This window comes from Paenibacillus sp. FSL H3-0333 (genome assembly GCF_038002805.1).
GTDB classification, from domain to species: domain Bacteria; phylum Bacillota; class Bacilli; order Paenibacillales; family Paenibacillaceae; genus Paenibacillus_AQ; species Paenibacillus_AQ silagei.
In genome coordinates, this window is the sequence record NZ_JBBODG010000001.1 from 1,153,431 (window position 1) to 1,268,773 (window position 115,343).

Below are 115,343 nucleotides of genomic sequence, written 5' to 3' on the forward strand. Positions count from 1 at the left end.
AAAATTACAGAAATAGAAATGGGCAAACGGGCAGTCGGCATCAAAAATGTAACGGTAAATGAGCCTTTTTTTGCCGGACACTTCCCTGGCTTCCCGGTGATGCCGGGTGTGCTGATTACGGAAGCCTTGGCTCAGGTGGGCGCTGTGGCTATTCTTGGCGTAGAAGCTAACCGGGGCAAAATCGGTTTTCTGGCCGGGCTTGACGGCTTCCGCTTCCGCGGACAGGTTGTTCCCGGCGATACCCTTGTGCTTGAGGTAGAGATTACCCGGCTTAAAGGCAGTATCGGTAAAGGACAAGCCACTGCCAAGGTGGACGGCAAGACGGTAGCGTCCGGGGAGATTATGTTCGCACTCAGCTAGTTCCTGTTATAAACTTATATATTATAGATGGAGAAGGAGAGATTGACATGACTGGATTAAGCCCGAAGGCGCAGGAGACCCTGACACGCTGGCTGCAGGACCCTTCTGTCGACGAGAACACCAAAGAAGAGCTGAAGGCCCTTGCCGGTGAACCCAAGGAACTGGAAGAGCGATTCTATAGAGATCTTGAATTCGGTACAGGCGGTTTGCGCGGAGTCATCGGAGCAGGCAGTAACCGGATGAACCGTTATACTGTCGGCCGGGCTACTCAGGGCTTCGCTGATTACATTCTGGGACAGCATACGGGAGAAGGCAGACCCTCGGTGGTTATCGCCCACGATTCCCGGCGCTTCTCGCCGGAATTCACGCTGGAGGCTGCGCTTGTACTCGCCGGCAACGGAATTGAGACCCACCTGTTCTCTTCCCTGCGCTCCACGCCGCAGCTGTCCTTTGCCGTCCGTCATTTGAAGGCGTCTGGAGGCATTGTAATCACTGCCAGCCACAATCCCCCTGAATATAACGGATACAAGGTCTACAATGCCCAGGGCGGACAGCTGGTACCTCATGAAGCGGAGAAGGTTATTGCTAATATTTTGAATGTGGACTCCTTCAACGGAGTGAAGCGCATGTCTCAGGAGGCAGCAGAGAGCGCAGGCCTGCTGCACTGGCTGGGGGCCGAAGCGGACGAGGCATTTACGGATACGGTTGCTGCGGTAAGTGTCAGCCGTGAAGAGATTGCGTCTTCGCTGGGCCGTGACTTCTCCATTGTCTATACGCCGCTGCACGGGACAGGCAATCTTCCGGTCCGCCGTGTACTGGAGAAGATCGGCTTCACTCAGGTACATGTAGTTCCTGAACAGGAACAGCCGGATTCCGAATTCTCTACCGTGAAATCACCGAATCCGGAGGAACGTGAAGCCTTCACCCTTGCGATGAAGCTGGGCGAAGAGCTGAATGCGGATCTGCTGATCGGCACAGATCCGGATGCTGACCGTATGGGCGCTGTGGTTCGTGACAACGAAGGCAAATTTGTAGTGCTGTCCGGGAATCAGTCCGGCGCGCTCATGATTCATTATTACCTGAGCCGTTTACAGGAACAAGGGAAGCTGCCGGCTAACGGCGCTGTAGTCAAGACCATTGTAACCAGTGAGATGGGCGCTGCTGTAGCCAGCCATTATGGCGCTACGGTATTCAACACCCTGACCGGATTCAAATATATCGGGGAGAAGATGAACCAGTTCGAGCAGTCCGGCGAGTATACGTATCTGTTCGGATATGAAGAAAGCTATGGCTATCTGGCGGGCAACTATGCCCGTGACAAGGATGCAGTCCTTGCTGCTATGCTGATCGCTGAAGCGGGTGCCTATTACAAGGCCCAGGGCAAGACCCTGTACGATGTGCTGCAGGAGCTGTATGCACAGTTCGGATACTTCCTGGAGAGCCTGGAATCCCGCACGCTGAAGGGCAAGGATGGAGTGGCCCAGATTCAGGGAATTATGAATGACTGGCGGACCAGCCCGCCGCACGAAATCGCCGGTGCTTCCGTGACGCAGGTGCTGGACTACTCCCTGGGACTGGACGGTCTGCCTAAGGAGAACGTGCTGAAATATCTGCTGTCGGACGGCTCCTGGTTCTGCCTGCGCCCTTCCGGCACGGAACCGAAGATCAAAGTGTATTTTGCCGTGGTGGGTGAATCTCTGGACAACGCTAAGCACAAGGTTGCGGAATTGACCAGTCAGGTTATGGCACGGGTAGACGGGAAATAATAAGCAATAGATAACTTGCCTGCGGAAACGGAGCTGCTCCAGATGGACAGACCTCCGTTTCCGCTTCAATTTGCCGCTGGCAAAAGGGTCGGCATCTGTAAGTAGCAATCAGCTTTAAAGTGACAGAGGAGGTACTTTGGTGCAGCAGAAATGGCAACGCTGGAATATAGCATCACGCAAGTGGTTATGGATCATTATGGTGATAGGTCTGATCGGTGCGCTTCCGGTCGTATATGACCGTCTACAGACAGAGAAGTCTTCCAAATCGGTTGAGTTTGTCTTTGATTACCGCGATCTGGTTGAGGTTGCGAGCTACCGGGAGAACCCGCAGGATTACATCAACGAGCAGCTGGACCGGCTGAAGGCAGCCGGTGTTCAGAGTATGGCTATCTATGAGAATACATTGGAGGATTTCCGCAAGGCGCGCCGCCTGATGATCTGGGGAGCGTCTGATATCGCCAATCTTACCGATACTGTGATTCCGGAGAATGAGAACTATACATATGTCCTCTTTACCAGTGCGAAGAACAGTGAAATGCTCTCACCGGTTATCCGCGATGCCTTCAGCAGACTGGACATCCGGACGGAAGAATGGAACTACCGCGGCCAGCAGGGGCTGATCATCCAGACACCGCTGGAGGATGCAACACTCAAGCCGCTGCAGCCGGACCCAATTACACTGGAAATGCTGCACGAGAAGGGCTTCAGCATTGTGCCCCGGCTTGTAGATTCACTGGCATACAATCAGGATGCCGTGAAGAAGCTGCTGGACCGTTACGCCGAGCTTGGCGTCAAGCGGATTCTTTTTGAAGGAGAGTCTGTCAAAGGATACTCCGATGATGCAGATACGGGCAGTCTGACCGTCTTCGCCGATCTCCTGAAGCAGCACGGGATGGGAATTGCGGCAATCGAGAATATTAAGGTTCAGCAGAAGGGCTTCTCTAAGCTGGCTTACATGCTGGATTACAACGTGACGCGCCTGTATTCCCTCAGCGAGGCGGATTCCAGCCTGAAGACTGAAGTGATCGCAGACCGGTTCGCGCTGGGCACCAAAGACCGCAATATCCGCATGATCTATCTGAATACGATTCCCTCCAGAGACACCAAGAAGGCTGCTATCACAGATACGCTGGATAACCTGATTGAGAGTCTCAGCGGACCTGAGGGTGCAGTAGCCAAGATTGAGGCGAACGGCTTCAAGATTGGACAAGCTACAGCATTTGATGTGAGCGATTCCTCCTTCCAGCGTTACTTCAAGCTGATTGCGGTAATCGGGGCGGTGGCTATGGTTGCGCTGCTGTTCTCCTACTTCATTCCTTGGCTTACTCTGCCTGTATGGGTGCTTGGACTGGTTGGAAGTGCAGGACTGCTGGTTCTGAAGCCGGCATTATTTGAACAGGCGCTTGCGCTTGCCGTAGCCATAAGTGCGCCTACCCTGGCTATAGTGCTGGCTATCCGCAAAATTAATGAGATGGGCCCGCCTTTACGCGCCAATCCGTTAACCTTTGCCGTAATGAGCCCGCGCCGCCGTCTGACGCATAGTCTCGTTCTGTATGTCAAAACTGCGTTAATCACCTTCAGTGCGGTGCCTTTCGTCATTGCGCTGCTGAATAATATTACCTATGCCCTGGTACTGGAACAGTTCCGCGGGGTAAGTCTGCTGCATTTGGCCCCGATCGGGCTTACTGCAATCTATGTGCTTTTGTACCGTGGCGAATTTGCCTTTAACAAGACCGGTAAGCTGCTGCGGACGCCGATTACACTCGCTATGGTTATTGCCGCTGGTGTAATCGGTATCGTGGGGATGTATTATCTGAGCCGGACCGGAAATGCCGGAAGTGTGAGTGCACCGGAGAAAATCCTTCGTGTCTTCCTGGAGAATACCGTCGGGGTAAGACCGCGTAACAAGGAATTCCTGCTGGCGCATCCGCTCTTTATCCTCGGCGCATTCTTGGCCTATAAATACCGGAGTGCAGCCTTCATCATGATTATTGCAGTCATTGGGCAGTTGTCTATGGTGGATACCTTTGCCCATATTCATTCGCCTGTGCTGATCTCGCTGATCCGCGGACTCCTGGGTCTTGGACTCGGCCTGATCATCGGTATTATCGCTGTTGGGGTATGGCAGATTGCGGAAGGATGTTGGAAGCGATGGTCACCACTCCTCAAAAAATTGTAATCTCCGGCTTCTACGGCTTCCGCAACAGCGGAGACGAAGCCGTTCTGCAGTCGATTCTGAATGCTCTGCGCAAGCAGTCCCAGGCTGCCGGAATAATGCTGGAGCCTGTGGTTCTATCCATTGATCCGGAGTGGACGGCTGCCACGTACGGGGTGGAATCTGTACACCGGATGAAGCTGGGAGAGGTCCGCAGAGCCATATCAGAAAGTGCGGGCCTGATCAGCGGCGGCGGCAGCCTGCTTCAGGATGTTACAAGCAGCAAGACCATTCCGTATTACCTTGGTATTATCAAGCTGGCCCAGTGGATGGGGAAACCGGTATTTATCTATTCCCAGGGAATCGGCCCGGTGAACCGCAAGCTGTTTCATCCGTTGATCAAATCCATTTTCCGGAAATGTGCCTATATCTCCGTGCGGGATGAACAGTCCCGCCTGTTGCTTCAGTCTATGGGGCTTAGTATTGATGAAGTAGAGGTAGTACCTGACCCGGTTATGGGTCTGGAGTTGCCTGAGGATATGCAGCCAGGAGTAGAAAAAGGGACGTTGATTGGCGATACGCCAGATCCTGGCCTGCCAGTTGTGCCCGCTACTGTAGGTGTTTCTGTCCGCTTCTGGGAGCAGTCCCGTAAGGAGCTGGACGCGTTGGCTGAAGGCCTGGTGAAGGCTTCTGCGGTCCAGCCGCTCCATGTACACTTTCTCCCCTTCCATCATTCTGCAGACAATGAGGCTTCCCGCTATGTGATGCAGAAGTTGGGCCGGGCTATAGAAGATAATGGAGGATCGGTAACAATCCGTGAGGATGCGCTTCATCCGTTGCAGATGCTGCGGGAGGTAAACCAGTGCCAGGCGCTTATAGGCATGCGGCTGCACAGCCTTATCTATGCTGCGGGACAGCGTGTTCCGCTGATGGGCGTCTCTTATGATCCGAAGATTGATCATTTTCTTGAGCGGGTGGATTGTCGGCCGGTAGGCAAGACAGATACACTGGAGGCAGACAAGGTGGCTGCCGGGCTTCTGGAGCTGCTGAGCTCAGGGGAGCGCTGGAAGCAGGAGCGGGAGCCGCTGATTGCCGCGCTCACCCAAGAGGCAGAGGCACCGGCCCGGCGAATTGTCCAATATTTCGGCCGTAAAGGATGAGTGACAAGTGAAAGCAGATAGCGCATTACCGACAGTACCCATTTTTGGCATACGAGTATCCAAGGCGGATATGAAGACCACCGTTTCCTATCTGACAGAGGCGGTTCATAAGCGTGAGCCTCATCAGGTAATTACTGCCAATCCGATTATGGTCATGGCGGCGCTGGAGAATCCGTCTTATATGGAGATTATGAAATCAGCAGAGCTGGTTGTCCCTGACGGAACTGGAGTAGTGTGGGCCGCGGGGTATTGTAAGGAGCCTGTAGCTGAGCGTGTAGCGGGCTTTGATCTTTTACATGAATTATTGCACCAAGGCGAAAGCTATAACTGGAGAGTATATTTGCTCGGTTCAACCCCTGAGGTGATTCGCGAGACGGCTTCCCGGTTACAAACAAGATATCCCGGTATTGTCATCGCAGGATATCATGACGGGTATTTTGGTCCGGCAGAGGATGAACAAATTGTGGGCGGAATCCTTGAAGCGAAGCCTGACTTGCTCTTTGTTGCCAGAGGGGCGGACAGCCAGGAGCCATGGATCGCCAAATACAAAGCCCGGCTGCAGATCCCGGTGATGATGGGTGTCGGCGGGAGCTTTGATGTGATCTCCGGCAAGAGCCGCCGTGCCCCTGTGGCCTTCCAGAAATTAAGGGCAGAATGGTTATACCGGCTGCTCAAGGAACCCACACGTTACAAAAGAATGCTTGCGCTGCCGAAATTCGCAGTAAAAGTGGTACGAGAGAAAGATAAAGTCACAAAAGACCAGTAAAATGAGGGAATTTACTGAAAAAATCCGTGTTACCGCCTAAAAACAGTATTGGAATTTGTTTTTGGTTCAGCGTATAATTCAATGCGGTAGAGAAATGGAGGTCGACTTTTCACATGTTAATCATATACATCGCCGGATTCGTTGTGTGCATGGGGCTTGCACTGCTTTTGACGCCGTTCGTGAAGAAATTCGCCATTAAGATCGGTGCGACAGATGTGCCAAATGCCCGGAAAGTGCATACGAAGATCATGCCCCGCCTTGGCGGACTCGGCATATTTCTGGCGTTTGTGTTAGGCCTGCTTGCCGTATTACCGATTATTCCGTATGACTTCACTCCCCGGGAGGCTAATTTCATTAAAGCGCTGCTATGCGGCGGAGGCCTGATTGTGTTGATCGGCGGTCTGGATGACCGTTTTGAGCTATCAGCAAAAGTGAAGCTGCTGGGCCAGATTGCTGCTGCCTGTATTGTAGTTTTCGGGTTTGGCATCACGGTAGATTTCGTAAATATTCCTTTTCATAATAGCTATTCTTCCTTAGAGAGCTGGATTGCCATCCCTCTGACGATCTTCTGGATTGTCGGCGTCACGAACGCCGTGAACCTGATCGATGGGCTGGACGGGCTTGCAGCAGGCGTATCCGGTATTGCCATTGCTACGATTGCCGTCATGGCCTTCCTGATGGGGAACACCATGGTTGCCCTGCTCTGTCTGCTGCTGCTGGGCAGCATTCTGGGATTCCTGTTCTTCAACTTCCATCCCGCCAAAATCTTCATGGGAGATACGGGCTCGCTGTTCCTGGGCTTCTGCCTGGCACTGCTTGCACTCCTCGGCTTCAAACAGATTGCGGTGGTTTCATTCATCACACCACTCCTGATTATCGGAGTTCCGTTATCGGATACGTTCTTCGCCATCGTCCGGCGCAAGCTGCAGAAGAAGCCGATCTTCGCTCCGGACAAAGGCCATCTCCATCACTGTCTGCGCGAGCTCGGCTTCAGCCACCGCCAGACGGTACTAATTATCTACGGCATTGCCGCATTCTTCGGTATCCTGGCAGTCATCCAGACCTCTGCTTCGCTCTACGAAGCCAACTGGGTTACCTTCGTAGTCATCTGCGTGATGCTCTTCTTCCTGCAGATCGGCGCAGAGATCACCGGCGTCATCAGCAAGACCAAGCGCCCGGTGATTGATTTGTTTTTGAGAATGCGGATGAAGGTTGGGCAAGAGCGGGGTAGTAAGCTATAATTTCTTTTAAAGCTGAATACGATTCACAAATTGTTTCATTAAATATCGGTGCGTATCCTTCCATAAGGGTACGCTCTTTTTTTGTCTTATTGCAGATCTGGATGCCGCTTACAGAAAAGTTGGGCGGAGTCCTTCATATTATGGGCTGCTGGACCGATAAAATAATTATCATCAACAAAAGGGAGAGGTTAATGACATGCAGCGCATGAAAAAAACATTTATCTGGACACTTCTGCTCGCTTTATTGGTATCCTTAGTCCCGCCGGGACTTATGAATATTGCGGCGGCTGCAGATAAGCCGACCAGTTACTTTACACCGGATAATCAAAAGCTTCGGAATACGGTTGATCTGACTTTACTTCCATCATCTTCAGTGCCGTCATTGCAAATTGCCAGAGATAATGTATTGCAGGTGACAGATGCAAGCCTGACAGTTACAGGTACCTTTACAAAGGTAACCAGTTCTACACTCGGAGCAAATGTACAATTATTAAATTGGGATCAGCAGAACAACAAATGGCTGGAAGATCCTACACACGTAACACCGGGAGTGGTCCAACTGGATGTTGACAGCCCTGATAACCGTTTCAGTGCCAATCTGACCTTGTATCCTGGTATGAACCGGATAACATTGACCGGATCACAGGGCAGCAATGACCGCTCAGAAGCATTTTATGTTCTGTTTGATAAGGTCCCCTATGTGGAGAAGCTTCAGGTTCTTGGGGGATCAGAGAAGCTGAATTTGAATGAAGGCGCTCAGTTGGTGGTAGCCAACAAGGAAATTACACTTGAAGGTAAGGCCCAGAATGCTACTAAGGTTACAGTTTCTCTTAATGATGGCACTGCTTCAAGCACATCATTATTGCAGGATGGCACTTTCTTTTCCCAGCGTATGGAGCTTAAGCCTGGGGTGAACAGCCTTAAGCTGGTTGTACAGAATGGTTCTGACACACTCAGCTTTCAATATTCAATTTTCTATTATGATGAGAAGAACCCAATAGTCGCTATGTACTTAGGAGATAGTACCGGTCAAGGGCAAGACCTCTTGTACGGAGATCAGCCAGTGATGACAGAGGATAAAGATACTGCCAGCCTATTTGTCCAGATGATGGTTCCAGACAATGCCGGAGTGCCTTTCAGCGGTTCAGCAGTTGTGAAGCTGGATAGTGCAGTACCCGCTATTGAATATGGGGAAGGTTTAACACTTAGCAGCAGTGGTGCGGTGGGGTTGAAATCAGGCTCTGAAATTTTAGTTCCTTCTCCAATTAAGGATTCGCCTGCTTATCGGCTGGTAACCTTTAAAATCCCTTTGACCTTAACAAAGGATAATGCAACACCTGCCAACCGTTTAGAAAAGCAGACGCACAATCTTTCAGTAGCGTATGGAACCAAGACCGTTAACCGGTCCATTGATTTTCAGTATATGAAGAATAACATTGTAATTACAGATATGAAGTATTTGCCGGGGTATAACGGAACAACAGGGACAGTACCTGCCGGAGTAGCGCTGAATGGGGCTAAGGTGGATTCTGGAGAATTCTATATCTTGGTTAAAACCAATACAGCTATGACAACCACTCCTGTAAAGCTGCTTGCAAGCTATTTGCCTTTGTCCACCAGAGTTTTAGCGCCGGAATGGATAAAGGCGGTATCGCCAACAGAACATATCTTTAAAATTACGGATTTCCAGAACGGGAATCAGACCGTCCGGTTCAAGATAGATGGCTCATCCTCAAACAAGGATGTGAATATTTCTTTTGCCTCGAAGAGCTACATTTATGTATCCAACCTTACGGATGGGCAGACTTATGTAATTAACTCCAGCGAGAGCAAAGTATTGAACGTAAAGGGACAATATATCGACTTTAATCTGGGTAGCAGCTACTTCCTGGCTGAAATGTATGTGAATGGGTTGAAAATAAAACCTACAGGAACAGAGAAGTGGCCAAATCCAAGTGATGGTGCTTTTTCTGTAGATTTAAAAATTGATGCTAAAGAGGGACCTATTGTATTCGGGGAGAATAAAATTGTCCTGACAGGAACAGGGGTAGATGAAAAAGGACAGGTCCGTGAGGTCCGCAAGGAACTGCGTGTCTATATTCTTGATGAGAATGTATCAACCATCAGCAAATTCCAGCCGGCCTTAGGCACAGGAAGACCTACATTCCCGGACGCTAATTTTGGACCAACGGATGTACTGCTCACGAAGCTGTTCAATCTGACACCTGATTTTATTTATAATGATACAAAGTATACAACTAGTCTGAAAACCTATGATTTGGTGCTGCGAGGCAGCGGGGCAGTGAAGCTGAATCTGAACATGGGTACCAAAAATATATTGTCGCTTGATATTCCGGCTAACGCCAGTGCTGCTAATACAGCAAGCCCGGTGTTTGCGGATCAACGTTATACTACCAGCTTTGCCGGCAGTCAGAAGGATTTCGTAATGCGGATTCAGGATCTCACCAATGATACACCGGGAACCTACATCTATACGCTGGAACTGATCAACAGCACGGGTGCCAAGACTAGTCAGAAACTGGAGCTGATCCGGGAGGTCAGTGCTTACCGCATTCTGTCTCCTCAGCCCTCTGTAGGGACTCAGTATGTTGTGAACAAGAACTTTGTTCATTTTGATATTGAAGCTGAGGGAGCTACAAGTGTAGTTATTGACAAAGAGCAGGCCGTTAAGCGAACGGATCTGGGACCGGGCAGGTTCGTTCTGGATTACGTAGGCTTGAAGCCAGATAAGGCAAACAGCATCAAAATTCAAATTGTCAGAGGAAGCAGTACAAGTACAGATACTATCTCAATATTCTATACGGGCACTGTAGCAGTTGATTCGCAATACATGGCGCCTAAGGTAGCGGACAAATACAGTGTATTTAATAAGAAGCTGGAATTGACCTTCCCAAAAGGGACTGTAATGCAAAGTACAGATACACGCAATCTGAAGAAGTTCTATCCTGATACCAAACTTCGCTTCGGTATTGCTGAACCGACAACAGGTGTGGTGGAACGCCGTAACGATTATGGCAATGTCATCGGCTTCCCGGTAACATTTGAAGAGAGCGGAATTCCTAACTGGACCATTCCCGATGAATTCTCACTTCGTTTCAGTTCTCCATATGAGAGCAGTAACTTCGTAAGAATATCCGATGTGTACTGGATTAGCGGAGGCTTGGGCGAATTGGGTACAGTATCGACTGGAGGGTACATTCCTGCAACGAATGGCCTGGCTCCATATTCTGTAGATGGTTTGTTCGGTGATCCGCAGACTCCGGCAGAACGCAAGATCACTCCATCCAAGCGGGGGAAACTAACACTGGCTTTTGACTCCAATGTTGTTGATGACGCGGGGACTGTTGTCACTGTATTCCAATATAACTCCAACCGTGAATGGGTGAATATTGGTGGTACTGTGGATACCAACAAGCATACAATCAGTGTTCCGTTTGATGAATTTGGTTATTACAAGGTTATGAAAATGAGCCGTGGCTATAACGACATTACGAATCACCAATGGGCCCGGAACATTCTTAATGCCCTGTATTCCAAGGGGATCATGAATAATCTCCGTTTTGAACAGTTTGGCACAGACGATCAGACAACAAGAGGAGAGTTCGCGACCCTGCTTGTTAAGGGCTTGAATCTGCCGCTTAACTACGATAGTAATAAGACCTATTCAGATTTGGTTCCAGGGGCCAGTTCAGTAACCTGGGATTATGAACATATTGAGACAGCATCGAGAGCCGGAATTGTGACTGGACTTACCGATGGGGTATTTGGTCCAGATCAACCGATTACGCGTGAGCAAGCGGCTGTGATGATTGCCAGAGCACTTAAGCTGAAGCTGCCGGTTAATGATCAGAAATTAAAGGATGCAGTAGCCAAGTCCTTCCTGGATTCCGGTAAGATAGAGTCCTATGCATTAGCCGCAGTTCAGGCCGTGTCAAAGGCTAAAATTATGAATGGGGCTGAAGTGACCACTACGGGGCAAAAGAAGGCTTCGTACAACTTTAATCCTAAAGCCAATATGACAAGAGCTGAGGCTGGTAAAATTGCTGTGGAGCTTTTGAAGAAAAGCACTACAATTTTCCCTAAAACCCTGAGCTAGGCAGTAACAGTCCCAGAGTAAAAACCTTATTCAGGTTAAATTACCATTCGGACATCTTTGTAATCTGCTCCCATTTGCGTTACAATGTCAAAGAAACCATTTTTACGTGAAAGGTGAAAGCCATCGATGAAACCGATTTTATCAAAAGCACAATTGGATTACACGAAAGCAAAGAATATGTTTGAGAATAGAGCAAAGGTTATGGAAAAGGAAATTGCAGCGAAGCGGGCTCTGCAGGAGATCACTCAGGAGGTAATGGAAGAGCTTGTCCAAGCAACTGGCTTCCATGATGCTTATAATGAACTTGTTATTGCTGAGAATGCTTTGATCGATTGGTCCCATAGCACCATCAAGCATGAGAAGACCTACCGTGAGAACCGCGCAGCGATTGATGCCATGTATGAGAATGTAAATGCAAGCCCTGAGAAGCGCCAGGAGTTAATACAGCTATCGATGAAGATTCGATAGCCCTGGATATACTAAGTTGAAGGTAAGGCTGCTGAGTTGATCTCAGTAGCCTTTCTTTATGTCAATCATTATCCGGAACGTGTTAACCCTGCTGCAATGTGGGTATATACTTATTAGCTCGAAAGCTGGTCAACAAAAAAACTACATTTAGTATGCAATATTTGTTTATAAACTTAGCAAATATTGTTTAATGACGTTTGGAATGCCTCTATGCTATACTGATTCCCGTAGCCACCCAACATTAACAATAGTTAGTAGAACATACATATTGTATCTTCTAGAGTATCGGGGCAGGGATACAGCAGGGCAGAAAAAGTTTTTTTAACCAAAGCGCAACTTTTTTGAAACTATTGCGTTTAAGGTGTAGAGTCACTTGCACAAGGCAATTGCGGAATGCCCTCAAGGCACTGTTCATTGCTAAATGGAAAAATTAGCTTTACGTGACTAGAGGCACATTGTATAATACTTAGGTAGAATTAGGAATCTAGTATTACTATGCCTTGAAGCTGTTTACAAGTTTCTGTGATACCCGTCACAGACATTATTTATACTTAATCTGCTCAACTCGGGAAAGGGGGTGCTCGACAAATGAGTGATATGAGCTACACAACTAAAGAAAAATCCCAGTTTATGAATGTCCAAGGAGGAGAAAAAAAGGTTATGAAGAAAATTTTATCCGTAGCATTATCTACAGCAATGGCATTCTCGATGTTTGCCTCTGTAGCATTTGGTGAAACAGCAAAGGTAACTTCACAACAAGCATTTGATGCTTTAGCAGCAAAGGGTATTGTTAATGGGTTCCCTGATGGAAAGGCTCATCTTGATAAAGATCTGACTCGCGGAGAATTCGCTAAGATCGTTACTAAATTGTTCGGTTTTACTGAAGTAACTGGCAAGTTGTCTTACAACGATAAAGGTTACAACGCTAAAAACTGGGCTGTTCCTTACATCGAAGCAGTTACTGCAGCAGGATTGATGCAGGGTCAAGATACTGTTAAAGGTATCTTCAACTACAACGGTAAAGTAACAGTTGAAGAAGTAGCTAAAGTATTGGCTATCGCTCTTAAGCTGGAACAACCAACTACAACTGATAACAGTGCATCTGTATGGGCTAAGGGCTATGCGCAAGCAGTTATCAACGCTGGTCTGGTAGAGAAAAATACCAACTTCAAAGCTAACGCTCCTCGTTCTTTGGTAGTTGAAACAGCTTACTATGCTGACCAAATCGGTAAAGTTCCTACATTGACTGTAGCTTCTGCTGAAGCAGTAAGCCCAACCAAAGTAGTTGTAACTTTCTCTGACAAAACTACTGCAAACGTTGAATTGACAACTGCTCTGGTAGCAGGTGTTGAACAAACAATCAACTTCAAACACCTTGAAAAGGACTACACTGCAAAAGTAACTCTGCAGGCTCCTAAGGTTGTTTCCGTAACAACTCCAAACGCTAAGCAACTGGTTGTTAAGTTCAACCGTGCTATCGACCCAGAAACAATTATTGAAAATGTGTATGGAAACAGCACATTGGTTAATGGTCTGGTTGAAGTTAATCCACTGAGCGGTGCTCTTCGTGTAAGTCCTGATGCTGCAGATGTTACTCTGGCTGCTGATGGTACTGAAGCTTGGATTACTTTCCAGAACAATGAGTACTTGAAAGGTCAATACACTGTAATCGTTAATGATGATGTTAGAACAATCAGCAACGAAGTGATTCCTGCATTTACTGACCTTATCAATGTAAATGACGTTGTTGCTCCGTCGGTTGTAACTGTAACTTCTGTTGCAAAAACAACAACTAACAAAGTCTATCTGAAACTTAGCGAGCCAGTAAGATTGACTGGTCTGATCGCTTACGTTAACGGATCTGCAGCTACGGTTAGCCGTGATGCTTATGCTCCGCTTGACGAAGTGACACTGACTACTGCTACATTGAACAGTGGTGCAACTTATGACGTATCGATCAGAAACCTGAGCGACTTCGCAGGTAACACGATCACACCTAATCCATTTGCAACTAAAGTAACAGTTTCTTCTGATGTTGCTGCTCCACAGATTGTTAGCCTGACTGCAACTGGCGAGAAGAAAGTCACTGTTGTATTCAACAAAAACATGGACTTCAACTCCCTGTCCAACAACATCCGTCTGCTTGATCCGAATGGCGAAAGCAAAGGTATGTTCACTGTAAACCGTGGTGCTGATCAGAAGACATTCACTCTGACTTCGCCGCTTGGTGAAATTCCTTCTTCCGGTACTTTCACAGGTACAATCGTATTCGGTGCTGGTGTGAAGGATTCCCTGGGTAACACACTGGGCAGCGCACTTTCCCAACCAATTACCTTCACTAAGGATACAACTGCTCCAACCGTTACAAGCACTGTTTACAGAGCTGGTACTGGTATCGTAGTTAAATTCTCTGAAGAAATCGTTTATGTTGCTGGAACCTCTGCTACTTTGATCAAGGAAAGCACTGGTATTTCCACTAACTTGTCCAACGGACGCGTATCTGATGATCAGAAATCCCTGATCTTCCCTGTAGGATCTCTGACAGGAGCACACACTCTGCGCTTGCCTGCTGGCATTGTCAAAGACCTGAGTGCTGCTGGTAACAAGTTGGCTGCTATCAACCTGGCAGTAGATGGAAATGCTGCTTCTTCCGATACTGGCAGACCACAAGTAGTTGGAACAGTTACTTACAAAGAACTAGATAGCGAGTACAGACTTGCTGTTAGAGTCCAAGATGACAACGAACTGAACATCAACTCTGTACGTGACGTTAACAGCTACACGCTGGATAACAAGGCTCTGCCTTCAGCAGCTTACATTACAATCGCTGACGGTGACGGCATCGTTAACACAGGAAAAGACAAAACAGCTTGGATCTTCATTCCTAAATCCAGCATTGAGCAAACTAAATCCTATGACCTGACTGTAAGTGGTGTTGTGGATAACTCCAATAATGGTGTTGACCCTAAAACCCTTCCAATCGAGTTGAAAGATGGTAAGAAACCAAGCCTTGACTCTGCGGTAATCTCTTCTGCAGACAGCAAGACTGTTGTTCTGACATTCAGCGAAGTGGTTAAGAATGTTAACCCTACTGACTTCACATTTACACTTAATAACGAGGTTGTTGCTTCGACTAATGTATCTATCACTACAATCGGTGGCGTTGGTGAAGCTGACAGATTCTACGTGACCTTCAAAGATGCTAATGGTGCAGTTCGTGACCTGAATGCAAATGAAGTTTACCAGTTGTCTGTCAAAGTTAATGCTGAAGGTGCAACTGATATTAAAGACAAAGCAGATAATGCTGTTGTTAATGGTACTAGTTACTCCATTAAGTAATCTCCGATTACTGCAATTAAGAATAGCCTCTTCGGAGGCTATTCTTTTTTTATAGCCATTTATCCCACTATGAGGAGGAATCACATTTGAAGACCGCTTGGAAAGTTACGATGTCTGCAGTGCTGCTGGCGGGTGGACTGTGGGCTGGATCTATGATTAACCTAAAGGCTGAAGGCGCCGGTGTTGGATCACAGCCAGGAACGGCAGAGGACCCGGTGGTTACTAAGAGCTATGTGGACCAACAGATTCAGAAGGCTTTGCAGGGTGGAACAATTAGTCCACCTACTCAGGCTCCGGCTGCTACTGCAACTAATGCACCGGCTGCAACCACAGCTCCTACCAAAGCGCCGGCTTCCGGTTCGGGTGATACAGGAAATACTGGTAATGCCAGTGAAATTGTTGATGTGAAGCCAGGCCAGACTCTCATTGCCGGAGCAGGTACAGAATTCATTGTTCGTGCCGGCAAAGCGGTTATTTATTCCCAAGATGCTAATGGTGTAGCTGACTTGACGGATGGTGTCGATTTGGCGAATGGTGTCGCTGCGCCTACGAATCATCTGTTATCTTTCCCACGGGATGGCCGTGGAATTGCTGTTCAGGACGGTCAAACGATGAAAATCGTTGTTATGGTCCGTGGTGCATATACTCTGAAATAGCTGCAATCCATTTTTTTAAGAACACTTCAATCGACATTTTTCTTTTCTATATAAAGAATGCCCTATATTGGGTCTTCATATACCCCGGAACTCATTCCCACAGTTGACAAACATTAAGCCGACTCAGGCCTTTGGGATTCGTACACAATACCACCTGTAATCTTAAAAAAAATTCGCAGGAGGTGCTGTAACATGGCACGTACAAATCGCACAGTGGTACCAGAAAGCCGGGCAATGCTGAAACAAATGCAATATGAAATTGCTTCTGAATTCGGATTATATGGGGCTTCGTACGGCGGCGGAATGGATACGGAGTTTGCTTCTGAGCTGGGGACGATTGGTGGAGCAAGTGTTTCAGGAGGTACTCCATATCTGGGACATCTAAGCTCCAGAGATAATGGATCTGTTGGCGGGGAAATCACAAAGAGGTTGATCAAACAGGCAGAGCAGTCTCTTTTCGCATAACTGGCTTCAATTGACAGCCACCGGTAAATAAGATAATATGACCTTTGAGGAAGGCCGTAGACCTTTTCCATCCGGAAAAGGTTCATTTTTTGAATAAAACAGGCATTGGCCATCATAAATTATTCTACTACTTATATTTGGCCTGTTATCTACTAGGGAGCCCCCTTGAATACAGTGTCAGATCAACAATATGGGAGGTTGTTGTGTATGTCGATCAAAGGGCGTCATCTGTTTACTTCTGAGTCCGTAACGGAGGGACACCCCGATAAAATCTGTGATCAGATATCCGACGCGGTACTAGATGCATTTCTTGCTAACGATCCTAATGCCCGTGTAGCTTGTGAGGTAGCTGTAGCAACAGGTCTTGTGCTTGTCATCGGGGAAATTAGCACTAAATCTGAATATGTGGATATTCCGGCAATCGTACGTAATACTATTAAGGAAATTGGCTATACCCGCGCGAAGTTTGGCTTTGATTATAATACTTGTGCTGTCCTTAGCTCGTTGAATGAGCAATCGGCAGATATTGCCCAGGGTGTAAATGCTGCTCTTGAGCACCGTGACCCTGCGTCATTAGCTGAAGAGACTGCGAACATTGGTGCCGGTGACCAAGGTCTGATGTTCGGGTTCGCTACGAATGAGACGCCTGAGCTCATGCCGCTTCCGATTGCCCTGTCTCACCGGATTGCCCGGCGTCTGGCGGAAGTCCGTAAAGATGGAACTTTGAAATATCTGCGTCCGGATGGCAAAACCCAGGTTACGATTGAGTACCAGGGCGACAAGCCGGTGCGTGTGGATACTATCGTAGTATCTACCCAGCATGCAGAAGAAATCACCCTTGAGCAAATTCAGGCAGACATCAAAGAGTATGTCATTCTTCCGGTTGTTCCGGCTGAACTATTGGATGAAGCCACTAAATACTTCATTAATCCTACTGGCCGTTTTGTTATTGGTGGTCCTCAAGGAGATGCCGGTCTGACTGGACGCAAAATTATTGTGGATACATATGGCGGTTATGCCCGTCACGGCGGCGGAGCCTTCTCCGGTAAAGATCCGACCAAAGTGGACCGTTCTGCAGCTTATGCGGCTCGTTATGTAGCGAAGAATCTGGTCGCTGCCGGCCTTGCTGACAAGTGCGAGATTCAATTGGCGTATGCTATCGGTGTTGCAACCCCTGTATCGATCAATGTGGATACATATGGAACGGGGAAGATCAGTGAGGAGAAGCTGGTTCAACTGATCAGCGATAACTTTGATCTTCGTCCGGCAGGAATCATCTCAATGCTGGATCTGCGTAAGCCTATCTATAGACAGACAGCAGCTTATGGACATTTTGGCCGTACCGATGTGGACCTTCCTTGGGAACGCGTGGATAAGGCGGATTTGTTAAAAGCCCAGTCCGGAATCTAAAGTTGCAGCAAATGAATTGAGCTAGTTTGCATAATGTCATTAAATTATAATCATGCCTATATAGTACTCCTCATCAGGGGGGATTATATGGGCTTTTTTTTGTAAAAAAAGCAAGCTGATATGCCCTCTACCAGTCATCTTCTAAACTTTGGAAGCCCTTTAGCCGAAATATAACAGTATACAAGAAACGCTCGAAGGGCTGAAGGGAGTTTTATCAAGAATGAACAAGAAGGTAAAAATAGGGACAGCGATCATTATTGCAGGTCATCTGCTGCTTGGTCTAGGCAGTCCGGCTATCGGTATACATACATCAGCGGTATACGCCGCTTCGGAATTCGGAATCAGCATTTCTCCTGCGAACGGGTCTGCTTTTGTAAATGTCGGGGCTTCGCTGGGGCTTGGCTTTGACCGCCAGGTGATCCCGCAAGCCGGGAAAATCACCATTACAGATGTAAATGCCGAAACGGTATTTACGGAAATTGCAGTCGGGAGTGCAGGACTAATCGGAAACTCGTCAAGCTACGAGATCAAGCTAGGCGCCAGCCTTAAATTTGCTCCCTACAAAACATATAGCGTAAGTGTGCCTAAGGGGCTGTTTAAGGATAGTGCAGGCAATGAATCTGCGGCAACAAGCTGGAAGTTCACGACAGCCCCGGAGGTAAATCCGGCGATTACAGCAAGCAGCATGTCTCCTGCCATCAATTCCAGAGTAGAGGCAGGTAGCTTAACGGAGCTGAGTATTCGCTTATCTGGAGTCCTTACAGCCGGAGGAGGCAGCGTCAGGCTGCTCTCGTCAGCGGATAACGCGGTTATACAAGAGTTTGCGATCAGAGATGGAGAACCTGGGGTAGCATTCCAGAGTGCAGATTCCTCCACAACGGTGACGTTGACACTGGCTAATAAGCTTCCGGCCGGCGGGAATTATTATGTGCTTATCGACGCTTATGCATTCAAGGATGCTAATAATACAACCTATCAGGGGATAGCAAGCGGCAGCGGCTGGAGCTTCTCCACGGTCGGCACGGGTACTATCTCTGCATCTACGGCTCCGGCCAATGCATCTTTTGGCGCATCGGTTAGTGGAGCCCTTAAGCTATACTTCGACCGCCCGATGAGTCCGGCCTCTGGAGTAATCTCGGTCTCTCCAGGTGAAGGGGACCCTAGAACAAGATGGCTGAATGTCAATTCAACGAATGTTACCGGTGGGGGAAGCTCGACAATAACTCTGTTGCCAGCCTCCGCAGCTTCACCGCTATTGAGCGGTACACTATATACAGTGACTATACCGCAGGGGGCTTTTTATGATCAAGATGGTCATCTCTTTCCGGCCTCAGGTCCGTACTCCTGGACGTTCACGACGGCATCACTGACAAGTCTGTCTGTAGCCGCGTTAACACCAGCGGACCGCAGTGAGTCAGTAGATATCTCCAAAACAATTGCGGTTAATTTCAACCGGGATGTTGTCTATAATAGCACCATTACGAACGGGGTTGTTCTATATAAAAGCAATGGATCTAAAGTGACAGCGACAGTTCAGCAGGGCGCCTCTGCCAAGGAGTTTTTAATCAAGCCGACTGCAGCATTGGAATCAGATACGATCTATTATATCGACATCGCCAAAGGAGCGTTCACGGATGCCGCAGACCCCAGCGTGCAGTATGAGGGATTAAGCGGTACCAAGTCCTGGAGCTTCCGCACTGTGGCCATAGATAAGACTCCACCATCGCTGACGAGCGCAGTGCTGGAGAACAACCGGACGATCCGCCTGAGGTATAATGAGTCGCTTAACGCTTCAGTGGCGCTGCTGGCTTCCAGCTTCGGGGTAACCGTTAATGAGGAAACCCGGAATATTGAGAGTGCCTATATTCAAGGAGACAGTGTATTTGTAGTGATTAGCACAGGCATCGCTGTAGGCCAGAATGTGAAAATCAGCTATACCGGCGGCGTGCGGACGATTCAGGATACGAGCGGGAATGCTGCGCCTACCTTTTCTGGACAGCAGATCACCAATACTATAGAATCGGCGCTCCCTACGCCCAAAGAAGGCAGAATTACTGGCAGAACGGTGACACTGACCTTCAATGATACGCTCAAAACAGTCTCTCCTTATGCGTATGATCAGTTTGTGGTAACGACTGACGGCTACTCTCTTGGGGTGAACTCTGTCAGCTCCAGCGGCAACACCTTGTATTTAACAGTAGGTTCGGAGGTGGGCAATTCGGAGTCGGTCCGGGTATCCTACTACGCCGGTTCGTATCCGCTGGTTAGCTCTCTGGGGCAGAATATCGCCAACTTCGCTGAGTTTAACATCCGCAATAGTAAGGATAATGTGCCGCCGGTGTTCCAGAATGCGACGGGTGCGGGCAATAAAATCATTCTGAATTATAACGAAGGTCTGTCCACAACCAATTTACCGATGAATAGCCAGTTCTCTGTACTGGTTGGCGGTAAACCAAACTATGTTACTAATGTATCGGTGAGTGGATCGCAGGCTACATTGACCCTTCAGACTGCTTTGCCGCTTAGCGGAACAGTGACGGTATCCTATGTTCCAGGTACTCTTGGACTTAGTGATCTGAATGGTAATCGTGCAGCCTATGTTGATCTTCAGCCAGTGTCTGTAACTTCAGCCACGGTAGTATCGGAGATCAGCATAGCTACAGTGAAAGGCAATGAACTTAATGTTACCTTTACCAAGAGCATGCAGTCATCTTCGAAATTGTATGCTAATCAGTTTGGGATTAAGGCTGATGGAAGCAGCATTGATGTTCAGGAATTCAGCCTGTCCGGAACTCTTTTGAAATTGAATCTCTCGCAAGCAGTGACGGCCGGGCAAAAGGTGGAGCTCTCTTACCTGTCGGGTGCGGGGATGATTACAGACACGAATGGTAACTCTCTTCCGTCCTTCAATTCCTTGTCTGTTCAGAATCTGACCACTGGTGTAACGGGCAATGGAAGCCGCCCTTCTTACCTCGGAACCCTGCCTGCCAGTGAATTTGGCAAGGAGTACCCGTTACTGAAGAGTGATTCGGCTCTTGGGGTTACAGATCTTTCGGTCTACAAACAAATGGTTAAAAGATATGATCTGAATGCAGAACGTTTAGCTGCCAGTTATCAATATCTGAAGCTTGCAGGTGGGGATGAGCTGGTATTCGAGGTTCCTTCTACAGAGAAGTCAGCCTATGTTACTGTTTCCCTAAAAGCTCTATCGGATGCAGCCGCAAGCAACAAGAATGCAAAACTGATTATCCGGTACGGAGATCATATGTATGGTGTAAAACTAAGCGATATTGATGCGAATTCGCTAATTGCTAGTCTGGGGACAGATATCAATAAGGTCTCACTTGTGCTGCGTATGGAGAGTGTTCCGGGCGGGACATTCTATTCGTTCGAACAAAAAATCGGAAGCCAGGCCATGCGTAACGTTACCGGTCTTATGGATTTACGTCTTACCGGTTCAATTAAAGATAACTATTCCAATGCCAAGGAATTAAATGTAAAAGGGCAATACACTGTTCGCAATGCTGCTGTATTGAACTCCGCCCAAACGATGGCCGCCGGTGTAGATTCGACATACAATGATGCTATTTATTTGCCGGCCCAAATTGCTACAGTGGGCAGTAATAGCGTTGTTAGTGCACGCACGAATGGTAACCAGGTGGTGGGGGTGTTCATTTCCTTGCGTACCTTTGGAGATATGACCTCCCATTGGAGTAAGACTGCTGTAGCAGAGTTAGCCGCCAAAAATATCATCGATAGCAGCTATGGAACTGCGTTTAAGCCTGATCAGCCGATTACTCGTTCTGAGTTCGCTGTGATGCTCAGCCGGGGCTTAGGTTTACAGGCAGTACGCGGTGGAGCTTCCCAGTTCAAGGATGTACGTCCTTTTACACAAACAAGTGACTTCATAGAAGCCGCAGCCAAAGCCGGCATCATCAACGGCAATACGGACGGGACCTTCCGCGCGGAGGATAAGATTACCCGTGAGCAGATGGCGATTATGATGGTGAGGGCGCTGGAGTATACGGGGCAGCCTGTAACGTTGAGTGCATCGGTAATGGATACGCTTAGCCCGTTCAAGGACCGGGCGAGAATTCTGAGCCAGAGTATCGAATTTGTAGCCAAGGCAGTCAAGGCGGGGATTATTCAGGGAGTCAGCACCACGCAATTCCAGCCGCAGGGTAATGCTACCCGAGGGCAGGCTGCGGTCATGCTGCAGCGGATGCTGAAGACAGCAGGCTATTTGTAAGAGCAAGGGAATTGTATAGGTAAGCAGAGCATCCGGTCTATGGGCCGGGTGCTTTTTTAGCATACCAGGACAGCTCCAGCGTGACTCCGCTTATCCGGTAAAACCTGCTAGTTCTCTCCAATTTTCGCAACTTTTCGAGCTGAATTCAGTCTATTAAAGGTATAGTCTATTACTATGAACTGATATCCAGGTCTTGATAGCGAGGTAGAAGAGTACAAATAGATGGGAGAGTTACACTGAAATGAATGAGCTTTTCATGGGGAAAAAGAGTACTGAGTCAACACGGGGAAATCAATGGTCGCCTGCTAAAAAATGGATTGCTGCATCCCTGGCAGGTGTAATCTGGATCATGCCGGTTGTCGGGAGTGAAGGTGCAGGATGGCTGGGCGCAAGCACTGCGCCGGTAGCACAAGCAGCAGCGTCCTTCTCGGCGACAAAACTGAGTGAAGAGGTTATCACTTCGGGTGCGATGATGATGAAATATAAGTTTACCACGGTGCGTTCAGGTAAGAGTGCCACAGGACTGGCCAGCGTCATTCGTGTCGATCTGAATAATCCTTATGTCTCTCTGGATGTAATGACCGGCAAAGGCGGGAATCTGACGACACGGCAGAGCACCGGGGGCATGGCGGCTGAGACAGGTGCGGTCGCGGCGGTGAACGGGGATTATTTCAATACCGGGGGAGAAGGAGCACCGATTGGCGGCCAGGTATCCGGCGGAGTGCTGGTGTCTACTCCTTCACAGCTGAACGGAATGTATGCTTTTGCAGTAACCAAGGACCGTAAACCTATGATTGATGAATATACGTTTGAGGGGATGCTGACCGCAGAGGATGGTTCCCAGTTCCCGCTGTCCGGCATCAACAAAGGGGCCTACAATCCCGAAGGCGGCAGTTCGACTTACAGTCATGCTAATGCCGCTTATATCTATACGGATGCGTGGACAGCGCTGGAACGGCCAAAGGGCAGTTCTACTACACCTACGGAGGTGCTGGTAGAGAATGATATCATTACTCAGATCTCGCTGGATTCGGCTCTGCCGGTGACCGTACCCAAGGGGGCATATATTCTGCGGACGCACGGGCTGGCCGCCCAGTTCGTTAAGGCTCATTTGGTTGTAGGACAGAAGCTGAACAGTACCTATGTGCTCCGTTCCAAAACCACCCAGCAGGAGCTCGATCCTTCTACGCTGCAGATGATGATCGGGGGGCATACGATTCTGGTCAATAACGGCAAGGCGTCGTCGTTCTCCCGTTCAACAAGCAGCATTGGCGGGTACCGGGCGCGTACAGCGCTGGGCTATTCCCAGGATGGCAGATATGTATATGTCATTGCAGCCGAGAAGAATAGCAATAGTGCGGGTCTGTCGCTGACAGAGCTGCAATCTTTCATGACGAATATCGGGGTGTGGAAAGGAATTAATCTGGACGGAGGGGGCTCTACAACGATGGTAGACCGCCCGCTGGCTGAAACCTCGACTACGCTTACCTTCAATACCGAATACGGCAAGGAGCAGCGCACAATCGTTAACGGCGTGGGAGTATATACTTCTGCTCCGCAAGGTGAAGTGAAAGGAATCAAGATCAGCGGCAGTTCGGTACTGTTAATCGGGCAAAAGGCCACATACTCCCTGAAGGGCTATGATACGTACTACAATCCGGTGGATGTAGCGGCGGCTAATCCGGCCTGGACCGCAAGCGGCGGCAGTGTGACTGTGAATGCGGGCGAAGCCACGGCCGTCAAGCCGGGAACCGTCAAGCTGAAGGCGACCAGCGGAACAGCGAGTGCGGAGACCGAGGTCACCGTTCTGGGCGGAGAAGACCTGTCCAGCCTGATTGCAGGTACAGCAACTGCACCGCTGCAAGCAGGAGCCACTGTATCGGTTCCGGTTAACGCGGTGTCGAAGAGCGGGGCAACGATAGCTGTTCCGGCAACCGCACTGAAGTGGGAGTTTATCGGCTTCAAAGGAAGTGTGGGGGACGGCAAGCTTAAAGTGGAGGCAGTCGATCCCGGCGTAACTACCGGATATGCGATTGCCCGCTATGACGGCTTCAGCACGGCGGTTGTCTTGTCTACTGCAGCTGCTACGGCGTGGGAGGATTTCGAGAATGCCAATTATCCGTTCGCGTTCACAACCAATGCGGCAGGGGTTACTGGAACAGCAGCAGTAGTTGCGGGCAGCGCAGAGCGTGCAGGCTCGAAGGTCTTATCGCTTAGCTACGATATGAGTGCAGGCACCGGTAAAATGTACGCATACGCCCAGTTCAACGGTACAAAGGGCAAGGATATTCCGGCGGCGGCAACCTCCATGTCAGTCGATGTGATGGGGGACATGAGCCTGAACTGGATGCGTGCCGAGCTGACAGATGCCAGCGGAAAGACGGCCTATATTGATTTGGCGAAAGTTATCGACTGGAACGGCTGGAAGACGCTTAATATCGATCTGTCCGGCTCAGGGATTAAATTTCCAGCTTCCCTTAAGAGACTTTACGTGGTAAATGTAGAAGAAGGCCAGGATGAGCGGGCCAAGACAGGGACAGTGGCCTTTGATAATATTTCCTTCGTGATGCCATCGCTCTCCAGTGAGGCGGGACTGCCCAAAGGGACGGCGGCGATGAGCATTGGAGGCAAGGCGATGACGGTTAACGGCACCAAGCGGCCGATTGATGTTGCGCCGATCGTGAAGGACGGCAGTACGTATGTGCCGATAAAATATGTTCTGGACGCGTTCGGCGGCAATGCGGTCTGGGATGCGAAGACTAAGAAGATTATGGTCCTTCGGGGCTCTAAGGCGCTGGATCTGACCGTGAATAAGAAGGAGTTCGTACTGAACGGGAAGCGGCAGAGTGCTGAAGTAGCACCGATGATTCTGAATGCCAGGACTTTAGTACCGCTTCGACTCGTGACAGAACAGCTCGGACTCACTGTAAAATGGGAACAGAACACTAAGACCGTAACTATCGAATCGTGATATGTTAGTATAAAGGAAAGCCTTTAATACGATTCGATAGAAATGGGGCAAGCATCCGTGGAATTTCAAGCCGATGCGATAGATCGGGTGATTAAAAACACCATCGACGTGATGGAGAGCAGCAAGTATCAGATATTCGAAATATTGCAGGTGGCACGCGATGAGCTTGCTGCACTCAACAAAGAACTGCAGCGGGTCATGGAAGAAACGGATGAAACATTGCAAAAGGTAGACAAGCTGGAGCAGCAGTACCACCGCTCCCGGATCCGGCTGACAGAGGTCAGCCGGGATTTTGTCCGCTACACGGAGAAGGATATCCGGATTGCCTATGAGAAGGCGACGGAGCTGCAGCTGGAGCTGATGATGACCAGGGAGAGGGAGGCTTATCTGCGGAGCAGACGCGATGAATTGCAAATGCGGGTTCGCAGTGTCGAAAATTCTGTAGAACGTGCCGAATCGATTGGTTCGCAAATGAGCGTTGTCCTGGAATATCTGTCCGGAGAACTAGGTCAAGTGACGCGAATTGTCGAATCTGCGAAGAACCGCCAGATGATTGGACTCAAAATAATCCTGGCTCAGGAAGAGGAACGGAAAAGAATTGCCCGGGAAATTCATGACGGTCCTGCTCAAATGCTGGCGAATCTAGTCCTAAGGACGGAAATTGTAGAAAGAATGCTGGTAAAGCAGGAATTTGGGCTGGTACAAGCCGAAGTAATAGACTTAAAGGGGCAGGTAAGATACAGCCTGGAAGAAATGCGCAAGGTGATTTTTAACCTGCGTCCGATGGCGCTTGATGATTTGGGGCTGATTCCGACTCTGCGGAAGTATGTGCATGATTATGAGGAGAAGACGAAGATCCGCACCTCTTTTGAAACCAGGGGGAAGGAGCACCGTTTGTCCTCAGCGATGGAAGCGGCGGTATACCGGCTGGTGCAGGAGGGTCTGTCCAATGCGGCGAAGCATGCTTATCCGAGCTACGTACTGGTAGAGATTACTTATCAGGCTCAATTGATCAAGATTGTTGTAAAAGACAATGGCTTAGGCTTCAATGTGAAAAAAATCAGTGAACAAGCCAACCGGGAAAGCTTCGGTCTGGTGGGTATGCGCGAACGCGTGGAATTGCTGGAGGGAAGAATGGAAATACAGTCAGCCGAGAACCAGGGCACAACAATCGTAATTCACATTCCGACGAATGTGGAAAAGGGAAAGGAGTAATGTGATGGAGAACCAAAACTCTGGCAAAGCGCCCATTAAAGTTCTTTTGGCCGATGATCATCAATTGTTTCGTGAAGGGCTTAAGCGTATTTTGAATATGGAGGATGACATCGAGGTCATTGGCGAATGCGGGGACGGCATCCAGGTGCTTGAATTCTGCAACGGTAACAAGCCGGATATCGTGCTGATGGATATCAATATGCCGATTGAGAACGGTGTGGAGGCTACGCAAAAGCTCCGTGAAATGTTCCCGGATGTCAAAGTGATTATCCTCTCGATTCATGATGATGAAAGCTATGTGTTTGAGACACTGCGCAAGGGGGCGAACGGATATCTGCTGAAGGATATGGAGGCCGAGTCGCTGATTAATGCGATCCGCTCCGTATGCGAGGGACATGCTTTTATCCATCCGAAGGTGACCGGCAAGCTGATTAATCAGCTGCGGCGCATGACGTACCTTAACGAGACTGGCGCTATGGCCGAGACGGCCGTGAAGGAAGCCGGTGTCAAATTCGTTGCAGGCGATAACAATCCGCTGACCCGCCGCGAGGCAGAGGTGCTGCGGTTGATGGCGGAGGGCAAGAGTAACAAGATGATTGGGGAATATCTGTTTATCAGTGAGAAGACGGTCAAAAACCATGTCAGCAGTATTCTGCAAAAGATGGAAGTGGACGACCGTACGCAGGCTGTAATTAATTCTATCAAATACGGCTGGGTAACTTTATAGCTTCCCTCATAAACTTTTAACTGAGCGTTTTGGAGAATCCTAATGATCCTTATAAACGGTACATAACTTGTATGCAGCTGAGAGCTGCAGCCATAGTATTGTTTCAGTCCGCACTCTATTCGAATTTTGCAAAATGCTAAATTAAATATGTACCCTAAGTTGAACTGGCGGGTGGGCTCCCGCGCTAATGGGCTGTCACCGTCCTTTTATCACCGGCATATAGTGTGGGTATAAGAGGGAGGTGCATCTTCATGATCGCCCAGTTAATCTGGATTATCTCTATTTATGCATCCGCAGCAGCCCTTGTTCAACTCCTGCATCATCGGGAAGAGACCCGGGCAGCAGCACGGACTGGTAAGCGGCTTCACTATATTCTGATTACCCGTAATCATGAGGCCGTGGTGGAGTGGTATCTCAGGGTTTTTGCAGTGTATGCTTGCTGGATCGGCAGGCCCCTGCAGATCACCTTGGTGGATGACGGTTCAGAAGACAGGACCATGGCGGTAGCCTCACGGATGGCTTATCATAACTCTTCTATTAAATTTGCACCTGCGGTGCCGTTCTTCGGTCTTGCGGGCAGGGAAGAACTCCGGCAGGGGGTTATGGTAGACCTGCGGGTTCAGGAGCCGCTGCTGCCGCTGCGGATGATGCGGTTGCCGGGAAGCGGGAAATCCCCATCCAAGCCCGGCGAATGACAGCTAAATATGTAAGTTACGGGTGAAGCACACTCTCCAGGAATGGGGCGGTGTGCTTTTTGGCGTGCTTTAAAAGATAAGGAGGCGTTGGGATTGAAGGTGGCTGTGTATGTGGTGGCGCAGGGCGGAGAGTGGCAGGCCCGGATTTCATTGAATCTGGCGGTGGATGAATTATGGTGGGCGGGTGAGGCGGAGGGGCTGGGAGGGTGGGGAGGGCGCTGGGTAGTAGGGGGAGGTCAAGTGGCAAACGGGGAAAGCCAAGCGGCGGAACGAAAAGGTCAGCGGGCAGACCAGAGAAGACAATCGGCAGACCGGGTTGTGCTGCTCTCAAGGTCACTGCCGCTGGGCTGGGCGGTGAAGCTGGCAGCAGCCTGCCAGTTCACAAACCAGATGCAGCGCTGGGATGAGGCAGCCTGGAGGAAATATGCCGCAGCTCTCTTGAAGGCGGAGATCCGGGCGGAGCGGGCTGCTGGAGGGGCACGGGGCGCAGGGTGGCCTTTTGAGGAGGTTCAGGTGTATAAGCTGCCGGAGGACAGGGGATGGAGTGGGCGTGGGGAATTCAAGGGGATCTGGGGGCATGAGCGGAGGGAGGGCTGGAACGGGGAGCGGAAGGTGGGGGGAGGTGAGCTGAGGGTTGGAGAGGGATGTGATTGGGGGGAGCCGGGGAGCGAGTGGGCGAGTGGGAGGAACAGCGGCGGGACGGAGGAGAGGGAGAATGAATGGGGGAGTACGAGGGAGAGTTGGCGAGACAATGAACGGGTTATCGAGCGGGGAAGTAGGAGGGAGAACTGGCGAGGGAACGAACAGGTGAGCTTACGGAGGAAAGAGCTCGAGGTACTTGCAGCGGGTGCTGACCGGCTGGTTGCTTCGCTGGACGGGTGCTCTCTGCTTCAGGGTGAAGCAGAGGCACTGGTGGCCGAGCAGCTTCCGGAGCTGGCGGAGAATTGGCGGGCTGCGGCGCAGCTCGCCTATCTCCAGGGACGGCTGCAACTGGAAGCCGCCGTCCAGGGCAAGGCGGGTGCGCGGCTAGGCCTGCGCCGCCGCGAAGTGCCGCGCTGCCTGCGCTGCGGCAGCGTGCCCACGGGCCGCACGGCCTGCGCCGCGTGCGGCCTTGCCGGCTGCGCCTATTGCGAGGCTTGCCTCGCACTGGGGCGCAGCCGGGCTTGCGCGCTGCTGCTGCGCAGCGCACCGCTGCCGGCCGTGCGCTGCACGGCCGGCGTGTCCCCCACCGTAGCGGCACGCCGGTGGGGGCTTAGCGCAGCGCAGGCGGCGGCCGCCGCTGCTGCGCTGGGGTTCCTGGCGGAGCCGCGCAAGCGCTCCGCCGCAAGAGGCCCAGAGCGGTTCCTACTCTGGGCAGTGACGGGCGCGGGGAAGACGGAGATGGTCTTCCCGCTCCTGGAGGCGGCGCTCGCGGCCGGAGGCCGGGCGCTGATCGCCACGCCGCGGCGCGACGTCGTGCTGGAGCTTGCGCCGCGCCTGGCCAGAGCCTTCCCGGCGGATGTCCCTGCCGTGCTGTACGGAGGCAGCGAGGACCGCTTGCGCCGCAGCCGGATCACCCTGGCGACCACGCACCAGCTGCTGCGGTTTCACCAGGCCTTCGATCTGGTCATCATCGATGAGATCGATGCGTTTCCCTATCACAACGATCCTATGCTGGACTATGCTGCAAGGCAGGTCTGCAAGCCCGGCGGACGATTCATCCTACTCTCCGCCACGCCGCCTGCGGAGCTTCAGCGTCATGCCCGCTCCGGCAGATTGCCGAATGCGAGGGTCCCGGTCCGTTTTCACGGCCACCCCTTGCCGGTTCCGCGCCATATCCGGATGCCGCCGCTTCATCGTTGCCTGAAGCAGGGCAGAATTCCGGCAGGACTGCGTTCAGCACTGCAGCGGTCCCTTGACCGTAAGGCGCAGATCTTCCTCTTTGTCTCACGAATTGTCCACATTGAGGGACTGCTGCAGCTTCTGCGGCGGATGTTTCCCGGGATTTCGATTGAGGGAACCACCTCTCAAGATCCGGGCAGGGCAGAGAAGGTGCTTAAGTTCCGGGATTGCACCATTTCCCTGCTGGTAACGACAACGATTCTGGAGCGTGGGGTTACGGTACCGCATAGTGATGTATTTATTCTGGATGCAGACAGCGGACTATTCGATGAGGCAGCCTTGGTGCAGATGGCGGGCCGGGCGGGCCGCTCCAAGGATGATCCGGCAGGCAACGTCATTTTCGCTTCAGCAGAGTGGAGCCGCTCACAGCGAGCCGCCATATCACAGATCCGCAGTATGAATGCAATCGCCCGCAGACAGGGATATCTCAAGTCTTAATGATTTTGTGAGGATTCCTTGGAAATAGCTGTGAATGCCCGGCTCCCCTCATTTTGAATGCTATACATGCTGAACTTTTGATCTCCACACACCATATTTTACAAGGAGGATTACCATGCGCTCCCTAATCTCGCCTTCGCAGCCGGAATGTCTGTTTTGCGGCCGCAGAGGCCGCCCTTCCCCTGAATGGCCTGAGATCTGCCTGCACTGCCAGAGCAGCATTCCATGGATTCGCGTTCCCCGGTGCCAGACTTGCGGAAGACATGTGGGTTGTCCCGATTGCAGCCGCAGCCATGGACCCATACCGATCCGGTGCAACCGGAGTGCAGTAGCCTATACCAGTGAAATGCGTGAAATATTAGGCCAGTATAAATACAGAGGGAATGAGCGGCTCGCACCCCTGCTCGGTCTGATGCTGGACAGGGCATACGCGCTGCTGCAACACGAACAGAGTGGACAACAACTGAATGGAGCGCTACAAAGTAACTTTTTTAGTAAACCATTCCCGATATGGCATTCAAAGCTTCGTATGCGTTCTAACCTATGGCAAGCCGATTTGCTGGTCCCTGTGCCTGTGAGCGCTGTCCGTTTGTCGGAACGGGGCTTCAATCAGGCGGAGCGGCTGGCGGAAGTAGTATCCCTGCGCAGAGGAATCCCTCAGCTCCCGCTGCTGGTCCGCACCCATCACACTGCCAAGCAGAGCTTCAAAAGCAGAAGGGAGCGGCTGGCCGATATGAAGCATGCTTTTGCCGGGAATACAGATTCAGCGGTTCTGCAAAGTATGAAGGAACACCTACATTCCCGTACGACGCATCAGCTTGAGCAGCGTCCCCTGCAAATCATCATTGTCGATGATATCTACACTACCGGAAGTACGATTCGTGCCTGCGCCGAAGCTCTTCAGCAGCTCTGCCGCAGCCAGAATTGCCTTGCTGAAATCTACTCTCTGACCTGGGCGCGTTCCTAGCAGCTTCCGCCGCTCTGGAATTCAATAAAACCGCTTCCCTGACCGATACTAAACATAGACGGATCTTCGGCGATCATGTAATCTTAGTAGCATAAGCGATTCATGAGTTGTGCAGAATGATAGAAGGGAGCCGCGGTAGATATGAATGTAGACAATTGTCCGAGATGCGGCCGGTTATATGTCAAGAACCTGATGAACCTGTGCCAGCCCTGCATCAAAGAGTTAGAGCATGAGTACGAAATCTGTGTAGAATACTTACGCAAAAATAGAGGCACCAACATACAGGAACTGTCCGATGCCACCGATATTTCCATCAAGGAAATCACGCGTTTTATCCGGGAGGGCCGGATTTCCATAGCCAATGCACCCAATATGATGTACCCTTGCGAGGTATGCGGAACACTGATCCGGGACGGGCATATGTGCGACAGCTGCCGCAGCCGTCTGACCAAGGACCTTGCCAATGCAGCCAAGGAAAGTGCAGACTCGAGCGCTTCCAAGAAGGCTCCAGATGGCGCTTACCGCGCGGTAGACAAGTTCCGCAACTAAACAATTCTGCAAAAAAACGCTTGCAGCTATAAAGAATGTTTCAACAGGGGCCGATAAACTTAGTAAAGATTATCGGCTTTTTTATTACAGAAGGAAGGTGAAGTTATGAAAATTAACGATGCCGGACGAATCAATGCGATTAATCCATACCAACGAAGTGCGGAATCGCAAAGGCAGGAACAGATGAAGAAGAGTACACGCAAGGATGAGGTATCGATTTCGGATGAGGCCATTAAGCTGCTCCAGGCACAGAAGAGCGGCAAGATTGACACGGAACGTGCGAATAAGATCGAGAGCCTGAAACAGCAAGTATCCGCAGGTACCTACCAGGTTGACGCAGCCAAGCTCGCTGAGACACTCGCCCCCTACTTTAAGCAATCCTCCGAGAATTAGGTGAACACACCCATGGCACTTACAACATTATTAGAATTGCTTGAGCGGCTGGACGAGGCGCATGTGCAGATGCTGGATCTGGCCGCAGTGAAGAAACAGACCATTATGGACAACAAGGTAGAGGGTCTCATTGATATCCTGAACCGCGAGTCCAAGCTGATGAAGGTGATCGGACAGCTGGAAGAACGGCGTGCAGAAGCGGCCTTCGAGTTTTTGCAGGGGGTTGGAATCCGTTCCAATCTGAATTTGAATCTTACCGAGCTGTCCCGCCTTGTCTTTGATCCCGATGACAAATCACGCCTGCTGCAGATTCAGCAGAAGCTTTCCGGCACATTGCAGCAATTAAAAAAGGCCAATGAGCTGAACCAGAAGCTGATTGAGCAGTCGCTTACCTTTATAGATTATTCCCTGGATTTGCTGGTCGGAAGACCAAATCAGGAAATGACATACCATCATCCGTCCGACAAGGGCAGCAGTGTAACTCGGCCGGGTCTTTTTGATGCCCGTGGATAATCAGGTTATCCGCTGAGCTGCGCCCACCGCAGCAATCACAAGGGAGGAACAAGTAGCATGACATCCACATTCCACTCCATCGAGACCGCAAGACGAAGCCTGTTTACCCAGACGGCGGCGCTCAATACCACCGGCCACAACATTGCTAACGCCAACACGGAGGGATACACCCGCCAGCGTGTGAATATGAAGGCAGCCATCCCGATTGAAGCCTATGGTATGAATAACTCGACGATGCCAGGGCAGCTGGGAACCGGGGTTGAATTCAGTTCCATTGAGCGGATTCGGGAGATGTTCCTGGACGATCAGTTCCGCGGGGAGAACTCGGCAAGCGGGAACTGGAGCATTCAGTCGGATACCTTAGATAAGCTGGAAGCGATCGTGAATGAGCCTTCAGATACCGGTGTTCGTATCGTGCTGGATAACTTCTGGAAATCCTGGTCGGACCTCAGTAAGAATCCGGAAGATCCCACTGCCCGCAAGATCGTCGTTCAGACAGCCCAGGCCCTCACGGATGCCATGAACTATATGAGTACACAGCTCAGCAATCTGGACCGCGATCTAAGCACCAACATTGATGTCAAAGGCAAAGAGATCCAGAGCTATCTCAGTTCTATCGCTGACCTCAATCAATCCATCTCCAAGATCGAAGGTATGGGCGACAAAGCCAATGATCTGCGCGACCAGCGCGACCTGTTGACGGACAAGCTGTCCAAGATTGCTAACATCACCATTCTGGATACAGATGCCGGATATAACATCTCACTGGGCACACAGCCGTTAGTTCAAGGAGCAACCGTAAGTGCGGCTGTAGACAGTACGTTTCTTAATACCGCCTTCGCCTCCGGCGATTTGAAGGCCGGTGAAGCTTATGGGATGCTTTTCTCCAAAAACACCTATGTAGCAGATTACAGGAAGCAGCTCGACGCGATGGCCAATACCATTGCCAATGGTGAAGTGCAGGTGACCATACCGTCAGGCTCTAACCTGCCCGCAGGAACGACTGTGCTCAAGGATTCAGAGATTATTAATGCAGATGGCACCAAAACAACTCTTTCAGCAGGAAGCGCGGTACCTATCCCGTTGCCGGGTGATCTAAAAACAACAGTCAAGGGTTTGAATGGGCTCCATCAGCTGGGTTATGCATTGAACGGGACATCGGGCCGGCCGTTCTTCACCTCTTCAGTAGCCGGGGAAGCGATCACTGCTGCCAATCTCAAGCTGAATCCAGAAATCGCTGCAGATCCCACGCTGTTTGCTACTTCCTTGCGTACTACTACAGACACCTCAGGTAATGTATCCGTAGTAAAAGGGAATAACACACTCGCACTGCTGTTCAGCAATATGAAGGATAATAATACTTTTGCTACAGCAGATGGTACTAAGACCGGTACAGTCGGGTCCTATCTCAGCTCCATGGTCGGACAATTGGGTATCCAATCTCAAGAGGCTACACGCCAGGCGAGCAACGCCGATTACCTGGTGGAGCAAGTCAATTCCCGCCGCCAATCCGTAAGCGGTGTGTCGCTGGATGAAGAAATGTCCAATATGCTCGTGTTCCAGCATGCCTACAGTGCTGCTGCGCGTTTCATGACCACCTATGATGAACTGCTTGATAAATTGATTAATTCTACCGGCACAGTCGGAAGATAAGGAGGCCATACCATGATCAGAGTCACCTCCAATATGATGAGCTCACAGCTGCTGCTTAACTTGAACCGCAATGCACGTACCATGAACGACACCCAGCTCCAGCTGGCCAGCGGCCGCAAAATCAACAAGCCCTCCGACGACCCGGTAGGTATCACCTATTCTCTGCGCTATCGCGCCGAGCTGTCTTCCAACGAGCAATACACGAAGAACGTGGATAGCGCGCTGTCTTGGCTTGATTATAACGATACGGTATTGGGTCAGGCGGGGGATGTAATTCAACGGTTGCGGGATCTGACTGTACAAGCTTCTACCGGCAGTAATCCACAGTCCGCTCTGGACAGTATTAATGAAGAAGTGATGCAGCTTAAAGAACAGCTGGTAGATATAGCGAACAGTAAGCTGAACGGAAAGTACATTTTCAATGGTGAGCAGTATACTACCAAGCCTTATGATTTTGCCAAGGGAGCTGATGGCACCTATGACACCTCACAGGAGGTTATAACGGACGCCGGGCAAATTCAGTACATTGTCGGCGAAGGGGTTCAAATGCCGATCAATTTAACCGGAAATTCGGTATTTGGTAACACTGGTGAATCAGATAATATCTTTTCATTAATCAATAATCTTTCATCTGCCTTGAAGGCCGGGAACATCACAGGTATTTCCAGCCAGCTTGATAAAATCGATACCCGCACCGAGACGATTCTATCAGCACGCTCTGAGATCGGAGCCAAGACTAACCGTGTGGAACTGATGCAGGACCGCTTAAGCGATTTGAACATTAACTTGACGGATCTCCAGGCTAAGACAGAGGATGCCGATTATGAAGGGCTGATCATGCAGTCGAAGATCCAGGAGAATATCTACAATGCCTCGCTGTCTGTGGGAGCGAAGATTATCTCTACAACCCTTGTAGATTTTATCCGATAACGGAGGGAGTTCTTGTTGATGCAGTCTATATTGCAAATTCGACAGACACCTGCACGGATCGGCATTGATGCGGATATCGGGTCTTTCTCTATTACTCAACCGAAGGCAGACGTCAGCATCACGACAACACCGGGTGAGCTAAGCGTTCAATCCACTCCTCCAGAGCTTATTATTGACCAGACCAGGGCACGCGCCGCGTATAATGGGGGCAGTGTTCTGGATATGAATCGTAGAATCTACTCGGGAATTCAGCAGTTGTATCTTCAGGCCATTGCCCGTAGAGTGGAGCAAGGCACGCGCATGGCTGAATTTTTCAAGCCCGGTAACAGTATTGCTGAGATTTACGGAACAGATACCGAGCCGAATTCTTTTCCTGAGCCTTGTGGCCCAGCGTCATATGATAATGTGGACGTACGATACGAAGCAAGAGCCCCGGAAATTAATTTCAGACCCGCCACAGTTGATATTCAGGTGGAAAGACACCGCCCGGAGACGGAATATACACGCGGCAAGCTTGATATTTATATGCAGCAATATGCTTCGGTGCAGTTTATTCCGCCGGAATTGAATGTACAAATGTAATGTAATAAGCTATGGATGTGCTCTGGGCACTTCTATAGCTTTTCTGTTATCTAACAATAATTAGAACAACAAGGAGTGAATAACTTGATTATAGAAACACTATCCATGGGTACACTTGAAGTTAGGGAGGATCAGGTGTTCCACTTCGCCAAAGGAATTCCAGGTTTTGATGAAGAAGCGGACTTTGCGCTGGTGGCTTTGGACGAGTCTCCGTTTTGGGTATTGCAGTCGGTTAAGGAGCAAGGCCATTCCTTTTTGCTTGCTGACCCTTTTACCTTCTATCCATCTTATGAATTTGAACTTCCGGATGATGAAGCAGAAGAACTGGGGATCGAATCTGATGTGGTTGTCCGCTGTATTGTTACGCTGAAAGAACAAGTAGAAGCTTCGACCATTAATCTGTTGGCGCCCATTATCTTCAATCCCATTGGATTGACCGGGAAGCAGATTGTAATACACCGCACCTCATATCATACGAAGCACAGTCTGCTGCAAGAGCAGTTAGTGGCTGATGGAAAGGATGGGGGTTAATATGCTCGTACTGTCCCGCAAAAAAGGGGAGACCATCGTGATCCAGGATCAGATTGAACTCACGATTCTGAGTGTAGACGGCGACACCGTAAAAGTAGGAATCTCCGCACCGAAGCACGTGGATATCTTCCGCAAAGAGGTCTACTTATCGATACAGGAATCGAACCGTGAGTCCGTAGCGCCGCAACCCTCCGACTTGAATGCCTTGATACACCGTCTCCGCGGATCGAATTCTTAGGGTAGTCTCTTTAGGGAAATAAAAGATATATTTATGAACCTGAGTCAGCTTTTGTGGCTCGGGTTTTTTTGTGATTATAGTAAAGAATCAAAATAATTATCGGAAAATGAAAAAATGCTCTAAACAGTTAGGGCCAAGCCGTCGATATATGTATTAGGCATCGAGCCGGCAGGGCGGCCGACCTTAATGGTTCAGTGCTTACCACATGGATGTGGAACTAACTCAATTTCAGGGAGGAAATATCAAATGATTATTAACCACAACGTACCGGCGTTGAACACTCACCGCCAATTGTCCATCAACACTGCCAACACGAACAAAAATATTGAGAAGCTGTCTTCCGGTCTTCGCATCAACCGTGCTGGTGACGATGCTGCCGGTCTGGCAATCTCCGAAAAAATGCGTGGTCAGATCCGCGGTTTGGATCAGGCTTCCCGTAATGCTCAAGACGGTATCTCCTTGATTCAGACAGCTGAAGGTGCATTGAACGAAACTCACTCCATCCTGCAACGTCAACGCGAAATCGCGAACCAATCCGCGAACGGAACGAACACCGATTCCGATCGTCAAGCGCTGCAAGATGAAATGAACGCACTGACTTCCGAAATCAACCGTATCGGTAACACAACTGAGTTCAACACTCAGAAGTTGCTGCAGGGTGATGGGAAATCGAACTTAGCAGCTTCGGGATTAGTTCCTACTGCAGTTTCTCAAACTGGTGTAAATGCAGTGCATACACAAGCGACTGCTGACATCACTGTGAATGCCACAGCTGTCGCTGGCGACGATATTAAAATTACATTAAATGGTGTGGATTTAACTGCTTCATTTAAAGCAAATGTCAATACCAAGGCGGATTCTGAAGCAACTGTTACAGGTGCAGGTACTGCAGATATCAATATTGCTGGTACTGCAAATGCTAATAATTCAGCAGATGGATTAGCAAATGCGTTCCAAGCAATGATTGACAATAATGAAATGCTAAAAGGTAATTACACTGCTGTTTCTGATGGTGCGGGAAAAGTTACAATTTCAGCAGTTGCTGGAGGTAAATTCGAAGGTGCAGCAGGGAATATTTCTGGTTATGATGAAAGTGGAGCTACTGGAGCATCGTTCACTGAAACTGTAACGGGTGCAGTAGGTAAAACAGCAGCAGCAACTGCGGCAACAACTAATTTGGACTTCTCTGCTTCTGGTCTTAATATTGACAGCAAAGCTAAAGTGGAAGCACTCGTTGGTAAAGGTTTTACAATTAATGACCAACAGGTCGAATTCTATGATGCAAATAAAGGTACTTACACTGGCAAGGGCATTGGAGTAAACATCAGTGATGCTATCAATGCAACAGCTAACTTCGATGATGTATTAGCCAATATTGTATCAACACAATTGAATGGTAAAGTGGAAGGCATTAAAGCGGCTGCAACTGGTGCAGCAACTGGTATTATCAAAATTGATAGTGCAACAGCTGGCGCTACTTCTAAGCTCGAAATCAAAGACGGTGGCGTTCAAAAAGCCTTCGAAACTTCCTTCCAAATCGGTGCTAACACTGGTCAATCCATGAGCCTGTCGATCAACGACATGCGTTCCAAAGCTCTGGGTATCACTGGTAAAGCTGGCGATGCTGGTTTCACAGCAGCTAACACAGTAACTGACGGAACTAACGATGTTAAGGGCGAAGCTGCTCTGAACATTGCTACTAAAGAAGGCGCAGCTGCTGCTATCGCAATTCTAGATAAAGCTACTGCAACTGTATCCAGCGAACGTTCTAAATTGGGTGCGACTCAGAACCGCCTTGAGCACACTATCAACAACTTGGGAACAGCTTCTGAGAACCTGACAGCTGCTGAATCCCGTATCCGTGACGTTGATATGGCTAAAGAAATGATGCAACAAACTAAGAACAACATCCTTGCACAGGCTGCACAAGCTATGTTGGCTCAGGCTAACCAACAGCCACAAGGCGTTCTGCAATTGCTTCGTTAATTTCAAGTCATTCTCCAACATATTACATCTTCAAGCTCCGGGATTTTCCCGGAGCTTTTTTTGTCGCCCTAAGCTCTTACTTTTTCACGAAAACTCTATTTATACTTGATATTTCTATGTTTATCTTTGGTAAGTCCTAAATTATCCCTGAATGTAACCGATATATAAAGTATAAAAATGAGTGTTGGTGGAGGTCGGGGTTAATGAATGTACAGTTTTCGCTTACTGCTAGTACGACAGCAAGTGGACAGGGTAAGCCAGAGGCAGTACCGTCCAGTACCGTTTCAGTGGCGCCTGTAGATCAAGCATCGGGCATCCGGGATGTTAAGGATATGAGCCTGAAGGAGAAACAGGGAGCGAGTGTGTCAGTAGGTGAGGAACAGTTAATCCGCACCATAGAACGGGCAGTGAAATCATTGCAGGGCCCCCAGACCACGCTAGAGATCAGCATCCACGAGAAGACACATGACATTATGGTGAAGGTGCTTAACAAAGACACCGGCGAGTTAATACGTGAAGTTCCCCGGGAGAAGACTTTGGATCTTGTGGCGAATATGATGGAGCTTGCAGGTATTCTTATAGACGAGAAGATCTAATAGAGGGAGGTGCTTTTTTTGGTTACTCGGGTCAATGGATTCTCAGGTATGGATATCGATAGTATGGTGAAGAGTATGATGGCTGCCAAGCGGGTACCGCTGGACAAGCTTAATCAGGACAAACAAATTCTACAATGGACACGTGAGAGCTACCGGGAGATGAACAGCAAGCTGTATGACTTCCGGACCAATAAACTAGTTACCAAATATGGCAGGGACGCAGCGCTGAATGCCCAGAAGGCTGTGCTAAGCGGCAATACGACCGCGCTTAAAGCAGAAGCGACATCAACGGCAACCGGCCAGGAGATGACTGTTAAGGTCACAAAGCTGGCAACAAGAACTACATATGAGACAGCCGGATTAGGACAAGGCATACCGGCTACGACCTCCTTGGCAGCACTTGATGGCGTTGACCTTGGAAGCATGCGAGGTCTGGATATGGAGGAATACCTGAAGAAGGGCTTCGACATCAGCATCAACGGCGAGACCTTCAAGGATAAGGAGGGGAAATCCCTATTCAACGGCATGACCTCGATCTCGACGCTGGTCGCAACGATTAATTCTTCTGAGAAGGCTAATGCGATCGCTAGTTATGATGAAATTACCGGAAAGCTGACCATCGCCTCCAAAACGGGCGGCAAAGATGGTACGGTAACGATGGGGACCCCCTCAAGCAGCAATACAGTTCTAGGTTTATTCTCTACGAAGAAGGTTGCAGAGACGAATAAGCTTACAGGCGCTACTGGCTCCACTACATTGACGCAGCTTACGAACCAGCTTAATAATTCTGTTTTGACCGATGACGAAGTCAAAGATATTACATTTAGTATCAATGGTAAAGCATTTACGTTCAAGGGTTCGGATACTATTGATAAAATTGTGGATACCATCAAAAATGACCCTGATGCAAAGGTAAATGCAGAATTTACGACAGACGGCACTTTGAAGCTGACCGGGATAGTAGCAGATCCTGGTAATCCGAAAGGGGCTGTCAACCTTAGCGGCAACTCTTACGGATTCATGAAGCTCTTTAACGGGATGAAATCAAACCCGTCAGATGACAATTCAATTACTAAGACAATCACAGGCGAGAATGGTGAAGTCAAGATTAATAATGTGGATATTGATAATGTAACCAGCAATACGTTTACCATTAACGGCGTCCAGCTCACGTTGCTGGAGGTTACCAAAGCGGATGAGCCTGTCATCATCAAAACGCAGACCGATTCTAGCAAAGCCGTTGAGTCCATCAAGAGCTTCGTTGAAGATTATAACAGCCTGATCCTAGCCTTGAATTCCAAGATTGACGAAGCCAAATATCGTGATTTCAGGCCGCTGACGGATGCGCAGAAGGCTGAAATGAAAGAGGCTGACGTCAAAACCTGGACCGAGAAGGCGCAGAGCGGGTTGCTCAAGAATGATGATATTATCAAGTCCGTATTGTCTGAAATGCGCAGCATAATTAGTGATAAACTGGGGCCGTTAAGCACCCTAGGCATTACGACCGGGAATTATACGTCGAACGGCAAGCTTGTGATTAATGAGGAGAAGCTGAATACGGCGATCAATGCGAATCCGCAGCTCGCAATGGATCTGCTGCAAGGCCCTGCCAGTGCCCCCAAAGAGGGGATTTTCGACAAAATGGCTGACAAAATCACATCGGCCATCGAGAAACTATCGGAGCGGGCAGGCACGAACAGATACTCCATGGACCTTACCAGTACATTCAAGGAAGAAAGTGTGATGGGTAAGAAAATGAAGTTATACAACTCGCGGCTCAATGTCATGACCACGATGTTAAATAACACAGAGACCCGTTACTACAAACAATTCACCGCCATGGAAACCGCCATGAACAAGCTGCAATCCCAGTCCAACAGCCTATTCTCCACCGGCAAATAAGAACATTTCACAATAGAGGGTGACCAATTTGATTAAATCTCCTTATGATAAATACCGCCAGTCTTCTGTCCAGACTTCAACACCTGCGCAACTCGTGATTATGCTGTATGATGGGGCCATTCGCTTCGTGAAGACTGCGGTGGACGGGTTGAACAAGCAGGATTTGGAGAAGTCCAATTTGAATTTTGGCAAGGCTCAGACCATCATCAGTGAGTTGATGAGTACGTTGGATCACTCTATTGAAGTCTCGAAGGGACTCTACTCTCTTTACGAATATACGAACTACCTGTTAATTCAGGCCAACATCCAGAAGAACCCCGAGAAGGCTGAAGAAGCCATTGGCTATCTTACTGACCTCAGAGAGACTTGGCTTCAGGCCTCTAAGCTGGCGGCCAGTCAGACTGAGATTGCGAATGGATGAGCTTATCCGTAACTTGGATCGGCTGACTGGGGAGATGATGGACCGGCTTCAGGATGCAACCTATGAGGAGCTTGAAGACTTTGTAGAGGAGAGGCAGAAGCTTGTCGATTCCATCACACAAGAGGTCGAAGTTTGTCCGGCAACTCCTGCACAAAAGCAGGAAATTAATCGTATTTTGTCACATGATAATGAATTGCTGGACCGGATGAACGCCCTCCGCCAGGAAGCCCAAGACTTCCTCCAGAAGCGGGGTCAAGCCAAAATCCAACGCAACGCCTACGAGACAGCCTACACCCCGGACAGCTTCCTGATGGACCGCAAAAAATAAACAGAAAATAATAGATTTCTCCTGTTTCAATAGGGGAGTGGACGGGTATTTACAAGCGTCTGCTCCTTTTTTTGTAACTTATATTACCGAATTCTATCCATTTCTGATGCCGATTGCACCCTGGTAAATTATTGAAAGTAATCATTTACTATTCCAATTGACAATAGAGAAGCTGCGGTGGTATAGTCGAATTGTGAGCAAGACTCACGTTCATCTGATGACGAAGGGAATGTTTAGTCAATGGAAGGTAAAGTTAAATGGTTTAACGCAGAAAAAGGTTATGGTTTTATCGAAACTTCCGATGGTGGCGACGTATTCGTACACTTTTCCGCGATTCAAACTGACGGTTTCAAGACTTTGGATGAAGGCCAATCCGTAGAGTTCGATATCGTTGAAGGCGCACGCGGACCACAAGCAGCTAACGTCATCAAATTATAATCATCCGGCGAAGCCGACCTACATATATGGTAGATGGTTAGCAATTGAGACAACGCTAGCGTTAGACCCAAGGGGATCTCCCTTGGGTCTTTTTTATGTAGGCGTGCCCAGAGGCACGCATTATCTAGTTGGTGAAAGTCCAACCAAAGGAGGGACCAAGCTACCTTTGTAGCTAGGATGCTTGCACATGGCGAAATCTGTGTGTAAAAGCGCATCGACAAAAGTACCGGTCAGAGACCGGGCGAGCAACAATTCAGGCCGCAACATCAAGTGAATCCTGCCGCGTCGTCAAAAAGGCCCTGCAAAGGGGAACAGAGGGAGCCGAGTCCCGCTATTATGGACGAAGGCCAAGGAAACTGTGCAGAACTTGGAACAGCAGTGAAGAATCCTCCGGCGTAATGGGAACGGCATGGATTGAAAGATAATGCAGTGAACTGGGGAGACCCTCCCCCACACGGAAGATTTTTTTTAGGAACCCGTAAAGAGACGCTCTATAAGTCCAGAAGACGAAGTGAACCGTCTGTGGGAAGGGAGTCCGAGGGGCTTATAGTACCGAAGAACCTAAGGACAACATAACCTTAGGGAGGGAAGGAGCCCTGCTTTGTTTACGCTTTTGGAGGAGGTACGAGTGAGTGAATGCCAAACGGCTAACGACACCCAAGGAAAAAGTTCAAGAACTCCAAGAAAAGCTAGGTCATGCGGCCAAGGAGAACAACAAGCGTAAATTCCACGCCTTGTACGACAAAGTCTACCGGTGGGATGTGCTATGCGAAGCCTGGAAACGGGTGAAAGCGAATAAGGGAGCTGCGGGAGTGAATGCCGTAGCGCTCGTTGAAATCGAGAAACAAGGAGTCACGAGATTTCTCAAAAGCTGTGAGCGAGAATTGAAAGAAGGCAGCTACCATCCGCAGCCCGTACGGCGGCACTATATCCCGAAGAAAGACGGGAAGCCAAGACCGCTAGGCATCCCTACGGTACGAGACCGAGTCCTACAGATGGCAACCAAACTGGTGATTGAACCCATCTTTGAAGCGGATTTTAAAGAAGTCTCCTTCGGATTTCGCCCGAAGCGAGGTGCCAAAGGAGCACTGGAACGAATCCGGAAAGCCTGCAACCGCAAAGGAAATTGGGTAGTCGACGTCGATATCCAAGGTTACTTCGACCATATCAATCAAGAGAAACTCATGAAATTGGTACAGATGCGTATCAATGACAGACGGATTCTGAAGCTCATACGGAAGTGGCTTCATGCGGGAGTAATGGAAGAAGGAAAGGTACGGCGCTCCGATCTAGGGACACCCCAAGGTGGTGTCATCTCGCCACTGCTGGCGAATATCTATTTGAACTACTTTGACCGGTTATGGGAAAAACACGGAAGTGGACTGGGAGAACTGACGAGGTATGCAGACGACTTCGTCGTGGTCTGTAAAACCAAAAAGGATGCAGAACATGCGTATGAACTCATCCGCACCATTATGGAACGTCTAGAACTCACGCTGCATCCGACCAAAACCCGCATTGTAGGTCTGTTGACAGGAGACGAAGGCTTCGACTTCTTAGGAATGCATCACCGAAAAACGAAAGCAGAAACTTCTCAAGGGAAGGTGTACTATACCACCCAGCAGTGGCTAACGAAGAAGGCAGAGGAACGTATCCGAGGCGTGGTCAAAGACCGATTAGCACCGCCCGGCATGCGCTGGAAATCGTTCGTGGAACACGTGGAATGGCTCAATCCAAAGATACAGGGATGGAGAAATTATTACTACACGAACTACAGCCAAAAGAGGTTAGCCAAGCTGGATTGGTATATTCTGCAGCGATTTACGCGGTGGTATGCGAAGAAGAGACAACGGAGGAGATGGATGAGTTCATTCCCGGAGGTCAAGTATATGGTCAATAAGTGTGGACTAAAAACGCTATTGTAATCTGCATGCTCATGAATGACAAACATCGGAAAGCCGTATGAGGGAAAACCTCACGTACGGTTTGATGAGGAGGGGCTGGGTTGTACCAGCCCTTTACTCTAGTGAATGAAGTTGCTTTTGTCTAATGATGTGACTTTGTCTGTTGTGGATAAACTGTGCATAAAGCTGGGGATAAGAGTTCGAGAGGTGTTCTTTGTAAGGAGGGGCCGTATGACTCTGTTCTTACATTCTTCTTATAAATATTCTCAATTTCGAGTAAATGGCCTACATTTCGAGATGAAAAGAGTCCTAAATTGGACACTTTGTAAAAAATAGTTACGGAAAAATGTTAACATCCTCCAAAATATGGGTAATAGAAACCGTTGGGCTTTTTTGTTGCCTAGTCTGCACTCTCATTATTGCTTAGGCGTATGCTTCCGAAAGATCTTTTGGTAAGAAGTCATGCAGTGAAGCCTATGCCCATCACACTCACAGGAGGATGAACAAAAGAATGAAGAAATTGTGGCGTGGCCTTACGGCCGGAGTACTTGGTATTTCAATGCTGCTTGGATCACTGGGAAGTGTGTCCGCAGCGCCTGCACCTAAGGATATTCAAGGACACTGGGCGCAGAAGCAACTGCAGAGCTGGCTGGATAAAGGATACCTGGGTGGTTATCCTGACGGAACGGTTAAGCCGAATAAGGCAATTACCCGTGGTGAATATGTGGCACTGATTAATCGTCTGTTCGGGTTCACCGAAGCAGCTACTCTTAACTTCACGGATGTGAAGAAATCCAATTGGGTCTACAGTGAAGTGGCTAAAGCTGTGAAGGCCGGTTATATTGGCGGGTATGAGAATAATACCTTCCGGGCCAACAACCCGCTCACCCGGCAGGAAGCAGCAGTTATTGCTGCCAAGCTGCTTAAGCTGAGTACAAGCTCTACTCCGCTTAAGTTCAAGGATAATGCTCAGATCGCGGCATGGGCCAAGGTGGCCGTAGCCTCAGCGGCTGAGAAGAAGATCATTAACGGTTATCCTGACGGAACCTTCGGTCCGAAGAAATCGCTTACCCGTGCCGAAGCGGTGGGAATTATAAGCAACTCAGTTGTGCATAAGCCGGCTACAGGCGGAGTAACGCCTACACCAGCACCGACAGCAACACCGGCTCCTTCTGCAACACCTGTGCCAAGCACCAGCCCAACAGCTACTCCAGCTCCTGGCGGCGGTAGTGGTGGCGGCGGAGGCGGCGGTGGTGGCGGAGGCGGTAGCGTTACCTTGCCGTCTGTAAGCAACGTGACTTACGGCCATGTAGGTTCTGTTACCGCTGATGTATATGTTACGCCTTCTGTAACAGGAGCCGTGTATTATGTAGTTGCTCCATACAGCATGAACGTAACCGCACCAACTGCAGCACAAGTGAAAGACGGACTGATTAATGCTACAACAGCAGGCGTTCATTTCGGCCAAGTTGCGGCTACTGGCGGCACATCCGTTGCTTTCTCGGTGTATGGTCTGACTGCAAATACGGATTATACCGTTTATGTTGCCCTGGCTGACGCTTCTGGTAACTGGTCCGGCGTAACGCCGCTTCAATTGAAAACAGCACCAGGCAGCGCATGGTCGGTCGCTCAGGTAGGGATCACCAATGTAACAACAGTGTCTGCGGATGTATATGCTGCTTACGGGCAGACGGGTACACCGGTAACCCCTCTGAAATATGTGGTGGTTAAGGCAACAGATGCTGATCCAACGGCAATGCAGATTGCTAACGCACAGAACAGTGCGGGTGCTACATTAACAGCGCCTTGGGCTGGTACTCTTACAGGTAATCCAGTTGTGAAACACAGCATTAACCTGACTGGACTCACTGCCAATACAGCGTATAAAGTCTTCTTTATCACTGATTCTAATGGCACCTTGTCACCTGTAGAGCTTCTGCGGATTCACACAAAATAAGTAATCTTGATGAATGCAATCATTCATAATCCAGGCTTCAGCGTGAAATAATACAGCAATCAGTATTCGGTCCGGCGAGGGCGGCTTTATGCTCGAGCCGGGCCGTTTGTTGTTACGGCAGGTCTGTTACATCTATTGTTAGGTGAATGTAAAGTCTGTCATGATTTGTTTTTTACTTAGCCCTGACAATTTGCTATAATGGAAAAGTAAACAAAGGAGGAGTGCCTTATGAAATTCAGCATTCGAGGTCAACAAATTGAAGTGACCGACGCTTTGAGAGACTATGTTGATAAGAAGCTCAGCAGACTTGAGAAGTATTTCGAAGCACCCCCTACCTCTGAAGGATATGTGACGCTTGGCGTCGTTCGCGGCCTTCATACGGTGGAAGTGACAATTCCTCTAGCTGGTGTGACGCTTCGTGCGGAAGACCGCAGCGATGATATGTATGCATCCATCGATGCCGTAGTGGACAAGCTGGAACGTCAGATCCGCAAGCACAAGACTAAGCTTAATCGCAAGTTCCGTCAGGAAGGCAGCCTGAAGACGTTGTTCGTTGAAGGTACGGGCAGCGCCGTAGCTGTTGAAGAGCAGGAACAGGATTATGATGATCTTGAGGTTGTGCGGAACAAACGGTTCACCTTGAAGCCTATGGATGTGGAAGAAGCGATTCTGCAAATGAACATGATTGGACATACGTTCTTCGTGTTCTCCAACATTGACACTTCCGAAGTTAGCGTAGTATACAAACGCGATGACGGGAAGTACGGTCTGATCGAGCAGAACTAACCTGTGGACCGGGAATTGTTGGAATAAGCAAGGGCTTCGGTTCAGCCTAACGTGGACAATTAGACGAGCCCCTATTCGCCTGAAGCGAATAGGGCTCTTGTGCGTATATATAGAAGTTTCATTAAAATGCCATTATCTGTCCTCATCTAAGAGGATTATACAGAATAAGGTTAGGGCGGCTTGTATTGCGGCTTCTCTTACAAACTGTTACAATTTATGAAGCAGCGGAATCGAAATCATATATGGCCCTTTCAATCTATGAGGATGGGCTCGGTTCCACCATCTGTGTTGCATGAAAGGGGTTAACCATGCTAGGACTTGTTAAGAAAATATTTGGCGACACTAATGAACGGGATGTCAAACGTCTCATGAAGACGGTCGAAGTAATTAATGGGCTGGAGCCGGATTTCGTATCGCTTACGGATGAAGAGCTGCAGGCGAAGACAGCGGAATTCCGCGCCCGTATTGAGAAAGGTGAGACCCTGGAAGAGATTCTTCCTGAGGCCTTTGCTACCGTACGCGAAGCTTCCAAACGGACGCTGGGCATGCGGCATTTTGACGTTCAGCTGGTTGGGGGTATGGCGCTGCATGAAGGCCGGATCTCCGAGATGAAGACCGGGGAAGGCAAGACGCTGGTTGGAACGCTGCCGGTGTATTTGAATGCGCTGCTGGGTAAAGGCGTGCATGTCGTCACCGTAAATGATTATCTGGCTCAGCGCGACAGTGCGCAAATGGGACAAATCTATAACTTTCTGGGCATGAGCGTTGGGGTGAACCTGAACGGCATGGACCATAATGATAAACAAGCGGCATATGCCTGCGATATTACGTACGGAACGAATAATGAATTCGGGTTCGACTATCTGCGCGACAACATGGTGCTCTATAAGGAGCAGATGGTACAGCGCCCGCTCTACTTCTGTATTATTGACGAAGTCGATTCCATCCTTATTGATGAAGCGCGGACACCTCTGATCATCTCCGGCCAGGCTGAGAAATCGACAGAGCTGTATTATGCAGCAGACCGTTTCGTGAAGAAGCTCACTGCCGAAGAGGATTACACCGTGGATATTAAGGTGAAGTCTGTAGCGCTTACGGAGAAGGGTGTGGCTACGGCTGAGCGTGCTTTTGGGATAGAGAATCTGTATGACCATAGCCATGTTACCTTGAACCATCACATTGTACAGGCCTTGAAGGCGAATGCCATTATGCGTCGGGATGTTGACTATGTAGTTAACGAAGACGAGGTTATGATCGTTGATGAGTTCACAGGCCGTCTGATGCAGGGCCGCCGTTACAGCGACGGGCTGCACCAGGCGATTGAAGCCAAGGAAGAGATTGAAGTTCAGAATGAGAGCATGACGCTGGCTACCATCACCTTCCAGAACTACTTCCGGATGTACCGCAAGCTGGGCGGCATGACGGGTACAGCGAAGACAGAGGAAGAGGAGTTCAAGAAGATCTATGGTCTTGAGGTTCTTCAGGTTCCTACGAATAAGCCGAACCAACGGATTGACATGCCTGATGTGGTCTACAAAAGCGAGAATGGCAAGTTCAACGCGGTCGTTGCTGAAATTGTGGAACGCCACAAGAAGAATCAGCCGGTGCTGGTAGGTACGGTATCGATTGAGAACTCTGAACGCGTATCGGAAATGCTGAAGCGCAAGGGTGTGAGACACCAGGTGCTGAATGCGAAGCATCATGCGGCAGAAGCCGAAATTATCTCTTATGCCGGTCAGCCGGGAACCGTAACGATTGCCACGAACATGGCTGGACGCGGTACGGATATCGTACTGGGCGAAGGGGTAACCGATGTTGGCGGCCTGCATATTATTGGTACAGAACGCCATGAATCACGCCGGATTGATAACCAGCTTCGCGGCCGTGCCGGACGCCAGGGCGATCCGGGTTCGACACAGTTCTATCTGTCCCTTGGGGATGAGCTGATGAAGCGCTTCGGTGCGGACAATGTGCTGAACATGATGGACCGTCTGGGATTTGAGGAAGATCAGCCGATTGAGAGCCGTATGATCACCAAGGCTGTTGAATCTGCGCAGAAGCGGGTAGAAGGCAATAACTTCGACATCCGCAAGGTCGTATTGCAATACGATGACGTCATGAACCAGCAGCGTGAGATTATCTACAAGCAGCGCCGCGAAATTCTGGAGTCGGACAATATCAAAGACATCGTAGTGGAAATGATCAAGCCGGTTATCGACCGTATTGTGAATGCCCACTGCAGTGACGATATCCCGGAGAACTGGGAGCTGCAAGAGGTTGCGGATTATGTGAACAGCAAGCTTTTGGAAGAAAATGAGCTGACCCGCGATGATTTGTGGGGCAAAGAAGTTGATGAAATGATCGAATTCATCTTCGCCCGTGTACTTGAGAAGTATTCTGCACGTGAAGAGCGTCTTGGCTCTGAGCTGGTACGTGAATTCGAGAAGGTTATTGTGCTTCGCTCCGTAGATAGCAAATGGATGGATCATATCGACGCCATGGATCAGCTTCGTCAGGGGATTCACCTCCGTGCTTACGGCGGTACCGATCCGCTGCGCGAATACCAATTCGAGGGCTTCGAGATGTTCAACGCTATGACAGCGAACATTCAGGAAGAAGTAGCGACCTACATTATGAAGGCGCACATCGAGACGAATCAGGAGCGGCAATCGGTAGTGGAGGAAGATAAGATCTCCACCAACGCAGAGCCTGCTGAGAAGCGTCCGGTGCATGTGGAATCTACGGTTGGCCGTAACGATCCATGCCCATGCGGCAGCGGCAAGAAGTACAAGAACTGCCACGGTCAGGCGTAAGATAAACAGAATTACGGCCGGATCTGAGATGTCAATTCACTCTCACTGGGCCCGGCGTAATCCAGGAGTCAAGGCCGGTTCTGGTAGTGTACGGTGAAATAATGAGCAGGCACTAAGCTGCGAGTACCTTTCACCGACTGGCACTTCCTGTTTTGTGCACTTGCACTTAGGGTTATAATGACAATAAAAAGCGGCTGGGCCCGGGGGACTCCCCGTTTGCGGCCCGGCTGCTTTTTTGGGCTTGGAGTGGTTTGGGACGCACAGCTGTGCGTCAGACGGAAGCGTTCAGATGTTTTATGGCTGAGGTGGAAGTAACGGAGGGGAAGTTTGGAACTGTAGGAGCGTTAGCGTCCGCCTTTGTGCCCGGATTTTATCCGCTATGCGGTATAATCAATAAATCTGGGCACAACAGCGGCCGAAAGTCCAAACATTCCCCGCAGTTACGGCGTACACCGGGCCATGGGGCGGATGAAGCGAAGCATCAGCAGCAAATATGTCGTCCATACCGACAAGCCCAAACCGGCAGCCCGGCGCAATATTCAATTATGAAAGGTGATGTGATCCAATTGATCGATCCTAATGTGAAGCAGGACCTGCGTGAAATGGGCAAAAAATTAACCAACCTTAGGGGGTCACTTTGACTTAGACCTGAAGCTGGAGATGATAGCTAACTTCGAAGAGAAGATGGCGGCTCCCGGGTTCTGGGATGATCCCGATCAGGCGCAGAGCGTGATTGGCGAGATGAATGCCGTGAAGTCGGTGGTTGATCAATTTGAGAAGCTCCAGCAGGATTATGACGATGCTGCCATGATGGCGGAGCTGGCCGATGAGGAAGGCGACGATGCACTGGCCGCGGAGATCGCCGGAACGATCCGCAGTATAAGTGCCCGAGTGGATGAGTTCGAGCTGCAACTGCTGCTCAATCAGCCTTACGATAAGCTGAATGCCATTCTGGAGCTCCATCCGGGGGCAGGCGGTACCGAGTCTCAGGACTGGGGCCAAATGCTGCTGCGCATGTACACACGCTGGGCGGAGAAGCGGGGCTTCAAGGTAGATGTGCTGGATTATCTTCCGGGCGATGAAGCGGGAATCAAGAGTGTAACTTTGTTAATTAAGGGCCACAATGTATATGGGTACCTCAAGGCAGAGAAGGGCGTGCACCGGCTGGTGCGCATTTCGCCTTTTGACTCCTCAGGCAGACGGCATACCTCCTTCGTATCCTGCGATGTGGTACCGGAGATTGCAGACGATGTCGAGGTGGATATCCGTACGGAAGATCTGAAGATTGATACGTACCGGGCCAGCGGCGCGGGCGGTCAGCACATCAATACTACGGACTCGGCGGTGCGGATTACGCATATGCCAACCGGCGTGGTGGTCACCTGTCAGAATGAGCGTTCACAGATCAAGAACCGGGAGCAGGCGATGAAGATGCTGCGTTCCAAGCTCTATGAGCGCAAAATCCAGGAGCAGCAGGCACATCTGGACGAGATCCGCGGGGAACAATCCGAGATTGCCTGGGGCAGCCAGATTCGTTCCTACGTATTCCATCCTTACAGCATGGTGAAGGATCACCGCACCTCTGTAGAGACAGGCAACGTTGGAGCGGTAATGGACGGCGATCTGGACGGGTTCATTGACGGGTATCTGCGGAGCCAGATCAAGACGGAAGCTGAATAAAAGTAATCACATTCCTACGCGTCTTCGGAGGTGTAGGAATTTTTGTCTGAACATAAAGGAGTCCGGCCAACCATGCAAAAAATCAATTCACGCAACAAACCTCCGCTCATTCCCCTGAACGGGCCGCTGCGTCATACGGTGGATATTCTGCTAATTCTGATCGGCTCGCTGATCACCGGGCTGGCGTTCAACCTGTTCTTCCTCCCGAACCGGATTGCATCCGGTGGGGTGTCGGGGCTGTCGGTGCTGGCTGAGGCCTGGTTTGGGGCAGAGCCTGCTTTTACCCAGTGGGCGCTTAATATTCCGCTCTTCATTCTCGGCGTGATCTTCCTCGGCAAACAGTACGGCATCCGCTCTCTCTTAGGCAGCTTTGTGCTGCCTCTGTTTATCTTCCTGACGAAGGACGGGCCTGTGCCGACCACGAATCCGCTCCTGGCCTCTATCTATGGAGGAATTGGTGTGGGCCTAGGCTTGGGACTTGTCTTCCGGGGGCGCGGCTCTACAGGCGGACTGACCATTGCGGCTCAGATTATCCAAAAGCTTACCGGCTTCAGCTTCTCGCTGTCCGTTGTGCTGCTGGATGGTACGGTGATTACCTTGGCGGCTTTTGTACTGGGGATGGAGCAGGCGATGTATGCACTGATCGGGCTGTTCGTCACCGGCCGGGTGATCAACGCGCTGGAGGTGGGCTTCAGCACCACGAAGGTGGCGTATATCATCTCGGATCACACCGAGGACATCTCGCAGGCGATTCTGAATGATCTGGACCGCGGGCTGACCAAGCTGAATGCGCAAGGCGGCTATACCGGGGATAACCGTACGGTGCTGATGGTCGTGGTAGGCCAGAATGAAATTACCAGGCTGAAGGCGATCGTCCGCTCGGTGGACCCGGCTGCATTTGTTATTATTACCGAGGCTCACGAAGTGCTGGGTGAAGGGTTTAAAAGAGAAGCGTAGACTCCCTTAAGGGGGCTCTGCGCTTCTTTTGATATACTGTAGCGAATAGGATAACCCTGCGTTTCTTCTTGTGCGCCAGCTGAATAAAGTTAACGCAACATGTTGTATTTATATTAATTCGGTCGTATAATAATACATATTTGCAGGACGGTTATGCATGAGCGATAATGATAGAAATGAGAATCGGGAAGCGGGGATGACAGTGACAGACAAGCTGAGAGCGGCGATTGTCGGATCAACGGGTTATGGGGGCGTGGAGCTGATCAGGCTGCTGCAGGGCCACCCTGATATAGAGATTACCTCAGTGATTTCCTCTTCGAGTGCGGGTGCGCCGATTGAGGAGGGTTTTCCGCATTTAACGGGAGTGGTTCAGCGTAAGCTGGATGGTGTAGATGCAGCAGAGATTGCAAGCAGAGCGGATGTTGTATTCACTGCTACCCCTTCGGGAGTGAGTGCAAAGCTGGTGCCCGGGCTGCTTGAGGCAGGACTCAAGGTTGTCGATCTGTCGGGGGACTTCCGGCTCAAGGATGGCGCGCAGTATGAGCAGTGGTATAAGCACCCGGCTCCTCCGGAAGCTTACCTGGAGCAGGCGGTATACGGGTTATGCGAGGTGTACGGAGAGCGTGCGGCCGGAGTGGACTTCATCTCCAATCCCGGTTGTTACCCGACAGCTACGCTGCTGGGGCTGGTTCCGGCGCTGGAGGCAGGTTGGATCAAGCCGGACAGCATCATCATTGATGCGAAATCCGGGGTGTCCGGGGCAGGGCGGGGAACAAGCCTGATGGTGCATTTTGCCGAGATCAATGAGAACTTCAAAGCCTACAAAATCAACAAGCATCAGCACATCCCGGAAATTGAACAAGTGCTGACCGATATTGCCGGGGAGAAAGTCACCGTAACCTTCACTACCCATCTGGTGCCGATGACCCGGGGGATTATGACTACGATGTATGCCGGACTGATTGGTGAACATAGTGAACAGGAACTCGTAGATTTATATCGTAACTATTATGCAGGCAGACCTTATGTGCGGGTGCGTGAGCCCGGCGTGGTTCCGGCGACGAAGGAAGTCAGCGGATCGAATTACTGTGATATCGGCTTCGCCACAGATGCACGCACGGGACGGGTTACCATTGTGTCAGTCATCGACAATATCGTTAAGGGCGCCGCAGGGCAAGCTATTCAGAACCTCAATTTGATGATGGGATGGGAGGAAACCCGCGGGCTGGGTTACACACCAGTGTATCCATAAGCGCAAGCGGTCAAACAATATCATGAGTGAGCAACCACTATATACCGTCGTAGAAGGCGGAAGTATTACTGCACCTAAGGGCTTCACCTCCGGTGGCCTGCACTGCGGTCTCAAAAAAACTGAGCGTAATGACCTCGGCGCAATTCTATGTGAGGTGCCTGCTACGGCGGCTGCGGTGTATACGACCAATGTATTTCAGGCGGCTCCGCTGAAGGTTACGCGGGAGAGTCTGGCGGACGGAACGCTGCAGGCGGTGATCGTGAACAGCGGCAATGCCAATGCCTGTACAGGGGACCAGGGCGAGGCGGATGCGTACGAGATGCGTGCCGCCGCTGCCCGCCAATTGGGTGTGAATGAACTGGATGTCGCTGTGGCCTCTACAGGTGTAATCGGTGAACTGCTGAAGATGGACTGTGTGCGCAGCGGGATTGCCGGACTGCCGGAGAAGCTGGACGCGGGCGCTGCCGGTGCGGAGGAATTCAGCCAGGCGATCCTGACCACCGATCTGGTCAAAAAAGAAAGCTGCGTAAAAGTAACGGTAGGCGGTACAGAGGTTACGATTGCCGGAGCGGCGAAGGGTTCCGGGATGATTCACCCGAACATGGCGACGATGCTGGGCTTCATGACCACCGATGTGCTCATTGACGGAGAGGATCTGCTCAGTCTGCTGCGCACAGCTACTAATTCTACTTTTAATATGATTACCGTTGATGGTGATACCAGTACGAATGATATGCTGGTTGCGATGGCCAGCGGGCTGGCCGGCAATGAGAAGCTGACGCGGCTGCATGCGGACTGGGAAGCTTTTGCAGCGGCATTCACCCATGTGTGCCAGCATCTGGCGATGGCGATTGCCCGTGACGGCGAAGGGGCCACGAAGCTGATTGAGGTGCAGGTGAGCGGAGCGGTGCATGATGAAGGTGCGGCGGCGATTGCCAAGACCGTGGTCGGCTCCAGCCTGGTGAAGTCGGCGATCTTCGGAGCGGATGCCAACTGGGGGCGGATTATTGCGGCCGTAGGGCGTGCAGGAGTTCCGGTATCGCCGGAGCGGGTAGATATTAAGCTGGGCGAGATCGAGGTGCTGCGCGGATCGCGTCCGGTGGCTTTTGATGAGGAACAGGCACTGCATTATCTGCAAAAGACGGATACCGTGCTGATCACGGTAACCTTGTCGGACGGCAGCGGTCAGGCTACAGCCTGGGGCTGTGACCTAACTTATGACTATGTGCGGATTAATGCGGCTTACCGTACGTAGTGCAGATAGGTTCACCGGATTACAACAGCGGCCGAAAGCCGACTAAGCTTTTACGTACAGGGGGCAGGGAGATGACGTTAGAACCGATAGAGCCTCAGGCGCAGGCGGGCGCCGCAGGGTTGTTCGTAATGAAATGCGGGGGGAGTACACTGGCGGCGCTGCCTGATTCATTCTTCGAGGATCTGCGGGAGCTTCAGGTCAGCGGGACTCAGCCTGTAATTGTGCATGGCGGCGGTCCGGCGATCTCCGGCAATCTGGAGAAGCTCGGCATTGAGAGCCGCTTTGTGAACGGCCTGCGGGTAACGACGGAAGCGGTGCTGGATGTGGTCGAGATGACCCTGTCTGGCAGCATCAACAAGGCGATTGTCCGCCGAATTCAGGCCAGCGGGGGGCAGGCACTCGGGTTGTCGGGCGTTGACGGCAACCTGATCATGGCGCACCCGGTGGCCAATCACGATGAAGTGGGTCTGGTGGGTGAAGTGACCGGTGTTCGAGCGGAGATTGTGACGGGTATCCTCGCGATGGGCTATATTCCGGTGATTGCACCTGTCGGTGTAGACGGCGAAGGACAGCGGTATAACATCAATGCGGATACCGCTGCCGGAGCGGTGGCTTCTTATATAGGGTCACCGAGTATGATCGTGGTTACGGATGTGCCGGGTATTATGCGGACGGTGGACGGGGAGAAGGTGGTGCTTCCGTCCGTAACGGTGGCACAGATCGAAGTACTGATTGAGAACGGCGAAATCTACGGCGGAATGATTCCCAAGGTGCGTGCCGCGATGGACTGCATCCAGGGCCAGGTGTCCGAGGTTATTATTGTAGACGGCAAAGAGCCGCGTGTTCTCAGCCGGGTGCTGAAGGGCGAAGCGCTGGGCACGCGGATTGTAAGGTCTTAGACCGGCAGATATCAGGGCATGGTTATGCGAATGAGCATGAGTTGAAGGCAGAGCAACAAATACAATAGACGCGCTGACGGGGAGCCGGCAGCAGCATGGTGGGAGAGTGACTAAGAATGAGTGAGCTTACGCAAACGGACAAGAATTCTTTGACAGGGGCGCCGCAGGAGCGTTCAGCAGGAACGAACGGACAGGGGGCCGCTCCTGCCAAGCTGAGTGCGGTATTCCCGTCGTATAGCAGATATGATATCAGTCTGGTCAAAGGCAAAGGCAGCTGGGTATGGGATGAGCAGGGTAACAAGTATCTGGACTTCATGTGCGGCCTCGCGGTAACGAGCCTGGGCCATGCGCCGGAGAAGGTCGGTGCGAAGCTCAAGGAGCAGATTGATACGCTGTGGCATGTCTCGAACCTGTTCCACATTCCGGGCCAGGACCGTGTAGCTGCGCTGCTGACAGAGAATAGCTGTGCGGATCAGGTCTTCTTCTGCAACAGCGGTGCGGAAGCGAATGAAGCGGCCATCAAGCTGGCGCGCCGGTATCACCAGAAGGTGCAGGGTGCAGACCGCTACGAGGTCATTACTTTCGAGCAATCCTTCCATGGGCGTACGCTGGCTACACTGACAGCAACAGGTCAGGCGAAGGTAAAAGAAGGCTTCCTGCCGCTTCCGGCAGGCTTCAAGACGGTGCCACTGCATGATCTGGAGGCGCTGAAGGGTGCCATTACCGAGCATACGGCAGCGATTATGCTGGAGATGGTGCTTGCCGAGGGCGGTGTGCTTGAGGTACAGCAGGAGTTCTTGGATGCTGTTGTAGCACTGTGCAAGGAGCACGGATTACTGCTGATTGTGGATGAAGTGCAGACCGGGATGGGCCGTACGGGCAAGCTGTTCGCTCATCAGCATTACGGCATTGAGCCGGACATCTTCACCTTGGCCAAAGGCGTAGCCAGCGGCTTCCCGGCTGGTGTGATGCTCGGTAAAGGCTATCTGCGCGAGGCCTTCAGCCCGGGCAGCCACGCCAGTACCTTCGGCGGCACCCCGCTGGCGGCAGCGGTGATGGAAGCGACCATTGAGACCATGCTCGAAGATAAGCTGCCCGAGCGGGCGGCGGAGATGGGCGAATACTTAAGCGGACAGCTCAGAGCGAAGCTGGCGGACACTTCTTTTGTGAAGGAGATTCGCGGCAAAGGCCTGCTGATCGGCATCGAATGCCAGGAGCCGGTGGCTGAGATCGTACTCGCCGGACAGAAGCGCGGACTACTGTTCGTTCAGGCCGGACCGAATGTGATTCGTCTGCTGCCTAATCTATATGTAAGCACCGCTGAAATCGACCAGGCGGTGGACATCCTATCGGAACTAATTCATACTTATGCTAGTAAAGGAAACGGGGAGGTAAGTTCATGAGTCAGGGTATACCAGGCGTTACAGACAAGATTGCCGCACAGCTCAAAGGCCGTGATCTACTCGAGCTGAATGATTACAGCACGGAAGAAATCACGTATCTCATTGACTTGGCGATTGAGCTGAAGCGCAAGCAGAAGAACGGTGAGGTCTACCAGCCGCTGCTGGGTAAGACGATCGGCCTTATTTTTGAGAAATCCTCCACCCGTACACGGGTGTCGTTTGAAGTGGGGATGTATCAGCTGGGCGGCCATGCACTGTTCCTGAGCAAAAATGATATTCAGCTCGGCCGCGGCGAGACGGTTGGTGATACGGCCCAGGTCATGTCGCGTTATCTGGACGGTATCATGATCCGTACGTTCGGCCATGATAAAGTGGAAGAGTTGGCGCGGTATGCCTCAGTGCCTGTAATCAACGGTCTCAGTGATCTTGCTCATCCCTGCCAAGTGCTGGCGGACTATCAGACTGTATACGAGCACAAGGGCAAGCTGAAGGGCCTCAAGCTGGCGTACATCGGCGACGGCAATAATATGGCCCATTCCCTGCTGATCGGCGGCGCCAAGCTGGGTGTTCATGTCGCGGTTGCCGGACCGGAAGGCTACGAGCCGGACGAGGCTGTCGTGGCCGAGGCGCGTGAGATCGCCAAGGAGACAGGCTCGGTCATCACTGTGACCCGCAGCCCGCAGGAGGCGGTACAGGACGCTGATGTGATCTATACGGATGTCTGGGCGAGCATGGGCTTCGAGGCCGAGCAGCTGGCACGTGAAGCGGCGTTCAAGGACTACCAGGTCAACGAGGAGCTGGTGAAAGGCGCGAAGAGCGATTATCTGTTCCTGCATTGCCTGCCCGCCCACCGGGAGGAAGAGGTCAGCACCGGCGTCATCAACGGCCCGAACTCCGTGATCTTCGATCAGGCGGAGAACCGCCTGCATGCGCAGAAGGCACTTATGGCGGCTTTGATGGGCTAGATTGAGTCTAGCTACGGGTCTGTTAGGCTCCACGGTTAAGTATTAAGTAATTAGTATGAATGTTGAGTAAAGTCAGGATCGATCTTGCAGTGGTTTTGCTTGGTCTTATACTATATAAACACTATAATAGGATGAACTTAGAAGAGGTGCGGTATAAGTCGGTGCTAAACAACGGAGTGAAGTTTGGAACTGTAGGAGCGTCAGCGTCCGCCTTTGTCTCCGGATATTATCCGCTCTAGCGGTATATTCAAGAATATCTGGAGACAACAGCGGCCGAAAGTCCAAACCTTCATGCAGCTTGCGTCTAAGTGCACCGGATTGTACAAGCATATTTTTGAAGATCATCCTAATCACCCTCCACACCGAAAGGAAGCTAAACACCCCATGCCAAAAGAAAAAATTGTACTCGCCTATTCCGGCGGGCTGGATACCTCAGTCATTCTGAAATGGTTGAAAGAAACGTATGATGCGGAGATTATTGCTTTTACAGCGGATATTGGTCAGAAGGAAGAATTGGACGGTCTGGAGGAAAAAGCACTCGCCACCGGCGCCTCCAAAGTCTACATCGATGATCTGCGCGATGAGTTCGCGAATGACTTTATCTATCCGATGTTCCAGGCGGGCGCACTCTATGAGGGACAATATCTGCTGGGCACCAGCATTGCCCGTCCGCTGATCGCCAAGCGCATGGTGGATATCGCTATCGCCGAAGGCGCTACAGCCATTGCCCATGGAGCTACAGGTAAAGGGAATGACCAGGTACGCTTCGAGTTGAACGCCGCTGCGTTGTCACCGAGCATTAAGGTAATTGCGCCTTGGCGTCTGGAAGAGTTCCGCAACCAGTTCCCGGGCCGGGCCGAGATGATCGCTTACGCCGAAGCCAACGGTATTCCGGTACAAGCCTCTGCGGCCAAGCCGTATTCGATGGACCGCAATCTGCTGCATATCAGCTATGAGAGCGGCGTGCTGGAAGATCCGTGGTTCGATCCAAGCGCACCGGAGAACAAGGAAATGTTCCTGCTCTCGAGTGCCCCAGAGGATGCGCCAGATGAAGCCGAGTACTTGGAGCTGGACTTCCTCAAGGGTGACTGTGTAGCGCTGAACGGCGAAGCGCTATCCCCGCTTCAAGTGATGGAGAAGCTGAATGAGCTGGGCGGCAAGCATGGGATCGGACGCGTGGATATGGTTGAGAACCGTTTTGTCGGCATGAAGAGCCGCGGCGTGTATGAGACTCCGGGCGGAACGATTCTGTTCACCGCTCACCGCAAAATGGAATCGATCACCATGGACCGTGAAGTGATGAATCTGCGTGACAGTCTGATCACCCGTTACAGCACGCTGGTGTATAACGGCTTCTGGTTCGCACCGGAGCGGATTGCGATGCAGGCTCTGGTGAAGGAGAGCCAGAAGAACGTGACCGGTACGGTACGCGTGAAGCTCTACAAGGGCAACATTATCGGCGCCGGAGTCAAGAGTCCGGTCAGCCTGTACAACCCGGATATCGCCACCATGGAGGCAGATCCTACTCAGGCCTACGACCAGGGCGATGCGACCGGCTTCATCCGTCTGAATGCCCTTCGTCTGAAGGTATCGGCAGGCGTAGCAGAATCCAATAAGTAGCACTATATAAAAGCGGACACAAGAAGGCCGTTCCTCCCAACCGGACAGGGGCGGCCCTTCTAACGTCTATCGAGGAGGAACAACAGGTGAGCAAGCTGTGGGGCGGACGTTTTACCAAAGGAACGAACAAGCTGGTAGAGGAATATACGGCTTCTATCGAGTTCGATAAAGTGCTGGCGGAAGAGGATGTGCAGGGCAGTCTGGCCCATGTCACGATGCTGGGCAAATGCGGAATTCTGCCGCAGGAGGATGTCGAGACGATCAAGAACGGGCTTGCGAAGGTACTGGAGATGGTACGCGCGGGGGAGATTGTATTCTCGGTTGCCGATGAAGATATCCACATGAATATTGAAAAGAACCTGATCGAACAGATCGGCCCGGTCGGCGGCAAGCTGCACACCGGACGCAGCCGCAACGACCAGGTGGCTACAGATATGCACCTCTACCTGCGTAACCGCGTGGTGGAGCTGGTCGCGCTGCTGCATGAGCTGCAGGGTGCGCTGATCGGGCAGGCCAAGGATAACCTGGAGACCATCGTTCCTGGATATACCCACCTGCAGCGGGCACAACCTATTCTGTTCGCGCATCATCTGCTGGCCTACGTGTCGATGTTCCGCCGCGATGCGGAGCGCCTGACCGACAGCTACAAGCGGATCAACGTGCTGCCGCTGGGTGCCGGGGCGCTGGCGGGAACGACGTTCCCGATTGACCGCCACTTCGTGGCCGAGCAGCTTGGCTTCGACGGGGTCTATGAGAACAGTCTGGATGCGGTCAGCGACCGCGACTTCATCGTGGAGTTCCTGGCGAATGCATCGCTCGTGATGACTCATCTGTCCCGGCTCAGCGAAGAGCTGGTGCTGTGGAGCAGCACGGAATTCAGCTTCGTGGAGCTGGATGATGCCTTCTGCACCGGCAGCAGCATCATGCCGCAGAAGAAGAACCCGGATGTGCCGGAGCTGGTACGCGGCAAGACAGGCCGTGTCTACGGCAACCTGATCGGACTGCTGACCGTGCTGAAGTCACTTCCGCTGGCCTATAACAAGGACATGCAGGAGGATAAGGAAGGCATGTTCGATACTGTAGCTACCCTTACAGGGGCCTTGCAGCTGTTCGCGCCGATGATCTCCACCATGAAGGTGAACAAGGCGCGGATGCGTGAAGCGGTGAACACGGACTTCTCCAACGCGACCGATATCGCTGACTTCCTGGTGGGCAAAGGCCTGCCGTTCCGTCAGGCGCATGAGGTGATCGGCAAGACCGTCCTGTATTGCATCAACGAGGGCAAGTTCCTGCTTGATCTGACGCTGGACGAATTCAAGCAGTTCTCGCCGCTGTTCGACGACCAGATCTATGCAGTGCTCCAGCCGGAGGCCGTGGTGAACGCCCGTAATGTCTACGGCGGTACCGCCACGGTTCAGGTGCAGGCCGCCATCGGGCGGGCCGAAGCGGACCTGACAACTGCTGGTGAATGGGTGAAGCAGCATGGTGGAGCCGTCTAACCTATATGCAGGTCGTCTGCACTGCCCGCTAGAGGCAGAGGATTGCTGAAGGCATTAGAGACTGTCATTTGCAGCGGAAGCTGCAGAAGGGCAGTCTTTTTTAAAATATAGAATTTATATGTTTCACGTGATAAATTATTTTTATATTTCTCGCTGAAACGGTACCATCCTTTAAAAGGACGGCGAAGCCGTTTCCACTTGCAATACAGAGACAGGGGGGAAGGTATGGATTGGGAAGCCCACATTGAATGCTGGAGCCGTACTGCGGTCAGGCTACTGGAGGTTCAATTATTCGCTGCGCAAGCAGGAACGGTGCCTGAGTATCATGTGACGGCTACGGGTTTTTTCCTGCTGACCGTGCAGGGCGAGGCGACTGTTAGTCTATCGGGGACGGTCTATTCCACCCGGTCTGCGCCTCTTCTGCATGGCGGCAAGGAAACGGAGCTCGGGCTGATGCCGCTGGACAACGAGTTTGTCTGTTATTTCATTCGCTACCAAGCCGACAGTCTATTTCCAGAGGACCAGGAGAGCTTCAATATGCCGTATGCCTTCACTCCCTATACACTGCTGCCCTTGCAGGAGAAGTGCCAGGCAATGGATCGTCTGTGGCAGCATACCGCCCCGCTGGAGAAGCTGGAGGCACAGACGGTCTTTCATCAATTTGTATATGAGGTTATGCGGCAGATTCACTCCTCGGCTCAGGGGACCAGCAGACCGGGTGTAGTCACTGAAGCCATTCACTATATTCATGAGCATTACAGTGAGCCGATTACCGCAGAGGTATTGGCCGGAATGTGCAGCTGCAGTACGAGCTACTTGTTTCGCATGTTCAAGAGTCAGCTTGGGTTCGGTCCTATCGATTATCTGATCCATGTACGAATCCGCAGATCCAAGCAGCTGCTGCTGCAATCCAATGCCCGAATTCAGGAAATCGCAGGCAGTGTGGGTTATGCAGATGTCTATTATTTCAGCCGTTTGTTCAAAAAGCATACCGGCTGTTCGCCGCAGCGATTCCGGGAGAATAACAAGCATACCGTTCAGAATAATCCATTACATCTGCTGAAATCGTCTATTGTATCTGGTAAGCCTGTTTCTCATAATGATAATGAGAATTATTATCAGTTAAATGAGGAAGGGGACACATCGATGTTCAAATTTTCAAGACCGGCCTTAGGGGCTGCGCTGCTGTTATGTTCAGCCATATTTCTAAGTGCATGCCAGACAGGTAACAACACTGGAAAGGCAGCCTCTGAGCCTATTCCCACCAGTACGGCTGCAGACAGCGAAGCCGCAGATACACGTATTTACAAGCATTTGAAGGGGGAGACCGAGATTCCCGTGAAGCCTCAGCGGGTCGTCAGTCTTTTTCATCTGGGGGAATTGATGGCGCTTGGAGTGAAGCCGGTGGGAGCAACAACCTTCATTCTGAACAATCCGCTGTTAAGCGATGTGTCGGATATTGAAGATGTAGGTTCTACGCCTGATGCGGAGAAGATCCTATCGCTTGCGCCTGATCTGATTATTACAACAGCCCCGTTCGCGGAGGTAGTCGAAGGAGGATACGAGGCGCTGAGCCAGATTGCACCAACCCTTGTAGTGGAGCAGTATAATGATCCGGTCAAGGATGTCGAAATGTTCGGGGATATTCTGGGCAAGCAGACGGAAGCGAAGCAGTGGAACAAGGATTTTGCAGCAAAAATAAAAGAGTCCAAAGAAAAAATCGCTCCCTACATCGAACCGGACGAAACCTTCTCGATTCTAAATGTGCGTTCCGGTGCCGTCTTCATTTACGGGGATACCAATCTGGGCGGCAACATCGTGTATAAATATCTGGGCCTGAAGCCGACTGAAAAGGTGGAAAAAGAGGTCATTCACGGAGAGACCTGGGAGATCTCCAGCGAGGTCATTCCTGATTTCATCGGTGACCGGCTAATTCTCGCAGTGAATGAAGGGGCGGAGGCAGAGCTGAAGAAAGTGGATAAGCTCATTCAGAATTCACCGGCAGGGAAAGCGGGCAAAATCTACAATATTGACTTCAATCAATTCCTGTTCAGTGATCCGATTTCGGTAGAACAACAAATGGACATCATCGTTAACCTGCTGGCAGGGAGCAGTACGTAATTACGCGAGTAACCATAAAAAAAGGGCGCTGGATGAATTGTCCAGATCCCTTTTTTTGAAAATATAATGCCCAGGGTTCATTCGATACCGCTTACAATATCACAATCTCTACTTCCCCAGCGGCAGCCACTTCAGCACATCGCGGATCTTGGTATCCCAGTATCCCCACTCATGCTCGCCCGGCCCTTCCTCGTAGGTCAGAGGCAGCTTGGTCTTGGAGCAGGCCTTACGGAAGACCTGATTATCCTCATACAGGAAATCCTCGGTTCCACAGCACTGATAGAGCAGCGGCTTCGGCCCTTTGGAGCGGTTCACTTCCTCTAGCAGCCATAGCAGATCTTCCGGAGAACCAGCAATGTCTTTGTCCCCAAAAATCTGCAAATAATCCTTGGTTCTCTGCGATGGATCTTCAAAGTTCAAGAAATTGTGTGCCATATCGAGTGCCCCGGACAGACTCGCTGCTGCGGCCCAGTCCTGCGGCTTGCGCAGTCCCAGCTTCATTGCCCCATAACCGCCCATCGACAATCCCGCCACGAAGTTATCCTCGCGCTTGGCCGACAAAGGGAAGAAGGAACGGGCAAGTGCCGGTAACTCCTCACTAATGAATGTCCAGTACTTACCGCCCGCCTCCATATCCGTGTAGAAGCTGCGGTGGACCTGCGGCATTACAACAGCGATACCCAGCTCTGCTACATAACGCTCAATCGAGGTCCGGCGCAGCCAGATCGAATCATCGTCAGACAGGCCGTGCAGCAGGTACAGGGTGGGGTGTAAGGTCCCTTTGGAGACATTGCTCATTCCGATCTGCGTAGTGGTCTGCTGCGGTAGAATGACAGTCATCGAAGTACTGAGCCCCAGCACCTCCGAATAAAATTTACATTCAATCAAAGCCATTTGCGTATCCCCTTTCTGCCCACATGATAGCACAGCCCCTACCTGATATAAACTGTAGATTTCTCCAGATTTATTGTCCGCAAGCATTGCTGCTGCTAGAGGAGAAAGAATATAATGGAAGTAGGTAGAAAGATTCATAGTAATGCACAAGAACACAGGACTGAAGACATGGATACACTTCGACCAGCGGGTGAGAGAAGCCATTATTCTGCTGCGCGGGAACTATCTATAATGGAATCCAATAGAGTATAGGGAGCGAACACAATGTCCTGGAAAGACCCATGTAACCGCAGCCGCGAGCGGGGCAAGGAAGCGGGCTTCACCTTAATCGAGGTGCTGGCCGCCATCGTCATTTTGTCGATAGTGTCCCTGGTGCTGACCTCATACTTCACCCACGCGCTATCCTACTCCAAATCCAACCAGAACAAGACGATTATGGTCAATCTGGCGCGGAACGCTTTGTTTTATATGGAGAAGCAGGATTTTGACAAAATGAAAGACTATTTGAATACGAAGAAAAATATAGGCTTTGCAGATACTTGCACGGAGGATGGGGTTGATGCGCCTTGTACCTACAGCGGGTTGGTGAAGGACGAGACTGTACTGAAGAAAGTGCTCAATCCGACTATTAATGGAATAACCTATTCGGTTAACATTGCCTATCAGGCAGATATATATAGTCAAATGAAGCAATCTGAAGATGTAATTAGGCAAAGGGCGGCTGAGTATCTTATACCTGTGTTGATCACTGTTAGAAATCCTGAGAAGAATGGTGGAATTTCCGCTGAGACTGCTGTGGAGGGATACTTAAGAAATGAAGAGATTCGCTAATCTTCTCCGCAGGGAGCAGGGGTTTACACTCATTGAATTGATAGCAGGCATTGCTCTTTTCTCTATGGTTGCTGGACTGATCTATGGCGTAATGTTATTTGGTGTTCGCAGCTATAACCAGGTGTCCGTTGAAAATAAGCTTAGAGATGAAGGGGATCTGCTGATGTCTGCAATCATTACAGACATGTATACTTTCGCACCCCACACGGTTTCCTCTAATGGTTCAACGTTGACATTATCGCGAATAGAAGACGATGGTAGTATCGTGAATGAGGAAATTCGGATCGCAGACGGTAAAATGACCTTTAACGGTGCTACCGACCTCCGGACAGAAACTACGGCAGATTTGATAGATAGTTCAGGCTTTATCCTTACTTGTAGTACAGGAACACCGTGCGAGAGTGGATTAATTCAAATTAAATTAAATCTTCATAAAGAGTATGGGGGTAAACCATTTCACTTGTCTTTAGAGAGCACATTTGGCTTTTAGGAGGAGAACTTTTTGGGGAAGTATAGGTTAGCTGTGCCGCGCCGCTGGATTATTAAGGGGAAAATGAGTCTGCGGAATGAGAAGGGATCGGCACTTGTACTTGTATTGTTTCTTGTCCTGATGCTAACCATTCTGGGAATGGCCGTTATGGGGGCAACGATTGGCGGAGCACAGCGTACAGAAACAAGGGAGAATGATGTACAGAGTCTGCATTTAGCCCAAAAGGGACTTGATGAGGCGACGGCTTATATTCAGGCACAGCTTGCAGCTCGGGGCGCAATAGATCCGGACAAGCTGGAGGCTGTTGTTCAATCACTCGGAGAACTCAATGGCTCCAGCCGTAATATTACTACGGAGCTTGGGTTTATCACTAATAGCGCCAGTGGTACCATTGATGAAATTTTGTATACGCCAGATGCTAAAAATGCTAGTTTGCAGTCCAGACGATTTTATATTGATATCTCCACCTCTGCACTGGTGAACGGTGTGAACCGAAAGCTGAAGCAGCGAATTACGTTGGATAGTTATCCGGATTTCCTTAAATATGCCTTTGGCTCCGAACAGACATTAAGGCTTAACGGTGCTCCGTTATTAATAGGGAATATTTATGCTGGCAACCAATTAATTGTTACTCAGACTGCTGAATATTCTTATCAAGGGAATTCATTGAAGCGTCCGACCATATATCCACAAATTTCGGCTAACCCCGCCAACATTGACTCAGGCGAAGTGTATGTGCAGTCCTTGGATAGTATAAAGTATGCTCCTGAGTTCATCAGCGAGCAGTTACTCCAGACAGTGGTCTCTGGTGATGAGCAGAAATATAAAGAGATTTTAGGGATTTCTTCCGATAAGGTAAAGATTAAAGAGCAAAAGAAGTTTGTTCAAATTGATGTCCTCGAATCTTTTTGGGATAAACTGATAGAATCGGGAGTAATGCTAGCAGGGGCGGAGGACCGATTCAAGCAAAGTCTTCATAAAATAAAGCTGGATGAAAATAGTGTGAATGACGATGGATTTACAGCTGAATTGGGAGGGCCGGACGGATTAGCGACTTTACTTCAGGATGGTACTAGAACAGTAAGTGAGCATATGAGGATTCCTGAGCCATATGAGGAACAACCCTATCCTCCCGATTATACACTACAAGAGAAACAAAAGATTGATGAAGAGAATAACTTAAAGCGTGAAGAGTATAATGAGCAACTAAATAAGATACAAACCATTGATAAATCGGTAATTTATGACGGGGATTTGTTAATTGATACAGTTGGGTACAAGGGGATTACCTTTACAAATGAAGCGAAGGAGAGTCCGAAATGGTTAGTGGTTGCAGGAAATCTTGCTATTGTAAATAATACAGATACAGTTATGAATGTAAAAGGAAACATTCTTGTGGCGGGGAATGTAACGATCAAGGGTAAGTTGGCCTTTGATTCTACGATGTTTGTGCTTGGAAACACTGTTGTAGAAGATGCAACTATACAAGGGCTTAACAGTAAGGAATTGGTTCTGATCTCTAAAGGGAAGGTGCTTATTAACCGGCTGGATGCCTTCTCTAATCAACCGGTTACGATGAAGGCCTTCTTCTATACAGATTCTACCGGTGAGCTGTATGGTGTCGGATCGAGATTTTCATTAGATGGCGGATTCTTTGCGAAAGGGGACTTGACGGTCAATGCGGTTGTAGGTGAGGTCAGGAGCCTTTCTGCACAAGTCCCCAATAATGATTTTGTCTCTCAGAACGCTAATGAAATGAGGCGTTTCGAAGTAGAATATAATAATCAGGTTTATATTAATCAACAGTCCAGCCTGCCGCGAATAAGCAATGTAAGTATTTCCGTAGGACCGGTTCAGTTTGCGAATAAATAGCACAAATAAGCCGTACTCACCATTTAGTGAGTGCGGCTTACTTGTGCGGTAATTGTTAATATTTATCTTTGTTGTCTGGTAGTTTAACTTGAACAATTATGGTCGCGCTAACTGGCTCAGCATACTGTGAAGGCTTGTAACTTACTGTTACGACTACATTGCCAGGGGTGCGACCGATAATTATTCCATCGTGGACATCTGCGAAAGAAGCATTAGAATCATTTGAGCTTGTCCATACCAATTCTTCAACCGGAATATCCGAAGGATACAACCATAACAAAGGCTTTAAATGATTGTCATCACCAAGCTTATTGCTAGCTGGAATTGAAATTGTGTTTTTCGAGAAGCGGATGGTCATTGGCAGAATATCGACTTTGATATCCTTGGTAATTGAGCCTATAGTTGCTGACACAGTTACCGTAGTATTTAGGGCATTCCCGGAAGAGTCCGTCTTCACCTTCTTCGCTACTAAAGTATTTCCGAGCTTCGTTGTATCTGTACTACTAAGAGAAGCAAATGTTCCAGCATTATCGCCCGAGATACTCCAGATAATTTCACTTGCAGCAATATCTGCGTTTTTAGGTTTCAAATCTAATGACAGATTTAAGTCTCTGCCGGCATAAACCTGTTTTGCACCGTTTAAATTAAAGTCTGCAAGCAGTATCTTGCTAACGGATATTTGCTTTGTTTCGATAATTGGCGTAGTAATGATATCGCTAGTGAAGCTTAGCTGGACAGTATATTCACCCGGAGAAGCAGCCGTGAAGATGGTATTCTTCCCGCTCTTGGGGTTCAGTGTAGAACCTGTTGCTCCAGATACGATTGTCCACTCATATTTCATTCCTGTTTCACCGGCTGGTCCTGTGTAATCAGCGGTTAGATCCAGGCCCGTCTTAATTGTAGTAGAGTTTTCCCCCACAATTGTAAGTGTTCGTTGGAAGTTAACCACTACATCGACTGTCCGGCTTACACCACTTCCATCAGTAGCGCTTGCAGTTATTTGGGCAATCCCTTCTGCAATTCCCGTAACCATGCCGCTCTGATCTACGGTAACAATCCCCGCCTTATTTGAACTCCATTCCAATACCGGCAGGCTTGCATTAGTGGGAACAACTGTTGCATTCAGCTGTTTACTCTCATTTACCGTCAAGTTAGCTCCTTGCAGAAGAATATCTGTGACCTCAATCGCAACCTTTTTTACCAAGACGTTCACGGTACGGCTTACTCCACTTCCATCGGTCGCGCTTGCGGTTATCTGGGCAGTTCCAGCTGCGACCCCCGTAATCTGACCGTTCTGATCTACGGTAACAATTCCTGAATTGGCTGAACTCCATTGAAGTGTAGTTATGCTCGCATTAGAAGGAACAATGGTGGCGTTTAGCTGCTTGCTCTCATCCACAATTAAGGTAGTTCCCTCAAGGAGAATGTCTGTAACCGCAACTTTGTTTACCAGGACATCTACAGTCCGGCTTACTCCGCTGCCATCGGTAGCACTTGCGGTTACCCGGGCAGTGCCTGGAGCAACACCTGTAACCTGACCGTTCTGATCTACGGTAACAATCCCCGGTTCAGCTGAACTCCATTGCAGAGCAGGGTTGGTGGCATTGACAGGCGCTACCGTCACAGTAAGCGGTTTGCTCTCGCCAACATTCAGAGTAGCTCCCTCCAGTTGAATATCTGTAACCGCAACATTTTTTACCAGGACGTCTACAGTACGGCTTACTCCGCTGCCATCTGTAGCACTTGCGGTTATCCGGGCAGTACCTGCAGCAACTCCTGTAACCTGACCGCTCTGGTCCACAGTAGCGATGGCTGGATCAGCCGAACTCCATTGCAGAGCAGTTATACTGGCATTGGACGGTACGACTATTGCAGTTAACTGTTTGTGTTCTCCCACTACTAGGGTAGTACCTGCCAGCTGAATATCTGTAACCGGCTGGATAACAGTTAACGTTATTGGTGAGAAAACAAGTGTTGCACGGGGAGCCGTTGTTGGTACAGGCGTTGGTGACGGTGTCGCTGTTGGAGCAGGTGTTGGAAATACAGGTAATTGGCCTTTATAAGGAAGATTGGCGATTAATGACGATGAATTAATAGAAGCGGCAACAATATTCCCGTGAACCTGACCATTTGTAAAGTTCACTCTTGCCTTGGGAGCAAGAATTGAACCTTTCATATCAACATTAGAAATATTGATGCTCGTGGCTTCTGGAAACAGATATAAGATGTTACTTCCCGTTATTCCATTGATCGAAGTGAAGGTGCTCTTAATGGTAACTGTTTCTCCAGGTAGAATTATTACTACTGAAGAGCCACTCTTCGCTGTTAAGCTCGGCCATAGATTTTGATTGAAATAATTGTTCGCTAATCTAAAGGTATTTACTGTGTTATTTCCAGTTAGAGCATAGGGTTCAATAGTTCCGTTAGTCGATGCGTTAGCATAACTAGCAGAGAAATTCTCAAGATAATTTTTAGCTGCTGTAAAATCTATTATTTTCCCCACGGGTCCCTGATAGTATTTACCTTCTTCAATAGTTCCACTATCTACTTTATGGAATGTGCCTTGATGATAAATATTTCCTTTAACGGTACCATTCTTAAAGTCCAGATCACCGCCTGTAACAAGTGCGTAAGGAACGGTGACTGTATTTTTCTTATTTAAGTCAATCCCACTTACGGTTGTATTGCCACCTGAAGCAAGATTACCTTCAAGTGTAGCGGTTAGTTTGGCTTCTCCGAAGACAAATACGTTATAATCTCCAGCTGCACCTAGAACGGATTTTGTTGTTGAAGTAGATGGATTAAAGGTAGTCGTTGGCGTAGGAGTTGCTGTTGCTGCAGCTATAGCGTGAATGTCATCAAAGCTTAGGCTGGCATTGCTAAAATTGTAACTGCCTGTATTGGAGACTTGAGCAGGTATAGAGAAGCTAAATACTTTGTTAGTCTGACCGCTATCAATATTAGCAATATAAGCTTGTTTAGACTGATTCCAAGTATAAGGTATATCCGTAAGTGTACCCGTTATAGTATATCCGGTTGTTAGAGGATCAACTTCTTTTTTAAATCCAGCCGGAAGCGAAGAATCCTGAATATTAATATTGGCCGGAAGTTTTTCTGTAAATACGAGATTGGACACGATTTGCTCCTTAATACCTGCAGCATTGCTGTCATTAACGGCTTGTGGAGTGATCGTATAGTTAAGACGAATGCTCTGATTTACCGGCAGATTACCGGTTACCACTGTTCCGCTATCGGTTGTGATTGTGCGTTCCAAGAGTAGTGTCGCCTTTGCAACATAACCGGATGTCTGGTCCGCCGCCACATCAGTCATAAGTTTCCAGAAAGGCAAGATGAGTAACATTAGCAAGGCAGCACCTGAAACTAAATATAGTCTTGTCTTCTTCATGTGCCTCATCATTATCTCTCCCCAACCGATTAATATGATTTATTTGCTGTCAAAAAAGAATGTATTATGTTAAATTATGGATTCGTTTAACGGCGTTTTCATTGTAAAATTAACCAATCTATGCTATATATCATTCTAGGACATATTTAGTAGATAGGCAATTAAAAGATGCGCATATTTTACTAAAACATGAGTCTATATAACTATTAAATTTGAAATATTATTACGAATACATAAGTTTGAGCCAGCGAACCGTCTGGGATATATAGGAAATAATGGATTGGGACAAAAATCGAATCACTGTGGAGTGAAACTGATATGGCCATCATGAAAAAGAGGCTGGGAGATCTGCTCGTAGACAACGGAATTATCTCGCAGGAACAGCTTGAAGAGGCGCTCGTGGAGCAACGTAAATCCAAGCGCAAGCTGGGAGATCTGCTGATTACCCAGGGCTATATCACCGAGCAGCAACTGATAGAAGTACTGGAATTTCAGCTTGGGATTCCACATGTCAGTCTGTTCAAATATCAGATTGACCCTGCAATTACACAGATCATTCCCGAGAGCATGGCAAAGCGTTATCAGGTGCTTCCGTTCATGAAAGAAGGCAGCAAACTGATGGTGGCGATGGCTGATCCGCTGGATTATTTTGCAATTGAGGATCTGCGCATGAGCACCGGATTCCGTATCGAACCCGCAATTTCCAGCAGGGACGAGCTGACGCGGGCCATCGCCCGCCACTATGGTATGCGGGACTCTATGAGCCAGATGATGGTAGAGCTGCCTACACAGGAAGAGATTGAAGAAACCGAGATTACAGACGAAGATTCGCCAATAGTTAGACTTGTGAACCAGATGATTCAACAGGCTGTTTCACTGAGGGCATCGGACATCCATGTAGATCCCGGTGAAAATAACTTGTCAATCCGTTACCGGATCGACGGAACACTGCGTACAGAGCGGATTATACCGAAGCAGATGCAGGGTTACATTACGGCAAGACTCAAGATAATGGCCAAGCTGAATATTGCTGAGCGGCGTCTGCCGCAGGATGGCCGTATCAAGATGCAGTTTGATTACAAAATGGTCGATATCCGCGTATCCTCCCTGCCAACCATGCATGGAGAGAAGATCGTTCTCCGGCTACTGGACTTAAGTACCGGAGTGAAGTCGGTGGACAGCCTTGGTTTCAGTGACGGGAACGCTGCAGCTTTTCAAGAGATGATCAGCAAGCCTTATGGTATCCTTCTGATCACGGGACCTACGGGCAGCGGTAAAACAACAACCTTATATGCGGCGCTTAATCAGTTAAACACTGAGAGTGCCAATATTATAACCATCGAAGATCCGGTGGAGTATCAGCTCGAAGGGGTTAATCAGGTGCATGTTAATCCGGCCATCGGGTTGACCTTCGCGGCGGGTCTGCGTTCGATTCTCCGTCAGGACCCCAACATTGTGATGGTAGGGGAAATACGGGATACAGATACTGCAGAAATTGCAGTTCGCGCCTCGCTTACAGGACATTTGGTACTGTCAACACTGCATACCAATGATGCAATCAGTACGATTTCACGGCTGCGCGATATGGGTGTTGAGCCCTACTTAATAGCTTCTTCCTTGCTTGGAGTAGTAGCACAACGGCTGGTGCGCAAGATCTGTCCGGATTGCCGTGAGGACCATAAGCCAACCGAACAGGAATCAATTATGCTGCGCAGGCACGGACTGCCAGAGCATGTGATTTATCATGGCAGGGGCTGTGGCAGCTGCAATAATACAGGCTATAGAGGCCGGATCGCGATCCACGAGGTGCTGACAATTAATGACCATCTGCGTCAGCTGATTACAGAATCGGCTTCGATTGAAGAGCTGCGTGCGGCAGGTAAAGCGAAAGGTATGGTGCAGTTAATGGAGGATGGGTTCCTTAAAGTCTCCAAAGGAATAACCACCTTGCAGGAGGTCATGCGCGAGACAGTTTCGCATTAAGTTTTTTAGGGGGAGACGAGAGTGCAAGCTTTTTCATGGGATATTGTTCAATTGCTGTATAAGACTTTTGCATCGAAGGCCTCTGACTTGCACATTTCGGTAGGCTCTCCGCCGGTTATGCGGATTGACGGGAAACTTCAACCGCTGGAAGGTGAGAAGATTAGCCCAGGGGAAGCAGTCTATATGGCAGATATGCTGCTTGGCAGTGATAGAAGTGTAGAATTCCGCAATATCGGGGAACTTGATTTCTCTTACACCTTGGACAGCGGAGTAAGATACCGCGTGAACGTGTACCGGCAGCGTGGCGAAGTGAGCATAGCGGCTCGGGCCATACCCGTAGAAATTCCAAGCCTTGAACAGCTGTCGTTGCCTCCGGTACTTTCCAGTCTGGCGATGAAACCACAAGGTCTGATTCTGGTGACGGGACCGACCGGTAGCGGGAAGTCATCGACACTGGCTGCGATGTTGAACTACATTAACCGGACAGCCAGCAAACATATTATTACACTTGAAGATCCGATCGAGTTTCTGCATATACACGGAACCTGCCTGATTGATCAGCGTGAGGTGGGCAATGATACAGGCAGCTTTGCAAGCGGACTTAGGGCGGCTCTCCGCCAAGATCCGGATGTGATTCTGGTAGGGGAAATGCGGGATCTTGAGACGATCTCCGCTGCCGTCACCGCAGCGGAGACAGGGCATCTTGTGATGGCTACGCTGCATACGACCGATGCGCCGCAGACGATAGATCGGATCATTGACACGTTTCCTGGTCATCAGCAAGGACAGGTACGCTCACAGTTGGCTTCCGTTCTCTTGGCAGTGCTCTCCCAACGATTGTTTCCACGGGCTGGAGGGAAGGGGCGCCTGAGTTCAACTGAACTGCTGATCAATACACCGGCGGTGGCCAACCTCATCCGTACCGAAAAGACCCACCAGCTCAAAAATGTTATGCAAACCAGCCGTGGGCTTGGGATGCATACCCTTGAGATGAATATCCGTGAGCAACTACAGCTGGGACTGATTCAGTCCGAAGCAGCCAGAGGCCTCCTTACGGAGGTGAGCAGTTAATGCCCCAATTTGAGTATCAGGTCCGGACGAATGCCGGCAAGCAACTAAAGGGTAAGCTGACGGCTTCGGACAAGTCAACGGCGATGGATGAGTTGCGCAAGCGGGGACTCACGGTATTCTCTCTCTCCGAGCAGAGAACCTCATTCTTATCGACGGAGATCTATATCGGCAATCCGGTGAAGACGATCCACTTCATCATTTACTGCCGCCAGTTCGCTACATTGATAAGGGCTGGAGTCTCCATTGTAGATGCCACACGTATTCTCGCCGAGCAGACAGAGAGCAAGGCGCTGCGCAAAGCGCTTCTTGATGTCAACTCGAGTCTGTTGCGCGGGATTTCGCTGTCCCAGTCCATTCAGGAGCATAAGAAGATATTTCCTCCGCTGTTCGTCAGTATGATCCGCGCTGGTGAAGAATCCGGTGATCTGGAAGGGACGCTTGAGCGGCTGTCTGTATATTTTGAGAAGCGGCATACCACTACTGAGAAAATCAAGTCGGCGCTGACCTACCCGGTCACAGTTGCTGTTATGGCTGTTGCGGCAGTGGTATACCTGCTATGGGCGATTGTGCCGCAGTTTGTAACCATGTTTGAATCGATGAATGCCGAGCTTCCGGCCATTACTAAGATGGTGCTCGCGCTCAGCAAAAGTATACAGGGACAATGGTACATCTGGTTCTTCGCCATTATCTTATTTGTGGCAGCTTTTCAGATAGCCAAGCGGACAGAAAAAGGTGCTTATGCACTTGATTACGCCAAGCTTAAAGTTCCGGTGTTTGGCAAGCTGAATCAAAAGGGCTCGATTGCCCAATTTACACGTACTTTTGCCTCACTCTATGCCAGTTCGGTACCTATTCTTCAGGCACTGTCCATATTGGAGGAGGTAGCCGGCAACAGAGTGATCGGGGGTTATATCCGCAGTGCAGGTGACTCTTTGAGACAGGGCAAGCCGCTATCGGAGCCCTTGAAGAAGGCCTGGGTATTCCCGCCGCTGGTTACACAGATGATTGCCATCGGAGAAGAGACCGGGGCACTTGATCAAATGCTCTCCAAGGTAGCGGATTTCTACGAGATGGATGTAGAGAATACCGTCGACCGTCTGAAGTCACTGCTTGAGCCGTTGCTGATTGCCTTCTTGGCTGGTGTAGTCGGCGTAATTGTCGCAGCGATTATGCTGCCGATGTTCAGTCTTTATGGCAACATGTGAGCCATGTGCTCCTTGCATAGATTGAGAGGGGTGACGCCAAGAAGGTGGACCAGGGGGAGGTTAGCTCCCAACTAGCGGGGAAAAGACAAGAATATTTTTGTAATAGCAGTAAAGCAGCAAGATATTGCGGAATGAAGAATTATCCGAATTTCGGTCTTATTCACTATTGATATTGATAAAGGGGGAAGCGGAATGTTGGCAGAAGCGATTCGGAAGAAATTAGGCAAGGCGGTTAAAGAGGAAAAAGGGTTTACGTTGATTGAGTTATTGGCGGTTATTGTGATTTTGGGGATTATTGCAGTTATTGCGATTCCGATGATTGGTAATGTCATTGATAATTCAAAGAAAGATTCTGACGTAGCTACGGCTAGACAGGTATATGATGCGGCACGGCTTTATGTAATTGGAGAAAAAGGGGGGGGATTTAAAGAAACTAATGGCTTAACTATAAATATTGGACCAAAGACAACAGAAGGGACGCTTCAAAATATGGGGTATCTTGAAAGTCCAATGTACTTACCAAGTACAAAAGAAGAGATTACAGGAGGAACGGTGACTTTTAATTCAAGTGGTGAGTTAACGGGAGTAACGCTAACTCCTAAATCTTCAGCAGCATCCAACTCTACTAGTGGTTTATTCTCACCAGAGCAAATTTTAAAAGCTACACGGAAATAAGTCTCATTTTTATTCGAGATTGCTTTTGTTAAAAAAAGGAATCGGAATTCCCGATTCCTTTTTTAAAATCCACCAGACAGGAACCGATGATTCATGACGATCATTATCGCAGGTTACATCACGCTTATCGGCCTGATTCTGGGCTCGTTCTATAATGTAGTGGCACTGAGGGTGCCTGCGGGGGAGTCGCTGCTGCGGCCGCCGTCGCATTGTACAAGCTGTGGGACAAGTCTTACTGCACGAGACCTGATGCCGGTGCTGAGCTACCTGCTGTCCAGTGGCAGGTGCCGTCACTGCGGGGCGAGGGTTTCGCCGCTGTATGTGTTGGGAGAAGCGGCAACAGGGCTCTTGTTTCTGTGGGTATATCTGCAGTTTGGACTGACTGGCAAAGGGGCTATCGGGTTTGTGCTCGTCAGCCTCTCGGTGATTGTAACGGTGGCTGATCTGAGATACATGCTGATCCCGAATAAGGTTCTGCTGTTTTTCACGCCGCTGCTGTTAGTGCTGGTGATCTTTTTTGCGGAGGGGCCGCTGTGGTTGCACTTGCTGGGTGGAGTGGTTGGCGGTGTTATTGTACTGGTGCTGGCCTTGTTCGGGGGCATGGGGATGGGAGATGTGAAGCTGTTTGCGCTGCTGGGCTGGGTGGTCGGCTTTCCTAATGTAATTCTCTCTTTCTTGATCGCCTGTGCGCTGGGAACAGTGGCAGGGGGGACTTTAATACTACTCGGCAAGGTACAGCGCAAGCAGCCGGTCCCGTTTGGGCCTTGGCTGGCTGCAGGTTCACTGATTGCTTTCTCTTACGGTTCACATCTTATCAGCGGTTATCTCGCGCTTATCCGTTAGGAGGAACTTTATAGCATGTTTGGAATAGGTAACAAGGCCGCCGGTATCTCTATCGAGCAGACTGGAATTCGCTATATCAGCTTTAAGAATCATAAATCCAAACAAATTCATAAAAAAAGATTTATGCCCCTGCTGCCGGGAATGATTATGGAGAACCAGGTGGCGGATCGTGAGGCACTGCTTGACCGGTTAAGACAATGGGTCAAGACCAAAGGGCTGCGCGGGAGCAAGGTTAGTCTGTCCATTCCGCCTTCACAAATGATCATCCGTAAAATGACGATTCCCAGCATTAACGAAAAGCAGATTGATCAATTGGTTAAGCTGGAGGTCGAGACCAGTCTGCATCTGCCGTTTGAGAACCCGGTCTATGATTATGTTATTACCGGAAAGGATGAACAGGAGAGCCAGCTGATTATTTTGGCTGCACCGCGCAAGGTCATCCAGGATTACGTGGATGTATTCGAAGATGCCGGATTAAAAATTAAAAGCGTTGAGGTATCCGCAACAGCTCTTGCGCGTAGTATTGTGGCAGGCTATGGGCATGCATTTAATGAGACGATGCTGATCCATTTGGAGCAGTCCCTGCTTGATATCTATATGTTCCGTAGCGGTCATCCGGTGTTTATGCGGACGATGAATTTGGTCGATCTGGCACATCAGGAACCGTTGAACTTTATTGAAGATCAACCGTTCCTGGCAGAAGCAGAGGTTGCAGCAACCTCACAGGATTATTTGTCTTCGGAGCAGATCGTGGAGATTACAGCAGAAATTTCCCGGATGCTGAGCTTTTACCAGTACAGCTTGCATGATGGGACTACCAGGATTACCGAGCTGCTGATCACAGGCTCCCCCGAAATGCGAAGACAGCTGCAGCAAGAGTTGCTAGGCGCTCTGCCGGAGCTGGCGATAGCCCCTATTGCCGTTGATCAGTTCGCAGAAGGCGCCAAGCCGGATTTCAGCCTGAACGATTATCGGATAGCTGCTGGAACGGCACTTCGTACTCCTGAAATCCGCAGTATTAACTTGTTACCGCGTGAGGATCGTGAGACGATCGTGTTCCCGTATGTCGCCATAACGCTTGCCGCAGTATGGTTACTTGGTGCGGTGGGAACTGGGATTTTGTACGCTTCTGTACATAACGACTACGTGGACCAGAGCATACAAATTCAGAATATCCAGGATCAAAATACTATACTGCAGTTGGAACTAACCGGTCTGAATAAGAGTGGGGCCGGAAGTGGAAATCTTGACCGGGCTGCCATTATTGAGGCACTGTCCACAAGCAGAGCGGATGCTGCCGCTGTACTCGATGAGCTGCAAGCGAAGCTTCCCTATGCTGCTGTTATTCGTGAGATCAGCTATGCTTTTCAGGGTGACTTGCTGCTGACTGTGAACTTTACAGCTATGGAGCATAGCGGAACGTATTTGACAGCGCTGCGGGAGATGTCATTCTCCCGGAAAGCGGTTATTGAGAAATTGTCGGAAGGAGCATCAGATATAACGGCTGGCGGTGTATCCAATCTGATGAAGTACACCGCAGTGTTCAGGGTAGGGATGGCTCCGGCTGCTGCGGAGCAGCAAGCGGCAGGTACGCAGACTGTCACGGAAGGAGACTCGGACAACAGTGGTACAGATCAATAAATACCGTTCACAGATCGTCATGGGCATTTTGATTTTATTCCTGATCCTATTCGTCTTCTATATGCTGGCTATTCGTCCGGTAAACAGTGATGTGTCTGTGCAGAATACACAACTCACCCAGTTGGAGCGGGAGAAACTGCTTTTGGAGAATAAGATTAATGAACTCAAAAGCTCTGAGAGCAACACTACTTCAGACGAAGAAACGGCGCTGATGGCAATTCCGCTTGGCGATGGCAGCGAGTCTTTGATCAATGATCTTAAAGGCATCGGTGACAGCTCGCATGCGAGGCTGAAGGATATAGGATTCTCCTTGCAGGATTCAAGCACAGCAGGAGCACGGACTGGAATACCAGCATCCGTAACGGGCTTGCAAGAGGTCAAAATGACAGCTATCGTAGAAGGTGGCTATGGCGAGATCCATGAGTGGCTGAAGCAGTTGAACGTTATACCAAGAATGATCACCGTAGACTCCTTCTCCTTCCAACAACCCTACGAGTTCCCTACTCGGATGAAACCGGGCAGTATCCTGACGGCAAATGTGTCTTTTACCGCGTACTTCGAAGCTACAGCACCTAAGTCTGGTAATTAAGCTGTACCCTATGCCCATCCCGCTCCCCCAACTCTGCCCCCCATTTACACGGAGGGCAGAGTTTTTTTACGCATTTCCCCCATTACCCGTTTATACCCCCGGGTGGTTTGGGTATTACAGCTTACGGGCTATTGTAATGTTATAGAGTACTTATCGCAGCAGCTTAGTCTGAAGTAAGCTTCAGGCTACCACACAGGAATACGAGGAGGCGTTCAAGATGAAGAACAAAAAATGGATGATCGGTTCACTGGCATTATCACTGGGTCTTGTCTCTGCAGGGGGCGGAGCGCTTGCGGCTTCACCGGTGGCAAGTATTGAGGGCGTAAGAACGGTTGCGGCGTCTGCACCGGGCAAGGAAGGGCCGGCGACCATTAACAATCTTACTGAGCGGAGCGTTGTTCCGCTGGTGGTTCATGCCAAGAAGCTATATACGTATGCGAGCCGGGGAGGCAATGTATTCAGCCCGGAGCTGTTCACTTATAAAGCACAGGAGTACCGCTATCTGTCCAGTGATCTGGGCTCGAAGCAGCAGCTGATGAGCTATATCAAGAAGGGGTTCACGCATAATGCGGCCGCCTTCTACGCACAGACACAGTTCCTGGAGCATGAGGGCAGAATGGCGCAGGTCAATTCCGATCTGGGCAACTCGTTGGATTTCACCAGAGCGACTGCACGGATGGTCTCCAAGACTGCACAGGCGGCAGTGTTCGAATTGACTGTACCTGCGGAAGGGGCGAACGGGTCTTCCGAAGTAGTAACAGTGAAGCTGAAGAAGGTTAACGGTTACTGGAGAATTGATATGTCGCCGGATACCCTTTTCTAAGCAGCAGAGGCTTCAGGCTCCATCCAGCGCTTCATAAAATAACGGCTGTGCCGACCTTGTCACAAGGTGGGCACAGCCGTTTCTGCTTGCCGTACATACTTCAGATGATTCGGCGAACCGGACGTTACCGCCCCTTCACACCGTCCTCGACCAGTTGTCTGCGCGGGGATTCGGGCTGATCGGATTTGCTCATCCCGCCGCGGTTGATGGCAATGACACGTTTCTGGGCGTAATAGGTATCGCGGGAGAGCAGATTTCTTTCTACGGCTTTACCATCTACGTGGCGGGTAATGTAAGTTTCAACTACATAGCCGGTTTTGCCGGCAAGCAGTACCCGGGTTCCGCCCTTGGGGAGCGAGGCATCGCTCACATATTTATCTGTGGGGGGCAGCACCTCAACGGTTCTGGATTCAATGGAATAGGTGACGTTCTTCGGGAACGTGCCGAACAGCTTGATGGTCAGCGTGCGCCCCTGGACTTCGGATTTGATGATCAGATATTTGCCGGTGTTGTTGCGGAAGCGGAAATTAATATACCCCTCGGCAAAAGTGGCGTCCTGCCCCTTGGGCAGATAGCTGACCGGAAGCGAGTGGTTGCGCCGTTCTACGATCTCAAGCCCGGAGCGCAGCGCAGCATTATACAGGGTGCTGGAGACCTGGCAGATCCCCCCGCCCGTGCCGGGCTGGAGCTTGCCGTTCACGATGACCGGGGCTTCGCGGAAGCCGTATTCGGTCTGGGCCTTCTGGATTGCTTTTCCATAATCAAAAACCGCATTCGGCGGCAGCACCGTGCCGTTCACGGCTTTGGCCGCCGCCTCCACATTGAAGCTGCGCCCGGGGCCGCTGGCCCCGAGGGAGGTGCTGAACTGGACGATTTTGCGATCGATGCCCTGATCCTTGAGCGCCTGTAGCGTGATCTTCGGCTGCTTGACGGCAAGGGGAACCTCCAGCTGAATCTGCTGATCCCGAAGTGTGCCGTCAGCGGCCAACCGGGTGGGCACTGCTGCCTGCATCGCAAGCTCCAGTGCCTGCCAGTCCACCTCGTAGGAGGAGGTGCCCGGCGTATAGACGACCCGGTCATCTCCGGTGATCCGCCGGACCGCATCGACCGGAACGCCGAAGGAGGCTTTTTCCCATTCGGGATTCAAAAGACTTCTGAGCTGCGCAGTCTGAAGCTGAATCTCCATATTCCAGCTGCCGGACCAGCTGCGCCGGGCTTGTACCCGCTCCATCAGCGTGCCGTCCGTCAGCGTCTTCAGCGCCTGGAGGAAGTCCCCGGCTTCATAGGTAACACCTGCCTGCTTAAGGGTAACCTGTAGTCCGGCATTATTTTTTGCCTTCAGCATGAGTGGAGTGGCTTCCAGCGCCTGAAGTCTTGACTCCATTCCGGCCGTTACGTCAGCGATGTTCATTCCGCCAACCTCCCAGCCAGCGATAACGGTATTTGCGGGCAGGGTAGGCTGGGTGCCATATAGATGGAGTCCTCCGGCAGCCAGCGAACCGGCCAGCATCAGACCGAAACCCGCGATGAGAGCGGCGTGTATTTTTTTCATAAATAATCTCTCCTTCTATGGGGGCGAAACCTGATGTTTTTATGTATATGTAAGGATTCGGTAAAACTTTCGGGTACTCAAGGGGTTATGGATTTGTTACAATAGATACGCCTGCGATAATCATGCAGTTTATGGAAGCTCCCCCGGCCCGGTGGCCCGGCGGAAGATGTCAGAATCGGGAAGTGAGAAAATGATTGAGATGCAGGATGTATGGAAGACCTATGCTAACGGGACCCATGCATTGCAGGGAATATCGGTCAAAATCGACCGCAATGAGTTCGTCTACATTGTCGGACCGTCCGGCGCAGGGAAATCAACGTTCATGAAATTAATTTATAGAGAAGAAACGCCGACCAAAGGACAGATCTCCGTAGGCGGGTTCAATATCGGCAAGCTGAAGCCCCGTAAGATCCCTTATGTGCGCCGCAATATCGGTGTGGTCTTTCAGGATTTCCGGCTGCTGCCGAAGATGACGGCGTATGAGAATGTAGCTTTTGCGATGGATGTTATTGAGGCGCCGAAGAAGATTATCAAGAAGCGTGTGAATGAAGTGCTCGATCTGGTGGGACTGCGCAGCAAGGCGGGGCGTGAGCCCTCACAGCTCTCAGGGGGGGAGCAGCAGCGGATCGCGATTGCCAGAGCCATCGTCAACAATCCTTCCGTTATTATTGCGGACGAGCCTACCGGCAATCTGGACCCGGAGACCTCGTGGGGCATTATGCAGCTGCTGGATGAGATTAATTTTCGCGGTACCACGATCGTTATGGCGACCCACAACCGGGATATTGTGAACAAAATGCGCAAACGGGTGCTAGCGATTGAGAATGGAACGATCGTCAGAGACCAATTGAGAGGGGAATACGGTTATGAGTTTTAAAACCTTCTTGCGGCATTTGCGGGAAGGCTTCAAAAACGTATTCCGCAACGGCTGGATGTCGGTGGCGTCCATCACTTCCATCGTTGTCTCTCTCTTCGTACTCGGAGTGTTCATCCTGCTGGTGCTCAACGTCAATCAAATTGCGGACAAAGCAGACAGCCAGGTGCAGATCAATGTGCATCTGACGCTGAATACGGACCAGAAGATGCGGGAGAAGCTGGAAAACGAAATCGGCAATATGCCGGAAGTCAGCAAGGTGGAGTTCGTCTCCAAAGAACAGGGCTTGAAGGAATTCCGTGAAGATATGGGGCCGGATGCCGCCGAACTCCTGGAAGGCTTTGATGAAGACAATAATCCGCTGCCGGACAAGCTGCTCGTTGAAGTCATTGAGCCGACCACGGTTCCGTTTGTAGCGGAGAAGATAGAAGCACTGAACAAGACGCATGAAGAGCAGCCGATCTACAAGGTGAACTACGGGAAAGGCTCTGTGGAGACTTTATTCAAGGTGACCAAGGCGGTGCGGAATATCGGGTTTATTTTTGTAGCGGGACTGGCGCTGATGTCGATGTTCCTGATCTCGAATACCATCCGGGTAACGATTCTCGCCCGCCGCAAGGAAATCGGCATTATGAAGCTTGTGGGAGCGACGAATTATTTCATCCGCTGGCCCTTCTTCATCGAAGGTGCTCTGATCGGATTGATCGGTTCAGTGGTAACCTCGGGTGCGCTCTACGCCGGTTACAGCAGTCTGGTGGCTTCCGTGAAGGGAGATCCGATGCTGGGGCTGCAGCTGATTCCGTTTGAGAATATCTGGTTGCTGCTGTGCGGGCTGCTGGTGGGCCTCGGGGTGCTGATTGGCGTATGGGGCAGCACGGTATCGATCCGCAAGTTCTTGAAGGTATAGCCTGTATTATTCACATTATTGAACAAAGGACGGAGAGTGCAAGTTGAAAAGAATTGCTGCCGGAATGGCCGTAATATTGCTGGCTGTCACAATGTTCGGGCCCTCTGACGGGTATGCGAAGAAAACAAGCGTTGCCGAAATTGATAAGCAGCTGAAGCAGCTGCAGCAGGAGGTCCAGGCGGCCAAGGCGGCGCAGGAGAAGGCGGACTCCCGTAATCAGGAGGCTAAGCACTATAAGAATAAGACCACGCTGAATCTGGACTATGTGCTGGGGCAGATTGCCCAGGTGAAGGGTGAGATGACCACGATATCCGGCAAAATTGCCAGCACGGAGAAGTCGCTTACCGTGACGGCAACGGAGCTGGATGATGCGGAGGCGCGTGTGGCCTCCCGCGAAAAGCTGCTGGAATCCCGTGTCCGTCTGATGTACACGGATGGCGCAGTCTCCTATCTGGATGTACTGCTGTCCTCGACCAGCTTCTCTGATTTTCTGGACCGGGCCGATTCCCTGAAGATGATCGTGGATCAGGATCAGGATCTGCTGGTGCAGCATAAGCTGGACAAGCAGACGGTGATTGCCAAGAAGCAGGAGCTGGAAGGGCAATATGCAACGGCGAAGCAGCTCTATACCGATCTGGAAGCCCAGCGCAGTATGCTGAAGGAGAAGGAAGCGGAGAAGCAGGAGCTCATCGCTTATTATGATGAGGAGATTGAGAATTCGGAGGTCATCTCTGCTGAACAGGATGCCAAGCTGGTAGAGCTGGCTAGCAGCCGCTCTGCGCTGGAAGCGCAGAAGGACAAGATTAAGGCGGAGGAAGCAGCGCGCAGGGCAGCTGCAGCGAAGGCTGAGGCGCAGCGCCGGGCGGCAGTAGCCGCAGCCAAGGCGGCGGAGAAGGCGAAGGCCTCCAAGTCTTCCGGCGGCGACAGCTCCTCCGTTGCGAGCGCAGAAGATTATTCGGGCGGAGACGGTCCTTACCTGCGGCCGGTGGGCTACGCGCGGATCTCTTCTCCTTTTGGCTACCGGACCCATCCGGTGACGCATGAAGTCGGCAAGCTGCATACCGGTATAGACTTTGCCGTGCCGCAGGGTACGAGTATCCATGCGGCGGATTCCGGTACGGTTGTGTTAGCGGAGTGGTATAGCGGTTACGGATACTGTGTCATTATTGATCATGGCGGCGGGGTATGGACGCTGTACGGCCATATCCGCGAAGGCGGTATCCGTGTGAAGCAGGGAGAGCGTGTTGAGCGCGGACAGACGATTGCCGAATCCGGCTCAACCGGACGTTCCACCGGCCCGCATCTGCATTTTGAAGTGCGGATCAACGGGAAACCGGTGAATCCTATGCCTTATCTGTAAGTAGACTGAGCGGATAAATTTCAAGTTTGGCTGAACTATATAGATTGAACTAAAAAATTAAGTTAAGGGGAAGTCCAAAACTTCTCTGGAGTCACGGCCAATCCTAAAACATAAAAATCATCAGTTCAAATTATTAAATAAATATATTTTCGTGCTGCGGCATATACTGGAAGAGATGCCGTTTCTCATGGAACGGGCCCATGCTGGTGTTAAGATGGACAAGAAGGGACGGTGGGAACATCATGTTAAAGAAAAGCACTGCGGCCTTTATGATCGTCGCGGCACTGCTGTGCGGCAGTCTGCTGACCCTGGGCGTGACCGGTTATGTGCAGGTATTCGGACAAGCGGCAGGCGAAGGGCTGGCAACGGTCCTGCAGACTGCCGGACTACAGGAGAAGGAATCGAAGAAGCTGGGTACCGCTCTTAGCCTGATCGAGAGCAATTATTATGAGAAGGTCGACCGGGAGAAGCTGATTGACGGTGCGGTCAACGGTATGATGGAAGCACTGGGCGACCCGTATTCGAACTACATGGGCAAGGAGACGGCACAGCGGTTCGAGGAGAGCATCGAAGGCTCCTTCTCGGGGATTGGCGCTGAAGTCTCCTCCGACAACGGCAAGGTCGTTGTAGTCTCCCCTATCAAGGGCTCACCGGCAGAGAAGGCCGGCATACAGGCTAAGGATGTAATCCTCTCCGTGAACGGTGAATCGCTGGAAGGGCTGGAGCTGAATGCGGCTGTAGCCAAAATCCGCGGTCCCAAGGGAAGTAAGGCGACCCTGAAGGTCCAGCGGACCGGAACAGCGGAGCCGCTGCAATTCGTCATCACCCGTGATGATGTCAGACTGGAGACGGTCTATGCGAAGATGGAGAAGGAGCATGTCGGTGTGATCGAGGTTACGCAGTTCTCACAGAACACCTCGGAGCGCTTCAAGGAAGAGCTGACGAAGCTGGAGAAGCAGGGCATGAAGGGACTCGTTATTGATGTCCGCAATGACCCGGGCGGTGTGCTGCCGGTCGTCATTGAGATGGTTGAGCAGTTCGTACCTTCCGGCAAAGCCATTGTGCAGGTGGAGGATAAGAACAAGCGGCGCGAGATCAGCACCTCCAAGGGATCAAGCAAGAAGTATCCGGTAGTCGTGCTGATGAACAAGGGCAGCGCGAGCGCATCGGAGATTATGGCCGGAGCCCTGCAGCAATCTGCCGGAGCCAAGCTGATCGGAGAGAATTCGTTCGGCAAAGGAACCGTGCAGACCAGCTTCGAGGAGCAGCTCGGTGACGGAAGCCTGTTGAAGATTACGATTGCCAAGTGGCTGACGCCTGACGGCACCTGGATTCACGGCAAGGGCATTAAGCCGGATATCGCCGTAGCCCAGCCGGATTACTTCTCGGTGGCGCCGATTAACAAGAGCGTTACGCTGCAATATAATATGAACAATGCAGATGTCAAAAGTGCACAGACGATGCTGGATGGGCTAGGCTACAAGCCGGGCCGCAAGGACGGCTATTTCGATGCCGGGACCAAAGAAGCGGTCAAGAAATTCCAGAGCGCAGCCAAGCTGAAATCGACAGGCTCGATTGATGCCAAGACCGCTGAAGCGCTGGAGCTGGCGCTGATCAAGGTCATCCAGGATCCGGTGAATGACAATCAGCGGAATAAGGGGATCGAAGAAATTCAGAAGGAAATCAAGGCTGCGGCGTCGAACAAGTAAGAGGGCTGATTTCAGCCTTCTTTTTTTCTTTGAATGGGATATTATCATTTAATTCTGGTTTTAATTGTGGCCCGAATGTATGCGAAAAACAGCATACATTGTGCTGGCGTGCAGATAATCCCTATTTGCTATAGGCTATGAAAAGGAGTGTGCGAACCGTTGAATGTACTCCCGGAGCTGCTGACCAGCTGGGGCACAGCAGTCCTTCATCTGCTGATTCAGCCCTATTACTATATCGCTATTCTATTTATTGCCCTATATTACCGCAGACAGGTAGCCCTGGAGCGGAAGCTTATTCATGTGAAGCTGCATAGCTGGGGACCGGAAACCTGGCGGACCGTGTGGACTGGCGGACTCATGGGACTTGTGGTCTCCCTTGCGGCCGTTGCACTGGGAGTATCAGTGACCTATACGGCTGTTGCCTGTATCTGGGTGGTCAGCCTTGTCTTAATGCTGTTTCGGGTGCGTTATTTATGCTTTGCGTATGCCATAGGCGCGCTTGGAATCGTGCAGTTTGTACTGTCGTTCTTCCCGGGGACGCTGCAGAGCGGAGCCGCCGGAACGGTTGCGGATGCCGTGCGGGAGATGGACATCCCGGCGTTGCTGGCGCTCGCCGCGCTGCTCCACGTGGCCGAGGCGCTGCTGGCGCGCTGGCAGGGGCCCCGGCTGGCGACGCCGTTGTTCCTTGCCGGCAAGCGCGGCAAGGTGGTGGGCGGCTACCAGCTGCAGGCCTTCTGGCCGCTGCCGCTGTTCGTGCTGATTCCCGCAGGCACGGGAATCGGTGAACTGCCGTGGCATCCGCTGCTGGGCGGAGCCTTAGGCCTGGTCTCGCTGCCGGTCATCATCGGCTTCAGCGAGATGACCCAGGGCATGCTGCCCGGACGCAAGGCGGCCCGTACGTTCGGACGGCTGCTGGTCTACAGCGCCGTCCTGCTCGGCCTCAGCCTGCTTGCGGACCTATGGAGCCCGCTGACGGTTGTCGCGGCGCTCGCGGCTATTCTGCTGCACGAAGGGTTAAGCTGGTACAGCGCTCTGGAGGAGCGCAGCCTTAGCCCCGTCTTCGTGCATCCCCCGGCCGGCCGCAAGGTGCTGGCCGTGCTGCAGGGCAGCCCCGCGCAGGAGCTGGGCATCCTGCCCGGCGAGATCTTGCTGAAGGTCAACGGGGTCCTGTTGACCAGCGCGGCGCAGCTGCATGAGGCGCTGCGCATGAACCCCGCGTTCTGCAAGCTGGAGGTGCAGAACCGCGAAGGCGAGAGCAAGTATCTGCAGCGCGCGATCTATGCCGGGGACCATCATCAGCTCGGCATCATTCTGGTGCCGGACCCGGACGGGGGCATCACCGCAGAAACCAAGCCGTCCAGCATCTTCAGCATCATCGGGATGCGGACAGGCATCCGGCAGCGGGGAGTGCAGGGCGACCGGCTGGGCCGGGCGAAGAAGACGCCGCCTGCGGAGGCCAAACAGACGCCGCCGGCAGAGGCCAAGCAGGAATCTGCCGGCGTCTGACGGATGATTATCAACGTAATTGGTTCCCCCAGCGGCTGCTGGTACGGAAGCATAAAGAGGCCCGTTCTTTCTGAACTAAGTTCAGGGGGGAACGGGCCTTGTATATTTGTTAAGGAAGTGATGTGAGGCACCCGGGCCAAATGTATGCGGAAAACCGACCACATTCGGCCGGAGTGGGTGGGCTGTGGAGAAATGTAATCGAAAAACCGACCACATTCGGCCGGAGCGGATCGCACTAAGCACTAGAATTCCTGCAAATGATGCAACAATGTACCCGTAGCCGGTAACACTTTAGAAGGAGCCTGCAAAATGTGCAACAATGCGGCTCCAGACAAGCGGCCCGTGAGAGGAAACGCTCAGAATTGGCGAGAGATAGCATTTCCAAGGCTCAATGGTTCCCCTGTGTACTCTTCAGGTACAGAATCGCAATCTGTGTCCGGTCACGTACGCCGAGCTTGCTGAGGATGTCGGTGATATAGTTTTTGACGGTGCCTTCGCTCAGGAACAGCTTGGCGGCGATTTCCTTGTTGGTGAGCCCCTCTGCAATGGAGGTGACGACTGCCTGCTCGGACTTGGTCAGACCATAGGAAGCAAGCGGCTGAGCCTCGGGAGCTTCCTGACGCGCGGATGGCTGGAGGAAGCCCGCCAGCTTGCGGGCAATCTCGGGATGAATGAGCATATTGCCCTCATGTACGGTTTTGATGCCTTGAATGATCCGGTCCGGCGGGATGTTCTTGAGCAGATATCCGCTGGCTCCGGAGCGCAGAGCCTCAATGATATACTCGTCATCATCGAAGGTCGTCAGCATCAGGACGGCTACGGCCGGATAGGCTTCTTTGATCAGCCGTGTGCCTTCCACCCCGTCACATCCCGGCATCCGGATATCCATGAGTACAACATCCGCTCCGCCGGCCAGCTCCCCCAGCAAGGAGAAGGCCTCCCGGCCATCCCCTGCGGTTCCCGCCACTTCGATTCCGGCATCCAAACCGATCAATACCTTCAGGCTCTCGCGGATAAAAGAATCATCGTCAACAATCAATACGCTAATCATGAATCAGCACCTCTATCTATAAATATTCTTCCGACAGCCCGTCCCCGGCTAACTTGATGTGTGTATGCAAACTCCCCGGTTGCCTCCATCTCTTATAAGACTAATATAGGAAGTTGGGGGATGCGGCATGCGTTACAGTTGGACAGCGGATCAGTCTGCTGATGTTATGGCGTGGGGTAGTTGAAGAACTGACTAGTTTGCCAATGCTTTGGTGTGAGCGAACAGTTGGACAGATGATCAGTCTGCCGATGTTCTAGCGTGGGGAATATAGTTGGATTTTGAGCACTTGCTGATCAACGAGTGGCCTCTCTGGGGACAACAGTTGGATAAACAACACTTAATTGTTCCCAATCTGCCCCGCAGCAGTAAAATCATCGACAGTAGATGCTGTTTTTCCAACTAATTCCTTGGAAACATCAGAAACTGTGAAATTAAGATACGCTTTTCCACTTGCTTCTGGCAGAGGGGGAGCAGCTCTCCGAGAACCGCAAGTTGTTAGCTTATAACAACTGTATCTCAATCCGCCTTCCCATCAGTTCCCCGTCAGTTATATGTACGCTATGGCTATAGCCAGCTTCCCACAGCCTCACTCTCATCCTTGCCCCACTCTCACGCCCACTCCCCTATTCAGCGCCTCCGGCTGCCGATACACGGGCAGCCGGGTGATGACCGAGAACTGCGGCTGCAGCCGCAGCTCCAGCGTTCCACCAATCAGGGCGCAGCGTTCGTGCATGCCTTTTAGGCCCATTCCGCCAGTATGGTGCAGCTTGTGCAGAGCCTCCTCCTCGGGCAGCTTCCCGTTATTGCCCGTCTCCATCCGCACCTCATGCTCTGTGTAGGTGACCTCCACCCATACGGAGCTGGCCTGCCCGTGCCGCAGCGCATTGGTGATGGCCTCCCGGGCATTGGTGTACAGCACAACCTGAAGGCTCGGATAGAGCGGATAAGGAATCCCTTGCACCGTATAGGAGGTGGCAATACCTGTATCGCGGCCCACTTCTTCCAGCAGCCGGTCCAGCGCATAGGCTCCTTCAAGCTGCGGAGCAGGGTTAATCCGCTTCAGCGCCGCACGCATATCATCCATACTGCCCGAGAGCTGATCCCGGATCTGGTTCATCATCTGCAGTCCCGTTTCCGGTGCGGCAGGGAGGGTGTGGATGGCCGCTTCAGTCATCATCTTGACCCGGATCAGCCGGTGGCCGATGTCATCATGCAGCTGGCGGGCAATCCGTACCCGTTCCTCGGCCTGCGCAGCCACCTCTATGTGGGAGGTGAACTGAAGCAGCCTTGCGCGGGCCTCTTCCAGCTCGAAATGCTTTTTGCGCAACTCATCATAGAGGAATAAGGTATCGGCACGCCCGCGCCCTGTGCGGAGCAGCAGCAGATTCAAGCCGGCACACAGCAGGAAAGTAAGATTCATATAGACAAGCACTGCCGGCGCCGCATGAAGGAGAGCGGCATTCAGCAGAGCCAGATGAATACAGAAGAAGGCAAGGGCCGTATTTCTTTGCTGCCGCCGGGTATAGGAGATCACCGCAGACAAGGCCGGAAAAACCATCAGCGGCCCGTATTCGTAACAAAGCCAGGCGGTGAGGATCAGCTCCATGCCTCCGGTCAGTGTGGAGAGAGATCTGGATGGCCTTGCACCCAGTGTGACCAGCAGCATCAGCAGCATGAAATGTAGAGTGAACCAGTCATAGTCCGCGAATTCATAGACTTGAATGGAGAGGATCGCCGGGATTATAAGCAGGCTGTAGCGCAGCAGTATCAGTTCTCTGGTCAAGTAAGCTCATCCTTTTAGATAAAATATCCCTAATCGGTCAACATTCTTCTCAGGTATAACCATCTTAGCATAAGAGTGCTGCCCTTCAGGAGATGACTTTCGTCACCTCTGGATCATGACCTTTAGTACCTTCGGCTGTGTCCGCCCTACTGTACAATAAGAATACGAGAATGAAGGAACAGGGGGCATCGGCAATGGCACTAGCAGTACTGAGCGATGTTGTGAAGAGATATGACGGGAAGCTGATTGTGGATCACGTGAATTTCAATATACAGGAGGGTGAAATCTTCGGCCTGCTGGGCCCGAACGGTGCCGGGAAAAGCACGACCATCAGCATGATCTGCGGGCTGCTTCAGGCCGACAGCGGCGATATTATTATCGACGGGCTGTCTGTAAGGGAGCGGCCGCTTGAGGTGAAGAAGCGCATCGGGCTTGTGCCCCAGGAGCTGGCGTTATATGAGAATATGACGGCAAGTGATAATGTAAGCTTTTTCGGCAGACTCTATGGGCTGCGCGGACAACTGCTGAAGGAGCGGACCCAAGAGGCGCTGGAGTTCACCGGCCTAAGCGACCGGGCGAGGGATAAACCGTCAACCTTCTCGGGAGGGATGAAAAGACGGCTGAATATCGCCTGTGCCATCATGCACCGTCCGCGCCTGATTATTATGGATGAACCCACAGTAGGCATTGATCCGCAGTCACGCAATCATATTCTGGAATCCGTGAAGGCTTTGAATAAGATGGGGTCGTCGGTGATCTACACCAGCCATTATATGGAGGAGGTCGCTGCGATCTGTGACCGGGTGGCCATTATGGACCAGGGGCATATTATTGCCTGCGGTACGGAGAATGAGCTGCGCGAACGGGTGGCCCACGAGGAGAAAATCGTTGTGAAGGCAGCGGGCATCACCCCTGCCTTAGTGAACGAGCTGGGGCAGCATCCCCGGATCAACCGGGTAGAAGCGGTGCAGGATGCGATAGAGCTGTATCTTCCCTCCTCGCAAAGTGCGCTCCAGGATATTTTGTTTATTTTCTCCAAGCACGAAGGGGTCATTGCCTCCCTGAATATTGAAGAGCCGGATCTGGAGACCTTGTTCCTTAGTCTGACCGGCCGCACCTTGCGGGATTAGAGAGGGGGAGAAACGTGAATACCTGGATTATTATGAAATTTGAGCTGCGCAGACAGCTCCGTTCACGCTCGTTGCTGCTTAATATGTTCCTGCTGCCGCTGGTGCTGATCTTCCTCTTGGGCGCTTCGCTCTCCGGGGTGGTCGGGGTGCAGGGGGCAGATGAGATCAAGCCTGTACGTGTAGCTATTGTGAATAAAGGAGGCGGAGGGGCAGAGGCATCTGCGATCCTTACGGCCTTTCTGGAGACGCCTGAGGTGAAGGGGCTCATTATTCCTGTCAAGACAGAGAGCCGTGAAGCCGCAGAGAGCGGGCTCCGTACCAGTAAATATGCCTATGGCGTTATTGTTCCCCCGGGCTTCGACCAGGAGGTGCAGAGCGGTAAGAAAGCGAGCCTGGAGTTCATTCTGGGCAGGAGCCATGCCGATAACCGGGTAGCCGGAACAGCCTTCGACAATCTGCTGATGGAGCTGAATTATAAGCAGGCCGCAGCCGTAACCCTTGGACCACATGCTCTTACAGCGACTACGGCACCTGCCGGTAAGCCGGGGGTGGTGCTGGGGGATCTGAACAATGGCGGGAAGACCTATTCGGCGGCCCAGTTCTATGCAGCGTCCATGCTGCTGATGTTCCTGATGTACAGCGGGTTGACCGTGACAGCCTCACTTTTTAACGATAAAGAGAACCATACGCTGTTCAGAATCCATTCCATGCCGGTAAAAGACAGTCATCTGTTCATCGGCAAAATGCTCGGCGTAGGCCTGGTCAGCATCCTGCAGTGCCTCACGATTATTCTGCTGTCTGACTGGCTGTTCAACGTCTACTGGGGCAACCGCCCGGGACTGCTGCTGCTGTTCTGCCTGCTGATGATTGCCGCCTCAATGACGCTAGCCGTACTGATCTGTCTCTTCAGCCGGACCTCAGCGACGGCTACGAATATCATTAGTGTCCTGACTGTAGTAATGACCTTCGTCAGCGGCGGAATGGCGCCGCTTCCCGATTCCTGGGTGAACAGCGCAGGGGCATTCACGCTTAACCATTGGGTGCAGCAGGCGGTCATCCGGATGATGCTGCATTCCGGTCTGGAGCAGCTTTTGCCGAATCTGTGGGTGATGTGCTTCATCAGCGCGGCCTTGTTCGCGGCAGTGATTGTCTCATACCGGAAGGTGGGTTACCGTGGATAAAATATTAATTATTGCCTGGAATATGATTAGACGAAGCATTGGCACCTTCAGAGGGCTTATGGTATTCATTCTGCTTCCCGGCATAGTGGTGGCAGCGATTATCTCCCTTACCGGAGGGATGGCGGAGGGACCGGCAACCGTTCTATATGCCAACTCGGATACGGGGGCAGCCGGCAGACATTTGATTACGGAGCTGGAGCAGGCCGGAGAATATAAGTTCGAGCCGCGCAAGGATGAGGCCGCTTTGAAGGAAGCGACAATTAAGCAGGAGGGAACGGTGGGGGTGTTCATTCCTGCCGGGTACACTGCCGCCTTAATGGCGGGGGACTCGCCGCAGATCAGCATCTATGAGCTTCGAGCAAGCGAAAGCTCAATCATGATGAAGATGAAGATCACCGCCACTGCTGCACAAATTGCCGAAGCAGCACATACCGTTGCTGCCGCCAGCGGAGGAACAGGCGATATGCAGGCGCAGCTCGCTGCTGTGCTGAAGCAGTCGGAGCAGCACAACGTGGGCAGCACCCGTACCGATTATGATCTCTATCCGCGGCAGACCCTGGGCGTAGTTACAGGGATGACGCTTATGTTCCTGATGGCACTGGTGACCAGCTCCGTCTCCCAGATCACGGATGACCGCAGAGGGCGTACCATGATGCGCATGTTCAGTGCTCCAGTCCGTTCCTATGAAATTGCGCTTGGCAACTTCCTGGGCAGCTTTCTTGTAGGAATGATTCAGATCCTTGTCGTGCTGGTGCTGGGCAAATGGGTGCTCCGCTACGATTATGAGATGCCTCTCTTTCTCTACTTCCTGGTTCTGGCGGCCTTCATGCTGGTCTCCATGGGGATTGCCAGCACCGTTGCCGGGCTGATCCGCAATCCGCGCAATGCCGGGATGCTGAATTCGCTGATCCTTACCCCGACCTGCATGCTGGGCGGCTGCTTCTGGCCCGTCTCCATCATGCCGGAATATATGCAGAAGCTGGCCAACTTTACACCGCAGAAATGGGCAATACAAGCGGTAGACATTGCCGCGACCGGTGGCGGCTGGAACGAGCTGTGGATGCCGTTTGCGATCCTGGGACTGATGGCTGCCGTTCTGCTGGCGATTGGCTCTGCCATTCTTCGTCCGAATGAAGCCGGAATCAGTACCTGATATCGAAGGGTATCCTGGCTGCCTTGAAATGTCCGAAACGGTCATATTCAAACCTGGTTCATATGTGATATGATCGAATCAAAGGAAGATATGACAGGAGGATGCGAGGATGGGCAGCAACAAGCTGGCTTGGACCTGGAAGGTGAAAGAGGAATACTTAGAGAAATACGTACAAATGCATCTGGAGCCGTGGCCGGAGATTCTGGAGGAGCACAGCAAGGCGGGCATCCGCAACTACTCTATTTTTCAGAACGGCAACCAGTTCTTCTATTGCTTTGAATGTGATGATACGGAAGCCGCATTCGCCTATATCGCCGGGAGTGAGGCCTGCAACCGCTGGAATGCGATCACCTCGAAGATGGTCGAGGGCTCCTTCGATTTCAACGATGCGGTTCCGATGGTGCCGCTGCGGGAGGTCTTTTATCTGAAGTAGTCCGGTATACAGGAATGTGACTATTTTTTAAAGAAAATAAGACAATCTCTAAATTTGTGGACCGTGATAATCTTATATAATGGGTTGTACTCAAAAAACGATTAGAGGGGAATGAGTCCAATCCGGTCTACAGCTACAACACTGGCAGCAGGCACGGTCCTGTCGCTTAGCCTGCTGCTGGGGTGCAGCAGCCAAAATACATCCGTCACCGGTACGCCGGGGGCAGAATCGGCTCCGTCTGCCTTAGCATCTGCTTCTGCGTCTCCATCGGCAACTCCTACTGCCCCTGCACAGACTGTTTCATCTGCACCAAGTGCTTCACCAGCAGACGCAGAAACTGCATCCTCAGGGACTCCGATAACTACAGCTGGCCTCACCAGCCAGTTCTCCTTGGAGGGTATCGCCGGCTCTGTGGTTGTCGATTCTATTAATGCCAGTGGAACTATCCGCGCGAGAAGCGCAGCAGGGCAAGGCGAGCTGCTGATGATTGCAAGCAGCTCCGAGGAGCGGGGACACCTGGAGGCATCCAGCAATTACGGTCTCGAAGGGGAGCAGACATATCAGGCTGATTACTCCATCGTATACCGGGCGGAGAAGCAGGATCAGGTATTGCTTAAGCTGCCCGCTTTCTTATTCGTACGCCCAACAGACCAGGTTCTGGAGTTCGATAAAGTCAGCTTCAAGAATGCAGAAGTGTATCTGCTTGCTCCCCAATACAAGTCCGGGCATGGACTGGTTGCTTACGCCTTTGCTATGGAGAAGGGAAGCAGAGAAGTATTTCCGTTATCCTTCAAGCAGGGGGAAATCATACATGATATGTTGGTCTACTCCGAGCTGCCGCCGTTCCCGGCCAACCAGAACGAACAGTTAGTGGTGCACTCGCCTGAGGGTGCTGGGGGCGAACCGGGACCAGGACCACAGAGTTATGAGCTGGACCTCGATAAGCGGCAATTTGTTGCACAGTAGAACGAAGTAGAGTAAAACCTTCCTTTTAGCCGGAGTTTTTCTTCCAGGTAACCAAAGGGAGGTTTTTTAATATAGTAAGATACTGAAAATCAAAAGGTAGTGATTCGGGAGGTTGGCGGAGGCAGGCGGAGGCAGGCGGAGGTATGCCGGATGGGGAGGATGAGAGGGATAAATCCCTCAGATGCGGGCAGAAGTGGACGGATGAGCGGAATGAGAGGGATAAATCCCTCAGATATGGCCGGAAGTGGACGGATGAGCGGAATGAAAGGGATAAACCCCTCAGATGTGGCCGGAAGTGGGCGGATGAGTGGAACGTTGCCAAATTTAGTTGAAGAAGAGTATTGAAGTGCACTAGTACATCTGATTTCAGCGAACATACACCAAAACGGGCAAGTGAAGTGCATTAGTGCCCCTGAATTCACGGGATACCGGCTAATTGAGCAAATGTGGTGCACTAGTGCCCCTGAAATCTCCGAATGCGTGCCAATCCGGCAAATAAGGTGCACTTCTGCACCTCATTCACCCTATCCCCGGCCACCATCACCCCACCCCCCAACTCCCGCCGGAACCCGCCGCAAGTGAGCGGCGGACTGCCATACCGCCACATCCCTCAGTTCCCCGTACTCTCATACCGGGACAGCCCGTACCGGAAGACTCCGTAAGCCGCTGCCGCGCTTCCGATAGCCGCGACAGGGGCGAGGAGCCACCAGCCGGACCAGCCGCTTTTGCCGAAAATATAGGTTGCCGGGTAGAAGCTGATGAACGCATAGGGCAGCACCGTCGAAATGAAGATGCGGACCGCCTGCGGAAACAGGGTAATCGGATATTTGGCCAGATCGGACAGATTATGCACCATTAGCGGAAATGCATTCCCGGCATTGCGAATCCAGAAGGCCGCCGAGTTACCCATGAGGTTAATGGATACCCGGATAATGACCGCAGTGACAAACAGCAGGATAAGAATAGCGGCCTTGCCCGCTGTCCAGTGGATAGGGCTGTGCACAAGCGACTGCCAGATAATCACCCCGCCGATAAGCAGATTGCCGAGACCGTTAATCCCAATCCCCGTGCAGAACACCTGAAGAACCACCGGCACCGGCCGCAGCAGATAACGGTCCAGCTCTCCTGTGTTGACCAGCCTGCCCAGCCGCCAGCTGCCCTCGAAGAACAGCGAACCCGCCCCCTCCGTCAGGAAGATCATGGCGTACATGAAGGTGACCTCCCAGAACTGCCAACCCTGAATATCCGGAATCCGGTCATAGATCACCCACAGGAACACAAAGCCCAACACCTGCGTCAAGGCCGCCGAGCACATTAGGATGTAAAAGTCTTTGTTGTACTCCAGAATCGCCTTAAGCTGCTGCACATACAGTCTTCTATAGAGATAGAGCATTTGCGATATTTTCATTCTGCGTCCTCCTTCCGCCTTAGCCTCCATGAATGGTCACCTGGCGGACCGCCCAGTTCCACATGGCTTTGCCTGCCATCCAGAGCACTGCCCCCCAAAAGAGCTGAAGGCCGATCAGCCGCAGGCTCTCCCAGGTATCTGCCTGCTGCAGGAAAATCATCGTTGGCGTATGAATGATGGCCTGGAAGGGCAGCAGCAGCGCCAGCTTTTCCAGCCAGTCCGGGAAGAAGGCCAATGGCACCAGCGCGCCCGACAGCAGGTTAGTGAGCGCAATCCGCGTCCAGACAATCCCAAGGGACCCCGTCGACCAGAAGCATAACAGCGCCGCCAGATAGACCACGCCGAATTTGACCACAACCGCACAGAGCAGACTGACCGCAAACAGCAGATAGACGATCGGCGAGTGGGGGAAGTTCACTCCGGTAAGGAAGGTGGCGAACACGATCAGCAGAATTGTGCTCATCGCCCCCTCCAGCAGACTCGCACCCAAGGTTTCAGCGAATCGGGCCGTCTGGAAATCAATCGGCTTCAGCAGGTCCATGGCGACGCTGCCGTCCAGGATTTTGCCGGAAATGGCAGTCTCGGAATACCAGGATAAGACGGAATTAGCCAGGAAGGTCACCAGCAGATAGGTCTTCATCTGATCCCAGGAGTAACCGCCCACCGCCTCGCGCCCGCCATAGATTCCCTGCCAGAGGAAGAAGATCGCTACAAGATTAATCGAGTTGGCCAGTAAATTAATGATGTAGGAGTTCCGGTAGGCCATCACATTCTGCAAGGAGCGGTTAGCAATGCTTCTGTATATGTTAAGTCGGGCTGGTGTCATCATGATGTTCCTGCCCCCTTGCTTCCCGGTGCTCGTTCAGGTCCAGATGGCCGTCATAGACAGCTTTAATGACCTGCTCAATGTGGGTATCCTCCATGCGGAAATCGAGTACCTCCCCATGCTTCATCACCCGGCTGACCACTTCACTGGCGGTATATTCATACCGGTCAAAGGTGACCGAAAACTCCTGGCTGCTCTGCTGTTCCAGCTTCAGTCCGGGGCTCTGCTCCAGCAGCTCGTACAATTCCGGCATGGGGGAGCGTACCTGGAAGAAGATGACGCGGTTTTTGGCAAAACGGGCCTTGACCTCGCTCAGCGTACCGTCATAAATAATCGCGCCGTGATCGATAATGACCAGCCGCTTGCACAGGTCCTCGATGTCCCCCAGGTCATGGGTCGTCAGCATCACGGTCGTCTGCTGCTCCTGGTTGATCTGCTTAATGAACCCGCGGATCTTCTCCTTCACGGATACGTCAAGGCCAATCGTCGGCTCATCGAGATACAGAATTGGCGGATTATGCAGCAGGGCTGCGGCCAGATCGGCACGCATGCGCTGACCCAGCGAGAGCTTCCGCGCGGAGAGGTGGATGAATTCGTTCATCCCGAGCATTTCGGTGAACAAGTCCATGTTCTTCCTATAGAGGGCATCCGGAATCTGATAGATATCCTTCAGCAGCGAGAAGGACTCGGCAATCGGAATATCCCACCACAGCTGGGTGCGCTGCCCGAAGACTGCGCCGATCTGGGCGGCGTTTTCCATTCTTTTGCGGTACGGATTGATCCCGTTCACCGAGATACTCCCGGAGGAAGGCATCAGAATGCCGGTCAGCATCTTGATGGTGGTCGATTTACCGGCACCATTCGGTCCCACGTAGGCCACCGTCTCCCCCGCTTCAATCCTCAGATCCAGTGGCTTGACGGCCACCTTCTCGATATGCCGGGGCAGGAACAGATGCTTCACCGCTCCCTTAAGGCCCGGCTCCTTTACCGCCTGCATAAAGGACTTACTCAGTCCTTTGGCTTCAATCATACTCAAGCTTAACCCTCCTGTTCATTACGTTGAAAGCGTTACCGCAGATGGCTGCGAGAAAAATTCTGAATCCTCAGCGCTCTGAATGACGTAAGAGTAAATATATCACTGAGCCGATGTCGAAAACTATCAGATTAGGTCGATTTTGCAAAAAAAGCGGCAGCCCCGTATAGCCTACACTAGCCGGGAGTTGCCGCTACGCTTAAGGAGAGTCTGGACGGCGAACCCTACCAGCAGGGGAAGCGCCAGCTGAACCTCAAGTCTCCAGTCTACAGCATACAGGTCTACGAGGTTAATCTGCTTCAACAATACATAGGTCACGTTGTATAAGAGGAATGAACAGCTGAAGGTAAGCAGAGGGATCAGATATAATGTTCTTTTGTTCTGCAGCAGCCGATATCCCGCAAGGGTTAAGAGGGTATAGCTGGCCATGATGAGCAGGGCATAATTACTTCCGAAGCGCAGGAATGACACCATGGCGGTAGCCAGATTAAGGGCAGTCGATAGATAGCCGATGCGAAGCATGTCGAACCTCCTGGAATGATGTAGAAATATAAGAGTGAACAGATTTCTACATTTTACAGCGCTAACGCGGGGATTTACAGATCCAATACTGAATGTTCATTATTCCGTAATTGTATGTTATAATGCTTTCTTTTAAAATTGATTATATAGGAATTGGTAAAAATGGAGGGATCGTTTGTGAGAGTCTTTAATCAATCAAGAGCATGGAGTATGCCTGGGGATTTAGAAGCAAGCGAACTTGAAGCCTTCCGGCCGCTGGATGCACCCCAAGTTGATGTCCAGAGCGGAATGTCCGTAGCGGGTACTTCCGAAGAATCCAGGGAGCATATCTACCATAGAGCTATGATTTCTTCGATCCGCAGTGAAATGAACAAATTAAGCCAGCTGCTCTCCATTCCATATGTGGTATTCCTGACGGACAAGGCGGGGACCATTCTGGAGCTGGTCTATTCTTCTTCGGAGACGCAGGCCGAGATGGAGCAGGCGGAGCTGCGTCCGGGGGTCAGCTTAAGCAGGCAGCAGGCAGGAATGAATGCCGTATCGCTGGCGATGGAGATGAACTGCATCGGAGTGGTGCGGGGAACGGAACATACGGATCAGACCTTCCGCGACTGGAACTGTGTATGCGCTCCCTTGCAGGATCATGATAGCGTTTACGGCTATGTTGATATTTCTTTTAATAGAGGAGAGCCGATTGAATTCGCCATTCCCTTCGTGCAGCAGATTGCAGAGAATATCATGGAGAAGTGGATGGAGAAGAACCCGGAGATGCAGCAGTACCGGCTTGAATCCACATTGCTGGAGTATAAGCTGACTGCGCGGGAGCAGGAGGTAGCGAGGCTGTGGCTGCTGGAGAAGAGTGCGCTGCACATCGGGAGCGATCTGGGGATCAGTGAAGGCACGGTGCGCAATATGCTGAAGAGTATCTATAGTAAAATGCGGGTGAATGACCGCTTCCAGTTCGTGAAGCGCCTTACGCCGTAGCCGGGGGAATCTGCATCAGGTACATATATCAAATAGCCGGGCAGCGATACCAACGTATCGCTGACCCGGCTATTTGGTGTACCATCTAAGCCCGACCTCTCTGGCAGAAGGTTAACCGCAGGAGCAGTTGAGCACCGGCTTACGCGCGGCCTGCGTCTCATCCAGGCGGCTGATCTCAGTCGTATGCGGTGCATTAATGACAATCTCAGGCGTCTCCTCGGCTTCCTTGACGATTCGGATCATGGTCTCAATGAAGCCGTCGAGCGTCTCCTTGCTCTCGGTCTCGGTCGGCTCAATCATCATACATTCCTCTACCGTCAGCGGGAAGTAGACGGTTGGCGGATGATAGCCGAAGTCAAGCAGCCGTTTGGCTACATCCAGCGTGCGCACACCGTATTGCTTAAGGTTCTTGCCGGACATCACGAATTCATGCTTGCAGACCCCCGGGAAGGGAATCTCGAAGTAAGGAGCCAGCCGGTGCATCATATAGTTGGCGTTCAGCACGGCGTTCTCGGACACCTCGCGCAGGCCGTCGGGACCGTAGGTGCGGATATAGGCATATGCACGGACGAGAATCCCGAAGTTGCCGTAAAAGGCTTTGACGCGGCCGATCGATTCCGGCCCGCCGCAGTCCAGCGTGAAGCTGCCGTCTTCGTTCTGTGCCACCGTAGGCTGCGGCAGGAATGGAATCAGCTTCGCCTTCACGCCGACCGGTCCGGCTCCCGGCCCGCCGCCGCCGTGCGGCGTGCTCATCGTCTTGTGCAGGTTGAGATGCACCACATCGAAGCCCATATCGCCCGGGCGGGTGATGCCCATAATCGCGTTGGAGTTCGCTCCATCATAATAGAGCAGGCCGCCCGCTTCATGGACAATTGCGGCGATCTCGACGATATGCGTCTCGAAGAGTCCAAGAGTACTCGGGTTCGTGAGCATCAGCGCAGCGGTGTCGCTGCCTACAGCTGCCTTCAGCGCTTCGAGATCGACCATTCCCTTGTCGTTGGAGGGGATGGTCACGGTGTCGAGTCCCGCTGCGGCGGCACTTGCCGGATTGGTGCCGTGCGAGGAATCGGGCACGATGACCTTGGAGCGGACCTCTCCGCGGCTCTCATGGTAGGCGCGGATCATCATCAGGCCGGTCCACTCGCCATGGGCGCCGGCAGCAGGCTGCAGGGATACGGCATCCATGCCGGTCAGGGCGGCGAGATCCTTTTGCAGCGTGTACATCAGTTCAAGCGCACCCTGGATGCTCTCCTCCGGCTGGTACGGATGGATCTTGGAGAGTCCCGGGAAGCGGGCGACATCCTCGTTGATCTTGGGGTTGTATTTCATCGTGCAGGAGCCGAGCGGATAGAAGCCGTTATCAACTCCGAAGTTGCGGCGGGACAGGGCTGTATAGTGGCGGATCACATCCACTTCCGATACCTCCGGCAGTATGATCGGCTCACTGCGCAGCAGCCCTTCAGGAATGAGTGAGCCAAGGCCTTCGTCCTGCGGCACATCACACAGAGGCAGGGAGTAGGCCGAGCGGCCGGGACGGCTTAATTCAAAAATCAGACTTTGTTCCGGTTTCATACACAGCCCTCCAGTGCGCTTGCAAATTCGTCAATTTCGGTCTTGCTTCGTTTCTCCGTTACGGCAACCAGCATATGTCCGGCCAGCTCGGGGTAATCCCGGCTTAAGTCATAGCCGCCTAAAAAGCCTTCCTTGAGTAGCCTGGAGTTAATCGCACTCACACTGCTGCCCTCCGGGAGCTTCAGGACAAATTCATTGAAGAACGGAGCAGTGAAGACGCGCTCTGCGCCGGTGATTTCAGCCAGCCGCCCTGCGGCGTAGTGGCTCTTGCGGATGTTCAGCTCACCCACCTCGCGCATGCCCTCCTTGCCCATCACGGACAGGTAGACAGAAGCGCACAGTGCCAAGAGTGCCTGGTTGGAGCAGATATTCGAGGTCGCTTTCTCACGTCGGATATGCTGTTCGCGGGCTTGCAGCGTCAGCACGAAGCCACGCTTGCCATTCCGGTCAACTGTCTGGCCGACGATCCGGCCCGGCATCCGGCGCATCAGCGGCTCGGCCACCGCGAAGAATCCGCAGGTTGGGCCTCCCAGTGAGGCGGCGATACCCAGCGGCTGGGCGTCACCGACGACGATGTCTGCGCCAAGCCTTCCCGGGGCTTCCAGCACACCGAGCGCAATCGGGTTCGCGCTGACGACGAGTAGACCCTTGACCGCATGGACCAGCGGCTCGATCTGGCGCAGATCCTCAATGCCGCCGAAGAAGTTCGGGGACTGGACCAGCACAGCGGCCGTATCGCTGTCGACAGCTTCGGCCAGCTTGGCGAGATCCGTTACTCCGTCAGCATAGTCAATTTCTACAATTTGCAGGCCCCAGGCGTTGGCGGAGGTACGAAGCACCTGACGCGCTTCCGGGTGAACCGTACGGGAGACAATCAGCTTTTTGCGTTTGGTAGCTCCGGCGGCCAGCACCGCTGCCTCGGAGAAGGCGGTTGCGCCGTCATACATACTGGCATTGGCAACCTTCATTCCGGTCAGCTCACAGATATACGACTGGAATTCAAAGATCGCCTGAAGCTCCCCCTGACTGATCTCCGGCTGGTAAGGAGTGTAAGCAGTATAGAATTCGGAACGGGAAATCACATGGTTGATGACAACCGGAACATGGTGATCATACAATCCGGCGCCCAGGAAGCTGGTGTGCGTGTCGAAGTCGGCATTCTTATCAGCCAGACCCTTCATATGGCGAAGCAGTGCGTATTCGTCCAGAGCGCCGGACATCGGCATCGTTCCCTGGTAGCGGACGGACTGCGGAATATCGGCGAACAGCTCGTCGATGGACTGGATGCCTACGGTTTCCATCATTTCTGCACGGTCTTGCTCAGTCATAGGCAGATAGCGGTGCTTCATTGCGGCTTCACTCCTTGGCTTCTTTTGTAGAATGGGGCTTTGATGACGGCAGCCTTGAGCTGCTTGCCGCGAATCTCCACGTACACCTCTGTGCCGATCTCCGTATAGGCAGCGTCCAGCAGGGCGAGTCCGAGATTCCGTTTCAGTGTCGGGGATTGTGTGCCGGTCGTTACTTCACCGATCTTGACTCCGTCCGCATACACGGGGTAGTGGGAGCGGGGAATGCCGCGGTCGATCATCTCCAGGCCCACAAGACGCCGGGGCAGACCGGCTTCCTTCTGCTTCAGCAGGGCGTCACGGCCGATGAAATCCCCTGCATCCAGCTTCACGAAGAACTGGACACCGGCTTCGAGGGGAGTGATATCCGCTGACAGCTCCTGGCCGTACAGCGGCAGCTTGGCCTCGAAGCGCAGCGTGTCGCGTGCGCCGAGTCCGGCAGGAGTTAGGCCATGCGGAGCGCCTGCGGCGAGCAGGCCATTCCAGAGAGCTGCCGCTGTATCTGCGGGAGCGTACAGCTCAAAGCCGTCTTCGCCGGTATACCCGGTGCGGGAGAGCAGGACGGTGACGCCGCAGATTTCAGCGTGTTCGATGAAGTGGAACGGCTTAAGCTCTGTTAGAGACACCTGCGTGACCTTGGCCAGGATCGTCCCCGCCAGTGGTCCCTGCAAAGCGAGCAGCAGGGTCTCATCCGAGATATTCTTCAGAGTGACCCCGCTGAACTCAGCGGTGAGATGCTCCTGCAGCCACTGGAAGTCTTTGTCGATATTGGAAGCGTTGACGACAAGCATATAGCGCTCTTCGCCCAGCCGGTATACGAGCAGATCGTCCACCACTCCGCCGCTTGGATAGAGCATGAGAGTATACTGCGCCGCGCCGTCTTCCAGGCGGCTGACATCATTCGTGGTCATTCTCTGGAGGAAGGCTTCCGCGCCCTCTCCGGTAACCATGAATTCCCCCATGTGGGAGACATCGAACAGTCCGGCCTGATTGCGGACGGCTTCATGCTCCTTCACGATCCCTGTGAACTGCACCGGCAGCTCCCAGCCGCCGAAATCAATACATCTGGACTCCGCATACGCGGCATAGAGATCATAAAAAGGTGTTCTTCTCAAAGACTCCATCTCGTCACTCCCTTGGCTTTGGTTACATACGAAAAAGGACAGGCGAAAGCCATTATGCACGCATGCATAAATGGACTTTCGCTCTGTCCTTTGTACCTGAGAGTTACCCTGCAGCTGTTGGTGCAGGTTTCCCCGTTGGTGATCCGTCAGCCTATGCTACAGGCCTGGATGCTCTCCAGAGATGCGTCCGGCAAAGGTCCTTTTGCCTGAGAGATTCACCCATCCCGGGCTTACTCCTTCGGCGCTGTCTTCCTGTGAGACAGTCTCTCCCTATGCCATCATTCGCAAACCATATGTTTTTCTACTGACTCCATTAAACCGGGTAACCCTCCGCCCTGTCAATCAAAAAACGTCAAAAAGTTGACAAATTTAATTTTACTGTCAGTTATATTGACATTAGGCAAGCCGATAACTTAGGCTATAACTAAATTTAGAACTCCAATTACGGAAAAGAGGCGGCTTGGAAATGAGTGAAGTGCTGGACAACCTGCTATACAGCGAAGAGCATGAGTGGGCGCAGCAGGGCGAGGGACGCGTAGTACGTGTAGGGATTACGGATCATGCGCAGCATCTGCTGGGCGATATCGTGTTTGTAGAATTTCCGGAAGTGGGTGCAGCAATCTCCGCAGGCGACAGCGTGGGCAGTATCGAATCCGTGAAGACGGTATCAGAGCTATATTCACCCGTATCCGGTAAGGTGACCAAGATCAACGATGCGCTGGAGGCCAGCCCGGAGATGATCAACGATCAGCCTTACGGAGACGGTTGGATTTTTGAGCTGGAGCTTGATGTTGAGTTCGCAGAGGCAGTAACCGGCCTGCTGGATGCGGCTGCGTACAAGGAACTGGTTGGGGAATAAAAGTTAGTTTATTTGCGAAAGCGGATGTTAATATGACAGACTTCTCTTTATTACATTAGATGTTACTAATGTGAGAGGTCTGTCTTTTTGCGTCTGTATATCATTCTGGATACCCGAGCAGACCCGGATACAGGCCCGGAGCCAGATGCCACAACAGGGGCAGAAGAGCCAGACCCGCAAGGGAAAATGCAGAGCACAGCAGCAGGAAACGGTATCTTTTTCGCGGACGGGTGGCGGGCTTGAGCACGAAATAATACACTCCGGCTGAATAAAACGGGAAAAGCACGGCGGCAGACATCCCCATACAAACGATAAATGTCGCTTCCCCGGCAGAACTGGGGATCATGGCTTCCGGGTTATAGACCGGATTGACTTGTAAAAAGAGGAGAAGAAACGTCGAATACGCGCTCAGCAGAAGCAGGGGGAAACAGCGGATCCGCCCATTCCCGGACAAGCCGTAGAGCATCCACCAGACCCCGAACCAGGCCAGGGCGAAGATAGCTCCGGCAATAAGGTAATCAGCGCCAATTGCAATCAGCTTGTCCAGCGGATAGACGCGGGCGAGGTCTCCCCAGAAGTAACGGGAGGAGAAGAACTGCATGAAGGCGGCAAAAAATCCGACGAAAAGGGTTAGCATCCCCTGGGCAATAATGATCATGATCAGCGAAACTGCCAGCCGCAAAAGCCTGAAAAACCCTGCGGACTCCGGCGTCGCTCCGTTTGTATCCTGCATAGCGAGCTATCTCCTTATATTAGCAAATGGATATATGCTTCTGCCGCCTGCCGCTATCTGAGCGGATTCGCTCGCGATTACCTGCTATTCTTCCTCCTGCAGCTGCCGCAGTACAATCAGTTCGACCCGGCGGTTCTTCTGTCTGCCTTCGACGGTCACATTATCATATGCAGGCCGGGTATCGGCATAACCCGCGTACTGGAAGGTATCGGGGCTCAGCCCCTCTTTGTCCAGAAAAAAGCGCAGGACAGACAGCGCCCGGGCGCCCGATAGCTCCCAGTTGTCTTTGTACACTGAGCCTGGCGTCACGGGAACATTGTCGGTGTGGCCTTCGATGCTGATGGTGGCGCCGATGCCGCGGAACAGGCCGGAGAGCTGGCGCAGTGCAGGGAGTGCAGGCGATTTCAGCTCAGCCTTACCCGCATCGAACAGGAAGCGGTCACTGAGCGTGATCGCAATGCCCTGCGGCTTATCGGCAACAAAAATCTGCTCACCCAGGTTATTCTCCTCCACGTATTGGGTGATAACGCCCATAAGCGCAGCCAGCTTCGCCTCCTGTTCACGAAAAGCAAGCTCGCGCGCAGACGGCTGGTGTCCAGCCCCATCTCCTTCTTGTCCGGCTGCAGGTGTATCTGCCCCGTGTCCATTGAGTTCGTTCGCATCCCCAGAGTCTGTGGCCGAAGGCGTGTCAGCGGTGCTGCCGTCTTCATTATGACCCTTCGAAACGTCAGTCCCTGTAATGCCCTGATTGCCCTCCAGAACGCCGTTTCCGCCTTCCAGTACAGTACTTCCGCTCTTGAAGGTATCCGATAAGGAGCCGCTGACAATGGCATATTTCTGCGAATCGAGACTGCTCATGGCATACAGAATCACGAAGAAAATAAGCAGAAGCGTGATCAGATCCGCATAGGTAATCATCCAGCGGTCCCGGCTCTCCTTACCTGCGGCGGTGCGGTGCTGCCGGCGGTTTCTTTGTCTCATAGCGGGTCTCCCTGACTGGTGCTGGCGCTGGCGCTGCGTTTAGGGGCGTCTGCCAGGAAGGGGGCCAGCTTTTGCCGGACCAGATGCGGGTGATCCCCGTTCTGCAGGGACAGAATGCCGACTAGCAGCATCTCCATGGTGCCCAGCTCACTTTGGCTGCGGGATTTGATTTTGGAGGCAATGGGTAAAAAGAGTAGATTAGCGCTGGCTACTCCATAGAGTGTTGCTGTAAAAGCTACGGCAATCGACGCGCCTAGATTGGAAGGGTCCGTTAAGTTGCTCAGAACCCGGATCAGCCCCATAACGGTGCCGATAATGCCCATGGTCGGTGCATAGCCTCCGGCGGCTTCGAATATTTTGGCATAGCCTTCATATTTCAGCTCCTTGGCATCCATTCCAAGCTCCAGGATCTGCCGGACCTGATCCGGGTCATTGCCGTCGACAATCAGAAACAGGCCTTCACGGGTGAAGGGATCGGGATGTTCCTCTGCCCGTTTCTCCAGGGCGAGAACACCGCCGCGCCGCGTTAGTGCAGCCATAGCAATCAGCTCTTCGGCTTGTTCCCGGCTGGTATCCCGTTGTCTGCCAAAAGCCACGCGTAGCGCCGCCGGAATGCTGCGGAGCTTGGACGCCGGGAAGCTGATGAGTACAGCCGCAAGGGTGCCGCCGAATACGATCAAGGCAGCATTAGGCTGCAGCAGGCCGGACAGGCTGCCGCCTTCCCACAGAAAACCGCCGATCATGGCGGCAATTCCGGCCAGCAGGCCGAGTATTGTAATGAAATCCATAAATTCAGGCTCCTTAAATTTCTATATATTATGGTTTGCAACAGTCTGGGCAACGCTGTATAATAAACGGGAACGTGCATTCCTATCTTCCATATTTTTCAGCTTGGTATGGATGAAGGATGATTAGGGTTAAAATTATAATATATTCATATATTCTAGACGATAGAGGGGAGACGGGCAAATGAGTGATATTGTCGTCAGTACGAAGACTTTTGCACTGGAGTCCGAGTATACACCCCAGGGCGATCAGCCTCATGCCATAGAAGAGTTATTGGACGGCATCCGGCAGGGCAAGAAGCACCAGACGCTGCTGGGAGCGACCGGTACAGGCAAGACCTTTACCATCGCACAAGTGATTTCCAAGTTGAACCGCCCCACGCTGGTTATTGCGCACAATAAGACGCTTGCTGCGCAGCTGGCGAGTGAGTTCAAAGAATTTTTTCCGAGCAATTCCGTGGATTACTTCGTCAGTTACTACGATTACTACCAGCCAGAGGCGTACATTCCTTCCTCCGATACCTACATTGAGAAAGACTCCAGCATAAATGAAGAAATCGACAAGCTCCGCCACTCGGCAACCAGCTCACTGTTCGAACGCCGTGACGTCATTATCGTGGCGAGTGTGTCCTGTATTTATGGTCTCGGTTCGCCGCAGGAATACGGAAGCCTGCTGCTCTCGCTGCGTGTAGGGATGGAGAAGCCGCGCAATCAGATTCTGAGCCGGCTTGTAGATATCCAGTATCAGCGCAATGATATTAATTTCGTGCGCGGTACGTTCCGTGTGCGCGGGGATGTGGTTGAGATCTTCCCGGCATCCCAGGGCGAGCATGCGATCCGGGTAGAGCTGTTCGGAGACGAGATCGAACGGATTACGGAGATTGATGTTCTGACAGGCGAGCTGATCGGCGAACGTGATCACATCGCGATTTTCCCGGCGTCTCACTTCGTTACCCAGGAAGAGACCATGCGTGTAGCGCTGGTTAATATTGAGCGTGAGCTGGAGGAGCGGCTGGCTGTGCTCCGTGAAGCAGGCAAGCTGCTGGAGGCCCAGCGGCTGGAGCAGCGGACCCGTTATGATATCGAGATGATGAAGGAAGTCGGCTTCTGTTCGGGGATCGAGAACTATTCCGGTCCGCTTACCTTCCGTGAGCCGGGAGCTACTCCTTATACACTGATGGACTATTTCCCGGATGACATGCTGATTGTGATTGACGAGTCTCATGTGACGCTGCCGCAGATCCGGGCCATGTACAACGGTGACCGTGCGCGTAAGACAGTCCTTGTAGAACACGGGTTCCGCCTGCCGTCTGCGCTGGATAACCGTCCGCTGCAATTCGAGGAATTCGAAGACAAGGTGAGCCAAATTGTATACGTGTCCGCAACACCGGGACCTTATGAGATGGAGCATTGCGATACGATGGTCCAGCAGATCATCCGTCCTACCGGTCTGCTTGATCCGATCATTGAAGTGCGCCCTACCGAAGGGCAGATCGATGATCTGATCAATGAAATCCGTGACCGTGTAGAGCGCGATGAGCGTGTTCTCGTTACCACCCTTACGAAGAAGATGTCTGAGGACCTGACGGACTACTTCAAGGAGATTGGCATCAAGGTACGTTATATGCACTCCGATATCAAGACACTTGAGCGGATGGCGATACTGCGTGATCTCCGTCTGGGCACCTTCCACGTGCTGGTCGGTATTAACCTGCTCAGAGAGGGTCTTGACCTGCCGGAGGTGTCGCTGGTCGCGATTCTGGATGCTGACAAGGAAGGCTTCCTCCGTTCCGAGCGTTCGCTGATCCAGACAATCGGCCGGGCTGCCCGCAACTCGGAGGGACGGGTCATTATGTATGGCGACCGCATTACGGACTCCATGGAGAAGGCCATGAGCGAGACCCAGCGCCGCCGTGAGATTCAAATCGCCCATAATGAGAAGCACGGGATTACCCCGACGACCATCAACAAGAAGGTGCGCGATATCATCGAGGCGACCAAGGTGGCGGAGTCCAAGGCCGATTATCTCACCGGTGTCGGCGGCAAGCTGAACAAGAAAGACAAGCAGAGCCTGATGCAGCGTCTGGAGGCTGAGATGAAGGACGCCGCCAAGAACCTGCAATTCGAGCGCGCCGCCGAGCTGCGCGATGCCTTGCTTGAGCTGCGGGCAGAGTAACCCGGCGCTGAAGTTAACGATCCAGGGAACGGCGCTATTCAGGCCGTTCCTTTTGAAGATAAATGGGCCATGCCCTTGCATATCCCGGAGGGACAGCCCGAAGTTGAAGCCCTTTGCACATTCCGCAGGAATAGCCCGCAGTTGAGCACTTAGCGCGAATCCCGGAGGGACAGCGTGTTGTTGAAGCCTTTTGCGCATTCCGCAGGAACAGCCCCCAGTCAAGCCCTTAGCGCGAATCCCGGAGGGACAGCGTGCTGTTGAAGCTCTTTGCGCATTCCGCAGGAACAGCCCGCAGTTGAGCACTTAGCGCGTATCCCGGAGGGACAGCGTGCTGTTGAAGCTCTTTGCGCATTCCGCAGGAATAGCCCGCAGTTAAGCATTTAGCGCGAATCCCGGAGGGACAGCGTCTGCGGCAAGCGGCAGCGAGCCGTAGCCTGATCTTGAAGTATAGCGGCCCCGTAGGGGTTAGCGGGCCCATAGCCCCAGTAGTCGTCCATTCACCCGCCTAATTCCTTCCGCCGAGCTTGCGGGTGTCCAGAGGGTGCAACCCTTGGGGCCCTCCCTTGGAAGGGAGGGTTTGGGAGGGATAGAAAATATTTTCCCAAAATGTTTTGAATTTTAATTTTCTCTTAAAGGAGAGGTACCGTTGGCACATGAAAGTATAGTAATCAAGGGCGCGAGGGCCCATAACCTCAAGAACATCGACGTAACGATTCCGCGTGACCGCTTCGTCGTGCTGACGGGACTGAGCGGCTCGGGCAAATCCTCCCTGGCCTTCGATACCATCTACGCCGAGGGTCAACGCCGGTATGTCGAGTCGTTGTCTGCCTATGCGCGCCAGTTCCTGGGCCAGATGGAGAAGCCGGATGTAGATTCCATCGACGGACTCTCCCCGGCCATATCGATTGACCAGAAGACGACTAGCCGTAACCCGCGTTCCACGGTAGGGACGGTTACCGAGATCTATGACTATCTGCGGCTGCTCTTTGCCCGGATCGGCCATCCGCATTGTCCGGATCATGGCATAGAGATCACTTCGCAGACCGTTGAACAGATGGTGGACCGGATCATGCAATACCCGGAGAAGACCCGTCTGCATATTCTGGCCCCGGTCATTTCCGGCCGTAAGGGTGAGCATAAAGGCTTGTTTACCGATATCTCGAAGCAAGGCTTCGTCCGTGTACGTGTGGACGGTGAGCTGCGGGAAGTGACGGAAGATATTGTACTGGAGAAGAATAAGAAGCATACCATTGAGGTTGTCGTTGACCGGATTGTGATTAAGGATGATATTGAAACCCGGCTTACCGATTCGCTTGAAACTGCCCTGAAGCTGTCGGGTGGTCAGATTCTCGTTGATGTGATGGGCCAGGAAGAGCTGCTGTTCAGTGCAAGCTTTGCTTGTCCGGTCTGCGGATTCAGTATAGAAGAGCTGGCGCCGCGGATGTTCTCCTTCAACAGTCCATTCGGAGCCTGCCCTGAATGTGACGGGCTGGGGATGAATATGGTAGTCGATCCCGATCTGCTGATCCCGGATATGGAGAAGTCCATTGAAGAAGGAGCTTTCCTGGCCTGGACAGGCAGTACGTCGAACTACTATCCGCAGTTCCTGAAATCGGTGTGCGAGCATTTCAAGATTCCGCAGAATGTACCGGTAAGTAGCCTGTCGCCGGAGCATATGAACAAGCTGCTGCACGGAACAGGCAGCGAGAAGATCCGTTTCCGGTATGAGAACGACTTCGGCCAGCGCAAAGACGCCCTCGTTGCTTTTGAGGGCATTATTCCGAATCTGGAGCGCCGGTACCGTGATACAGCCTCCGAAGGTATCCGCGAGTTTATAGAAGGCTTCATGAGCGCCAAGCCCTGCCATTCATGCAAGGGCAAGCGGCTCAAGAAAGAGATTCTGGCCGTGACTATCAATGAGCAGAATGTTGCGGATGTGACGGATCTTTCGATTGGGGATTGCCTGGACTTCTTCGCAGACCTCAAGCTTAGTGAGAAAGAAACAGCGATTGCCAATCTGATCCTCAAGGAAATCAGCAGCCGGCTCGGCTTCCTGGTGAATGTGGGGCTGAACTATCTTACCCTTAGCCGGGCAGCTGGTTCTCTATCCGGTGGGGAAGCCCAGCGCATCAGGCTGGCTACCCAGATTGGCTCCAGTCTAATGGGTGTCCTCTATATTCTGGATGAGCCAAGTATCGGCCTGCATCAGCGGGACAATGACCGGCTGATTGCCACGCTTGCCCATATGCGCGACCTCGGTAATACGCTCATCGTCGTTGAGCATGATGAGGATACCATGATGGCAGCTGACTATATTATCGACATTGGACCGGGTGCCGGCAAACACGGCGGCCAGGTAATTGCCCAAGGGACCCCGGAGGAGATTATGAAGGACCCCGGTTCCCTGACCGGTGAATACTTGAGCGGACGCAAGTTCATCCCGGTGACTTCCAAGCGGCGGCCAACTGATAATGAACGCTGGATCGAGATCCGTGGAGCGAAGGAGAATAACCTGAAGAATGTGAATGTAAAGATTCCGCTCGGTGTCTTCACAGCGGTAACCGGCGTATCCGGCTCCGGCAAGTCTTCGCTTATTAACGAGATTCTCTACAAGAGTCTGGCCCGCCAGTTGAACAAGGCGGTCAAGGTCCGTCCCGGCTTGCACAAAGAAATCCGCGGCCTGGAGAATCTGGACAAGGTCATCGAAATTGACCAGTCCCCGATCGGGCGTACACCGCGCTCTAATCCGGCTACGTATACAGGTGTGTTCGATGATATCCGCGATCTGTTCTCCAAGACGAACGAGGCCAAGGTACGCGGCTTCCAGAAGGGGCGTTTCAGCTTCAATGTGAAGGGCGGCCGCTGTGAGGCGTGCCGTGGAGACGGCATTATCAAGATTGAAATGCACTTCCTGCCGGATGTCTACGTGCCCTGTGAAGTTTGCAAAGGCAAACGGTATAACCGCGAAACGCTGGAAGTGAAATATAAAGGCAAGAATATCTCGGATGTGCTGGAGATGACGGTGGAGGATGCAACGGAGTTCTTCAAGAATATTCCGAAGATTCACCGCAAAATGCAGACCTTGCTGGATGTAGGCCTGGGCTATATCAACATCGGCCAGCCGGGAACCACCCTGTCCGGCGGTGAAGCCCAGCGTGTGAAGCTGGCTTCCGAGCTGTACCGCCGCAGTACCGGCAAGACACTCTATATCCTGGATGAGCCGACAACCGGCCTGCATGTGGACGACATCGGGCGTCTGCTTGAGGTACTGCACCGCCTGGTCGATTCCGGCGAATCGGTTCTGGTCATCGAGCATAATCTCGATGTCATTAAGACAGCCGACTACATCATTGATATGGGACCGGAAGGCGGCAGCGGCGGCGGTACGGTCCTGGCCACCGGAACACCAGAGAAGCTGATTACTGTTGAAGAATCCTATACCGGTCGCTACCTGAAGCCTGTCCTGATCCGTGATACGGAACGTACGCAGGCTATGAAGCTGCAGACTTCTGAGACGGTGTAACTGTAGAACCCTAATACCCCATGACTCTTCTTACAGGAGAGCATGGGGTATTTTAATATTGCGGCAGGTTTCACAAGTTCTGATATGTTTTGGGGAGTCAGAATGCCCTCTATTGAGTCTCTAAGCTATAGAGCGGACGTAGTTGGAAATAAGGCACTTAATATTGCTGGAACGGCGTGGAGAACGAACGTAGTTGGAAAAACTCCACTTCTCTCCATGGAACTCTGCGGATTCAGCGAAAATTGGGTTGAACAAGTGTTGTTTTTCCAACTATTTGATATAAATGCAACGGTTGCGCCAAACTAGATGTACTAATTCCACTAAATATCCCTCGCCCTCACACTACGGCGGTAAGCAAAAACATACGCAACAGCAATACTGCCCGATCAGTAATTTATAGTATCAGCTTCCCGCTACAACTCACTGCGGATGCCCAAGATAATCTAAATCGGCTGGTAATTTTAGATCTTCGTTTGAACCCTTCCCGTGAGTCTACAATCCAGACGGTTCTTCCGATCCAGACTCGGATATACAAGGAACGGAAGATAACTGGCCGGACAATTCCCTGTACTTCGACCTCTGTGCCATCCGGCTGTTCAATCTCAGTTCGCACCAGCCATGTGTTTCCGATTCCGAATTCAATGTATTTCAAAGAAGGATCACCGTTCTTTCTACTAGCCTGTATTCTGAATTCAGGATTGATTGTAACACTATATTATACGAAAATTAAACTGGCAGCAGATAAGCACCATAGGCATATCTACAGCATGTCCGCCGTAAGATTCAATGAGAAGCTTTTGCGTTGATTGAATAGCAGCAGCTGTAGGCTGGATTGAGGTGGATTGGCTCATTGAAAATTGAAAAACAACAGCGGTCAATGATGAATATCGCCAATCCGAGGCGCGATTTAGCCATGAGGAAACTTTTTTGTGACAAATACGCCATTTTTAAAATATTTCTATTGCGTGACGGAAATGGTAACGATAACATAGAAGGTGATATGGATTAGAGAAACTTGCTTGACAACACTCTCAGGGAGGGATTGCCATGCTGCTTGCAGAAGCTGCCGCGCAAGAACCGTCTAAATTTCATACCTTCGATGCATTTATGATTGTATTCACGATCCTGATACTTATCGGTGTGGTCCGGCTGCTTAGAGCTCCGCAGAAGAACAAATTTGCCATCGGTTTTGCAGTGGTAAGCCTGCTGGTTTTTGTGGTATCCGATTATGCAATGATTCTGAACTGGTTCAGCTAGAGTAAGGCACACATAACCTCAGAGGCAAGCTCATCTTAAAGACACCTTTACCGCCAGCGGCGATCCTAAAGGCGTCTTTTTTTGAAGATAAGAATTCATATGCTTCGCGCGCAGGAAAGAAGGGGAGAGCCATGGGAATGGGGAGGAGCGGGATTGCCCGAGGTAGTGTGGTATTGCCGGGTATTCTGCTGTTATTATTGTCGGGATTCATAGGTCCAGCCGGTGTGGTTCATGGGGCGGGCTACGGCGGGACAGGAGCATTAGCGGCTGAGAGAGGCACGGCTGTGAACGTAATGAAGGCCGGACAAGCAGGTAAGGTGCAAAAAGAGAGCAAGGGGCAATGGAGCCAGCCCGCAGCAGCAGACCCGGTTCCGCAAATCATAAGCACCGTCTCGCCGTCTGTAGTCGGCATTATCGGCAAAGCGGGAGGAGAAACCGGCGGACCGGATGACCGTTACAATCTGACCCACGGCTCCGGGATTATCGTCAGAGCAGACGGATGGATCATTACCAATGCCCATGTGATGGCCGGGCTGGAGAAGGCGGTAGTGGTCACCTCAGACGGGACGAGCTATAATATCACAGATACATACTCGGACGAATTCAGTGATCTTGCATTGGTCAAAATCAAAGCCAAAGCCTTAAAACCCGCAACCTTCGCAGGCAGCGCCGCCAATCTTCAGGTAGGGGAGAAGGTTATCGCAATCGGGACGCCGATCTCCTTTTCCCTGAGAAATTCGGCTACTGTAGGCGTGATCAGCGGTCTTAACCGTTCGGTGGATGCGGCGTACCGGCTGATCCAGAGCGATACGGCCATCAATCCCGGCAACAGCGGAGGACCGCTGGTCAATATGAAGGGGGAGGTACTCGGGGTCAACAGCATGAAGTTCGCAGCCGTGGGTGTGGAGAATATGGGCTTCTCGATTCCCGCAGATACGGTGAAGTACATCATGAATCAGCTGCTCCAATATGGAGAGGTCCGGCGTCCGAGCCTCGGCATTGAGCTTGAGGAGAGCTGGCCCGTAATTGTCGGACTGCCTGGGCAGGAGCCGTTAACGGTGACGAAGGT

At 51.5% G+C, this 115,343-nt stretch carries 92 protein-coding genes and 2 riboswitches (2 of these 94 cut by a window edge); of the genes, 76 read left to right on the top strand and 16 right to left on the bottom strand.

The annotated features are described in order from the left end of the window. From fabZ to MHH78_RS05390, 47 genes are all read left to right on the top strand, one after another. Positions 1-360 carry the 3' portion of a 3-hydroxyacyl-ACP dehydratase FabZ gene (gene fabZ, locus MHH78_RS05160; protein ID WP_036721704.1) on the top strand. 63 nt of this gene lie to the left of the window's left edge, so 360 of the gene's 423 nt are visible here — the last part of the coding sequence; its start codon lies off the left edge, out of view; its stop codon occupies positions 358-360. Between the two features lie 47 nt (positions 361-407). Next, positions 408-2,126, top strand: coding sequence for a phospho-sugar mutase (locus tag MHH78_RS05165; protein WP_076084512.1), 1,719 nt, complete (start codon positions 408-410; stop codon positions 2,124-2,126). 139 nt (positions 2,127-2,265) lie between these two features. Beyond that, positions 2,266-4,305, top strand: coding sequence for a DUF5693 family protein (locus MHH78_RS05170; RefSeq protein ID WP_341166796.1), 2,040 nt, complete (start codon positions 2,266-2,268; stop codon positions 4,303-4,305). Then, a complete protein-coding gene (csaB, locus tag MHH78_RS05175) occupies positions 4,278-5,441 on the top strand; it encodes a polysaccharide pyruvyl transferase CsaB (RefSeq protein ID WP_341166797.1) in 1,164 nt (387 codons plus the stop codon). The genes MHH78_RS05170 and csaB overlap by 28 nt, the downstream gene beginning before the upstream one ends. Before the next feature lie 7 nt (positions 5,442-5,448). Beyond that, positions 5,449-6,207: a WecB/TagA/CpsF family glycosyltransferase gene (locus MHH78_RS05180; RefSeq protein WP_076084503.1), complete on the top strand. Its 759-nt coding sequence runs from the start codon at positions 5,449-5,451 to the stop codon at positions 6,205-6,207. A 113-nt stretch (positions 6,208-6,320) separates the two neighbouring features. Beyond that, the gene (locus tag MHH78_RS05185; RefSeq protein ID WP_036721693.1) at positions 6,321-7,448 is read left to right on the top strand and encodes a glycosyltransferase family 4 protein; all 1,128 of its coding nucleotides are present in this window, start codon (positions 6,321-6,323) and stop codon (positions 7,446-7,448) included. Between the two features lie 196 nt (positions 7,449-7,644). Continuing rightward, on the top strand, positions 7,645-11,565 hold the full coding sequence (locus MHH78_RS05190; protein ID WP_341166798.1) for an S-layer homology domain-containing protein: 3,921 nt from the start codon (positions 7,645-7,647) through the stop codon (positions 11,563-11,565). 126 nt (positions 11,566-11,691) lie between these two features. After that, on the top strand, positions 11,692-12,033 hold the full coding sequence (locus MHH78_RS05195) for a hypothetical protein (RefSeq protein ID WP_036721689.1): 342 nt from the start codon (positions 11,692-11,694) through the stop codon (positions 12,031-12,033). Between the two features lie 588 nt (positions 12,034-12,621). Beyond that, entirely contained in the window at positions 12,622-15,372 is a 2,751-nt protein-coding gene (locus MHH78_RS05200) for an Ig-like domain-containing protein (protein ID WP_341166799.1), read from the top strand. An 86-nt stretch (positions 15,373-15,458) separates the two neighbouring features. Next, complete coding sequence (locus MHH78_RS05205) at positions 15,459-16,028, top strand: hypothetical protein (RefSeq protein WP_341166800.1); 570 nt, start codon at positions 15,459-15,461, stop codon at positions 16,026-16,028. A 192-nt stretch (positions 16,029-16,220) separates the two neighbouring features. Next, positions 16,221-16,493: an alpha/beta-type small acid-soluble spore protein gene (locus MHH78_RS05210; RefSeq protein ID WP_209868427.1), complete on the top strand. Its 273-nt coding sequence runs from the start codon at positions 16,221-16,223 to the stop codon at positions 16,491-16,493. Between the two features lie 207 nt (positions 16,494-16,700). Then, on the top strand, positions 16,701-17,903 hold the full coding sequence (gene metK, locus MHH78_RS05215) for a methionine adenosyltransferase (protein WP_341166801.1): 1,203 nt from the start codon (positions 16,701-16,703) through the stop codon (positions 17,901-17,903). 220 nt (positions 17,904-18,123) lie between these two features. Continuing rightward, positions 18,124-22,152, top strand: a complete 4,029-nt coding sequence (locus MHH78_RS05220) for an Ig-like domain-containing protein (protein WP_341166802.1) — start codon at positions 18,124-18,126, stop codon at positions 22,150-22,152. 256 nt (positions 22,153-22,408) lie between these two features. Further along, entirely contained in the window at positions 22,409-25,123 is a 2,715-nt protein-coding gene (locus tag MHH78_RS05225) for a stalk domain-containing protein (RefSeq protein WP_341170282.1), read from the top strand. Between the two features lie 57 nt (positions 25,124-25,180). Further along, positions 25,181-26,338, top strand: coding sequence for a sensor histidine kinase (locus MHH78_RS05230; protein ID WP_340751347.1), 1,158 nt, complete (start codon positions 25,181-25,183; stop codon positions 26,336-26,338). A gap of 4 nt (positions 26,339-26,342) precedes the next feature. Continuing rightward, entirely contained in the window at positions 26,343-27,065 is a 723-nt protein-coding gene (locus MHH78_RS05235) for a response regulator (protein ID WP_036699238.1), read from the top strand. Positions 27,066-27,316: 251 nt separating this feature from the next. After that, complete coding sequence (locus MHH78_RS05240) at positions 27,317-27,760, top strand: glycosyltransferase family A protein (RefSeq protein ID WP_341166803.1); 444 nt, start codon at positions 27,317-27,319, stop codon at positions 27,758-27,760. A 99-nt stretch (positions 27,761-27,859) separates the two neighbouring features. Next, a complete protein-coding gene (locus MHH78_RS05245) occupies positions 27,860-30,079 on the top strand; it encodes a helicase-related protein (protein ID WP_341170283.1) in 2,220 nt (739 codons plus the stop codon). A 115-nt stretch (positions 30,080-30,194) separates the two neighbouring features. Then, complete coding sequence (locus MHH78_RS05250; protein ID WP_341166804.1) at positions 30,195-31,046, top strand: ComF family protein; 852 nt, start codon at positions 30,195-30,197, stop codon at positions 31,044-31,046. 141 nt (positions 31,047-31,187) lie between these two features. Continuing rightward, positions 31,188-31,595, top strand: coding sequence for a TIGR03826 family flagellar region protein (locus tag MHH78_RS05255; RefSeq protein ID WP_036694666.1), 408 nt, complete (start codon positions 31,188-31,190; stop codon positions 31,593-31,595). Positions 31,596-31,700: 105 nt separating this feature from the next. Beyond that, positions 31,701-31,988 (top strand): flagellar biosynthesis anti-sigma factor FlgM, encoded by a 288-nt coding sequence (gene flgM / locus MHH78_RS05260; RefSeq protein ID WP_036694667.1) that lies wholly within the window; start codon positions 31,701-31,703, stop codon positions 31,986-31,988. A gap of 12 nt (positions 31,989-32,000) precedes the next feature. Beyond that, a complete protein-coding gene (locus tag MHH78_RS05265; protein ID WP_076080047.1) occupies positions 32,001-32,501 on the top strand; it encodes a flagellar protein FlgN in 501 nt (166 codons plus the stop codon). Positions 32,502-32,558: 57 nt separating this feature from the next. Next, the gene (gene flgK, locus MHH78_RS05270; protein ID WP_341166805.1) at positions 32,559-34,154 is read left to right on the top strand and encodes a flagellar hook-associated protein FlgK; all 1,596 of its coding nucleotides are present in this window, start codon (positions 32,559-32,561) and stop codon (positions 34,152-34,154) included. Between the two features lie 12 nt (positions 34,155-34,166). Then, entirely contained in the window at positions 34,167-35,084 is a 918-nt protein-coding gene (flgL, locus tag MHH78_RS05275) for a flagellar hook-associated protein FlgL (protein ID WP_341166806.1), read from the top strand. 18 nt (positions 35,085-35,102) lie between these two features. After that, positions 35,103-35,666: a DUF6470 family protein gene (locus tag MHH78_RS05280; RefSeq protein WP_341166807.1), complete on the top strand. Its 564-nt coding sequence runs from the start codon at positions 35,103-35,105 to the stop codon at positions 35,664-35,666. A 75-nt stretch (positions 35,667-35,741) separates the two neighbouring features. After that, the gene (locus MHH78_RS05285; RefSeq protein ID WP_341166808.1) at positions 35,742-36,197 is read left to right on the top strand and encodes a flagellar assembly protein FliW; all 456 of its coding nucleotides are present in this window, start codon (positions 35,742-35,744) and stop codon (positions 36,195-36,197) included. A 1-nt stretch (position 36,198) separates the two neighbouring features. Further along, positions 36,199-36,435 (top strand): carbon storage regulator CsrA, encoded by a 237-nt coding sequence (gene csrA / locus MHH78_RS05290; protein WP_076080051.1) that lies wholly within the window; start codon positions 36,199-36,201, stop codon positions 36,433-36,435. 246 nt (positions 36,436-36,681) lie between these two features. After that, positions 36,682-38,421 (top strand): flagellin N-terminal helical domain-containing protein, encoded by a 1,740-nt coding sequence (locus MHH78_RS05295; RefSeq protein WP_341166809.1) that lies wholly within the window; start codon positions 36,682-36,684, stop codon positions 38,419-38,421. Between the two features lie 203 nt (positions 38,422-38,624). After that, positions 38,625-39,017 (top strand): flagellar protein FlaG, encoded by a 393-nt coding sequence (locus tag MHH78_RS05300; protein WP_341166810.1) that lies wholly within the window; start codon positions 38,625-38,627, stop codon positions 39,015-39,017. An 18-nt stretch (positions 39,018-39,035) separates the two neighbouring features. After that, positions 39,036-40,919: a flagellar filament capping protein FliD gene (gene fliD, locus MHH78_RS05305; RefSeq protein WP_209868407.1), complete on the top strand. Its 1,884-nt coding sequence runs from the start codon at positions 39,036-39,038 to the stop codon at positions 40,917-40,919. A gap of 28 nt (positions 40,920-40,947) precedes the next feature. After that, positions 40,948-41,340 (top strand): flagellar export chaperone FliS, encoded by a 393-nt coding sequence (gene fliS, locus MHH78_RS05310; RefSeq protein WP_076080054.1) that lies wholly within the window; start codon positions 40,948-40,950, stop codon positions 41,338-41,340. Beyond that, entirely contained in the window at positions 41,333-41,668 is a 336-nt protein-coding gene (locus MHH78_RS05315; RefSeq protein ID WP_341166811.1) for a flagellar protein FliT, read from the top strand. Before fliS ends, MHH78_RS05315 begins: the two co-directional genes overlap by 8 nt. Positions 41,669-41,908: 240 nt before the next feature. After that, complete coding sequence (locus tag MHH78_RS05320) at positions 41,909-42,106, top strand: cold shock domain-containing protein (protein WP_036721237.1); 198 nt, start codon at positions 41,909-41,911, stop codon at positions 42,104-42,106. 632 nt (positions 42,107-42,738) lie between these two features. Continuing rightward, positions 42,739-44,031, top strand: a complete 1,293-nt coding sequence (gene ltrA, locus MHH78_RS05325) for a group II intron reverse transcriptase/maturase (protein WP_341166812.1) — start codon at positions 42,739-42,741, stop codon at positions 44,029-44,031. Positions 44,032-44,521: 490 nt separating this feature from the next. Then, on the top strand, positions 44,522-45,967 hold the full coding sequence (locus tag MHH78_RS05330; protein WP_341166813.1) for an S-layer homology domain-containing protein: 1,446 nt from the start codon (positions 44,522-44,524) through the stop codon (positions 45,965-45,967). Positions 45,968-46,195: 228 nt separating this feature from the next. Continuing rightward, positions 46,196-46,753, top strand: coding sequence for a ribosome hibernation-promoting factor, HPF/YfiA family (gene hpf / locus MHH78_RS05335; protein WP_340946592.1), 558 nt, complete (start codon positions 46,196-46,198; stop codon positions 46,751-46,753). 308 nt (positions 46,754-47,061) lie between these two features. Further along, positions 47,062-49,566: a preprotein translocase subunit SecA gene (secA, locus tag MHH78_RS05340; protein WP_036721232.1), complete on the top strand. Its 2,505-nt coding sequence runs from the start codon at positions 47,062-47,064 to the stop codon at positions 49,564-49,566. 545 nt (positions 49,567-50,111) lie between these two features. Continuing rightward, positions 50,112-51,246 (top strand): peptide chain release factor 2 gene (prfB, locus tag MHH78_RS05345; protein WP_341166814.1). Its coding sequence is split into 2 segments (ribosomal slippage): positions 50,112-50,204 and positions 50,206-51,246, totalling 1,134 coding nucleotides; the frame shifts between segments, so codons are not numbered across the junction. A gap of 72 nt (positions 51,247-51,318) precedes the next feature. Further along, positions 51,319-52,203: a YitT family protein gene (locus MHH78_RS05350; protein WP_341166815.1), complete on the top strand. Its 885-nt coding sequence runs from the start codon at positions 51,319-51,321 to the stop codon at positions 52,201-52,203. Between the two features lie 196 nt (positions 52,204-52,399). Next, entirely contained in the window at positions 52,400-53,455 is a 1,056-nt protein-coding gene (gene argC, locus MHH78_RS05355) for an N-acetyl-gamma-glutamyl-phosphate reductase (protein ID WP_076080146.1), read from the top strand. A gap of 22 nt (positions 53,456-53,477) precedes the next feature. Then, positions 53,478-54,710 carry a bifunctional ornithine acetyltransferase/N-acetylglutamate synthase gene (gene argJ, locus MHH78_RS05360; protein ID WP_341166816.1) on the top strand — a complete coding sequence of 411 codons (1,233 nt, stop codon included), beginning with the start codon at positions 53,478-53,480 and terminating at the stop codon, positions 54,708-54,710. Between the two features lie 71 nt (positions 54,711-54,781). Beyond that, positions 54,782-55,609, top strand: a complete 828-nt coding sequence (argB, locus tag MHH78_RS05365; protein ID WP_341166817.1) for an acetylglutamate kinase — start codon at positions 54,782-54,784, stop codon at positions 55,607-55,609. A 116-nt stretch (positions 55,610-55,725) separates the two neighbouring features. Continuing rightward, complete coding sequence (locus tag MHH78_RS05370; RefSeq protein WP_341166818.1) at positions 55,726-57,012, top strand: aspartate aminotransferase family protein; 1,287 nt, start codon at positions 55,726-55,728, stop codon at positions 57,010-57,012. Then, complete coding sequence (gene argF / locus MHH78_RS05375; protein ID WP_341166819.1) at positions 57,009-57,977, top strand: ornithine carbamoyltransferase; 969 nt, start codon at positions 57,009-57,011, stop codon at positions 57,975-57,977. The genes MHH78_RS05370 and argF overlap by 4 nt, the downstream gene beginning before the upstream one ends. A gap of 384 nt (positions 57,978-58,361) precedes the next feature. Then, entirely contained in the window at positions 58,362-59,597 is a 1,236-nt protein-coding gene (locus tag MHH78_RS05380) for an argininosuccinate synthase (RefSeq protein ID WP_341166820.1), read from the top strand. Between the two features lie 86 nt (positions 59,598-59,683). Further along, positions 59,684-61,096 (top strand): argininosuccinate lyase, encoded by a 1,413-nt coding sequence (gene argH / locus MHH78_RS05385; RefSeq protein ID WP_341166821.1) that lies wholly within the window; start codon positions 59,684-59,686, stop codon positions 61,094-61,096. Between the two features lie 225 nt (positions 61,097-61,321). Beyond that, entirely contained in the window at positions 61,322-63,217 is a 1,896-nt protein-coding gene (locus MHH78_RS05390) for an AraC family transcriptional regulator (protein ID WP_341166822.1), read from the top strand. Positions 63,218-63,325: 108 nt separating this feature from the next. Here the strand turns inward: MHH78_RS05390 and MHH78_RS05395 are convergent, their stop codons facing one another. Next, positions 63,326-64,111: an alpha/beta hydrolase gene (locus MHH78_RS05395; RefSeq protein WP_341166823.1), complete on the bottom strand. Its 786-nt coding sequence runs from the start codon at positions 64,109-64,111 to the stop codon at positions 63,326-63,328. Between the two features lie 264 nt (positions 64,112-64,375). On the opposite strand from MHH78_RS05395, the gene MHH78_RS05400 reads away from it, so the two are divergent. Genes MHH78_RS05400 through MHH78_RS05410 form a run of 3 tightly spaced genes read left to right on the top strand, consistent with a single transcriptional unit; the run spans position 64,376 to position 67,304 of the window. Beyond that, positions 64,376-64,942, top strand: coding sequence for a type IV pilus modification PilV family protein (locus MHH78_RS05400; RefSeq protein ID WP_341166824.1), 567 nt, complete (start codon positions 64,376-64,378; stop codon positions 64,940-64,942). Next, entirely contained in the window at positions 64,926-65,432 is a 507-nt protein-coding gene (locus tag MHH78_RS05405; RefSeq protein ID WP_341166825.1) for a prepilin-type N-terminal cleavage/methylation domain-containing protein, read from the top strand. Before MHH78_RS05400 ends, MHH78_RS05405 begins: the two co-directional genes overlap by 17 nt. Before the next feature lie 12 nt (positions 65,433-65,444). After that, positions 65,445-67,304 (top strand): hypothetical protein, encoded by a 1,860-nt coding sequence (locus tag MHH78_RS05410; RefSeq protein WP_341166826.1) that lies wholly within the window; start codon positions 65,445-65,447, stop codon positions 67,302-67,304. A 55-nt stretch (positions 67,305-67,359) separates the two neighbouring features. Here the strand turns inward: MHH78_RS05410 and MHH78_RS05415 are convergent, their stop codons facing one another. Continuing rightward, positions 67,360-70,710, bottom strand: a complete 3,351-nt coding sequence (locus tag MHH78_RS05415; RefSeq protein ID WP_341166827.1) for an Ig-like domain-containing protein — start codon at positions 70,708-70,710, stop codon at positions 67,360-67,362. A 318-nt stretch (positions 70,711-71,028) separates the two neighbouring features. On the opposite strand from MHH78_RS05415, the gene MHH78_RS05420 reads away from it, so the two are divergent. The 8 genes from MHH78_RS05420 to MHH78_RS05455 all read left to right on the top strand — a co-directional run bounded on the left by MHH78_RS05420 (position 71,029) and on the right by MHH78_RS05455 (position 79,540). After that, positions 71,029-72,693, top strand: coding sequence for a GspE/PulE family protein (locus MHH78_RS05420; RefSeq protein WP_341166828.1), 1,665 nt, complete (start codon positions 71,029-71,031; stop codon positions 72,691-72,693). Positions 72,694-72,714: 21 nt separating this feature from the next. Next, the gene (locus MHH78_RS05425) at positions 72,715-73,764 is read left to right on the top strand and encodes a type IV pilus twitching motility protein PilT (protein ID WP_341166829.1); all 1,050 of its coding nucleotides are present in this window, start codon (positions 72,715-72,717) and stop codon (positions 73,762-73,764) included. Beyond that, positions 73,764-74,969: a type II secretion system F family protein gene (locus tag MHH78_RS05430; protein WP_341166830.1), complete on the top strand. Its 1,206-nt coding sequence runs from the start codon at positions 73,764-73,766 to the stop codon at positions 74,967-74,969. The genes MHH78_RS05425 and MHH78_RS05430 overlap by 1 nt, the downstream gene beginning before the upstream one ends. A gap of 192 nt (positions 74,970-75,161) precedes the next feature. Continuing rightward, the gene (locus tag MHH78_RS05435) at positions 75,162-75,644 is read left to right on the top strand and encodes a type II secretion system protein (protein WP_341166831.1); all 483 of its coding nucleotides are present in this window, start codon (positions 75,162-75,164) and stop codon (positions 75,642-75,644) included. A gap of 93 nt (positions 75,645-75,737) precedes the next feature. Continuing rightward, positions 75,738-76,487: a prepilin peptidase gene (locus tag MHH78_RS05440; RefSeq protein WP_341166832.1), complete on the top strand. Its 750-nt coding sequence runs from the start codon at positions 75,738-75,740 to the stop codon at positions 76,485-76,487. A gap of 15 nt (positions 76,488-76,502) precedes the next feature. Beyond that, entirely contained in the window at positions 76,503-78,128 is a 1,626-nt protein-coding gene (gene pilM, locus MHH78_RS05445) for a pilus assembly protein PilM (protein ID WP_341166833.1), read from the top strand. After that, positions 78,112-78,717 (top strand): hypothetical protein, encoded by a 606-nt coding sequence (locus tag MHH78_RS05450; RefSeq protein ID WP_341166834.1) that lies wholly within the window; start codon positions 78,112-78,114, stop codon positions 78,715-78,717. The genes pilM and MHH78_RS05450 overlap by 17 nt, the downstream gene beginning before the upstream one ends. 217 nt (positions 78,718-78,934) lie before the next feature. Further along, complete coding sequence (locus MHH78_RS05455) at positions 78,935-79,540, top strand: DL-endopeptidase inhibitor IseA family protein (protein ID WP_076080077.1); 606 nt, start codon at positions 78,935-78,937, stop codon at positions 79,538-79,540. A 124-nt stretch (positions 79,541-79,664) separates the two neighbouring features. Here MHH78_RS05455 and MHH78_RS05460 read toward each other — a convergent pair whose 3' ends face one another. Continuing rightward, positions 79,665-81,092: a VanW family protein gene (locus tag MHH78_RS05460; protein ID WP_341166835.1), complete on the bottom strand. Its 1,428-nt coding sequence runs from the start codon at positions 81,090-81,092 to the stop codon at positions 79,665-79,667. Positions 81,093-81,282: 190 nt separating this feature from the next. Here MHH78_RS05460 and ftsE point away from each other — a divergent pair, with 190 nt between their 5' ends. The 5 genes from ftsE (at position 81,283) to MHH78_RS05485 (ending at position 87,448) form a co-directional block, all read left to right on the top strand. Beyond that, the gene (ftsE, locus tag MHH78_RS05465; protein WP_036721184.1) at positions 81,283-81,969 is read left to right on the top strand and encodes a cell division ATP-binding protein FtsE; all 687 of its coding nucleotides are present in this window, start codon (positions 81,283-81,285) and stop codon (positions 81,967-81,969) included. Next, positions 81,959-82,873 carry a permease-like cell division protein FtsX gene (gene ftsX, locus MHH78_RS05470; RefSeq protein WP_076080079.1) on the top strand — a complete coding sequence of 305 codons (915 nt, stop codon included), beginning with the start codon at positions 81,959-81,961 and terminating at the stop codon, positions 82,871-82,873. The genes ftsE and ftsX overlap by 11 nt, the downstream gene beginning before the upstream one ends. Before the next feature lie 43 nt (positions 82,874-82,916). Beyond that, positions 82,917-84,233, top strand: a complete 1,317-nt coding sequence (locus tag MHH78_RS05475) for a murein hydrolase activator EnvC family protein (protein WP_341166836.1) — start codon at positions 82,917-82,919, stop codon at positions 84,231-84,233. Between the two features lie 242 nt (positions 84,234-84,475). Next, positions 84,476-85,942, top strand: a complete 1,467-nt coding sequence (locus MHH78_RS05480; protein ID WP_036721180.1) for a S41 family peptidase — start codon at positions 84,476-84,478, stop codon at positions 85,940-85,942. A 159-nt stretch (positions 85,943-86,101) separates the two neighbouring features. After that, complete coding sequence (locus tag MHH78_RS05485) at positions 86,102-87,448, top strand: PDZ domain-containing protein (RefSeq protein ID WP_341166837.1); 1,347 nt, start codon at positions 86,102-86,104, stop codon at positions 87,446-87,448. A 388-nt stretch (positions 87,449-87,836) separates the two neighbouring features. Here the strand turns inward: MHH78_RS05485 and MHH78_RS05490 are convergent, their stop codons facing one another. Both MHH78_RS05490 and MHH78_RS05495 read right to left on the bottom strand, forming a co-directional pair. After that, positions 87,837-88,499, bottom strand: coding sequence for a response regulator transcription factor (locus MHH78_RS05490; RefSeq protein WP_341166838.1), 663 nt, complete (start codon positions 88,497-88,499; stop codon positions 87,837-87,839). A gap of 592 nt (positions 88,500-89,091) precedes the next feature. Continuing rightward, positions 89,092-90,282: a sensor histidine kinase gene (locus tag MHH78_RS05495; RefSeq protein ID WP_341166839.1), complete on the bottom strand. Its 1,191-nt coding sequence runs from the start codon at positions 90,280-90,282 to the stop codon at positions 89,092-89,094. Between the two features lie 194 nt (positions 90,283-90,476). Between MHH78_RS05495 and MHH78_RS05500 the strand changes: the two genes are divergently transcribed. The 5 genes from MHH78_RS05500 (at position 90,477) to MHH78_RS05520 (ending at position 95,145) form a co-directional block, all read left to right on the top strand. Further along, positions 90,477-91,412 carry an ABC transporter ATP-binding protein gene (locus MHH78_RS05500; protein ID WP_076080085.1) on the top strand — a complete coding sequence of 312 codons (936 nt, stop codon included), beginning with the start codon at positions 90,477-90,479 and terminating at the stop codon, positions 91,410-91,412. 14 nt (positions 91,413-91,426) lie between these two features. Next, on the top strand, positions 91,427-92,593 hold the full coding sequence (locus MHH78_RS05505; protein ID WP_341166840.1) for an ABC transporter permease: 1,167 nt from the start codon (positions 91,427-91,429) through the stop codon (positions 92,591-92,593). Next, positions 92,586-93,746, top strand: coding sequence for an ABC transporter permease (locus MHH78_RS05510; RefSeq protein WP_341166841.1), 1,161 nt, complete (start codon positions 92,586-92,588; stop codon positions 93,744-93,746). Before MHH78_RS05505 ends, MHH78_RS05510 begins: the two co-directional genes overlap by 8 nt. Before the next feature lie 109 nt (positions 93,747-93,855). Continuing rightward, a complete protein-coding gene (locus MHH78_RS05515) occupies positions 93,856-94,179 on the top strand; it encodes an L-rhamnose mutarotase (RefSeq protein WP_341166842.1) in 324 nt (107 codons plus the stop codon). Between the two features lie 111 nt (positions 94,180-94,290). Beyond that, the gene (locus MHH78_RS05520) at positions 94,291-95,145 is read left to right on the top strand and encodes a hypothetical protein (RefSeq protein WP_341166843.1); all 855 of its coding nucleotides are present in this window, start codon (positions 94,291-94,293) and stop codon (positions 95,143-95,145) included. Positions 95,146-95,755: 610 nt separating this feature from the next. Here the strand turns inward: MHH78_RS05520 and MHH78_RS05525 are convergent. The 4 genes from MHH78_RS05525 to MHH78_RS05540 all read right to left on the bottom strand — a co-directional run bounded on the left by MHH78_RS05525 (position 95,756) and on the right by MHH78_RS05540 (position 98,934). Next, positions 95,756-96,553 (bottom strand): ABC transporter permease, encoded by a 798-nt coding sequence (locus MHH78_RS05525; RefSeq protein ID WP_076080100.1) that lies wholly within the window; start codon positions 96,551-96,553, stop codon positions 95,756-95,758. A gap of 19 nt (positions 96,554-96,572) precedes the next feature. Next, entirely contained in the window at positions 96,573-97,382 is an 810-nt protein-coding gene (locus MHH78_RS05530) for an ABC transporter permease (protein WP_341166844.1), read from the bottom strand. Continuing rightward, positions 97,360-98,409, bottom strand: coding sequence for an ABC transporter ATP-binding protein (locus MHH78_RS05535; protein ID WP_341170284.1), 1,050 nt, complete (start codon positions 98,407-98,409; stop codon positions 97,360-97,362). Before MHH78_RS05535 ends, MHH78_RS05530 begins: the two co-directional genes overlap by 23 nt. 174 nt (positions 98,410-98,583) lie before the next feature. Beyond that, positions 98,584-98,934, bottom strand: a complete 351-nt coding sequence (locus MHH78_RS05540; RefSeq protein ID WP_341166845.1) for a hypothetical protein — start codon at positions 98,932-98,934, stop codon at positions 98,584-98,586. Between the two features lie 210 nt (positions 98,935-99,144). On the opposite strand from MHH78_RS05540, the gene MHH78_RS05545 reads away from it, so the two are divergent. After that, the gene (locus MHH78_RS05545) at positions 99,145-99,918 is read left to right on the top strand and encodes a LuxR C-terminal-related transcriptional regulator (RefSeq protein WP_341166846.1); all 774 of its coding nucleotides are present in this window, start codon (positions 99,145-99,147) and stop codon (positions 99,916-99,918) included. Between the two features lie 111 nt (positions 99,919-100,029). Here MHH78_RS05545 and gcvPB read toward each other — a convergent pair whose 3' ends face one another. From gcvPB to gcvT, 3 genes are read right to left on the bottom strand one after another with little or no spacing between them, the layout of a single operon-like run. Next, complete coding sequence (gene gcvPB, locus MHH78_RS05550) at positions 100,030-101,490, bottom strand: aminomethyl-transferring glycine dehydrogenase subunit GcvPB (protein ID WP_341166847.1); 1,461 nt, start codon at positions 101,488-101,490, stop codon at positions 100,030-100,032. Then, the gene (gcvPA, locus tag MHH78_RS05555; protein ID WP_341166848.1) at positions 101,487-102,839 is read right to left on the bottom strand and encodes an aminomethyl-transferring glycine dehydrogenase subunit GcvPA; all 1,353 of its coding nucleotides are present in this window, start codon (positions 102,837-102,839) and stop codon (positions 101,487-101,489) included. Before gcvPA ends, gcvPB begins: the two co-directional genes overlap by 4 nt. Next, complete coding sequence (gene gcvT / locus MHH78_RS05560) at positions 102,836-103,960, bottom strand: glycine cleavage system aminomethyltransferase GcvT (protein ID WP_341166849.1); 1,125 nt, start codon at positions 103,958-103,960, stop codon at positions 102,836-102,838. The genes gcvPA and gcvT overlap by 4 nt, the downstream gene beginning before the upstream one ends. A gap of 81 nt (positions 103,961-104,041) precedes the next feature. After that, positions 104,042-104,141: riboswitch (glycine riboswitch) on the bottom strand. A 3-nt stretch (positions 104,142-104,144) separates the two neighbouring features. Next, a riboswitch (glycine riboswitch) is annotated at positions 104,145-104,242 on the bottom strand. A gap of 184 nt (positions 104,243-104,426) precedes the next feature. Between gcvT and gcvH the strand changes: the two genes are divergently transcribed. Further along, a complete protein-coding gene (gcvH, locus tag MHH78_RS05565; RefSeq protein ID WP_341166850.1) occupies positions 104,427-104,819 on the top strand; it encodes a glycine cleavage system protein GcvH in 393 nt (130 codons plus the stop codon). Positions 104,820-104,919: 100 nt separating this feature from the next. On the opposite strand, the gene MHH78_RS05570 is transcribed toward gcvH, so the two are convergent. From MHH78_RS05570 to MHH78_RS05580, 3 genes are all read right to left on the bottom strand, one after another. Further along, positions 104,920-105,552: a hypothetical protein gene (locus MHH78_RS05570; protein WP_341166851.1), complete on the bottom strand. Its 633-nt coding sequence runs from the start codon at positions 105,550-105,552 to the stop codon at positions 104,920-104,922. Between the two features lie 84 nt (positions 105,553-105,636). After that, positions 105,637-106,533: a flagellar motor protein MotB gene (locus tag MHH78_RS05575; protein ID WP_341166852.1), complete on the bottom strand. Its 897-nt coding sequence runs from the start codon at positions 106,531-106,533 to the stop codon at positions 105,637-105,639. Next, complete coding sequence (locus MHH78_RS05580) at positions 106,530-107,321, bottom strand: flagellar motor protein (protein WP_341166853.1); 792 nt, start codon at positions 107,319-107,321, stop codon at positions 106,530-106,532. Before MHH78_RS05580 ends, MHH78_RS05575 begins: the two co-directional genes overlap by 4 nt. Positions 107,322-107,502: 181 nt before the next feature. On the opposite strand from MHH78_RS05580, the gene uvrB reads away from it, so the two are divergent. The 3 genes from uvrB to MHH78_RS05595 all read left to right on the top strand — a co-directional run bounded on the left by uvrB (position 107,503) and on the right by MHH78_RS05595 (position 113,323). Then, a complete protein-coding gene (gene uvrB, locus MHH78_RS05585) occupies positions 107,503-109,494 on the top strand; it encodes an excinuclease ABC subunit UvrB (RefSeq protein WP_036721141.1) in 1,992 nt (663 codons plus the stop codon). A 646-nt stretch (positions 109,495-110,140) separates the two neighbouring features. Then, complete coding sequence (gene uvrA / locus MHH78_RS05590; RefSeq protein ID WP_341166854.1) at positions 110,141-113,017, top strand: excinuclease ABC subunit UvrA; 2,877 nt, start codon at positions 110,141-110,143, stop codon at positions 113,015-113,017. Between the two features lie 42 nt (positions 113,018-113,059). Further along, on the top strand, positions 113,060-113,323 hold the full coding sequence (locus tag MHH78_RS05595) for a hypothetical protein (RefSeq protein ID WP_341166855.1): 264 nt from the start codon (positions 113,060-113,062) through the stop codon (positions 113,321-113,323). An 88-nt stretch (positions 113,324-113,411) separates the two neighbouring features. Here the strand turns inward: MHH78_RS05595 and MHH78_RS05600 are convergent, their stop codons facing one another. Next, positions 113,412-113,669 (bottom strand): DUF3977 family protein, encoded by a 258-nt coding sequence (locus tag MHH78_RS05600; RefSeq protein WP_341166856.1) that lies wholly within the window; start codon positions 113,667-113,669, stop codon positions 113,412-113,414. Positions 113,670-113,867: 198 nt separating this feature from the next. On the opposite strand from MHH78_RS05600, the gene MHH78_RS05605 reads away from it, so the two are divergent. From MHH78_RS05605 to MHH78_RS05615, 3 genes are all read left to right on the top strand, one after another. Then, a complete protein-coding gene (locus MHH78_RS05605) occupies positions 113,868-114,026 on the top strand; it encodes a hypothetical protein (RefSeq protein ID WP_341166857.1) in 159 nt (52 codons plus the stop codon). A 38-nt stretch (positions 114,027-114,064) separates the two neighbouring features. Beyond that, positions 114,065-114,274, top strand: coding sequence for a hypothetical protein (locus MHH78_RS05610; protein ID WP_340946667.1), 210 nt, complete (start codon positions 114,065-114,067; stop codon positions 114,272-114,274). A gap of 137 nt (positions 114,275-114,411) precedes the next feature. After that, positions 114,412-115,343, top strand: partial view of a S1C family serine protease gene (locus tag MHH78_RS05615; RefSeq protein WP_341170285.1) — the 5' portion only. 250 nt of this gene lie beyond the right edge of the window; only the first 932 of its 1,182 coding nucleotides appear in the window; the start codon lies at positions 114,412-114,414; its stop codon lies off the right edge, out of view.

Excerpts from the sequence above, each read along its gene's own strand:
- gcvH (WP_341166850.1), top strand. The coding sequence starts at position 104,427 with ATGAGTGAAGTGCTGGACAACCTGCTATACAGCGAAGAGCATGAGTGG.
- MHH78_RS05575 (WP_341166852.1), bottom strand. The coding sequence starts at position 106,533 with ATGAGACAAAGAAACCGCCGGCAGCACCGCACCGCCGCAGGTAAGGAG.
- MHH78_RS05315 (WP_341166811.1), top strand. The coding sequence starts at position 41,333 with ATGGATGAGCTTATCCGTAACTTGGATCGGCTGACTGGGGAGATGATG.
- MHH78_RS05405 (WP_341166825.1), top strand. The coding sequence starts at position 64,926 with ATGAAGAGATTCGCTAATCTTCTCCGCAGGGAGCAGGGGTTTACACTC.
- MHH78_RS05580 (WP_341166853.1), bottom strand. The coding sequence starts at position 107,321 with ATGGATTTCATTACAATACTCGGCCTGCTGGCCGGAATTGCCGCCATG.
- MHH78_RS05330 (WP_341166813.1), top strand. The coding sequence starts at position 44,522 with ATGAAGAAATTGTGGCGTGGCCTTACGGCCGGAGTACTTGGTATTTCA.
- MHH78_RS05255 (WP_036694666.1), top strand. The coding sequence starts at position 31,188 with ATGAATGTAGACAATTGTCCGAGATGCGGCCGGTTATATGTCAAGAAC.
- MHH78_RS05200 (WP_341166799.1), top strand. The coding sequence starts at position 12,622 with ATGAGTGATATGAGCTACACAACTAAAGAAAAATCCCAGTTTATGAAT.
- gcvPA (WP_341166848.1), bottom strand. The coding sequence starts at position 102,839 with ATGAAGCACCGCTATCTGCCTATGACTGAGCAAGACCGTGCAGAAATG.
- MHH78_RS05455 (WP_076080077.1), top strand. The coding sequence starts at position 78,935 with ATGAAGAACAAAAAATGGATGATCGGTTCACTGGCATTATCACTGGGT.
- MHH78_RS05350 (WP_341166815.1), top strand. The coding sequence starts at position 51,319 with ATGCAAAAAATCAATTCACGCAACAAACCTCCGCTCATTCCCCTGAAC.
- MHH78_RS05570 (WP_341166851.1), bottom strand. The coding sequence starts at position 105,552 with ATGCAGGATACAAACGGAGCGACGCCGGAGTCCGCAGGGTTTTTCAGG.
- uvrB (WP_036721141.1), top strand. The coding sequence starts at position 107,503 with ATGAGTGATATTGTCGTCAGTACGAAGACTTTTGCACTGGAGTCCGAG.
- MHH78_RS05460 (WP_341166835.1), bottom strand. The coding sequence starts at position 81,092 with ATGAAAAAAATACACGCCGCTCTCATCGCGGGTTTCGGTCTGATGCTG.
- ftsE (WP_036721184.1), top strand. The coding sequence starts at position 81,283 with ATGATTGAGATGCAGGATGTATGGAAGACCTATGCTAACGGGACCCAT.
- MHH78_RS05185 (WP_036721693.1), top strand. The coding sequence starts at position 6,321 with ATGTTAATCATATACATCGCCGGATTCGTTGTGTGCATGGGGCTTGCA.
- MHH78_RS05440 (WP_341166832.1), top strand. The coding sequence starts at position 75,738 with ATGACGATCATTATCGCAGGTTACATCACGCTTATCGGCCTGATTCTG.
- MHH78_RS05370 (WP_341166818.1), top strand. The coding sequence starts at position 55,726 with ATGAGTGAGCTTACGCAAACGGACAAGAATTCTTTGACAGGGGCGCCG.
- argB (WP_341166817.1), top strand. The coding sequence starts at position 54,782 with ATGACGTTAGAACCGATAGAGCCTCAGGCGCAGGCGGGCGCCGCAGGG.
- MHH78_RS05250 (WP_341166804.1), top strand. The coding sequence starts at position 30,195 with ATGCGCTCCCTAATCTCGCCTTCGCAGCCGGAATGTCTGTTTTGCGGC.
- MHH78_RS05265 (WP_076080047.1), top strand. The coding sequence starts at position 32,001 with ATGGCACTTACAACATTATTAGAATTGCTTGAGCGGCTGGACGAGGCG.
- argC (WP_076080146.1), top strand. The coding sequence starts at position 52,400 with ATGACAGTGACAGACAAGCTGAGAGCGGCGATTGTCGGATCAACGGGT.
- MHH78_RS05430 (WP_341166830.1), top strand. The coding sequence starts at position 73,764 with ATGCCCCAATTTGAGTATCAGGTCCGGACGAATGCCGGCAAGCAACTA.
- hpf (WP_340946592.1), top strand. The coding sequence starts at position 46,196 with ATGAAATTCAGCATTCGAGGTCAACAAATTGAAGTGACCGACGCTTTG.
- MHH78_RS05395 (WP_341166823.1), bottom strand. The coding sequence starts at position 64,111 with ATGGCTTTGATTGAATGTAAATTTTATTCGGAGGTGCTGGGGCTCAGT.
- argJ (WP_341166816.1), top strand. The coding sequence starts at position 53,478 with ATGAGTGAGCAACCACTATATACCGTCGTAGAAGGCGGAAGTATTACT.
- metK (WP_341166801.1), top strand. The coding sequence starts at position 16,701 with ATGTCGATCAAAGGGCGTCATCTGTTTACTTCTGAGTCCGTAACGGAG.
- MHH78_RS05500 (WP_076080085.1), top strand. The coding sequence starts at position 90,477 with ATGGCACTAGCAGTACTGAGCGATGTTGTGAAGAGATATGACGGGAAG.
- MHH78_RS05480 (WP_036721180.1), top strand. The coding sequence starts at position 84,476 with ATGTTAAAGAAAAGCACTGCGGCCTTTATGATCGTCGCGGCACTGCTG.
- MHH78_RS05530 (WP_341166844.1), bottom strand. The coding sequence starts at position 97,382 with ATGATGACACCAGCCCGACTTAACATATACAGAAGCATTGCTAACCGC.
- MHH78_RS05240 (WP_341166803.1), top strand. The coding sequence starts at position 27,317 with ATGATCGCCCAGTTAATCTGGATTATCTCTATTTATGCATCCGCAGCA.
- MHH78_RS05320 (WP_036721237.1), top strand. The coding sequence starts at position 41,909 with ATGGAAGGTAAAGTTAAATGGTTTAACGCAGAAAAAGGTTATGGTTTT.
- MHH78_RS05525 (WP_076080100.1), bottom strand. The coding sequence starts at position 96,553 with ATGAAAATATCGCAAATGCTCTATCTCTATAGAAGACTGTATGTGCAG.
- MHH78_RS05190 (WP_341166798.1), top strand. The coding sequence starts at position 7,645 with ATGCAGCGCATGAAAAAAACATTTATCTGGACACTTCTGCTCGCTTTA.
- pilM (WP_341166833.1), top strand. The coding sequence starts at position 76,503 with ATGTTTGGAATAGGTAACAAGGCCGCCGGTATCTCTATCGAGCAGACT.
- MHH78_RS05420 (WP_341166828.1), top strand. The coding sequence starts at position 71,029 with ATGGCCATCATGAAAAAGAGGCTGGGAGATCTGCTCGTAGACAACGGA.
- MHH78_RS05235 (WP_036699238.1), top strand. The coding sequence starts at position 26,343 with ATGGAGAACCAAAACTCTGGCAAAGCGCCCATTAAAGTTCTTTTGGCC.
- flgM (WP_036694667.1), top strand. The coding sequence starts at position 31,701 with ATGAAAATTAACGATGCCGGACGAATCAATGCGATTAATCCATACCAA.
- MHH78_RS05490 (WP_341166838.1), bottom strand. The coding sequence starts at position 88,499 with ATGATTAGCGTATTGATTGTTGACGATGATTCTTTTATCCGCGAGAGC.
- flgL (WP_341166806.1), top strand. The coding sequence starts at position 34,167 with ATGATCAGAGTCACCTCCAATATGATGAGCTCACAGCTGCTGCTTAAC.
- secA (WP_036721232.1), top strand. The coding sequence starts at position 47,062 with ATGCTAGGACTTGTTAAGAAAATATTTGGCGACACTAATGAACGGGAT.
- MHH78_RS05280 (WP_341166807.1), top strand. The coding sequence starts at position 35,103 with ATGCAGTCTATATTGCAAATTCGACAGACACCTGCACGGATCGGCATT.
- MHH78_RS05545 (WP_341166846.1), top strand. The coding sequence starts at position 99,145 with ATGCCTGGGGATTTAGAAGCAAGCGAACTTGAAGCCTTCCGGCCGCTG.
- MHH78_RS05225 (WP_341170282.1), top strand. The coding sequence starts at position 22,409 with ATGGGGAAAAAGAGTACTGAGTCAACACGGGGAAATCAATGGTCGCCT.
- MHH78_RS05380 (WP_341166820.1), top strand. The coding sequence starts at position 58,362 with ATGCCAAAAGAAAAAATTGTACTCGCCTATTCCGGCGGGCTGGATACC.
- csaB (WP_341166797.1), top strand. The coding sequence starts at position 4,278 with ATGGTCACCACTCCTCAAAAAATTGTAATCTCCGGCTTCTACGGCTTC.
- gcvT (WP_341166849.1), bottom strand. The coding sequence starts at position 103,960 with ATGGAGTCTTTGAGAAGAACACCTTTTTATGATCTCTATGCCGCGTAT.
- MHH78_RS05610 (WP_340946667.1), top strand. The coding sequence starts at position 114,065 with ATGCTGCTTGCAGAAGCTGCCGCGCAAGAACCGTCTAAATTTCATACC.
- MHH78_RS05540 (WP_341166845.1), bottom strand. The coding sequence starts at position 98,934 with ATGCTTCGCATCGGCTATCTATCGACTGCCCTTAATCTGGCTACCGCC.
- MHH78_RS05415 (WP_341166827.1), bottom strand. The coding sequence starts at position 70,710 with ATGAAGAAGACAAGACTATATTTAGTTTCAGGTGCTGCCTTGCTAATG.
- MHH78_RS05400 (WP_341166824.1), top strand. The coding sequence starts at position 64,376 with ATGTCCTGGAAAGACCCATGTAACCGCAGCCGCGAGCGGGGCAAGGAA.
- argF (WP_341166819.1), top strand. The coding sequence starts at position 57,009 with ATGAGTCAGGGTATACCAGGCGTTACAGACAAGATTGCCGCACAGCTC.
- MHH78_RS05515 (WP_341166842.1), top strand. The coding sequence starts at position 93,856 with ATGGGCAGCAACAAGCTGGCTTGGACCTGGAAGGTGAAAGAGGAATAC.
- MHH78_RS05295 (WP_341166809.1), top strand. The coding sequence starts at position 36,682 with ATGATTATTAACCACAACGTACCGGCGTTGAACACTCACCGCCAATTG.
- MHH78_RS05210 (WP_209868427.1), top strand. The coding sequence starts at position 16,221 with ATGGCACGTACAAATCGCACAGTGGTACCAGAAAGCCGGGCAATGCTG.
- MHH78_RS05520 (WP_341166843.1), top strand. The coding sequence starts at position 94,291 with ATGAGTCCAATCCGGTCTACAGCTACAACACTGGCAGCAGGCACGGTC.
- MHH78_RS05535 (WP_341170284.1), bottom strand. The coding sequence starts at position 98,409 with ATGATTGAAGCCAAAGGACTGAGTAAGTCCTTTATGCAGGCGGTAAAG.
- gcvPB (WP_341166847.1), bottom strand. The coding sequence starts at position 101,490 with ATGAAACCGGAACAAAGTCTGATTTTTGAATTAAGCCGTCCCGGCCGC.
- MHH78_RS05435 (WP_341166831.1), top strand. The coding sequence starts at position 75,162 with ATGTTGGCAGAAGCGATTCGGAAGAAATTAGGCAAGGCGGTTAAAGAG.
- MHH78_RS05220 (WP_341166802.1), top strand. The coding sequence starts at position 18,124 with ATGAACAAGAAGGTAAAAATAGGGACAGCGATCATTATTGCAGGTCAT.
- csrA (WP_076080051.1), top strand. The coding sequence starts at position 36,199 with ATGCTCGTACTGTCCCGCAAAAAAGGGGAGACCATCGTGATCCAGGAT.
- MHH78_RS05390 (WP_341166822.1), top strand. The coding sequence starts at position 61,322 with ATGGATTGGGAAGCCCACATTGAATGCTGGAGCCGTACTGCGGTCAGG.
- MHH78_RS05595 (WP_341166855.1), top strand. The coding sequence starts at position 113,060 with ATGGGGTATTTTAATATTGCGGCAGGTTTCACAAGTTCTGATATGTTT.
- MHH78_RS05195 (WP_036721689.1), top strand. The coding sequence starts at position 11,692 with ATGAAACCGATTTTATCAAAAGCACAATTGGATTACACGAAAGCAAAG.
- MHH78_RS05165 (WP_076084512.1), top strand. The coding sequence starts at position 408 with ATGACTGGATTAAGCCCGAAGGCGCAGGAGACCCTGACACGCTGGCTG.
- ftsX (WP_076080079.1), top strand. The coding sequence starts at position 81,959 with ATGAGTTTTAAAACCTTCTTGCGGCATTTGCGGGAAGGCTTCAAAAAC.
- flgK (WP_341166805.1), top strand. The coding sequence starts at position 32,559 with ATGACATCCACATTCCACTCCATCGAGACCGCAAGACGAAGCCTGTTT.
- MHH78_RS05300 (WP_341166810.1), top strand. The coding sequence starts at position 38,625 with ATGAATGTACAGTTTTCGCTTACTGCTAGTACGACAGCAAGTGGACAG.